Genomic DNA, 114,579 nt, shown 5'->3' on the forward strand with positions numbered 1-114,579 from the left:
TGTATCTGGATTTTGTGAGCACCCGATAAACCTGTGGGAGTGGGCTTGCTCACGAAGAGGCCGGCACATTCAACATGGATATCGCCTGGCCGGACACTTTCGCGAGCAAGCCCGCTCCCACACTATTTTGCGATGCGCCTGAACTTTGTGGGCAGCGGATAAACCTGTGGGAGTGGGCTTGCTCACGAAAAGACCGGCAGATCCAACATGGATATCGCCTGACGGACGCTTTCGCGAGCAAGCCCGCTCCCACAGGGTTCTGCGGTGTATCTGGATTTTGTGGGCAGCCGCTAAATCTGTGGGAGCTGGCTTGCCAGCGATGAGGCCTGAATCAGCGCCGTTTCAACGCCTGCTTGTGCGCATACATCGCCTGGTCGGCATCAGCCAGTAGCCGATCCACCGTGTCATGCCGTTGCGGATCGTATTCGATCTGGCCGACGCTGAAGCGGATGTCGTAGCCGCGTTGCAACATCGTATTGCGCTCGTCGAGGATGTCCTTGAGCCGCGCCATGATTGCCGTGGTTTCGACGTGACTGGAGCCGGTCAGCAGCGCCACGAACTCATCACCGCCCAGGCGCCCGACCACGTCGCTCTCGCGAAAGGCGATGCGCAGCACATCGGCAAAGGTCTTCAGCGCACTGTCGCCCTCAGCATGGCCGTAACGATCATTGATCTGTTTGAAGTCATTGAGATCGAAAAACAGCAGCGTCGCCGGTTTGTCCAGACGCGCGCAAGCGTCCAGCGCATGTTGGGCGAGCTGTTTGAAACCGCGGCGATTGGACAGCAGCGTCAGCTCGTCCATGCTCGCCATCTGCACCGCCATCAACTCTTGCTCGGCCATGCCGGCCAGATCGCGCAACAGGGCACGCTCCTCGTCGTCGAGTTCACGCGGCTGGGTGTCGATCAGGCACAACGTGCCCATTTTGTTGCCGTTGGGCACGGTCAGCGGGTAGCCCGCGTAGAAACGGATGTTCGGCTCGCCGGTGACCAGCGGATTGTCATGAAAGCGCTTGTCCTGCTTGGCATCAGGCACCAGCAGCAATTCGTCCTGAAGAATCGCGTGCCCACAGAACGACACATCACGCGGGGTTTCGTTGACGTCGAGGCCGACGCACGACTTGAACCATTGCCGATCCTTGTCCACCAGCGTCACCAGCGCAATCGGCACGTTGAACAGGCGTTTGGCCAGCCGCGTGAGCCGGTCAAAACGCTCCTCCGGCGCCGAATCAAGAACCTTCAAGCCGTGCAGCGCTTGAATTCGGGTGGCTTCATTGGCGGGTTTGATCGGGGCCAGCATCACGCACTCCATCAGGGTCAATGACCGTTAGAGTAGCCTGATTCGCCAGCGACTCACACACTCAACCGCCCGCCACCGGACATGGCCCGCCAGCATCGGCCCAAAGCTTGAACTGGGCCACAAAAATGTCATGCGGCACCGACACCGGTGCGCGCCCTGCTCCGGGGTTCCAGCCCCACAACACCAGTTTGTCGTCGCTGACATGTTTGATCAGCGCGGCGAAATCACGGTCGCCGTTGCTCGAGCGGTCCTTGATCATCGCGCACAACTTGTCCGGCGGCAGGCCGATCCAGGCCATCTTGTGGGCCGCCGGCGGCAGACTCCAGTGTGGTGCCCCCGGTGGCGCGTGGGGGCCATAACTGGCCGGCGGATTGCTCTCGGCGTGGCAGGTGGCGCAGGGCAAACCGGCGGCGCCCTTGCCGTCCATGCCACGCACCACATTCATCGCGTGTGGTTTGCCGGCATCGAATTGCAGCGGCGAGTCGCCGGGGATGTGGCAGTTCTGGCAGCGCGGGCTCTGGAACACCTTCTGCACCGTGCCGAACGCCTTGAGCGCTTCCTGATCGTCGGCGAACAGGTCCGAGGCGTAGCCGCCCAGCCCCAGCAATATCACCGTGCCCAACAGCAGATGTCGTTTCATCTCACACCCCCGACAGTTGCAGCGGCAGTTCACGCAAGCGCTGCCCGGTCAGCGCATACACGGCATTGGCCACCGCCGGCGCTGTGGGCGGAACCCCGGCCTCACCGATGCCGCCGGGTTTGTCGCTGCTGGGCACGATATGCACCTCGACCAGCGGCATCTCGTTGAGCCGCAGCACCTGGTAATCGTGATAATTGGACTGCACCACCGCGCCGTCCTTGAGCGTCAGCTTGCTGTGCAGCGCCATGCCCAGGCCAAAGGTGATGCACGATTCCATCTGCGCCGCGATGCTCTGCGGATTGACCGCGATTCCGCAATCCACCGCACACACCACGCGGTGCACGCGGATCGCCAGATTGTCCTGCGAGACCTCGGCCACCTGCGCCACATAACTGCCGAACGACTCGTGCACCGCCACGCCCAACGCATGCCCGTCCGGCAATGGCGCTGTCCAGTTGGCCTTCTCCACCGCCAGATTCAGCACCCCGAGATGCCGCGCATGGTCCTTGAGCAAGGTGCGTCGATATTCGACCGGGTCCTTGCCCGCCGCCGTGGCCATTTCATCGATCAGCGACTCCATGACGAACGCGGTGTGGCTGTGCCCCACCGAACGCAGCCACAGCACATTGATTCCGGTCTGCGGCGAATGCAGCTCGACCTGTTGATGGGCCAGGCCCTTGATATACGGGCTGTCGGCCACACCTTCGACCGAAGTCGCGTCGATGCCGTTCTTGACCATGGTCTGTTCGAGCATGGTGCCGGCCATGATCGACTGGCCGACCAGCACATGCTGCCAGCTCAGCGGCATGCCCTGCCCGTCCAGGCCTATGCGTGCCTGATGCAGGAACATCGAGCGGTAATAGCCGCCGCGAATGTCGTCCTCGCGCGACCACACGGTTTTCACCGGCAGCCCGGCGGCTTTCGCCACTTGCACCGCTTCGGCGACGAAGTCCGAGGTCGGATTGGCCCGCCGCCCGAATCCGCCGCCAAGAAACTCGGTGTGAATCTCCACCTGTTCCGGTTTGAGCCCGGTGATCTTGCCGGCGACCATCTGGTCGAGGGTCTGGAATTGCGTGCCGGTCCAGATCTCGCACTTTTCGGCGCTGATCTTCACTGTGCAGTTCAGCGGTTCCATCGGTGCGTGCGCCAGATACGGCACGCTGTATTCGACGTCGATTTTCTTCGCCGCCTTGTCGAAGTTGCCTTTCGGATCCCCAGCCTGGCTGGCGGAAGTGCCCGGTGTCGCTGCCAGTTTGCGGAAACTGTCGAGCAGGCCCTGGCTGCTCAGGTCAGCGTGCGGCCCGAGATCCCAATCGACCTTCAGCGCATCACGACCGAGTTTCGCCGCCCAATAATGCTCGGCAATCACCGCCACGCCGGTCGGCACCTGTACCACTTTGTGCACACCGGGCACCGCCAGTGCCTCGGCGCCCTCGAAGGATTTGACCGTGGCACCGAACACCGGCGCACGGGCGACCATCGCAGTCATCAAGCCCTCGAATTGCACGTCCATGCCGAACTTGGCGCGGCCGGTGATTTTCTCCGGGGTATCGAGGCGTTTGGTCGGTTTGCCGATGACTTTCCAGTCCTTGGCCTCTTTGAAGGTGATCGACTTTGGATCTGGCACTGGCAGTTGCCCGGCGGCGTCCGCCAGTTCGCCGTACGTCGCGCGTTTATCGCCGGCGATCACTACGCCGGACTCGGTGCGAATCGTCGACGCAGCGACGTTGAAGCGCTTGGCCGCCGCTTCCACCAGCATCTGCCGCGCCGTGGCCCCGGCGAGCCGGTAGCGGTCGAATTCCATCCAGGTCGAGGTCGAGCCGCCAGTAATCTGCATCCCGCCAAACGCGGGCATGCCGTAATTGGCCGCCGAGGCCGGCGAGTGTTCGACGCGAATCGTCGACCAGTCGGCGTCCAGCTCTTCGGCGATCAGCATGGTCAGACCGGTCCAGATGCCCTGACCCATTTCCGAGTGCCCGAGCAACACCGTCACGCTGTTGTCGGCGGCAATGCGCAAAAACGCATTCGGCGCGAAGACCTTGCCTTCATTCTCCGCCGCCAGAGCAAAACGATGGGCACCGGGCACGACGAACGCCACCACCAGGCCGCCACCCAGCACGGCACTGCCCTTGAGAAATCCACGACGCGATACAGGACTGTTCATCAGCCTTCTCCCAACATGCCTCAGCCGATTTCGGACGCGCGCTTGACCGCCGCGCGGATCCGGGGATAGGTACCGCAGCGGCAAATATTGCCGGAGAGCGCCTGATCGATATCGCTGTCGGTGGGTTTGGGGATTTTCGCCAGCAGCGCGGCGGCAGACATGATCTGCCCGGACTGACAATAACCGCACTGCACCACATCAAGTTCGGCCCAGGCCTGCTGCACCGGGTGCGAGCCATCGGTCGAAAGGCCTTCGATCGTGAGAATCTTTTGGCCGTGGGCCACGGCGGTGGCGGGCGTGATACAGGCGCGCAACGGCGCGCCATCGACGTGTACGGTGCAGGCGCCGCACTGGGCCATGCCACAGCCGAATTTGGTACCGGTCAGGTGCGCCACGTCACGCAGGACCCAGAGCAACGGCATGTCGGCCGGCACATCGAGCTCCTGATCCTTGCCATTGATATTCAAGGTCAGCATCGGGGATTTTCCTCAGACTCACGGTGTTCTGAAGGGGCGTCGCTACGGCCAGCAAAGCCTGTGCGCGCCTCGGCTTATCCCTTTCAGCAAAGCCTAATTTGCGCGTGAAGCCAGACATGGCGACCACCGGTCATGCCCTATCGCAAAAATGTCGACTTTAATCTTCTGGCTGATAACGGCGCTTATCCGAACCGTCACGACCGGTCTGCGACGAGCGCGGTAACCCATCACCTTGGTCAGGAGTCGCGAACATGGGATTTGTCACCACCAAAGACGGCGTCGAAATTTTCTACAAGGACTGGGGCCCGAAGGACGCCCCGGTGATCCACTTCCACCACGGCTGGCCGCTCAGCTCGGATGACTGGGATGCGCAGATGCTGTTCTTCCTGGGCCAGGGTTTTCGAGTGATCGCCCATGACCGCCGGGGGCACGGAAGGTCGAGTCAGGTCTGGGACGGCCATGACATGGACCATTACGCCGACGATGCGCTGGCGGTGGTCACGCATCTGGGGCTGAAGAATGTGGTGCATGTCGGCCACTCCACCGGCGGCGGCGAGGTCATCCACTACATCGCCCGTCATGGTCAGGACAACGTCGCCAAAGGCGTGTTGATCAGCGCGGTGCCACCGTTGATGGTGCAGACCGAAAGCAATCCGGGTGGCTTGCCGAAATCGGTGTTCGACGATTTTCAGGCGCAACTGGCTGACAATCGTGCGCAGTTCTATCGCGACATTCCCAGCGGCCCGTTCTACGGCTACAACCGTCCGGGCGCCAAGCCGTCTGAGGGGATCATCGGCAACTGGTGGCGTCAGGGCATGATCGGCGGCGCCAAGGCGCATTACGACGGGATCGTTGCGTTCTCGCAGACCGATTTCACCGAAGACCTGAAGAAAGTCACCGTGCCGGTGCTGGTGATGCATGGCGAGGACGATCAGATCGTACCGTATGCGAACTCGGGGCCTTTGTCGGCGAAACTGCTGCCAAATGGCACGTTGAAGTCGTATCCGGGGTTTCCGCACGGGATGCCGACGACTGAGGCGGCGACGATCAATGCCGATTTGCTGGCATTTATTCGCGGCTGAGGAGAGTTGCGTTCACGCCTGTCTCCTGTAGGAGCGAGCCTGCTCGCGATGGCGATGTATCAGGCAACAAATGTTCAATCTGTTCCGACGCTATCGCGAGCAGGCTCACTCCTACAAGGGAACTTGATTGGCCTGAAGTTCACTACGCCTCGGTGCGCCCCGTCCCTTCGCGATCACGTTCGTAGTGGTGCGCCAGTGGCAGCGCGGGCAACCATGACTCGCGCCGTACAGTCCACAGTTCATAGGTCGGCTTGAACTGGTTCGGCGCGTCCAGCGAGCCGACATTCACTTCAATTTCATCCCCCGAACGCGCCAGTACCGGCGAACCACAGCGCGGACAGAACACCCGCCCTTGATACTCGCCAGTGTTGCCGCTGACGGTCACCGCATTCTCGGGAAATATCGCCGAGGCATGGAACAACGCCCCGTGGTGTTTGCGGCAGTCGAGGCAGTGGCAAATCCCGACGCGGTAAGGTTGGCCCGACGCTTCGAAACGCACATCGCCGCACAGGCAACCGCCAGTTAATGAGTTCATGGTGTCTATCCTCTGCCAGACTCTGTTCAGCCTTTGAACATAGCAGCCGTACAAGCGAACGCTCACATTCTGCCTACGCCGGAGACAGCCCCATGCCCTCCCCCGAGTCCATCTTGTTACAGAGCTGGCACACCAACGCTGACGCCTGGATCGACGCGATCCGCAGCGGTACCATCGAAAGCCGCCAGCAAGTCACCGATCAGGCGATCCTGCTGGCGATCATGGGCCGTCAACCCGAACGCGTGCTGGATCTGGGTTGCGGCGAAGGCTGGTTGTTGCGGGCGCTGGCGGATCGCGGTATCGATACGGCGGGCGTCGATGGCGACGCGACGTTGATCGAGGCTGCACGCGAGGCCGGTTCGGCCAAGGTACATGTGGCCAGTTATGCGGCATTGGTCGACGCCGAAATTGATATTGGCCGTGATTACGATTTGATCTGCGCCAACTTCTCGCTGCTGCATCAGGACATCATTCCATTGCTCGCCGCGATGCAGGCGTTGCTGGTTCCCGGCGGCGCCATGATCATTCAGACCCTGCATCCGTGGGCCGTGGCGGCCGGCGATTATCAGGATGGCTGGCGTGAAGAGTCCTTCGCCGGGTTCAAGGGCCAGTGGCAGCCGATGCCGTGGTATTTCCGCACGCTGTCGAGCTGGTGCAACGCGCTGGACATGGCCGGGTTTCACCTGGTCAGCCTGCAAGAGCCGCAGCATCCGCAAAGCCCGGTGCCGCAGTCGCTGTTGATGATTGCCGAGCGGCGCTCCTTGTAGGAGTGAGCCTGCTCGCGATGGCGTAGTGTCAGGCAACACATATGCAAACTGTACCGACACCATCGCGAGCAGGCTCACTCCTACAGGGTTTGTCGGCGAGCGACGCACTTGTCGATCTACGGCAGCGCCATTCGACCAAGGACTGACTACGCTGTAAAACCTGCGTGTCTAACCTGCCGAGGATGACTGCCATGCAACGCTTTCAAAAACTCACACCGTGCCTGTGGTTCGATGATCAGGCCGAAGCCGCCGCGAAGTTCTATTGCTCGATCTTCGATCATTCGAAAATCACCGGCCTGACCCACTACAGCAAGGTCGGCCAGGAATTTCACGGCAAGCCGGAAGGCGCGGTGATGACCGTCAGTTTCGAACTCGACGGCCAGACCTTCACCGGCCTCAACGGCGGGCCGATGTTCAAGTTCAGTGAGGCCATTTCGTTTCAGGTCAATTGCCAGAATCAGGAAGAAGTCGACCACTTCTGGGGCAATCTGTCGGCAGGCGGCCCGGTCGAGGCCCAGCAATGCGGTTGGCTCAAGGACCAGTTCGGCGTGTCGTGGCAGATCGTGCCGGTGGCGTTCATGCACATGATGCTGGACCCCGACACCAGCAAGTCGCAACGGGCGATGCAGGCCATGTTCAAGATGAAAAAACTCGACATCGCCGAACTGGAGCGGGCCTTTGCCGGCCAGAGCTAATACACTCCGGTTCTGGCCTGCCGGGAACCATAACGATGAAACACGCTGCCGCCAAAAACCCTGAAAAAGCCCCTCGCTTCTGGCGCGACGATGCCCTGCCCTTCATCGAAGCGCGGGCCATCGCCGATGGCCGTGAGGTCTGCTACTCACGCCATTCCCATGCGCATTTTTCGATTGGCGCGATCACCGCCGGGCGCAGCATTTATGTGCATGAGCAATCAACCTTCGAAGTCGCCGCCGGCACCGTGGTGCTGATGAATCCGGGTGACGTGCATGCCTGCAATCCGCTCGATGATCAGCCGTGGTCGTACTTGATGTTGTATGTCGAGACGCCGTGGTTGACGGATTTGCAGCATCAACTGGGGTTCAGTGCGGCGCTGGAGTTTCGGCGGTTCTCCAATACTCATCTGGATGACCCGCGACTGTTTCGTGACCTGCAAGGGCTTTACGCCACACTGGTCGATGAGCAGCAGGACGTACTGCGCAAACACAGCGCAGCGGTCGAATTTTTCAGCGACCTGCAACTACGCCTGAACCCTGCTGAACCACCGTTGCGCGAACCGAACTTCAAGCTCGAACGCGCCGCCGATTTCATCCGCGAACATTGCACCGATCTGCTCAGCCTGGAGGACATCTGCACGGCGGCGCAGTTGTCACCGTCGTATCTGATCCGTACGTTCAAGCAGCATTACGGCATGACTCCGCATGCCTTTGTGGTCAACCAGCGCATCCAGTTCGCCCGCGAACGTCTGCGCAGCGGCCAGTTGATTGCCGATGTCGCGCTGGAAGCAGGTTTTGCCGATCAGGCGCATTTTCAGCGCGCATTCAAACAGCATCTGGCGGCGACTCCCGGCCAATATCGCGGCTGATCCTGGCGCCGGGCTCACGGCAACAGCAGATAACCCGCGCTCGCCGCCAGCAACAAGGCCATCAACCGATTGAACAGGCGCATCCCCTTCGGATTGCCCAGATACCCACGCAGAAACGTCCCGGCATAGACCCAGCAACCGACCGACAGATAACAGATCACCAGATACACCGCGGCGAACTGCCAGACCAGCCGTGCCTCGCCATCGGCGACAAACGCGCCCATCCCTGCCACACACGCCAGCCAGGCTTTCGGGTTGAGCCATTGCATCACCGCGCCGTACAACATCGACGGCGCCCGCCCCGCCTCGCCGACATGCAACTGGCCGTCATCGGCAGCCAGTTTCCAGGCCATGAACAACAGAAACGCCACCCCGGCCAATTGCACCACCCGGGTCAGGAATGGCCACAGTTTCAGGACTTCATGCAGGCCCAACCCCATCAGCACCAGCAACAGCACAAAGCCCAGCGTCGCCCCCGCCACATGCCGCTGACTGGCCCGAAAGCCGTATTGCGCCCCGGAACTCAGCGCGACGATATTTACCGGCCCCGGGGTTATGGATGCCACCAGCGCAAACGCCGCCATCGACACAATCAGACTCATTACGCACCTGCTGCAAATTGGGGAACAAGGAGTCAACAGTAGACAGCGCCGTGCGCCCGCGTATTGAACAAAATCACCCACGACCCGCGCCACCACTCAGGCCATTGAAACCGGCGACGAAGTTTCTGTTGCCACTTAATACCTCAAACAGACATCTCGACACTTTCAAAAACAACTTGCAACTTAAAACAAAAAACCAACTTTGCTCGATGTTTTATATTCCCGACCCCTTCACAACCAGCCACGTTAACCTGGCTGATTGCCGCACTAACCAACACGGACCAGAACAACTCAATATGGATATTAACCGCAACCTTTTTGCAACGACCCCTGCATCGGCCGACGAAGTAGAACGATTGAAAATCGCCAGGGCTCTGGAGAACCGAAATTTCCTTCGACAATCTTTTCGTGCTGAAGAAGACCTCATGCAACTCGCCACGGAAGTGGTGTCGGGAAGTCGTTTCGACAGCGAACATCTCGCTGGCAAATTATTGCTGCGCTCACTCAGCAAACATCCGGAATTCATTGAATTCATTGCCTCCTTCGACCTTCCTGCCGATCACTTTTTCATGGTCAGAAGCAATGGTGAAGTTTACGCCGCCTATGAAGAGTTCGGCGCTACGGGTTTTTACATCCACTACACCATCATTACCGATGAACTGTATGAGATCGAATCACTACGGCCCGATATCGAACTTTTGTCTAAAACTGCATGGCGTTCTGGCGGCATTATTTCCTCCAGCGCCACCGTGCCACTGCGCAACTGGCTGGCGTTTCAGGAAATCGATCCGCCCAACGACTACGCAGACCTTGCAAACTTGATCGACTGCCTCAACTTCAAAATGCCCGCACCGCCAAAATTCGCTAACTACTGGGGTATTTCCGAGGAGACTCAGGATGTCGCCCTGATCATCGAGCCCGCCCAGTATCCTGTGATCATGCAGGTCGCGCGAAAGTTGATGGCCGACCTGGGGCGGCATGCCGAACCGTTGATCAACTACCTGACGGACGTGGTGCTCAAAAGAAAAAGCGGCGCCTTGTTGCAGGAAAATCCGCGACTGGCGTGGGAGTATTTGATGCAAACGAGCGAGGCACATCGTCTGGCTCAGAGCTGTTTCGATGCACTTCTGATCGAGGGCAAGGCACCCACAGTAACGGAGGTCACCCGCAGCCGGCTGTTGCTGGCCGCGGTCGTGCTGGACCTGGACATGGGCTCGGAGGAACGGGTCGAAACTCATCGAAGTCTGCGTTATGAATCGCTGTATGTGCATGAAACCCCGGCGCAGGCGCGGACTCGTCTCAAGCGCCACTTTGAGCAGATCAACCGCGTCAGTCTGTTTGCCGCTTACCTGGCAGTGGAACTGGTGCTGGCGGGGCAATCACCAGAGTTTCTGGTTGTTACCCCGCCGACACTGCTGATCGGCTCACCAGGCTGGGTCATGTTGCGCAAGGCGGTCATGCTGACAGAAAGGATCGCTCCCGGGTTGTCGCGCAAACTGTCTTATGAGCAACTGATGAAATTTGCCGAACTGGCGCCGCTCAGCGATGCACAACGCTCCCTGCATCAATTACTCAATCTGCAGTGCGTGCTGGATTGGGCAAACATCAACGAAGTGATGCTCCGTGAAGATTCGACATTATCCGAAGCACAAATCGCAACAGCGGCAATGAATCACTACAACACATATGCCGATGAACTGGAGGCGGCACTGAAGTCTATAACCACTGCGCCGGTCAGCCGAAGGAACCTGGCGCAGCAAACGCTGTTCGATGCCGACATCAACCACCATCAGGAGGTATTTCGTTCGCCGCACAATAAAGGGGGACTGATCAGCGACACGGTGATCAATCTTTACCTTGCCAACCAGTTACACCGTAAAAACCTCACCAGCACATCGACCCGGCGCAATTTGCACGACGTGCATCCGACATTGGCCGGCCTTGCGCCAGTCAATCAATTGTATGCCGCAAAGATCAAGGGGCAGCACGAAACCTTCAAGTCGGGAGTCAGCACCATGATCCGGCTGGCATTTTCCCGCCTCGGCCTGAGTGATCGAGAAGCACTGACACAGGGCGCATTAACGCTCTACCTGGTGCGCGGCAACCGCAATATCCCCGGGCACAGCGCCGACCACTTCTCGCCGCACGGGGTGGTCATCCTGTGCCGTCACCAATCGAAAACCCGTTGCTATGAGTTGTTCCCGTTACAAGGACTGTGCCGCAAAAGCGATCGCCTGGCCGAGGCTTTCGCCAGCGGTCATGTATTTAACGAAGACACAGCAAGCTTCGACGGAGCGACCAACGGCAAGAACGGGAACTTCCCGCGCCTTACCTATCTGGAAAACATCATTACCGAGCACGCGGCGTACTTTCAGGGTGCAACGCCTTCCCAGAGCGAACAGGCAGACATCAATAAATTACTGCCGCGCCGCCACTGGGAACTGGCCGAACATGCAGATGTTCACGAGTTCGGCATGCTGCTTGATCGGTTTGGTCAATTTGCGCCATACGACAAAGAGTCAGCCTGGTACACATCGCCAATGGAAAGTTACCAATCGCCGAGGCTGAAAGACATTGCCGACTTCATTGCGCAAAAGAACCCGCCGATCACCTACGACGAATACTACCGGATGGGCTATGACCAGACTGAATACGAGGAAAAGCAGGAAGCGTATGAGCGCGTTGCCAACATCATTCTGAATATCTTCATTCCATTCAGAGGCTGTATCCAGCAACTGACTTCGGATGATCCGGATAAACGCAGCGGGGCCGCCTTCAGCTGCGTCATCGACGCCCTCGCGGTGTCCTTCGTCTTTATCGGGGCGGCCGGTGCGCTGGCAAAGGCAGTGGCAAGCAGCACCAGGCTGCTGAGCCTCGGGCGCGTGGCCGGCAGTGTTCTGGTGTCAATCTTCAACCCCGTTGACGGTGTTCCCCAAGTGATCGTCGGCGCCGGGAAGCTGGCAGGCAAAGGCGCGTTGAAACTCAGCCAGGCTGGCAGTTCGATCAGCATGACAGCCGCCCGCCAGTTGCGTCGACTGACGACCGCCAGCAGTGGCTCCTACGACCTGGTCAAAGCGTTGAGCAAGTCCGGGGCGGCGGCCGAGATTCGCATGACCCTGCCGACGGTGGCTCATGCACGGGCACTGTTCAAGGATGACGCGCTGGAAACTGTCGAACAGATCGTCACACGACTGAGTCAGGACGTTATATCCGTCCCCAAGGGCAGCAATGCGACAGAGCTGCAGCATCTTTTCAATACTGCAACGAGGGAAGCGGCTGCGCCGTCAAAGGGATTCCAGCAACTGGAATCGTTAATAGGCCACGCCGCAGCGAACAACGTATTAATCACGTTCACAAAAAACAAGGGGCCCCGGTTCGATGGAACGAAGTTCACCACAAAAGCCCATGACTATTCCGACACACTCGGGTTCATGGCCGAGCTTGAATCAAAGAAAGTCATCTACCTCAATAATCATCAGCAAAACGTCTTGAAGCTGGATCTTGGCAAGCCGCCCTACACCGACGTGATGCCAGAATCGTCGTTCAACCCGCAGGGTTTCTCCGACAATGCGCAGCGAGCCGGGGCGTGGATGGTCAAAGGCTCGACCTCCGACAACGACCTGGCGCACATTGTGGCGATCCTGCGTGAGTATGCGGGCAACAACAAATCCCTGACCGACGCGACCGTGGTTAAAGAGATCAACGCTCGACTGGTTCCTGAATTGGCGGGGTCTGTGCGCGATGTCGGACAGCCAACAAAATATGGTGGCACCATTAGCGTTTTTGCTGCTCTGGAACGACATCTGAAAACGCTCGATGCCGCCCATGAGCACTTCGACAAACACTTGCTGGCGGCCATCGCCGGGTTTCAAGGCTTCGGCGACGGCAATGGTCGTACCGCCAGCGCGGTGTATGCGATCAGCCAGCTGCGCAACCAGCGATTTGTACCGATGCCGAAACACGTGTTCATGTCGTTGAGCGACCTGGGCTGACCACTCAAAATCCGTGCCCCGTTTAACGAGGCACGGATTGTTTCATTCACCGGCAAGCATCGCCGGCACGGTAAACCGAAACTCCGTGCCCTCACCCGGCTCACTGCTGGCCTCGATGCGTCCGCCGTGAGCTTCAACAATCCCCTGCGTGATGTACAGACCCAGTCCGGTTCCGGTCGGGTTGCCCTCCTTCACCGTCCAGTAGCGGTCAAACACCCGCGCCAGGTTTTCCTTGGGAATGCCTTCACCGGTATCACGCACGGTAAACACGATTTCCTTGCCGTCAGACTTGGCCAGCACGCCCACCGAACCTTTGCGCGGGGTGAACTTGATCGCGTTGCCGATCAGGTTCGACAGCACCTGAAACAGACGCTCCGGGTCGGCATGGATTTTCAGGTCGGGGTCGGCCTGGAACGAGATGCTGATGTCCTTGTCCAGCGCCAGCGGCCCCAGCAGGGATTGCGTTTCCTCGAACATCTGCCCGACGTCCAGGGTCTGCGGGGCGATGGTGTAGCGCCCGGCGTCGATTTTCGAGGTATCGAGCAAGTCTTCGAGCAGCGTGTTCATCCGCCCCGCCGCCTGTTGCATGGTGTCGATCGCGGTGGAGATGCGCCGCGAAGTGTGCGGGCCGTCGGAACTGAAGGTCTTCTGCATCATGCCGCAGAGCATGGAAATCACGGTCATCGGATTGCGCAAGTCGTGGGAAACCACTGCCACCAGCTCATCCCGGGCGCGCACCGCTTCCTGCTCGCGGTGCACCTGCCGGGCCAGGTCGTTTTCCAGTGCGGAGCGGCGCAGGTCATTGGCCGCAAACAGATCGCCGTGGCTCCACTTGGTGGAGATCCCGGCCATCTCGACTTTCCAGATTTCGAACGAGGTGCGCGGGCGCAGACGCAGGCCGGCATCGGAGTTTTCCAGGTCCAGCGGCTTGCGCGGATCACCGCTCCAGTTGATGTTCTCCTTGACCTCGGGGCGGAACCACAACACGCCGTTGTCCACCGGTTTGGGCAGGCTCATGGCGAGCACGCCGCTGGCCACTTGCTGAAACTGCGCGGCCGGCGGATAGACGCTGGCCAAATGATGACTGGCGAACACCGGCTCGCCGGTTTCCTGCAGCCACTTGTGCAGGGCGCGAATGTCTTCCGGTTCCGGGCAGTTGCCGTAACGGTGCAACTGCTTGTCTTCGATGATCGCAATGCCCCCGGCCCCGGCCAGCGCCATCAACACTTGCGGCTGTTGCGCCAGGCCATCGAAGACGTTTTGCGGCGAGTCGATCATGGCCTGATTGAGCAATGCCAGTGCCTCGACCTTTTCTTCACGCTGACGGCTGAGTTCCAGCGCCTCCATCGCGCTGATCTGCAGCGACAGCACCTGACCGATGGTCTGACAAGCACTGCGCAACTCGTGCGGCACATGCAGCGGCTGGCGGTTGCCACAGCTGATCAGGCCCCAGAGTTTGTCACCCTTGAGCAGCGAGATGCTCATCGACGACAGAACGCCCATGTTTTTCATGTACTGACAATGAATCGGCGAGACACTGCGCAGGGTGGCGAAACTCAGGTCCAGCGGGGTCTGGGTGTCCGGGCGCAGCTTGGGCACCAGCGGCACTGGCTGATAATCGGCATTCGGGATGATCCGCAGCCAGTTGGTGCGATACAGCTCGCGCGCTTGCTCGGGGATGTCCGAAGCCGGGAAGAACAGGCCGTTGAACACTTCCATCGACGGATCGGACGCCTCGGCGATCACCTGACCGTGGCCCTCCTCCTCGAAGCGGTAGATCAGCACCCGGTCGTAACCGGTCATCGCCTGGATTTCCTTGACGCTGATGTCATACAGCGCCTGCAATGTGGTGGCTGCCTGCAAGCGCTGAAGCATGCGGCCCAGATGGGTCCGGTTGCCGGCGACGTTACGCGGCTGGAAGTTTTCGACGTGGATTTCCAGTTCCAGAATCAACACGCCTTGATGACGGTGCAGCAGACCTTCGAACGCGGTGCCGTTGAGGCGGAAATGTAGCGGTCCGGCATCGGCAAATACCGGTTGTTGCAACGCCTCGCGCACGACCGCCGCGTGCGTCTCACCCAGCAATTCGTGCAGTGGCTGGCCGATCAGTTCTTGCGCCGGGCGTGCCAGCAGGGTCTCGACGTTGGCGCTGATCTGAATGATGTCCAGCGCCGGCTCGCTCAGGGTCAGCAACAGGCCGTGGGGCTGGATCGCCCCGGGAAAGCGAATCGGTTCGTCGGCACAGTTGGCCAGCAGTTCTTCAAAGGCTTCTTGGTCTTGCGGGGTCATGCCAGTACCTCCCGGCTGTCGAGCCAGCGCTCGAAACAGCTGAATGTGGTTTGGGCCGCCGCAACAACGGCTTTACGTTCGTCCGCATCCAGCGGTCGACTGCCCAGGTATTCAATGAAAGCGCGCCAGCGGCGGCCGGTGGCGGCGCCATAGATGTCGAGGAATGCCGCGCCATTGTCGGCATTCAGGCTCAACCGCGAGGCGATTTCGCGGCGCAGGATCTGCCCGCCGAGGGTTGCCCCTTCCAGCACGTACATCACCCCCAGGCAGGCAGCGCTGGATTCGATCACGGGCAACGACTGACACAATGGAAGATGGGCGATAGTCTCGGGCATCAGGCCCAGAGCCCTCAGATCATTGAGCAGGATCTGCGTCTTGAGACGTGGCGCAAGATCGAAATCGACCGGGATCACGCCACTGTCGAGCAGTGCACTTTCCAGCGGTCGATAAAAGCCGTAGTAGGCCTGCATCAACCGTACAAAAGCGTTCGAATCGAGGGTATCGGAGAAAAAAGGAAGACGTTTTTCCAGTGCGATGTGCAGTTCGGCAGTGCCGGCTCGCAGATCTTGCAGCACCGGTGGCACATAAACTTCACGGGCCTTTGCTTGCATGTAGATCGCTCTTGGTGGGGCCGCTTCGGGGCCGGCAGGGTGTTTGCAGCTTTGGAAGGATATTACACGGCAAACGCCTTTTTCTGACTTGGCGCACAGATTTTTCTGACGAAACCATCGCCTTCAGACCTTTCAGAGCTCTGAAGAATCAGAAAAGTTCGACTCGATCAAAGAGGCTGCCAATGCTGTACCGCGACAGCACCGCGTGACTGTACGGGTCAGCGCGCCCGCCGCCTGTGATAAAAAAGCGTCATCGCTTCTGGAGCCCAAGCCCATGGATCTCGCCACGCTTTCGCTGTTTCTCCCGGCCTGTTTCGCCCTGAACATGGCCCCCGGCCCGAACAACCTGTTGTCGGTGAGTAATGCCACCCGCTATGGTTATCGTCGGGCCTGCGCCGCCGGTATCGGGCGAATCGTTGCATTCGCCGCAATGATTGCCCTCGCCGGCGCGGGGCTGTCGGTGGTGCTGCAGACCTCGGAATGGCTGTTCCATGCGATCAAGATCATTGGCGCGGCGTACCTGCTGTACCTGGCCTGGCAACTGTGGCGCGCCAACCCCGAGGCCGAGCAGCAGGTCGCCGGAGCGTCGGTGGGGTTCTGGCGGCTGGCGCGTCAGGAGTTTCTGGTGGCGGCGGGCAACCCGAAAGCGATCCTGTTGTTCACCGCGTTTCTGCCGCAATTCGTTGATCCGAGCCGCCCGGTGCCGGCGCAATTCGCGGTGCTCGGCGCGCTGTTTCTGCTGCTGGAATGGATTGCCATCGGCGCCTATGCGTGGATGGGCCTGCACATGCGCCGCTGGTTCGTCGAGCCGCGCGGCAAACGGATCTTCAACCGTTGCTGCGCGGGGCTGCTGTCGGCGGCGGCTTCGGTGTTGTTGCTGGCGAAACGCGCGTGATACCTAGGCCTCGGACGGCCCTTTGAGTTCGACCTGATTGCCGTCCGGGTCGAAGCAATACAACGACAGGCCGTAGCCCTCGGCGCCGAAGCGTCTGGCGGCTTTTTCCACGGTCAGACCGTGCGCCTGCAAGTGCTCGGTCAGCGCCGGTTCATCGAACGGCTCAATGCGCAGGCAGAAGTGATCGACGTTGCGCCGCTCGGTACCGGCAGCCCCGCCACCCTTTTTGCCGAGTTCGCCTTGCAAGTCGACGAGGTCGATCATCGAGGTGCCGGCGCGCAGGTGCACCAGACCCAATGGTTCGTTGTGCCTGACCACCTCGGCGCCGAAGACCTGGCGGTAGAACTCGATACTGCGTTGCAGATCGGCGACACGCAGGACGATGTGATCGATGTGTTGAATGATGAACGGTGGCATGGTTGGCTCCAGCGAATCGGCGATCCGCTGATTGTGGTGCAGAATCGAAAAAATTCACTGTCGATTTTTCGGTGGAGCCATCGAAATCCTGGATTTAAGCTCTGCCCATGAACATACAAACCGCACTGCTGCCGCCCCACGCCGAGATGGTTCGCGCCATGCTCGAACGCGACACCGCCTACGAAGGGGTGTTCTTCACGGCCGTGAAAACCACCGGGATCTTCTGCCGCCCCAGCTGCACGGCGCGCAAGCCGAAACCGGAGAATGTCGAATTCTTCGCCCATGCCGATGAGTGCTTGAGCGCCGGTTATCGCGCCTGCCTGCGCTGCAAGCCGCTGGACGTCGCAGCCATCGCCCCCGACTGGGTGCAGCGCCTGCTCACCGCCGTCGATGCCGACCCGGAAATGGGCTGGAGCGATGCGCAACTGCTGGCCGCAGGCATCGAACCGCTGAAGCTGCGGCGCTGGTTCAAGCAGCATTTCGGCATGACCTTTCATGCGTGGCTGCGCACGCGCCGGCTCGGTATGGCGCTGGGCGGGATTCGCCAAGGCACCTCGATTGACCATGCGGCGTTCGATTCCGGCTACGAATCGCTCAGCGGTTTTCGCGATGCGTTCCAGAAGTCGTTCCACATCACCCCGGGCCGCGCGGCCAACAGTGAACCGCTGCTGTTCACCCGCCTGACCACGCCGCTGGGGCCGATGATCGCGATGGCCGAACGTCGCGGACTGGTGTTGCTGGAGTTTCTCGATCGCCCGGCGCTGACCCGCGAGGTCGAGGAACTGCAAACCCGTCATCGCTACGTGGTCGCACCGGGACACAACGCGCCTTTGCGGCAGATCGAAGAGCAACTCAACGAATATTTTGCCGGGACGCGCAGTGCATTCAGCGTCCCGCTGCATCTGCCCGGCAGCGCGTTCGACCAGCAAGTGTGGGAGCTACTGCTGCAAATTCCTTATGGCCAGACCAGCACCTACGGCGCCATCGCCTCACGCCTGGGCAAACCCGGCGCCAGTCGCGCGGTAGGCTTGGCCAATGGGCACAATCGGCTGTCGATCGTGGTCCCGTGCCATCGGGTGATCGGTGCGGACGGTTCGCTGACCGGCTATGGTGGTGGACAGCCGCGCAAGGCGTTTCTGCTGAGGCTGGAAAACGCTGCGGTGCAGCTCACGCAACCACTGGCTTTCTGACACTTCGCTCCACTTACAAGAAGGGATTTCGATGAACGCGCTCGACACTCGGTTCCACCAGTTACACCAGGAAGGTCTGCTGATCCTGACCAACGTCGCCGACGCCACCGGTGCGCGGCTGGTCGAGCATGCGGGCGGGCAAGCGGTCGCCACCAGCAGCGCGGCAGTCGCTTGGGCGCATGGCTATCCAGACGGCAACACCCTGCCCCTCGAACGGCTGATTTCAACCGTGGAATCCATCGCGCGGGTGATCCAGGTGCCGCTGAGCGTGGACATCGAGGCGGGTTATTCCGATGACCTTGGCCGTGTGGCCGAAGTGGTCGATGCGGTGCTCGCCGCCGGTGCGGTCGGGATCAATATCGAGGACGGCAGCGGCGCCCCGGAGCTGTTGGCGCGCAAGATTGAAGTAGCACGGCAGATCGCTCAGAAGCGTGGTGTGAAGCTGTTCATCAACGCGCGCACTGACGTCTACCTCAAGGGCCTGGTACCGGCCGAGGATCGCGTCGCCGAAACCCTGCACCGTTCAGCGTTGTACCAGGCCGCCGGGGCCGATGGCTTGTTTGCCGCTGGCGTGACCGCCGCTTATGAAATCGAGGCAATCTGCAAGGGCACGTCACTGCCGGTGAACGTGCTCGGCTTCGCCTGCCTGCCGTCGCCGACCGAGCTGCAAGCTCTGGGCGTGCGGCGCTTGAGCGCCGGGTCCGGGATCGCCGAGTTCCTCTACGGCGCGATGGGTTCGCTGGTGAAAAGCTTCCTCGCCAGCGGCAAGCTCGACACCCACGACCTGAAGGCGCTGACCTACGGCGAAGTCAACGGACTGCTGAAGTAGCATGCCGGATCGTTATCAGGCGGCCAGCGAATTTCTGGCCGCGCTCGACGAGGACTGGCAGCGCCACATTGCCGCCGTCGGCCCGTGCCTGCATCAACCGCACCCGGCGCGTGATCCTTACGAATCGCTGGTGCGGGCAATTGCCTATCAGCAACTGCACGCCAAGGCTGGGGACGCAATTGTCGGGCGTCTGGTGGCGCTGTTTCCGGGGCAGACGTTTCCCCGGCCGGAACAGATTCTCGCGAGTGACTTCGATCAACTGCGCGGCTGCGGTTTTTCGGCGGGCAAGATTGCGACCATTCAGGGCATCGCCCGGGCAACGCTGGACGGTGTGGTGCCGGATTATCCCACCGCGCTGGCGATGGACGATGAAGCGCTGATCGAACGCCTTGTCAGCCTGCGCGGGGTGGGCCGCTGGACCGTGGAGATGCTGCTGATTTACAGCCTGGAGCGCATGGATATTCTGCCGGCGGATGATTTTGGCGTGCGCGAGGGCTATCGCCGCTTGAAGGCGCTGGAGGTACAGCCGACGTGCAGGCAGATGATCGAGATCGGCTTGGCGTGGAGTCCGTATCGGACGGTGGCGGCGTGGTATTTGTGGCGCGTTGCCAAGGTCTAGACCGCGTTATCGTTCTTCGCGAGCAAGCCCGCTCCCACAGAGGAACGCATTTCAAAATGTGGGAGCGGGCTTGCTCGCGAAGGCGCCCGTCGACTCAACCTCAAATCAAAGACCTGACTTCAACTTGCTGAACGCCCGAATCAAAGCCCGGTTGAACGCCTTGCCATTGTCATTCTTGCTGTACAGCGAAGCCCGCACCGCCTCCGACGGATACGTCCCCGGATCATTACGGATCGATGCATCCACCAGACCATCCGCCGCCGTGATCGCATTGGCGTAGTGGATGGTGTCGGTGATCGGCGCGATCACCTCAGGCGTCATCAGATAATCCATCAATGCCAGCCCCGCCTGCGGATGCGGCGCATCCTTGGGAATGACCATGGCGTCAAACCAGATCAACGTGCCTTCTTTGGGGATGCGGTAACTGAGCTGGAACGGCTTGTTCGCCGCTTGTGCCTGCCCCGCCGCAATCGCCACGTTGCCATTCCACGACATCGCCACGCAGGTGTTGCCGTTGGCCAGGTCGCTGATATTCAGGTCGTTGTCGAAGTAACGAATGTACGGGCGGATCTTCGCCAGTTGCTGTTCGGCGAGTTTCAGGTCATCGAGGTTCTGGCGGTTGATGTCCAGCCCCATGTACTTCATGACCGCCGCGAACACCTCGTTCGGATCGTTGAGCAGACTCACTCCGCAATCGGCAAATGTCGAGACCACCGCCGGGTCGAACAGCATCGCCCAGCTGTCGGTCGGCGCGTTCGACAGACGCTGCTTGATTGCCTGTTCCTGATAACCCACACCGGTGGTGCCCCAGGCATAAATACCGGCATAACGGTTGCCGGGATCGAACACCGCCATGTGCTGGCGGAACTCGTCACCGACCCCGGCAAAGTGCGGCACCCGAGCCTTGTCCAGCGGCTGGATCTCACCGCTCTCGATGGCTCGCGACAGGTGTTGCCCGGCGGTCAGTACCAGGTCATACCCGCTGCGTCCGGTGAGCAGTTTGGTCTCCACGGTTTCCAGCGAATCGAAGTGATCGGCGACCACATGAATGCCGGTCTGCGCCTCGAAATTCTTCAGCGTATCCGGGGCCAGGTACTCGCCCCAGATGTACAGATTGACCACCGGTCTGGCGGTGTCGGCGGCCTGCACACACAGGGGTGCAAGCACCAGCAATAACGCTTGAGTCAGTTTGTGCAGACCCATGGTCAGGCTCCTTTTTTCTGGCCGGCGTATTGCGGCATGGTGATGCACGCGACGTTGCCGCCACCGAGGAGGATTTCCCGGGAATTTTCGATGCCGACGATCTTGTGCTGCGGGAACAGCTCGGCGAGAGTCGCCAGCGCCACCTGATCGTTGCGATCACCGAACAGCGGCACCACGATCGAGCTGTTGCCGGCGTAGTAGTTGATATACGAGGCACAGATTCTGGTGCCGGCCTGACGGATGTGGGTACTGTCCTGCTGATCGAGGCCTTCGGCTTCCTCAGCGGTCCACTCCAGCACTTCCGGTTGCGGCAGTTTATGCACGATCAACTCGCGACCACGGCTGTCGCGGGTGCTGCGCAGGATGTCGTAGGCCTCTTGATAGATTTCCCATTGTGGGTCGTCGCGGTTGTCGGTCCATTGCAGCACCACTTCGCCGGGGCGCACGAAGCACGCGAGGTCATCGACATGGCCATCGGTTTCGTCGAACTTGCAGCCACGTGGCAACCAGATCACTTGTTCGGCGCCGAGGTAATCGGTCAGGCGCCGAGTGACCTCGTCCTTGCCCAGATGCTGGTTGCGATTGCGGTTGAGCAGGCACTGTTCGGTGGTGAGGATGCTGCCCTGGCCATCGCTCTGGATGCCGCCAAGTTCGGCAATCAGCGGTGCGCGGTAACGGTCGAAGCGTTCGATTTCGAGGATCTTGCTGGCGATCTGGTCGTCCTTGTCCCACGGGTAATACAGCCCGCCGTCGAGGCCGCCATAGGCGTTGAATTCGAAGTCGACGCCACGCACTTCGCCGCTCTGGTCGTTGACCACAAAGCACGGGCCGCTGTCGCGGAACCAGGTGTCGTTGCAGGTCATCTCGACCACACGCACTTGCGGCGGCAACTGCCGGCGTGCGATGGCGAATTGTGCGGCGGAGGCACACACGGTAACCGGTTCGCTCTGCGCGATGGCGGTGACGATCTGCACCCAGACTTTCTGCGCCGGTTTCGCGCCGTTGCGCCACACGTCGGTGCGCTCCGGCCAGCCGAGCCAGCAGCCGGACTTGGCTTCGAATTCGCCGGGCAGACGGAAGCCGTCGCGCTTGGGGGTGGAGTCGAGCAAACGTGCCATGATCAAACCTCGTCTTGGGGTTGGGAATGACCACAGGCTACGATCGCGGGCGGCTGGCCCGCCAACGATGAATATTGCGGAACAGTTGAATTCAACTCATCAATCGGCCAGTTGATCGTTGAACCATTCAAGCATCTGCGCCACCGCCGGCCGCTCCAGGCGCAGCCGTTCGCAGACCAGCGCGTACTGGCCGAGCGCGGTCATGCTCGACGTGAATGGCCGCACCAGCCGCCCGCTCAGCAAATCCTCCTGCGCGGTAAGGTTGTCGCCCATCGCCACACCCTGCCCCTGTGCCGCCGCTTCCAGCGCCAGACCGGCGTGAGCGAAATACAACTGGCGCTGCGGGCGCAGATCGCCGGCGTGACTGGTCAGCCAGGCGGTCCAGGTCTTGCCGTCCTGATCGTCGTGCAGCAGGCAATGGCGCGCCAGGTCTTTCGGGGATTTCAGACTGCCCTGGTTGAACAGCCCCGGGCTGCACACCGGGAAAAATTGCAGCGCCGGCAACGGCCGCACGAAATAGGCGCTGCTGTCCACCGGACCGGTGCCGTAGGTGATCGCCAGGTCAATGTCTTCGCCCGGCGCGCTGGCGTCGATCGGCTGTTCGTAGAGATGCAGGGTGATGTGCGGATAGCGTGCGTAGAAATCGGTGAGGCGGTTCATCAGCCACTTTTGCGCCAGCTCGGCGGTGACCGCCAGACGCAAGACCGCCAGCGAGGAAGGATCGCGCAGTTCATCGCAGGCTTCACCGATCAGTTCGAAGGCCTGTTGCAGGCTCTGCATCAGACGTCCAGCGGCGATGGTCGGGCGGATCTGCCGGCCTTCGCGGATGAACAGCGAGACGCCGAGCTGTTCTTCGAGCTGACGGATCTGGTGGCTGACCGCGCTGTCGGTGACGCACAACTCGGCGGCAGCCCGGCCGAAATGCGCGTGGCGGGCGGCGCATTCAAAGGTTCGCAGGGCCGCCAGTGAGGGGAGTCTTCGCATGGGTTGGGGTGCCTTTTTTGGGGACATGCTGACCGGGCCTTGAGCAGGCGTCCAGTGGCACCGCGTTATCGTTCTTCGCGAGCAAGCCCGCTCCCACATTTTGAAATGCGTTCCCCTGTGGGAGCGGGCTTGCTCGCGAAGGCGTCAACATGATCACCACAAATCTTCTAGGCTCAACCGCACCCACTTCAGCCAACCGGAGGCCCCACATGCACCTCGAAGGCTCCTGCCATTGCGGCGCCGTCACTTTCAGCCTGACCAGCGCCCATCCCTACCCCTATCAACGCTGCTACTGCTCGATCTGCCGCAAGACTCAAGGCGGTGGCGGTTACGCGATCAACCTCGGTGGCGATGCGGCCAGCCTCAAGGTTCAGGGGCGCAAGCACATCAGCATCTACCACGCGAAGATGAAGGAAGCAGGTGAAAAACGTGGCCATCGCAGCACCGCCGAGCGGCATTTCTGCTCACAGTGCGGCAGCGGCTTGTGGCTGTTCAGCCCGGAATGGCCGGAGTTGATTCATCCATTCGCCTCGGCAATCGACACCCCGTTGCCGGTGCCGCCGGAGCATACGCATTTGATGCTGGAATCGAAGGCGCCCTGGGTCGAGGTGGATGCGAAGCCCAAGGACAAGCAGTTTGCGGTGTATCCCGAGGAGTCGATTGCGCAGTGGCATGAGCGGTTGGGGTTGGTCAAATGAGCAGGGGTTGTGTTGTGATTGATGGCTCTATCGCGAGCAGGCTCACTCCTACAAGGGAATGCATTCCAAATGTAGGAGTGAGCCTGCTCGCGATAGGGTCCAACCTGTCTACACAAATCAGTCCAGATGCGCCCAGGTCATCCGGAACGACGCCCCACCCCACACCGATTCCCCGACCTCGACCTGCCCGCCATGGGACTGCGACACCCGCCGCACCAGCGCCAGACCCAGGCCGAAACCGCCGGTACGCCGATCGCGACTGGCATCCAGCCGCGAGAACGGCTCGAAGATTTTCTCCCGACCTTCCACCGGCACACCCGGACCGTCGTCGTTGACCCGCACTTCGTAGTAATCGCCGCTGCGCACCAGCGTCACTTCGACACGGCGCTCGGCATAACGAATGGCGTTGCGCAGCAGATTGATCACTGCGCGCGCCATGAAGCGCGGCTCGATGCGTACGGTGTCGAGCAGGCAGTCACCAATCAGCAACTGCACCCCCGCCGCTTCCGCCTCCAGCGCCACGCTGCCGACCACGCTGTCGAGCCAGTTGGCCGCTTGAATGTTTTCACACTTGATCACCGTCGCGCCACGTTCGAGGCTGGCGTAGGTCAGCAGCTCGGAGACCATTTCTTCCAGCTCGCCAAGGTCGGCGTACATGTCGGCGATCAGTTCGCGGTTCTGGCTGGCGTCCGGTTGCTGCTTGAGCTGGTCGAGTTCGAACGACAATCGCGCAATCGGCGTGCGCAGTTCGTGGGAAACCGCGTTGGTCAGCTCACGCTGATTGGCGATCAAACTCTCGATGCGCGCCGCCATCAGGTTGAAGTGTTCAGCCAGATCGCGAATGTTCGAGCGCTTGGACAGTTGAATGCGCACTGACAGGTCGTTGTCGCCAAAGCGCTCGGCGGCCAGACGCAGTTTTTCCAGATCGCGCCAGTGCGGACGCACCCAGAAAAACAACACACAGCCGATCAGCACGGCGATCATCAAGTAGGCACCGGCAATGTAGAACGGCATCAGGCTGGGTTCGGCGGGCAAGCGAATGCTGAGCAGTTGCGAGCCGCCGTCGATGGCTGAAATGTATTGGGTGTATTTGTCGCGGATCACCAGCAAGCCTTGAGCAAGCTCGGCTTTTTCCTCGTCGCTGAGCGCCAGTTGATCGGCGTCGACCAAGGTCAACCCCAGGCCATAGTGCGGGCGCAGAGCCTGCAGTTGTTTTTCACGGGCCGGGCCGTCGAGGTTGCGCAGCAACTCCCCCAGCGTCCAGGCCTGACCACGCACCGCCTCGCGGTTGTAGTCCTGCATCTGATAGTCGAGCAAGGCATCGAACGTACGCTCGACAGTCTGCAACGCCAGGACCAGGCCCACCGTCATCACCAGAAACAGCCCGAGGAATAACCGCAGCATCTACAGCTCCCACGCGAACGGATTGAACAGATACCCCTTGCCCCACACGGTCTTGATGCACACCGGTTCGCGTGGGTTGTCCTTGAGTTTGTTGCGCAACTTGCTGATGTACACGTCGACGCTGCGGTTGAGCCCGTCAAAAGCGATACCGCGCATGCGATTGAGGATGTCATCGCGGGACAGGGTCTTGCCGGCGGCGCTGGCCAGCAACCACAGCAGCTCGAATTCCATGGTGGTCATTTCGATGATCTCGCCGGCCAGACGCACTTCGCGACAGCTGCGATCGATGCTCAAGCGCCCGAACTCCAGCGCACTGACCACGCCAGCTTCCGGCATCTGCCGCCGCTGCAAGGCGCGCAGCCGAGCGAGCAGTACCGGCGGTTTGATCGGTTTGATCACGTAGTCGTCGGCGCCGGATTCCAGGCCGAGAATATGGTCGAGGTCGTCTTCCTTGGCGGTAAGGATGACAATTGGCGTGTCCGACACGCTGCGGATTTCCCGGCACACGTGCAGGCCGCTCTGCCCCGGCAGCATCAGGTCGAGCACCACCACTTTGGGCTGGAACTCGAGAAACGCGGCCACTGCCAGATCACCGCGATGCACCGCGCGCACCTCGTAGCCATGTTGTTCGAGAAAGTGCGCAATCAACGTGGCCAGACGCTCATCGTCTTCGACCAGCAGGACTTTGCCAAAACCCAGGTTATCCATAACGACCGTCTGCCAACCCATGTGTGAAGTGGGCGATAGTATGGCGGGATTCGTCGGCGAGGCGTTGTTTCGGGCAGCAAAAACCGGCCGCAGGGGCCGGTTTTCGGTGATATTTCATACTCTTAAGAGTTTTTAACAGTTTGTGTTTCAGGCCGCGGCCGGCACACCACTGTGGAAGCGGAACTCTTCGTCCGGCGACTCGATCAGCTCCTGCTCGGCAGCGCGGACCTTGTCGATCACCTGAGCGATGTCCTTCGCGTCGCCGTACTGGTAAGCCAGTTTCAGATAACCCTGAAAGTGCCGCGCCTCGCTTTTCAGCAGACCGAAATAGAACTTGCCGAGTTCTTCGTCCAGATGCGGCACCAGCGCTTCGAAACGCTCGCAACTGCGCGCTTCGATAAATGCGCCGACCACCAGGGTATCCACCAGTTTCACCGGCTCATGGCTGCGCACCACTTTGCGCAGGCCCGAGGCGTAACGCCCGGCATGCAACTGGCGCAGCTCGATCTTGCGGCGTTTCATGATGCGCATGACTTGTTCGTGGTGCACCAGTTCTTCCCGGGCCAGACGCGACATCATGTTGATCAGGTCGACGTGGGAATGGTACTTGGCAATCAGGCTCAACGCGGTACTGGCGGCCTTGAACTCGCAGTTCTTGTGGTCGATCAGCAGGGTTTCCTGATCGGCCAGTGCCGCCTGGACCCAGGCGTCGGGCGTGCGGCAGCCAAGGAATTCGTGGATTTCGGGAAGGATCATGGGGCTCACGGTAAAAAGTGTACGAGCAAAGGCCGCCGATTATACCGGCCTGCCCGCAGACCACCAGTCGCAGGCGTTGATATGTATCAAGTCGCAGGCGCATGAGCAGCAACTATAGTTGTGCAACGCCGTGCCTTTTCTTTGCTGGAGACTCCGCTCATGCAAGCCATTCGCAGCATTCTGGTGGTCATCGAACCCGAACATTCGGAAAGCCTGGCGCTCAAGCGCGCCAAGCTGATCGCCGGCGTGACCCAGGCCCATCTGCACCTGCTGGTGTGCGACCGCAAGCACGACCACGCCGGCATGCTCGGCGTGCTCAAAGCCGCGCTGCTGGCGGATGGCTACAGCGCGACCACCGAACAGGCGTGGAACGAGAGCCTGCATGAAACCATCATCGATGTGCAGCAGGCCGAAGGCTGCGGGCTGGTGGTCAAGCAGCACTATCCCGACAGTGCGCTGAAAAAGGCTCTGCTGACGCCGGCGGACTGGAAACTGCTGCGCCACTGCCCGACCCCGGTGCTATTGGTAAAAACATCCACTTCCTGGAAAGACCGGGTGATTCTTGCGGCCGTGGACGTGGGCAATGCCGATGGCGAACACCGGCATTTGCACACCACGATCATTGATCACGGCTACGACATTGCCAGCCTCGCCAAGGCGCATCTGCATGTGATCACGGCGCATCCGTCACCCATGCTCTCGGCAGCGGATCCGACCTTTCAACTCAAGGAAACCATCGAGGCGAAATACCGCGAACAGTGCAAGGCGTTTCAGGCCGAGTTCGATGTGGACGACGAACACCTGCACATCGAGGAAGGCCCGGCGGATGTGCTGATTCCGTTCATGGCGCACAAACTGCAAGCGGCAGTGACCGTGATCGGCACCGTGGCGCGGACCGGGTTGTCGGGCGCACTGATCGGCAATACCGCCGAAGTGGTGCTGGATGCACTGGAAAGCGACGTGCTGGTGCTCAAGCCGCAGGAGGTTGAGGATCATCTGGTGGAGTTGGCGGTGAAGCACTGAGGATTACGGTGCCTGAACCGGCGCCTTCGCGAGCAGGCTCGCTCCCACAATTGGAATGCAATCTCCTGTGGGAGCGGGCTTGCTCGCGAAGCTTTTGATCTTCAGGCGCCGAAGGCGTCTTTCAGGAAGCCAGGGGCGATGTAGCGCTGATAATGCGCTTCCGACAGCAGGAAAAATTCCCGATCAATGGCATCGCGCAACTCCGGCAGGTTCCAGTCGCGGAACTCCGGCAGCAACACCATCCCGTAGGCTTCCAGATTAATGATCACCCGCGCCCCGCGCGCAATCAGCTGATAGGCCCAGCAATATTCCGACTGATGCGGCACGAAGCGGATCTTGCGCTGCTCCAGCTGTTGGCGAAGGCGCGCCGGATCGAAGATCTCGACCTTGCTCGCCATCACTTGTGACAGCAATTGCTCCAGACGCAACCACACCGCACGCTTTTCCTCCTCGCCGTAACCATTCCAGTGGATCACTTCGTGGTGGAAACGCTTGCAGCCACGGCACACCAGATCTCCGTAAACAGTGGAGCAGAGGCCGACGCAGGGGGTCTTGATGGTCTGATTGGGCATAAATTGGCAAAACACTGAAACGCGGAACAGGCCGGCATGTTAGCCCTTTGTCGGGCATTGATCACCCCTCAAACGTCAGGGGCAAGCGCTGGCTCGCGGTTTGCCTCGCCCGCGCACAACGCCACCAAAGTCCAATAGAGCGCGACTTACCTTTAAATTTTTTTTGCCGTAGAATCAGCCAGCCTTTTAAGGCGCCAATGTCCGTTAGAAGCTGTTTTCAAAGCGTCACGAGCACAGTCGTTCCTTCAGAGCGGTGTTGGCGAAGGGTTTTTCCAGCGGGGAAAAGCCCAACGCCAACCCTCATCAGCTCCCCGTTCTGCAGGCGTAAAACTTTGAAAGCAGCTTCTGTAAGGAATTGCCGGTAATTCTGGCCAAACGACCCACAACGTCGTGCGGTGCATGAGTACGGCAATTTCGGGATGAGCGTCCCGGACACCCATTTGGGACCACTGATGAGGGTAATAACTGTGCTTGAAGCCTACCGCAAACATATCGAAGAGCGTGCAGCCCTGGGTATCGTTCCCCAGCCGCTTAACGCCGAACAAACTGCAGGCCTGGTCGAGCTGCTGAAGAATCCTCCGGCTGGCGAAGAAGCTTTCCTCGTTGACCTGATCACCAATCGCGTACCACCAGGAGTGGACGAAGCCGCTTACGTCAAAGCCGGTTTCCTGTCGGCCCTGGCCAAAGGCGAAGTCACCTCCCCTCTGCTGGACAAGAAGCGCGCTGTAGAACTGCTCGGCACCATGCAGGGCGGCTACAACATCGTGACTCTGGTTGAACTGCTGGACAACGCCGAGCTGGCGCCAGTGGCTGCCGAAGAACTCAAGCACACCCTGCTGATGTTCGATGCCTTCCACGACGTGGCTGAAAAAGCCAAGAACGGCAACGTTCACGCCAAGGCCGTGCTGCAATCCTGGGCTGACGGCGAGTGGTTCAAGAAGCGTCCTGTCCTGGCCGACAAGATCAGCCTGCGCGTATTCAAGGTCACCGGCGAAACCAACACCGACGACCTGTCGCCTGCACCAGACGCCTGGTCGCGTCCTGACATCCCGCTGCACGCCCTGGCCATGCTGAAAATGGCCCGTGACGGCATCGTTCCGGACGAGCAAGGCAAGACCGGCCCGATGAAGCAGATCGAAGAAATGCGCGGTCAAGGCTTCCCGATCGCCTACGTCGGTGACGTGGTCGGTACCGGTTCCTCGCGTAAATCGGCGACCAACTCGGTGCTGTGGTTCTTCGGCGACGACATCCCTTACGTGCCGAACAAGCGCGCTGGCGGTTTCTGCTTCGGCAGCAAAATCGCTCCGATCTTCTACAACACCATGGAAGATGCCGGCGCACTGCCAATCGAGTTCGACGTGTCGAACATGAACATGGGCGACGTGATCGACCTGTACCCGCACGCTGGCAAAGTCTGCAAGCACGGTACCGACGAAGTCATCACCACCTTCGAAATGAAGACCCCTGTGCTGCTGGACGAAGTCCGTGCCGGCGGTCGTATTCCGCTGATCATCGGCCGTGGCCTGACCGAGAAGGCTCGCGCCGAACTGGGTCTGCCGGCATTCGATCTGTTCAAGAAGCCGGAAGCACCGGCTGAAAGCACCAAGGGCTTCACCCTGGCGCAGAAAATGGTCGGCAAGGCGTGCGGTCTGGCAGAAGGCAAAGGCGTTCGTCCTGGCACCTACTGCGAACCGAAAATGACCACCGTCGGCTCTCAGGACACCACCGGTCCGATGACCCGTGACGAACTGAAAGACCTGGCGTGCCTGGGCTTCTCCGCTGACCTGGTGATGCAGTCCTTCTGCCACACCGCGGCGTATCCGAAGCCGATCGACGTGACCACCCACCACACCCTGCCTGACTTCATCATGACCCGCGGCGGCGTTTCCCTGCGTCCGGGCGATGGCATCATCCACTCGTGGCTGAACCGCATGCTGCTGCCGGACACCGTAGGTACCGGTGGTGACTCGCACACCCGCTTCCCGATGGGCATCTCGTTCCCGGCCGGTTCCGGTCTGGTCGCGTTCGCCGCTGCCACCGGCGTCATGCCGCTGGACATGCCGGAATCGATCCTGGTGCGCTTCAAAGGCAAAATGAAACCTGGCATCACCCTGCGTGACCTGGTTCATGCCATTCCTTACTTCGCCATCCAGAACGGTCTGCTGACCGTCGAGAAGAAAGGCAAGAAAAACGCCTTCTCCGGCCGCATCCTGGAGATCGAAGGCCTGGAAGGTCTAACCCTGGAACAGGCGTTCGAACTGTCCGACGCCTCGGCCGAACGTTCGGCTGCCGGTTGCACCATCAAGCTGTCGAAAGAGTCGATCACCGAGTACCTGCAGTCCAACATCACCCTGCTGCGCTGGATGATCGGCGAAGGCTACGGCGATGCGCGTACCCTGGAACGTCGCGCGCAAGCGATGGAAGCCTGGATCGCCAACCCTGAGCTGATGGAAGCCGATGCCGACGCCGAATACGCCGAAGTCATCGAAATCGATCTGGCCGACATCAACGAGCCGGTACTGTGCGCGCCGAACGATCCGGACGACGCCCGTCTGCTGTCCAGCGTGGCTGGCGAGAAGATCGACGAAGTGTTCATCGGTTCGTGCATGACCAACATCGGTCACTTCCGCGCTGCCGGTAAACTGCTGGATCAGGTCAAGGGTCAGCTGCCTACCCGTCTGTGGCTGTCGCCGCCGACCAAGATGGACGCTCACCAACTGACCGAAGAAGGCTACTACGGCATCTACGGCAAGGCCGGCGCACGCATGGAAATGCCAGGCTGCTCGCTGTGCATGGGTAACCAGGCACGCGTTGAGCCGAACAGCACCGTGGTCTCGACTTCGACCCGTAACTTCCCGAACCGTCTGGGCGACGGCGCGAACGTCTACCTGGCTTCGGCCGAGCTGGCGTCCGTGGCTTCGATCCTGGGTCGCCTGCCGACCGTCGAGGAGTACATGGAATACGCTGGCAAGATCGACAGCATGGCGGCCGATGTCTACCGCTACCTGTCCTTCGACCAGATCGCCGAGTTCCGTGAAGCCGCTGCGAACGCCAAGATTCCAGTCGTTCAAGCCTAACGTTACAAAGCAATAGAAAACGCCGCCCATCGTGAGATGCGCGGCGTTTTTTTATGTCTGGGGACCTGTGGGAGCGGGCTTGCTGGCCTGCTGCACCGCACCATCGACGCTCAGCCCGCTGAGTATCACCCCGTTGGCCGTCACCTCCGGCAACGCCTCCAACACGGCCAGCGCCTCATGCTTGAGTCGCGCCAGAATCAGGCGCTTGCCCTCCTGATGCACCCGCAGGAAGAACTCCTGGATCGCCTCGATGCTGGTGCCGTCCAGATCCGGGGTTTCCTCCAGACTGAGAATCACCGTGTGCAGCGCCACGTCCGAATGACGAATCAAGTGCAAAGCTGCACCAAGAACTCGCTCGACGTTAGCAAAGAACAACGCTTCACTGGGCCGCACAATCAGCACTCCCGGCTCAGTCACCGCCGTTGGGTGACGCTGCAGATCGACAAAATCATGCCCGCCGTCGATCCGACCGAGCACCTGAATGTCCGCCGCCGACATCTGTTTGAGCATCAGCAACACGCTGATGGCCACCGACACCAGCAAGCCGTCGAGAATGCCCAGTACCAGCACCGCCCCCACCGCGCACAGCACCAGCAGCCGATCCCGGCGCCAGACGAAATAGCGCCCCAGCGGCTGCAGACTCAAGCCCCGCGCCAGCGCATGAACCACGATGGCCGCCAGAATCGGCTCCGGTGTCAGGGCGATCCACGGCAGCACCGTCAGCACGATCACCAGTACCACCAGCGCCGCCACCCCACCAGCCCAGCGGGAAGTCGCGCCGGCGGCCTCGTTCGCCGACGTCGCCGAATACCCGGCCCCCGCCGGCATGCCATGGAACAATCCGGACAACAAGTTCGCTGCGCCGAGCGCCAGCAGATCGCGGTTGGAGGTCACACGATCACCGTGCTTGAGGGCGAACGAACTGATCGAGCCGTACGACTCGGCGTACAGAATCATCACCAGCGCAAACCCCACCTCCCCCAGCCGCAGCCAGTCGGCAAACGGCAGCACCGGCAGGCTTGGCACCTCCAGGCTCAGGTCGATCAAACCGATCATGCTCACGCCATGAGCCGGCAGGTTCAGCCATTGCCCGACCACAATGCCGATCACCACCACCAGCAAACCGCCAGGCACCCGTGGAAAGCGCGAGAACAGTCCCAACAGCAGCAACGCCACCGCTGCGACGGCCGCCGCCGGCCAGTTCCACTGCGGCAGTTGTTCGAGCAGTTGCGGGGCGAAGCGCACCAGATTGGCATCGGTCAGGTGCACGCCGACCACGCTGGCGACCTGCTTGAGGATGATGGTCAGCGCGAGGCCGAAAGCGAAGCCGCGCAGTACCGGTTTGGCGATAAACGCAGTGACGCTGCCAAAACGAAAGATCCCCGCCAGCCAGAACAGCCCACCAGTGACCAGCACCAACCCGACCGCCAGCGTCGCGCGTAGCTGCGGGTCGCCATTGGCCATGGTCGCGGTGGCCGCCGCCAGCACCGCCGCTGACGAAGACGTGGCTGAGACAATGGCAAAGCGGCTGGTGCCAAACAACCCATAGCACAGCAACCCGGCAAACAGCGCAATCACCCCGGCCTGGGGCGCCAGTGCGGCGATGGTCGAATAGGCGACCGCTTCGGGCAACAGCAGACCGGCAATCGACAGACCGGCGAGGATGTCCTGCCAGCGATTGGGTGGCTCTACTGATTGGGGCGCGCTCGACAATCCACTGTCTCCAGACGAAAAAAAGCCGCTGTGCGTATCACGCACAGCGGCCACTGTAGCTGAGTCTCTGGCGCTTTGGCTTACGCCGTCAGCGAATAAATCACCGCCGAAATGGCCACCAGACCGACCAGGGTAACGAATACGTTCGACGCCTGACCGCGATAGCGCGCCATCGCCGGTACTTTACGAATCGCGTACATCGGCATCAGGAACAGGATCGCCGCAATCACCGGACCGCCGACGGCCTCGATCATCCCGAGAATGCTCGGGTTCAGGGTTGCAACGATCCAGCACACCACCAGCATGAACGCCGCCACGATACGATCCAGCGCTTTGGCGCCCGGACGCTTGCCGCTCTTGACGATCAGGCCCTTGAGGCCTTCGCTGGCACCGATATAGTGGCCGAGGAACGACTTGGAAATCGCCACAAAGGCAATCAACGGCGCCGCAAAAGCGATGGCCGGATTGCTGAAGTGGTTGGCCAGGTACGACAGGATCGACAGATTCTGCGCCTTGGCTTCGGCCAGTTGTTCCGGCGACAGGGTCAGCACGCAACTGAAGACGAAGAACAGCACCATCACCACCATCAGCAGGTGGGCGCGGCAGAGGATCTGCGAGCTGCGCTGCTCCGCATTGGCACCGTAACGACGCTTCTGATCCACCGCGAAGGCCGAGATGATCGGCGAGTGGTTGAACGAGAACACCATCACCGGAATCGCCAGCCACAGTGTGTGCAGCAGTGCCGACGGTGCCGGCACTTGCGAAGCGGTGGTGAGAATGCCGCCATTCCAGTGCGGAATCAGGTACACCGCGAGGAACAGCAACGCGACGATGAACGGATACACCATCAGGCTCATCGCCTTGACGATCGCCTGCTCGCCGCAACGCACCACGGCCAGCAGACCGAGGATCAGCACGAAAGACAGCAGCGCGCGCGGTGGCGGCGTGATGTGCAGTTGGTGTTCGAGGAAGCTGGCGACCGTGTTGGTCAGGCCGACGCTGTAGATCAGCAGGATCGGGAAGATGGCGAAGAAGTACAGCAGGGTGATCAGCGCGCCGGCCTTGATGCCGAAATGCTGCTCGACCACCTCGGTGATGTCGGCGCCTTCGCGACCGGAGAGCACGAAGCGGGTCAGGCCGCGGTGAGCGAAGAATGTCATCGGGAAGGCCAGCAGCGCGAGGATCACCAGCGGCCAGAAGCCACCCAGACCCGCGTTGATCGGCAAAAACAGGGTACCGGCGCCAATGGCCGTCCCGAACAGTCCCAACATCCACGTGGTGTCATGGCGATTCCAGCTCGACAGTTCAGCTGGTGCTGCCGCTTCATAGCGTGCGTCGACGCTATTGGCCTGATCATTCATCCGGTCGGATCTCCGCATTCCGGTCACTTGCCACTCGGTCAGGACGCGTCGGAAAAAACCGACAGACATGCTCCGGCCGAAACAGGGGCGCGATTCTCCGCGATAAATGAGCAGAAGCAAAGACTTAGCTGAGGAATGGTTGTACGGAGCAGATCAGCGGGTTGTCGTTTTCGGGAAAATGGCTGTCGGCTCCAGATACGTTAGATGTCGTTTTCCGGCAAGTTTCAATGGAATACGAGCGGGAAGATTTGATCAGATCGATCGAGCCAGCATGAATCCGAGTGACATGCAAAACAGGCCGAACGCTAGCATTCCCCAGATTGGGTACATATCGCCCTTGTTTTTGATGCGCATTCTTTCTTCCCACTCATCGTGCTCACGTTCCAGTTGTTCCATTCTGGCTTTGCGATCATAGGTACTCATGTGGATTTTCCTTTGGATCATGGGTCGGACGGTTGTGAAACGAACATTCAAAACTTGAAGAAAACACCTGCTGCTGCGGTGATTGCTGTCACCACCCCAGCTATAACTGCGAGCGGATATAAATTTGTCTCTCTCTTAAGCTTTTTTCCTCCGCCAATAGCTTTTTCCTCTCGGCCACAAGCTTTCTTGACTCATTCTCCAGCCTGTCGAGTTCCAGATTTTCAAGATCGTTCTTGAGCATTTGCCTTCCTTGGCTGTTGGCAGTCACCGCCCGAGCTACTGTATGCCTCATCATTTCTTGTTCATCGGCAGCCGCATAGCAGACGCATCCGCCAAATTCGTAGGCAAAATCCGCGAAAAACGTAGGTAGCCTCGTACAAAAACAGCGGCGAGCTCATCACCCCACACTTTCAATCTGGCCGACCTGTTCTAGCGTGAGACAAGTCCCCTACCCAACGGAGTCTCTGCCCATGCCCCTCGTCCGCGTCGAAATCAAAAAACACTCTGACCCCACCTTCGCCAAACGCATCGGCGAGCAGATCTACGCCGCCATGCGCAGCACCATCAACGTGCCGGAGCACGACAACTTCCAGATTCTCAACGAGCACGACGGCGAGCATTTCATCTTCGACCCGCAATACCTGGGCATCCAGCGCAGCGATCGGTTGGTGATTATCCAGATCACCCTCAATGAAGGCCGGACGCTGGAGCAGAAAAAAGCCCTGTACCAGACCATCGCGCACAACCTGAACACCCAACTGGGCATTCGTATGGAAGACGTGTTCATCAATCTGGTGGAAGTAAAAAAGGAGAATTGGTCGTTCGGCAACGGCATCGCTCAATACGCCAGTTGACAGCCCTTCGCCGCCGCCAGCATGATCGGCGGCATGAACGTTCGCCCGCTGCACCTCACCCGTACCACCACGACCGCCACCGGCGGGTCGTGGTGTTGCTGCCTGAGATGAATCCAGCGCAGTGAACCCAAGGCCCCGCCAGCAATGGACGGGGCTTTGTTGTTTCTCCCGTCCGTGCGGCTTTTGCAGCCCTCAAGGAGAAACATCATGTCCGCAGCATTGTTGATCATCGATATGCAGGTCGGTCTGTTCCATGGCCCGGAAAAACCCCACGACGGCGAACGTGTGCTCGCCAACATCCAGCAGTTGATCCGCCAGGCACGCCAGCAACACGTGCCGATCTACGCCGTGCGCCACACCGGCCCGACAGGTTCGCCGATTGCCGCCGGCAGCCCCTTCTGGCAATTGCTGCCGGAACTTGACCTGAATGCCGAGTCCGACCATGTGTTCGACAAATCCAGACCCAACGCATTCCACGGCACGAATCTGGCGCAGCAGCTCAACGCTGCGCAGATCGACGACCTTTACCTGGTCGGCATGAAGACCCAGTTCTGCATCGACGCCACCTGCCGTGTCGCTGCGGATCTTGGCTTCAAGCCGTTGCTGGTGGCCGACGCCCACACTTGCATGGACACCCCCGCATTACCCGCCCACATCATCATCGAGCACCATAACGCCACCCTCGGCGGAGCATTTGCACGGCTGATCAACAGCGCCGACGTGAGCTTCTGACGAAGCGCCCGCGCGCTCCCCGTTTCAGCTCCTACACTGGCTGAAGCGGGGCTGCGGCCACCATTGCCAAACCGCTCTGGAATCAGCACTCTGACAAAACTTTCGCGACCACACCGTCATAGATCACAGGAGCCGCGCAATGCCCGCTACCGTTCTGGTACTGGTTGAAACCATCAATGACTATCTGCCGATTCTCGAGCATCAGGGTTTTCACCTGATCCTCGCACCAACCCCTGCCGAACGTGCGCAAGCCATCGCCAGCCACGGCGCACGGATCGACGCGGTGCTGACCCGTGGCCCGCTGGGACTGACCGCTGAGGAAATCGCCGCCCTGCCGGCGCTGAAAATCATCACCGTGATCGGCGCCGGTTATGAACACGTTGACCTGCAGGCTGCCAGCGATCGCGGGATCACCGTGACCAATGGTGCCGGGGTCAACGCCTCGTCGGTGGCTGATCATGCGATGGCGATGCTGTTGGCGCTGGTGCGCGACATTCCGCGCTGCGACGCGGCGGTGCGCCGGGGTGAATGGCCGAAGATCATGCGCCCGTCGCTGGCCAATAAACGCCTGGGCATTCTCGGCCTGGGCGCGGTGGGCATGGCGATTGCCAGGCGTGCTCACCTCGGTTTCGACATGCAGATCAGTTATCACAACCGTCAGTTGCGCAGTGATGTGCCCTATACGTTCTGCTCGACGCCAACCGAACTGGCGCGGGCCTCGGACTTTCTGATCGTCGCCACGCCGGGCGGGATTGGCACCCAGCATCTGGTGACTCGCCCGGTGCTCGACGCCCTCGGGCCGAACGGTTTCATCGTCAACATCGCGCGGGCCAGTGTGATCGCCACCGCTGAGCTGATCAGCGCCCTTGAGCAACGGCGGATTGCCGGCGCCGCACTGGACGTGTTCGATCACGAACCGCAGGTGCCGGATGCGCTGAAAACCCTGAGTAATGTGATTCTCACGCCACACGTCGCCGGCCTGTCACCCGAGGCCACCCAAGGCACGGTGGAACTGGTGGGAAAAAACCTCGTGGCGTTCTTCTCAGGGCAACCGGTGCTGACGCCCATCGCCCTGCCTCCAAGGCTCAACAACCAGCGCGTGCATTGAAAAGAGCCGGCAGCGCCCTGCTGCCGTACCTATTCGAAACGCTGATTATCCTGCAACACGCTAACCTATAAGACCGCTGCGCGCTTGTAGCTGCCCGAGTGCGCCATTAGATTAGCCAATGATGTCTGGCCTCCAAAATAAGCAGAAGGGATAAGCATGGCGCTTACTGACCAGTCCACCCGTATCCGCTCTGGCGAAGAACTCGATGCCAGCCTGATCGATCCGTATCTCAAGGCGCACATTCCGGGCCTGACCGGCACCCCGCAGATCAGCCAGTTTCCTGGCGGTGCGTCAAACCTGACCTACCTTCTGGAATACCCGCAGCAGGAGTTCGTGCTGCGCCGGCCGCCGTTCGGCCACAAGGCCAAATCCGCCCACGACATGGGCCGCGAATTCCGCATCCTCAATCAACTGCGCGATGGTTTTCCGTACTGCCCGAAAGCCTACGTGCACTGCACCGACGAGTCGGTGATCGGCGCCGAGTTCTATGTGATGGAACGGGTCAAGGGCATCATCCTGCGCTCCGACCTGCCGCCAGAACTGGGCCTTGATGCGGCCAAGACTGAAGCACTGTGCAAGAGCTTCATCGACCGTTTCGTCGAACTGCACCGGGTTGACTACAACGCCTGCGGCCTCGGCGATCTGGGCAAGCCGGAAGGCTACGTCGCCCGTCAGATCAAAGGCTGGAGCGAGCGCTACGAAAAAGCCCTGACCCCGGATGCGCCGCACTGGGAGAAAGTCAAGGCCTGGCTCAACGACAAGATGCCGGCCGACCATCCGACCTCAAGCATCGTCCACAACGACTATCGCTTCGACAACGTGATCCTCGACCCGAACAACCCGATGCAGATCATTGGCGTGCTCGACTGGGAACTGACCACCCTCGGCGATCCGCTGATGGACCTGGGCAACACCCTCGCCTACTGGATTCAGGCCGATGATCCGGCACCGGTGCAACTGATGCGCCGCCAGCCGAGCCACGCCCCGGGCATGCTGACTCGACGCGAATTCGTCGATTACTACGCCGAACGCTCGGGCATCCAGATCGACAATTTCGACTTCTACTACACCTACGGCCTGTTCCGTCTGGCCGGCATCGTGCAGCAGATCTACTACCGCTTCTACCACGGCCAGACCCAGGACAAACGCTTCGCGCAGTTCATTCACATGAACAAACTGCTGGAGCACATGAGCCTGCAGGTCATTGCGAAATCGAGCCTCTGACGGCCCACATCAAGGAACCTTTATGTCCAAGACTCAGTTGTTCGACCTCGACGGCAAAATCGCATTCGTCTCCGGCGCTAGCCGTGGCATCGGTGAAGCCATCGCCAAACTGTTGGCCCAGCAAGGCGCCCACGTGATCGTCTCGAGCCGCAAGCTCGAAGGCTGCCAGCACGTCGCCGACGCGATCATCGCCGCCGGCGGCAAGGCCACCGCGGTGGCCTGCCACATTGGTGAAATGGAACAGATCAGTCAGGTCTTCGCCGGGATCAAGGAACAGTTCGGTCGCCTCGATATTCTGGTGAACAACGCGGCGACCAACCCGCAGTTCTGCAACGTGCTGGACACCGATCTGGGTGCGTTCCAGAAGACTGTCGACGTGAACATCCGTGGTTACTTCTTCATGTCGGTGGAAGCCGGCAAGCTGATGCGCGAAAACGGTGGCGGCAGCATCATCAACGTCGCCTCGATCAACGGGATTTCACCGGGCGTGTTCCAGGGCATCTACTCGGTGACCAAGGCCGCCGTGATCAACATGACCAAAGTCTTCGCCAAGGAATGCGCGCAATTCGGCATCCGCTGCAACGCCTTGCTGCCGGGCCTGACCGACACCAAATTCGCTTCGGCCTTGGTGAAGAATGACGCGATCCTCAAGCAGGCACTGACGCAGATCCCGCTCAAGCGCGTGGCCGATCCGAGTGAAATGGCCGGGGCGGTTTTGTATCTGGCGAGTGATGCGTCGAGCTACACCACCGGGGTTTCGCTGAATGTGGATGGTGGGTTCCTGTCCTGATCTCTCTGACAAATGATTAACCCTGTGGGAGCGGGCTTGCTCGCGAAGTCGGAGTGTCAGGCAGCATTGCCTTGAATGACACACCGCATTCGCGAGCAAGCCCGCTCCCACAGGGGTTATCCGTAAGACAGTGACTTTGGGTAATGGCCTGACAAAGTGCACCGGCAAGCACCCCTACAGCACTACTGCGTGACACACCGGGTGGTGGTGATATGCCGGGTGACCTGCTCGTCAACATACATATCGCCCGACACCTGAGTGTTTTCCAGAGTCTGACAGGTACGCACCGGCGGTGGTGGCGGTGCAGCAGGAGGCGGTGGCGGAGGACTGGCGCAGCCGCTCAATAGCGCGATAGAGAAAGCCAGCGACAACGGCAGATACACGTGTTTCCCAGGATTATTCATAGGACGACCCGCGATGAATGGAAGAGCCACTTCCGCAATCGCGCACGAATACTGCGGATGACGGAATACCTGACCACTCATTCTTTATAGCCGACCACCCTGTAAGCGCCAGTGAAATGGAGGGGGGATAAGGGAATTGGCTGTCGATTTTGCGGGGAGTAACTCTGTGTGGGAGGGGTACATCAACAAGATTTTTTTGACTGGAAGGCCGCCATCGCTGCAAGCCAGCTCCCACAGGGGTTGAGTATTCCTGACTGAAATGGGTCAGCTGTCAGGCCGCCTTCGCGAGCAAGCACGCTCCCACAGTTGGAATGGGTGTGTTCAGTTGTAAATGGGTCGGCTGTCAGGCCGCCTTCACCAGCAGGCTGGCTCCTACAATTTAGAGAGCGTGCACCCCTTGCGGCGAAGCCGCCCCACTCAACACAATGAGCGTTAGCTCGAGTACCGCTTTTGATCTGAGGGCCCGTCGGCAGGCTGAGTGGAGGGATTTGTCCGGGGGTGGGAGCGCAGCGACCGTTTGGCGCAGCCAAACACAGCGAGAGGAGGTGCAGCGAAGCAAACCGTAGGCGCTGCCCCCCGGATGAATCCCGCAGCGAAGGAACCCGAGCCTAGGCGAGGGCCGAACGTCAGGGTAAAGCCTTTTTGGTTACTTTTTCGGCGTCTGGAAAAAGTGACCCGCCGTAAGGGCGGAACCCTAAGCAGCCATAACCGCAGCAACGGATATACACCCAAAACAAACCAACACCAAAACCCTAGGCCATATCCGGATCCCGAGCAGCCCGCAAAGAATTGCTCTCCAACTCATACCGCAACTCATCAACCAACGCCGCCACAGCCTCCGGCGTACGCAACGCATTGAGCTTCAACCCACTTATCACCAGATCCACCTGCCCCGAATCCGGGTGATACAACTTCACCGTCAGCGAATGATCCCCATCCACTGAACACTCGCACGCCAAGGGCGAAAAACTCTGTTCGAGGCTGGCGCGCAACTGCGCAAGATTCATCATGGAGCCTGTTCCTTTAGCTGTTTCGAAGGGAGACGATCCCAAGCCAACAGGCTCGTATCGCACCCCAACAGACTAAGAACTGCCCTATCTCACACAGAACCTGCATTTGCACCGCATCAGCTAGTGCATTTGCACCTACCGCTGCCCCTTCGCGCCGCGCTCGCCAGAAAACAGACCACGCTCCCGCGCCCAGACAATCGCCTCGCTGCGACTGTGTACATCAAGCTTGGAATACACGGTCGCCACATGATTGCGCACGGTGTTCGGCGCGAGTTTCAGGCGGGCGGCAATCTCCTTGTCAGCCAGCCCTTCGCAGATCAGTCCCAGCACGTCGCGCTCACGCGCCGTCAGGTCAGTGAACGACACGCTCGGCAGTTGCGGCGAGTTGACCTTCTTCACATTGGCCAGTTTTTCGATCAGCGTCCGGCTGAACCACGAAGCGTCTTTCATCACCTCTTCAATCGCCGCCACCAGCTCCAGCTCGGTACGCTTGCGTTCGGTGATGTCCATCAGCACCAGCAGATAGCACGGCGTGTCCTGAATATTCACGGTGTCGGCAGACACCGCGCACTCCAGCAGATCCGCGTCCTTCTTGCGCACCCGCACATCGACCCGATCCACTCGTCCGCTTTTCGCCAGGGCGGTCAGCAGTCGGGTCCGCGCACCATCGTCGTCAATGAAATTGAGCTGCGTCACGGTTTTGCCGACGACGTCGTCACTCTCGTACGCCAGGGTATCGAGGAACGCCTGATTGACATCGATCACTTGCTGTTCGTCGGCGGTACAGATCAGAATCGGCACCGGAGTCAGGCGGAACGCCTTGGCGAAGCGCTCTTCGCTCTGACGCAGCGCCACCTCGGCCTTGTGGCGCAGCTCCATGTCGACAAAGGAAAACAGCATGCAATCCTCATCATTGAGCACCAACGGTTGCCCGGCAACGATCACTTGCTTGCTGCCGCCATCGGGCAGGCGCAGTTGAGCCTGCGTCTGCGGAATGGTCGCCACATCGCGCAGGCGCTGGATCGCCAGATCCTTTTTTTCGGCCTGTTCGAAGATGTCGATTTCATAGGCCGAGGTGCCGATCACCTGCTCGCGGGTGTAACCGGTCATCTCCAGAAACCCCGGATTGACCTTGATGTAGCGCAAATCGCTGAGGCGGCAGATCACCGCCGGCGCCGGGTTGGCATTGAAGGTCTTTTCGAAGCGCTGCTCGGCGTTGGCCCAATCGGTGACGTCGCTCATGATCAGCACCAGTGACTCCGGCTGCCCTTCGCGGTCGGTCAGCACCATGCTGCGCACACTGTGCACCCAGACCCGTTCCGGGTCATCCACGGCATGCATCTCGATCAGTAGGTCGCTGAACACTTCACAGCGCGCGACGCGGCTGATCGGATAGTTCTCGGGCGGCAACAGATGATTGTTGCGATACCGCAGAGTGAAGCGCTTGGCATACTCATCGGCATTAGTGCCCAGCTCACCGATCCGGCTGACACCGTGCATCGCCAGCGCCGCCTCATTGGCCCAGAGGATGCTCTGATCGAGCTCCAGCAGAATCACCCCGTCGGACAGCCCGGCGATGATCTGCTGCAGCTGGCGACGGTTGGTTTCAGTGGTCAGGACTTCCTGGCTCATTGGATCTCCACAGGGAATTCGCGTGTGAAGATTACGACCGCAGGCGTTCGTGATCGTGCCGAACACTTCAACAACACCACAAATCCCTGTAGGAGTGAGCCTGCTCGCGATAGCGGTCTGTCCGCCACATCAACGCTGACTGGCACACTGCTATCGCGGGCAGGCTCACTCCTACAGGGGATCAATGGTGATCTGAAGATTCCACCAACTCCCGCAACGTATCGAGAAACAGCTTGAGCACCGGCGAGGCATCATCCGCCCGGTAAGTCGCATACAACGGCACCTCCGGCAGCGCCGGTGTCAGCTTGCGAAACACCAACCCCGCCGGGGCCAACTGCTCGATAGAAGCAGGCAGCAGCGCCACCCCGAAACCGGCGCGCACCAGACTGAGCAAGGTCTGCACCTCGATCACCTGCTGGCGAATCTGCGGGGTGAACCCGGCCTGAATGCAGCACTGATAAAGGAAATTGGCGAACCGCGACTGCTTCAGTTCCAGCGCGACAAACGGCTCCTGCGCCAGATCTGCCGGCGCCAATATCTCGCGCCTGGCCAGCGGATGATCGGCCGGCATCACCACATGAATCGGCTCGTAGATCAACAACTCGTTGCGCAGCAACGGATCGTCATAACCCACGCGGAACACGCAGGCATCGATACGTTTTTCCTTCAGCGCCTTGACCTGCGCCGCCGGGGTCATTTCATGCAGCCGCCAGTTCACCTGCGGATAGCGCTCGCGAAACAGGTGCAGGGCTCTGGGCAGCACGCCGACCATCACCGAGCTGATCATGCCGATTTCCAGCTCGCCGAGCTGCCCGCGCCCGGTCTGGCGCGTCAGATCCAGCGCCCGTTCCAGTTGTTCGAACACCAGCGGCGCCTGCTCCTTGAGCATCTGCCCCGCCGCTGTCAGTTCGACCCGGTGGTGACTGCGCTCGAACAACGGCGTGCCCAGCTCCTCCTCCAGCAGGCGAATCTGCTGGCTCAGCGGCGGCTGGCAGATGTGCAGGCGCTCCGCCGCCCGACCGAAATGCAGCTCATCGGCCAAGGCCATGAAATACCGCAGCAGACGCAGGTCCATGGCGCCTACCCCAGACTCAGCGGCGTTGAGCGCTGGCGCACGCCGGTCAGCGCAAACAAGGCGTTGGCAATCGCGGGTGCCACCGACGGACTGCCCAACTCGCCTACGCCACCGGGCTTGCCCGGCGCGCCATCCAGCACCACGATGTCGGTGGCCGGCATGTCCGACATCCGGGTCACGCGATAATCGTGGAAATTGCTCTGCACCACCCTGCCCCGTTGAATGTCGAGCCGATCAAACAACGCGTGACCAAGACCCCACATCAAGCCGCCGTAGATCTGCTCCTCGACCCCGCCGGGCGAAACCGCCAGACCGCAATCGACCACGCAGGTCAGCTTCTCCACTTTCGGCTTGCCATCGACCATCGCGACCCGCGCCACCACCGCAATAAAACTGCTGTAACCCTGATGGGTCGCAATCCCCAACGCAGTGCCGGGCGGTAACGGCTGGCCCCATCCGGCGCGTTCGGCAGCCTGTTTGAGCACCGCCACATGCCGTGGCCGCTCCTGCATGTTGGCCAGACGGAACACCAGCGGATCCGCGCCTGCCGCATAGGCCAGTTCGTCCATGAAGCTCTCGACGGCAAACACGTTGGGAATGAAGCTCACCGAGCGATACCAGCCGCTAGGCACCTGGCTTTCGTGCTTGACCCAGTTCAACTGCAGATGCGGCGGACGGTAGGCGAAGTCCCATGCGGTGATCGCCTCGGTGGTGCTGTAATCCATGTGATCCGGGCGCTCGAAATAGCCCGGCTCCCACTGCTCCGGCGAGGCCGGTGACACCGCGTGCAGTTGCAGTGCGTTGAGTTTGCCTTGGGCATCCAGCGCGCCTCTGACCCGGTGCAGCGTCGCCGGGTGATTGAACAGTGCCTGCATCTCGTCTTCGCGGCTGTTGAGCAACTTCACCGGCACGCCGGTCTGTTGCGCCAGATACGCCACCTCGAACAACCAGTATTTGGCCTCTCGCGCACCGAAGCTGCCGCCAGACACCAGCTCATTGATGGTGACCTTCTCCTTGGCGATGCCGCACACGGTTTGCGCCGCTTCCAGCGCCGAGGACGGCACCTGCACGCCGCCCCAATAAGTGATCGCCTTGTCCTGCACGTGCGCGGTGATGCAGATTGGCTCGAGCGGGTTCTGCACCTTGTACGGCATGCGGTAATCGGCTTCGATCAGTTGCGCCGCGTGCGGCCATTGCGCGCCGACATCGCCATGCGTCATGGCTTTGATGGTTTGGCTGTTCGGGTCGGAAATAGCGGCCGCTTGCGCCATGCCCAGTTCCGCGCTGTCGAACCCGGCCAGCGGCGAATCGCTCCATTTGATCTCCAGTACTTTGCGCCCCTGCTGCGCCGCCCAGAACGTGTCGGCCAGCACCGCGACGCCTTCCAGATTGCCGCCGAGCACGTCCGGGCGCCCGGGGACTGCAAGCACCTGGCGCACGCCCGGCACCTGCAATGCCGCCGCCGAATTCACGCTGACGACTTTCGCCCCGACCACCGGCGCGCGCTGAATCACTGCCACCAGCATCCCCGGCAACTGCACGTCGATGCTGTACTTGAAGCGTCCGCAGACCTTGGCCGCGGCATCGCGCTTGTGCCGCAGTTTGCCGATGTATTTGAACTGCGTCGGATCCTTCAGCGTGACACTGGCCGGCGCCGGCAAATGCGCCGCCACGCCGACCAGTTCGCCGTAGCCGAGGCTGCGTTTGCTGGGCAGATGAACCACCCGACCTTCTTCGGTGCTGCAGCTGTCGGGGCTGACTTTCCATTGCTGCGCTGCCGCCGTGATCAACAGCGACCGCGCCGTGGCCCCGGCCATGCGCAAGCGCTCGTATTCCAGCGACACACTGGTGCTGCCGCCGGTGGAGAAGACTTTCCAGACCGGATGAATGTAGGTGTCGAAGAACGGATCTTCCGGGGTGATGACCTGCACGGTCATCGGGTTCACATCCAGCTCTTCGGCCACACACGCGGCCAACGCCGTTTGCGTGCCGGTGCCGGAATCGTGTTTGTGCACCACCAGTTTCACTGTGCCGTCGGGGAAGATCCGCACCCAGGCGTTGGGCTCGAATTCGGTGGCCGGCGCCGGAGCTTTCGGGTCGCTGGCGGCGCTGCCGGAGGGCAGATACAAGGCAATCGCCAGGCCCGAAGCCACCGTCGCCGCTTGCTTGAGAAACACCCGGCGTGACGGTTCGAGCAAGGTGTCGTCGCGCAGGCTCATCACGCCTCCTTCGGCGCGTTCGCCGCGCGTTTGATCGCTTTGTTGATCCGCGCGTAAGTGCCGCAACGGCAGATATTGCCGGTCATCGCATTGCGGATCGAATCGTCGGTTACCGCCGCGCCGGTGTTGAGCAGCGCGGCGGCGGACATGATCTGCCCGGATTGACAGTAGCCGCATTGCGGCACATCTTCGGCGACCCAGGCCAGTTGCAGCGGATGGCTTTCGTTCGGCGACAGACCTTCGATGGTGGTGATGCTGTGGCCCGCGACGGCGGCCAGCGGCAACTGGCAGGAACGCACCGCGACACCGTCCAGATGCACGGTGCAGGCACCGCACAGGCCCATGCCGCAGCCGAATTTGGTGCCGGTGAGTTTCAGTTGATCACGCAGTACCCATAACAAGGGCATGGAGGGGGACGCCTCATCCAGCTCGCGTCGTTCGCCGTTAACCGTGAATGCGATCATTGTCAGGCTCCAAAAGAGCGGCCCGTCTTTGTGCGGGCCTGGTGACCGATTATTGGAAGCCCACGCAACACGCGGCCAGCGACGATTTCTGCCAACCGGTGTAAGCAGGACTAACAACATGTACAAGCGATACCCGTCGGTGCAGTCCATGAGCGCGTTCATCCAAGCGGCGCGCAGCGGCAGTTTTTCCAGTGCCGCGCGCAAGCTCGACCTGACGCACAGTGCGATCAGCCAGCAGATTCGCGCACTGGAAGATTTCATCGGTCAGCCGTTGTTCGTACGTGAGGGCGGCGGCAGCAACCTCACCGATGCCGGGCAGTTGTTTGCCAGCGTGCTGGCGGACGGGCTTGCGCAGATCGACCGGGCCCTGTCCTCGGTGAAAAACCGCAGCGTGGCGCAGCGCCTGACCCTGGACGTCGACAGTGAACTGGCGCAGAGCTGGCTCAATCCGCGCCTGCCGGAGTTGCTCGACGGACTGCCGGATTACGAGGTGACGCTGCTGTCGATGCCGCGCAGTGATCGCAGCAGCTTCGAGCGGGTCGATCTGGCGTTGCGTTACGGCTATGGCGATTGGGATGACTGCGAGATGGCGCAGATCTGCGGCGACCGGGTGCTGGCGGTGGCTTCACCGGCGCTGCTTGAGCGCTATGGTTTGCAGTTGCCGCTGAGCCCGGCGCAGATTCTTGAATTGCCGCTGTTGGGCTATACGCGGCGCTCGTGGATACCGTGGCTGGATGCGGCCGGAATGCCCCCGGTAGAGCCAGCGGCGCGGGTGATTTTCGATAATGCAGCGAACCTGATTGCGGCGGCTGAAGCCGGGGTTGGTGCCGGGCTGGTACGCGGCTTACTCGCCGCCGATGCGTTGCGCAATGGGCGGCTGGTGGCGTTGAACGAGGCGCAGATTGCTGCGCATTACAACCTGTATGCGGTTTGGCCGCATGGGCAGGCCGAGCGGGTGGCGCCGGTGGTTGAGGTGATCCGGCAGTTGGCTTTGCGTACGCAACACTGACGCCTTCGCGAGCAGGCTCGCTCCTACAATTGGAATGCGTTCCCTGTAGGAGTGAGCCTGCTCGCGATAGCGCCGGCACAGTCTCCACAAATGTAAAACCAAAACCATATCGCCCAAGTATCACCACCGCGCCCAATTAATATTGTACGAACCCCTCCCCCCTTTCCAATACTCGCCCTCAGCAACCACCCACCCGGGCCGGATGCGAACAGGCGAGGGAATGCGCGAGTGCTGCGCATAGAAATGGCCGATAGCCCGGGGCGTGGATGCCGAGAGCCGCAAGGCTCCCTTCCCCGCTATCAGGAGATCGACTTCAATGATCATCGATATCAGCTGCTATCCCACGGATCTCGTGGACCTCGCCTGGAGGCATGACGGTGACCCGTTCACCGGCGAGCGTTTGCTGGAGATGATGGATGGCCCGTACATGGTCAACGGCAAACCTCGCCGGATCGACAAAGCCTTCATCCAGCCGCCGCAGGGCAACACCATTTACACCTGGACCGACGGCGAACTCTCGGGCCGTGAATCCATCGACGCCTACATGGCCTACACCCTGAAAATGGTGCAGACCTACCCGGATCGTTTCATCGGCTGCTTCGTCTACAACCCGCGCTGCGGTGTGGAAAACGGCGTCGAGGCGATCGAGCGCTACGTCAAGGAGCACGGTTTCAAGATGGTGCAGATGCAGGCCAATATGCACGCCTACCGGCCTGATCGTGCACTGGACTGGGTGCGCCCTTGCTTCGAGAAATGCGCCGAACTGGGCATCCCGGTCAAGCTGCACACTGGCGACGGGCCGTACAGCATCCCCTCGGAATGGGTGCCGATGATCAAGGAATTCCCCAACGTGAATTTCATCATGGCCCACTTCGGCGTGCAGACCGGCGGTGTCTACGTATTCGAACCGATGCAATGGGCGATGGAACTGCCCAACGTCTATTGCGAATCCGGCTGGTGCCTGCAATCGCGGATCGTCGAGTTCGCCAAGGTCTTACCGACGCACAAGATCCTGTTCGGCACCGACACCCCGCCGAACGAACCGGGCATGTGGCTGCGCCTGCTCGAAGTGCTGTGCCACGAGCCGCCTCAGGGCCTGAACCTCGACGAGGACACCCTCGAAGAATATCTGGGCAACAATACCGCGCGGATGATCGGCCTCGAACCGACACCGCCGCCGCGTTCCGTTTCCGAAGCAGAGGCGCAACTCAAGCGCCCCGTCACCACGCAACTGGCCAGGAGCTGAACCGATGATCATCGACACCCATCTGCACCCCACCAATCTGGTCGACGAAGCCTGGCGCCACACCGGCGAACCGTTCACCGGCGAGCGCATGCTCAAACTGATGGACGGCCCGTACATGATCAACGGCAAACCGCGCCGCATCGACATGGGTTTCATCCAGCCGCCACCGGGCAACACCGGTTATCGCGACGGTAACCGCCGTGGCCGCGAGGGCGTGCGTGACTACATGTCGTACGTCGCCGAACTCTGTGTGAAGTACCCGGATCGCTTCATCGGCAACTTTAACTTCAACCCGCGCTGGGGACCGGAAAACGGTGCGGCGGAGCTGGAATTCCACATCAAGGAATACGGCTTCAAGATGCTCAAGCTGCACGCCAACATGCACGGCTATCGCCCGGATCGGGCACTGGACTGGCTGCGTCCGGCGATGAAAGTCTGCGCCAAGTACAACATCGTCGTGCTGATCCATACCGGCGACGGCCCGTACACCATTCCGACGATGTTCTACCCGATCATCCGCGAATTCCCGATGGTCAATTTCATCATCGGCCACTTCGGCATCCAGACCGGCGGCAACTACTCGTTCGAGGCGTTCTGGATGGCGATGGACACGCCGAACGTGTACTGCGAATCGGGTTGGTGCTTCCAGTCGCGGATCGTCGAATTCGCCAAGGAACTGCCGCGCAACAAGATCGTGTTCGGCACCGACTCGCCGCCGAACGAACCGGGCATGTGGCTGCGCGAACTGGAGGTGTTGTGCTCACCGGCACCGCAAGGTCTGGGCATCGATGAGGATCATCTGGAGGACTACCTGGGCAACAACATCGCCCGTTTGTGCGGGATCGAGCCGACGCCACCGCCGAAGGATCTGGTTGAGGCGGATATACGCCTGACGACCACGTACCTCTGACCTGAAGAAATGGCGCACTTTGTGGTGAGGGGATTCATCCCCGATGGGTGACGAAGTCGCCCTCTCTTGATGCTGAGAGTCCAGGCCTGCTGCGCAGTCCATCGGGGATAAATCCCCTCACCACAGTTAATCCCATTCCACAGGGGTTTCTCAGTGTTTCATGTGGGCAACACAGCGACTTTACAGGCACGAAGATGACCCGGCGTTCCCTCGACCGGCAGGCCAACGGCTGCTTGATCGAACGCCCTCTCACCCCTGCGTGCCTGCTTTTTACGAGGTGAAACCATGACCCGTTCGACGCTCGGCGATTCTCAGGATTTTCACGTGTTCATCGACGCCTATCGCCGTGAGTACCCGGACGATGTGCTGACCATCACCCAAACGCTTTCTGCCGATCAGGACATCACCGCCCTGGTCGATGCCCTCGCCGCACAGGGTCGCGATCCGTTGCTGATCTGCGAGAACGTCTGCGGCCTCAAGGTGCCGGTGGCGACCAATCTGTTCGCCTCCCGCACCCGCATTGCCCGATTGTTCGGTGTCACCCCGGCGCAATTGCACGAAACCTTTCAGCGCCGCGCCAACCAGCCCATCGCCCCGCGCTACGTGGAAAGCGGCCCGGTGCTTGATGAAGTGTTCGAAGGCGAAGCCGTGGATCTGGCGCTGCTGCCGATGCTCAAGCACTTCGACAGCGATCGCGGGCCGTACATCACCAACGCGATCATCATCGCCGAGGACCCGCTGACCGGCATCGCCAACATGAGCTACCACCGCTCGATGCGCCACGCTCGCCAGTCCCTGGCGACCAGCCTGCACTCGCGCGGACACCTGTGGCGGATGCTGCAGACCGCCCGTGAGCGCGGCGAAGAATTGCGCGTGGCAATGGTGGTCGGCGCGCATCCGTTGTTCATGCTCGCGGCGGCAGCGCGTTTACCCTACGGCAGCGATGAACGTGCCGTCGCCGGTGGCCTGTTCGGCGCGCCGCTGGAGCTGGTGAAAACCCCGCGCTATGGCATCGGCGTCCCGGCATACGCCGAGTTCGTCCTCGAAGGCGCCATCGACCCGACGGCCTACGCCGAGGAAGGCCCGTTCGGCGAGTTCAGCGGTTACTCCTCGGATCGCTCGACCAACAACGTGCTGCGCGTCGACACCCTGCTGCGGCGCAAGGACGCCTGGCTGGTGGACGTGATGGGCGGCCGCTACGCCGAGCACCTGACCCTCGCCCGGCTGCCCCGCGAAGCGGAAATGAGCGAGAAGCTCAAGGCGCGTTTCCCCGCCGTCACCGCCGTGCATTATCCGAACTCCGGCACGCATTTTCATTGCTACGTGGCGCTGGATCAAAGCCGCGACGGCGAGGCGCGGCAAATCATGCTGGCCCTGCTCGGCTGGGACCCGTACCTGAAAAACGTGATCGCGGTGGACAGCGATATCGACATCACTGACGACAGCCAGGTGTTGTGGGCGCTGGCCACGCACTTCCAGCCGCATCTGGATATTTTCGTGATCGATGGCTTGCCCGGCAGCCCGCTGGATCCGTCGTCCTCGGTCAACGGCACCACTTCGCGCATGGGCCTGGACGCCACCCGTGGCTCGGGCTTCGACGGGATCAAGGCGCAGCTCGATCAGGACGTGCTCGAACGTGCCCGGCAACTGCTCAAAGGGCTGGCATCGTGAACCGCCAGCGGCTGGTGGTCGGCATCAGCGGCGCGTCCGGCTTCATCTACGGCGTGCGCCTGCTGCAATTGCTCGCCGAGCTGAACATCGAAAGCCACCTGATCATCAGCCGCGCGGCACTGCTGACCATGGCCCACGAGACCGATTACAAACTGGCCGATGTCACTGCGCTTGCCAGCCACTACCACCGCGCCGATGACGTCGCGGCCGGGATCGCCAGCGGTTCGTTTCGCTGCCTGGGCATGGTGGTCGCGCCGTGTTCGATGCGCACCCTGGCGGAGATCGCCACCGGCACGTCTTCCGGGCTGATCGGTCGCGCCGCCGACGTCACCCTCAAGGAACGCCGCACCCTGGTGCTGATGGCCCGCGAAACGCCGCTGACCCTCGCCCACCTGCGCAACATGACCGCCGTCACCGAGATGGGCGGAATCATCGCCCCGCCGGTGCCGGCGTTCTACGCCCGGCCCGAAAGCCTGGCGCAGATGGTCGATCACAGCCTCGGCCGGGCGCTCGACCTGTTCGGCCTCGATGCCGGCGTTGCCACCCGCTGGAGAGAACAGAAATCCCCCTGTAGGAGTGAGCCTGCTCGCGATGGAGGAATGTCTGTGAAGTAATTCTCAGCTGACATACCGCCATCGCGAGCAGGCTCACTCCTACAAAAAAGCAACACAACCCGAATTCAATGTGCACCGGTCAATCAGTACAAAGGAGCCTTCATATGAACACCCCCTTCAACGCCCCAACCCCCAACACCAAAATCCCCGTGACCATCCTCACCGGCTTCCTCGGTGCCGGCAAAACCACCCTGCTCAACTACATCCTCAAGGAAAACCACGGGCGCAAGATCGCCGTGATCGAAAACGAGTTCGGCGAGGTCGGTATCGACGGCGATCTGGTGCTCAGCTCCGAAACCGAAGAAATCTACGAAATGGTCAACGGCTGCGTGTGCTGCACCGCCGAGGTTCGTGAGGATCTGGTGCGCATCGTCCGCGAACTGGTGGCGCGCCCGGTGCGCCTCGATCACATCCTGATCGAGACCAGCGGCCTCGCCGATCCGTACCCGGTGGCGCAGAGCTTTTTCATCAATGACCCGATTTCCGAGGAAGTCGAACTCGACGCGATCGTGACCATGGTCGACGCCAAGCACATCGCCCAGCACCTGGAGGATCTGCAACTGGATGGCGTCGACAATCAGGCGGTGGATCAGATCGTCTGCGCCGACCGCATCGTCATCAACAAGGTTGATCTGGTCAGCAGCGACGAGGTGGAAATCCTGCGCGGCAAGATCCGGGGTTTGAACGCCACCGCAGATCTGGTGACCTCCACCCATGCGCAGATCGACCTGACGAAAATTCTCGGCATCGGTGCGTTCGAGTGCACGCAGAAGCTTATGGAAATCGGCGCGGAATCTGAGCATCACGACCATGACCACCAGCATGAATCGGAAGATCACGAACACGATCCGAGCGTGTCATCGGTGGGCATCGCCGTCGACGGCGCGGTCAATCTGATGGCGTTCCACCGCTGGATCAGCGAACTGCGCTCGTCCCAGGCCGACAACCTCTATCGCATGAAAGGCGTGCTCGCCGTGGCCAACGAAGACCAGCGCTACGTGCTGCAAGGCGTGCACAGCCTGGTGGAGTTTCGCGCCTCGACCGCATGGGGCACGGAGCCCCGTTCGAGCAAGATCGTGTTCATCGGCCGCAACCTGGACCGCGCGGCGTTGAACCAGGGCTTTGCCGCCTGCCTGGCAGGCTGAACAAGGCATCGGAGCCGGTGGATGGCGGCTTCGCAGCACGAATGACTGATGCCAGATTTTTTGCACAACACAAAACCTGTGGGAGCTGGCTTGCCAGCGATAGCGGACTGTCGGTTGATAAAGATGGTGACTGCTAAATCGCCATCGCTGGCAAGCCAGCTCCCACAAGGTTGCACTGTGTTCCTGAGCTACGCGGCATCAGACGAATACCCCTCTCTACCGCATAAAAACAGCCAGAGGTGATTCCCCATGTCGTCAGCCACTCCTTCCTCCACCGTGCACCCCGTCGACCGCGTCCTGCCGGTGCGACAGATGCTCACCCTCGGCCTGCAACACATGGCCGTCTCGTACATCGGCGCCATCGCCGTGCCGTTGATCGTCGCCAGTGCCCTGAAGATGTCCCACGCCGACACCGTGGTACTGATCAGCACCACGCTGTTCTGCTCCGGCATCGCCACCCTTTTGCAAACCGTCGGTTTCTGGAAATTCGGCGTACGCCTGCCGATCCTGCAAGGCGTGGCGTTCAGCAGCGTCGGTCCAGTGATTGCCATCGGCAGCAACCCCGAAGTGGGCTTCGCCGGTGTCTGCGGCGCGGTGATCGGCGCCGGAATTTTCACCCTGCTGATGGCGCCGTTCGTGGGCCGATTACGGCGGTTTTTCCCGCCGGTGGTCACCGGTTGCATCGTCACAGTGATCGGTTTGCAGCTGTTCCCGATCGCCTATGAATGGGTCGGTGGTGGGCGCAACGCGAGCAACTTCGGCGCCCCGGCATTTCTCGCGGTGGCGGTGGTGGTGCTGCTGACCATTCTGCTGGTCAATCGCTATGGCAGTCCGCTGCTGCGCAACATGGCGGTGCTGGTGGGGATGCTGATCGGCGCCGGTCTGGCCTACGGTCTGGGCATGGGCAATTTCCACAGCGTCGAAGAGGCGCCGTGGCTGACCGTGCCCTACCCGTTCTACTTCGGTTTGCCGACTTTCAGCCTGATCCCCATCGCGACCATGGTGGTGGTGATGATCGTGCAGATGGTTGAGTCGATGGGGCTGTTCGTGGCCATCGGCGACATCGTCGACAAACCGGTGGAAGACCAGCAAGTGGTCAATGGCCTGCGCGCCAATGGCCTGGCCAGCACTATCGCCGGGATGTTCGCCGCGTTCCCGTTTATCGCCTTCATGGAAAACGTCGGTCTGGTGATCCTGACCGGCGTGCGCAGCCGCTGGGTGGTCGCCGTCAGTGGCCTGCTGATGTGCTCGATTGCGCTGGTGCCCAAGGCTGGGGCGATCATCGCGTCGATGCCGACCGCGGCGCTGGGCGGCGCCGGTATTGCGATGTTCGGCGTGGTCGCGGCGGCGGGGATCCAGACCCTGGCCAAGGTCGATTACGAGCGCAATCGCTACAACGTATTGATCGTCGGTTTCACCATCGCCGCCGCGCTGGTACCGGTGCTCGCGCCCACCCTGTTCAAACAAATGCCCGAGTGGTCACAGCCGTTCCTGCACAGCAGCGTGGTCATCGCCTGCCTGGTGTCGGTGCTGCTCAACGCGGCGCTCAACGGCGTCAGCGTGCCAGAAACCACACCCGGCAAATCCGCCTCGCACATTCTCTGACTGGAGCCTGCCCATGACTCGACTTCAAACCATCCTGATCAAAAACCCGCTGGCGGTGATGACCGGCCTGCGCGGCCCGCGTGCCCGGGCCGGTGCGGTGGACATTCGCGTGGTCAACGGCCGCATCGCCGAAATGGCCGCCGACCTTCAAGCGCAACCCGGCGAGCGCGTGATCGATGCACGCAACTGCGTGGTCTATCCGGGCTGGATCAACACCCACCATCACCTGTTCCAGAACCTGCTCAAAGCCGTGCCCGAAGGTTTGAATCAGGATCTGCAAGGCTGGCTGGCGAGCGTGCCCTACCCAAGGTTGAACCGCTTTACCCCGCAATTGGCAAGGATCGCCGCCCGTCTGGGCATGGTCGAGTTGCTGTTGTCCGGGGTGACGACCTGCGCCGATCACCACTATCTCTACCATGCCCACGGCACCACCGAGACCGGGGACCTGCTGTTCGATCTGGCGGACGAATTCGGCCTGCGCTTTGTGCTGTGTCGCGGTGGCGCGCTGGAATCCGCCAGCGCGCACCCGGGTTTCTCGAAAACCGCGCTGCAACCGGAAAGCCTCGAACAAATGGTCGGCGATATCGAGCGACTGAAATCGCTGTATCACCAGGACACCCCGGATGCCCTGCGCCGGGTGGTCGTCGCGCCAACCACACCGACCTTTTCGCTGCCGCCGACCCTGCTGCGCGAACTGGCGCACACCGCGCGCGGCCTCGGTTTGCGCCTGCACACGCACCTGTCGGAAACACAGAACTACGTGAATTTCTGCCGCGAGAAATACAACTGCCTGCCGGTGGAATTCGTCGCCGAACACGAATGGCTCGGCCCCGACGTGTGGTTCGCCCACGCCGTGCACCTGCAACCCGGAGAAATCCGCATGCTCGCCCAGACCGGCAGCGGCATCTCGCATTGCCCGGTGAGCAACGCGCGCCTGGGCAGCGGCGTCGCGGCGGTGCCGCAAATGTATGAGGCCGGCGTGCCGATCTCCCTCGGCGTCGACGGCGTCGCGTCCAACGAATCCGGAAGCATGGTCGGCGAAGCCAACACCGCATGGCTGATCCACCGCGCCGAACAAGGCGCCTCGGCGACCACTGCCGAAGACGTGATCCACTGGGGCACGGCGGGCGGCGCGCAGGTATTGGGACTGGGCGCGGTCGGTACGCTGGAGATCGGGCAAGCGGCGGATCTGGTGATCTACAGCCTTGATCATCCACGGTTCTTCGGTTTCCACGATTGCGCGGTTGCACCGGTGGTCGCGGGAGAACCGATCACGGTGAAGTACAGCCTGGTGGGCGGCCGGATCGTGGTCGATAACGGCGTGATTCCGGGGCTGGATATCGAACGGATGCGCGCCGAAGCATGGGAAGGTGTGCAGGCGATGATGAATATCGAGGATTGACCCGCAGGCGATGCAAAACCTGTAGGAGTGAGCCTGCTCGCGATAGCGATGTGTCAGCTGACATTTGCGCTACTGACGCACCGCTATCGCGAGCAGGCTCACTCCTACAGGGAACAACGGCGTATTCGCGGATTCGGGGTTTCTCGACTAATGTTACCCCCTCATCGGATTGAGCCCCTGCCAGCTTCACCGGGCTCTTGATCAAGGAGAGACTGATGACGTCGCGTCGCAACATCGAACAGACTTATCGCACCTGGTCCAGCCCGATTCTGCTGGAGCTGAAAAAGCGCGAACACCAAATGGCGCCGGTCGAGCGTCAGGCACTGGAGAATGTCCTGGTCGAACGACGGTTGCTGGATGTTGGCAACCCCAACGGCCCTGACCGACGCCAAGGGGGCGCGAACAAAAACGAGCGTCCCGGCTGATCACTTAAAAAAACCTGTGGGAACTGCTCGCACAGGTCATGCCGCGTTTTCAGGCCGCGCGCTGCCCTCCCGCCACCATCGCCGAAGCCGCCAGCATCGCCCGCAACAACACCGCGCACCCGGCCGCCAGATCATCCGGCGCGGCATTCTCGATTTCGTTGTGGCTGATCCCGCCTTCGCACGGTACGAAGATCATCCCCGCAGGACCGAGTTCGGCGAGGAAGATCGCGTCATGCCCGGCGCCGCTGACGATGTCCATGTGCGACAGGCCCAGACCTTTTGCCGCGCCGCGAACCGCCTCGACGCAGCCCTTTTCGAAGTACAGCGGCGGAAAATCTGCAGTCGGGGTCAGCTCATAGGTCAGGCCGTGTTCTTCGCAGGTCGCCTCAATGACTTGTTTCACCTCGCTGATCATCGAATCCAGCCGCTCCGGTTGCAGATGGCGGAAGTCAAGGGTCATGCGCACTTCGCCGGGAATGACGTTGCGCGAGCCGGGATAGGCTTGCAGGCAACCGACGGTGCCGCAGGCGTGGGGTTGATGACCGAGGGCCGCGCGGTTGACCGCACCGACGATTACCGAGGCGCCGACCAAGGCATCCTTGCGCAGGTGCATCGGCGTGGGCCCGGCGTGGGCTTCGACGCCGCGCAGTTTCAGGTCGAACCACTTCTGCCCGAGGGCGCCGAGTACCACGCCGATGGTTTTCTGTTCGTCTTCGAGGATCGGGCCTTGCTCGATATGTGCTTCGAAGTAGGCGCCGACTTGATGCCCGCTGACTTTGCGTGATCCGGCGTAACCAATGGCGTTGAGCGCTTCGCCAACGGTGACGCCTTCGGCATCGACTTTGGCCAGAGTTTCTTCAAGGGTGAATTTCTCGGCGAACACCCCGGAGCCCATCATGCACGGGGCGAAGCGCGAGCCTTCTTCGTTGGTCCAGACCACCACTTCCAGCGGCGCTTCGGTTTCTACGCCGAGGTCATTGAGGGTACGCAGCACTTCGACGCCGGCGAGCACGCCGAAGCAGCCGTCGAACTTGCCGCCGGTGGGCTGGGTGTCGATGTGGCTGCCGGTCATCACCGGCGGCAGGTTCGGATTGCGCCCGGGACGGCGGGCGAAGATGTTGCCGACTTCATCCACCGTGACGCTGCATCCGGCGTCCTTGCACCACTGCACGAACAGGTCACGGGCCTGACGGTCGAGGTCGGTCAGGGCCAGACGACAGACCCCGCCCTTGACCGTCGCGCCGAGCTTGGCCAGTTCCATGAGCGAGGCCCAGAGGCGGTCGCGGTTGATGTGCTGATGGGTGGATTGCAGAACGTCTACGGCTGCGTTCATGTTGATCTCCTCAGGCAGTTTTTTTATGAGTTTCTTCAGGCAGTTCTTGTGTGTATTTGAGGCCGTCTTCGCGAGCAAGCCCGCTCCCACATTTGGAATGCGTTCACCCTGTGGGAGCGGGCTTGCTCGCGAAGGGGCCATTCCTCACACCGAAGATTTCACAACAGAGGGGCTGCTTCGCATCGAACACAACCCGTAATAAATCACCCCACCCAACGCCGAACCGGTAAACCAGCCGTAGCTGTAAAACCAGCTGAACGCATCGCTGCCCAGCGACAGCAGGGTCAGCACCACCGGCACGCCAAACGCGGTGAACCCAGCCCAGTTCCACGCCGGATAGACGTCGTCGCGATAAAGCCCGGCCAGGTCCAGCTGCTGTTTCTTGATCAGGAAATAGTCCACCACCATGATCCCGGCGATCGGCCCGAGCAGGCTCGAATAGCCCAGCAGCCAGTTGGAATACACGGTTTCCAGGCTGACATCGGAAACGATCAGCCCCAGCTTTTTCAGCAGCTCATGGGCCATCAGCGCGAGCCCGACGAAGCCCGTGAGCAACACCGCTTTGGTGCGGTTGATCACCTTGGGCGCGATGTTCTGGAAGTCGTTGGTCGGCGAGACAATATTCGCTGCAGTGTTGGTCGACAGCGTGGCGATGATGATCAGCGCCATGGCCACCGCCACCCACAGCGGGCTCTGGATATGGCCGATCAGGCTCACCGGGTCGGACACGGTCACGCCGACCAGTTTCACCGACGCAGCGGTCATCACCACACCCAGCGAAGCGAACAGGAACATGGTCAGCGGCAGACCGAAAATCTGCCCGAGGATCTGGTCCTTCTGGCTCTTGGCGTAGCGGCTGAAGTCAGGAATGTTCAGCGACAACGTGGCCCAGAAGCCGACCATCGCCGTCAGCCCGGCGGCGAAGTAACTGACCACACTGGCGCCCTCCGGGCGTTTCGGTGGAATCGCCAGCAGCTCGGTCATCGACACATTGGGCATCGCCCACACCAGCAGGCCAATGCCGACCGCCACCAGCAGCGGCGCGGACAGGGTTTCCAGCCATTTGATCGACTCGGCGCCGCGGATCACCACCCACAGATTCAGCGACCAGAAGATCATGAAGCCGATCACCTCGCCCGTGCCACCGAGGGATTTCCAGCCGTCGAAGATCGAGCCGAGAAACAGGTGAATCGCCAGCCCGCCGAACATGGTCTGAATGCCGAACCAGCCACACGCCACCAGTGCACGAATCAGGCACGGCACGTTGGAACCGAGCACGCCGAACGACGAGCGCAGCAGCACCGGGAATGGAATGCCGTACTTGGTGCCGGGGAAAGCATTGAGGGTCAACGGGATCAGCACGATGACGTTGGCCAGCAGAATCGCCATCAGCGCTTCGCCGACGGTCAGGCCGAAATACGCGGTAAGTACGCCGCCGAGGGTGTAAGTCGGCACGCACACCGACATGCCGACCCACAGCGCGGTGATGTGCCATTTATTCCAGGTTCGTTCGCGCACCTTGGTCGGTGCCATGTCGTGGTTGTAACGGGGACTGTCGAGGACGTCACTGCCGGCTTCGAGTTCGAACAAGCCGTCGCGCTCGGTCACTTGCGATCTGTTCTGTTGCATGGCCGCTCCACTGTTCTTCTGATTATTTTTTTGCTCATCAGGCGGCTGCACACGGGGTGCGAGCCGGACGATGGCCGGAGGAACTGACAACTTTCGTGTACCGGCCATGGTGTCAGCGGCGGCATCAATAAACGTGCCGGGTGCCCCGCTTAACGGTAGGGCCGTGGTTCAAACACATTGCAACTTTCTGATATTGCTCGGTTTTAATTATTCACCGAAAGAGTCCGCGAAAACTTGTCTGCATGCTCAGGCCAAACGTTTGCCAAGTTGTCCGAACTGTCAGGACTCAATCTGGTGCACTGCACTTTTTTTCATCACGGACAATCAGCCGCAGCTCAACTTCAAGCGGCTGATTTCACATAGGAAATCTTGCTCATATTTCCATCCTGTCAAGTGCGTCAAAATGGTGAACAGCCTCACCATTTTGGTGATTTAGGTTTTTTTTCGTTGTTTTTCATAGAGTTAAAACAGTCATAAGCTTATAAAAAATAATCTTGATCAATTTCAAAACTGCGACTAGCTTCTATTCCTGACAGCACTGACAGGAATACGCCGATCAGCGTTGTACATCAATAAAACATTTAGAACCGGCACAAGTCGGTCATGCCTGCGAGGAACTCGGAATGTCTCTGTTGATCCGTGGCGCCACCGTTGTTACCCATGATGAAAGTTATCGCGCCGACGTCTATTGCGCCGACGGCGTGATCAAAGCCATTGGTCAGAACCTGGATGTTCCCGCCGGCGCCGAAGTGCTCGACGGCAGCGGCCAATACCTGATGCCCGGCGGCATCGACCCACACACTCACATGCAACTGCCTTTCATGGGCACCGTGGCCAGTGAAGACTTTTACAGCGGCACCGCTGCGGGTCTGGCTGGCGGGACCACCTCGATCATCGACTTCGTGATTCCCAATCCGCAGCAGTCGTTGATGGAAGCGTTTCATCAGTGGCGCGGCTGGGCCGAGAAGTCGGCATCGGACTACGGCTTCCACGTCGCGATCACCTGGTGGAGCGAGCAAGTACGTGAGGAAATGGCCGAGCTGGTCAGCCATCACGGGATCAACAGCTTCAAGCATTTCATGGCCTACAAGAACGCGATAATGGCCGCCGACGACACGCTGGTGGCAAGTTTTGAACGCTGCCTGGAACTCGGCGCGGTGCCGACCGTGCATGCGGAAAACGGTGAGCTGGTCTATCACCTGCAACGCAAGTTGATGGCCCAGGGCATCACCGGACCGGAAGCGCATCCACTGTCGCGGCCATCGCAGGTGGAAGGTGAAGCGGCGAGCCGGGCGATTCGCATCGCTGAAACCATCGGCACGCCGTTGTATCTGGTGCACGTTTCGACCAAGGAAGCGCTGGACGAAATCACCTACGCCCGCAGCAAGGGTCAACCAGTGTACGGCGAAGTGCTGGCCGGGCATCTGCTGCTCGACGACAGCGTCTATCAGCACCCGGACTGGCAGACCGCCGCCGGTTACGTGATGAGCCCGCCGTTCCGCCCGCGCGGCCATCAGGAAGCGCTGTGGCACGGTCTGCAAAGCGGCAATCTGCACACCACCGCCACTGACCACTGCTGCTTCTGCGCCGAGCAAAAAGTCGTCGGGCGCGACGACTTCAGCAAGATCCCCAACGGCACCGCCGGCATTGAAGACCGCATGGCGGTGCTGTGGGATGAAGGGGTCAACAGCGGACGTTTGTCGATGCAGGACTTCGTCGCCCTCACCTCCACCAACACCGCGAAAATCTTCAACCTCTACCCGCGCAAAGGCGCGATCCGCGTCGGCGCCGATGCCGACCTGGTGCTGTGGGACCCGCAAGGCACCCGCACCATCTCCGCCAAGACCCACCATCAGCAGGTGGACTTCAACATCTTCGAAGGCAAGACCGTGCGCGGCGTACCGAGCCATACCGTCAGCCAGGGCAAAGTGGTCTGGGCCGACGGCGACCTGCGCGCCGAGCGTGGGGCCGGGCGGTACATCGAACGGCCGGCGTATCCGGCGGTGTTTGATTTGCTGAGCAAGCGGGCTGAGAGGCACAAGCCGGCGGCTGTGAAACGCTGAAATCCAGGCCTTCGGCCTTCGCGAGCAGGCTCGCTCCCACATTTGAAATGCATTCCCCTGTGGGAGCGAGCCTGCTCGCGAAGAGGCCCTCCCAAACGACACAAAAACCACTGCCCATCAGAGGCAGAGAACCTCAATAACCGTGAGGCAAAAAACCGTGATCGAGACCCTGAACCATCTCCCGCATCCGCACGAAAGCGCGGCCGCCCTCGCCGGTCATTTCACCGATCTGGCGCCACCGCTCAACGCCCGGCAGGCACATCTGGAAGCCTCGCGCTGCCTGTATTGCTACGACGCGCCATGCGTCAACGCGTGCCCCAGCGAGATCGATATTCCGTCGTTCATCCGCAATATCCATCAGGACAACGTGCCCGGTGCGGCGCAGAAAATTCTTTCGGCGAACATCCTCGGCGGCAGTTGCGCCCGGGTCTGCCCGACGGAAATCCTCTGCCAGCAAGCCTGCGTGCGCAACAACGCCCAGGAATGCGCGCCAGTGCTGATCGGCCTGTTGCAACGCTACGCCGTGGACAACGCGCACTTCACCGAGCACCCGTTCCAGCGTGCGGCGAGCACCGGCAAGCGCATCGCCGTGGTCGGCGCCGGGCCAGCGGGTTTGTCCTGCGCCCACCGCAGTGCGATGCACGGGCATGACGTGGTGATTTTCGAAGCACGGGAGAAGGCTGGTGGCCTCAATGAATACGGGATCGCCAAGTACAAACTGGTCGATGACTATGCGCAGAAAGAACTGGATTTTCTCCTGCAGATCGGCGGCATCGAAATCCGCCACGGACAGAAACTCGGCGAGAATCTGACCCTCAGCGAGCTGCATCAGCAGTTCGACGCAGTGTTCCTCGGCCTCGGCCTCAACGTCAGCAAACAGCTCGGTCTGGCCCACGAAGACGCGCCCGGCCTGCTCGCCGCCACCGACTACATCCGCGAACTGCGCCAGGCCGATGACCTGACGCAACTGCCACTGGCCGAACGCTGCATCGTCCTCGGCGCCGGCAACACCGCGATCGACATGGCCGTGCAGATGGCCCGCCTCGGTGCCCGCGATGTGAATCTGGTGTATCGCCGGGGCGCGGCGGACATGGGCGCCACCGGTCACGAACAAGACATCGCCAAAGCCAATCAGGTGCGCCTGCTGACCTGGGCGCAACCGGAGGAAGTGCTGCTCGACGCGCAAGGCAAGGTGCGCGGCATGCGTTTTGCCCGTACACAACTGGTCGACGGTCGCCTGCAAACCACTGGCGAGACCTTCGAACTGGCCGCCGACGCGATCTTCAAAGCCATCGGTCAGGCCTTCGACAGCAGCGCCCTCGCCGACCCGCTGGCCCGCGAACTCAAGCGTCAAGGCGAACGGATTCAGGTCGATGACCACCTGCGCACCAGCATTCCCGGCGTGTATGCCGGCGGTGACTGCACCAGCCTCGATCAGGACCTCACCGTGCAAGCCGTACAGCATGGCAAACTCGCCGCCGAGGCGATCAACGCGCAACTGATGCTCAACGTGGAGGCTGCGTAAATGGCCGATCTCTCGATAGTCTTCGCCGGTATCAAAGCGCCCAATCCGTTCTGGCTGGCCTCCGCGCCGCCGACCGACAAGGCCTACAACGTGGTCCGCGCCTTCGAGGCCGGTTGGGGTGGCGTGGTCTGGAAAACCCTCGGCGAGGACCCGGCAGCGGTCAACGTCTCGTCGCGCTACTCGGCGCACTACGGCAACAACCGCGAGGTGCTGGGCATCAACAACATCGAACTGATCACCGACCGCTCGCTGGAAATCAACCTGCGCGAGATCACACAGGTCAAGAAGGACTGGCCGGACCGTGCGCTGATCGTCTCGCTGATGGTGCCGTGCGTCGAGGAATCGTGGAAACACATCCTGCCGCTGGTGGAAGCCACCGGTGCCGACGGCATCGAGCTGAATTTCGGTTGCCCGCACGGCATGCCCGAACGCGGCATGGGCGCAGCGGTGGGTCAGGTGCCGGAGTACGTCGAGCAGGTGACGCGCTGGTGCAAGACCTATTGCTCGCTACCGGTGATCGTCAAACTGACACCGAACATCACCGACATCCGTGTCGCTGCCCGCGCTGCGCATCGCGGGGGCGCCGATGCGGTGTCGCTGATCAACACCATCAACTCGATCACCAGCGTCGACCTGGAACACATGGTCGCCCTGCCCACCGTCGGCAACAAAAGCACTCACGGCGGCTATTGCGGTTCGGCGGTCAAGCCGATCGCGCTGAACATGGTCGCCGAAATCGCCCGTGATCCGCAGACCCAGGGCCTGCCGATCTGCGGCATTGGCGGCATCGGCAGTTGGCGTGACGCGGCGGAGTTCATGGCGCTGGGCAGTGGCGCGGTGCAGGTGTGCACGGCGGCGATGCTCCACGGCTTCCGGATTGTCGAGGAGATGAAGGACGGTCTGTCGCGCTGGATGGACAGCCAAGGCTACGCCAACATCGCCGAGTTCTCCGGGCGCGCGGTGGGCAATACCACGGACTGGAAGTACCTCGACATCAACTACCAGGTGATCGCCAGGATCGACCAGGACGCGTGCATCGGTTGCGGGCGCTGCCACATTGCCTGCGAAGACACTTCACACCAAGCGATCAGCAGCTTGAAACAGGCCGACGGCACGCATAAATATGAAGTGATCGATGATGAGTGTGTTGGCTGCAATCTGTGCCAGATCACCTGCCCGGTGGCGGACTGCATCGAGATGGTGCCGATGGAAACCGGCAAGCCGTTTCTGGACTGGAATCATGATCCGCGCAATCCCTATCATGTCTCAGCTTAGGGCAGGTAGCGTCTGAGCTGACGCCTTCGCGAGCAAGCCCGCTCCCACATTTGAAATGCATTTCAAAACGGTGGGAGCGGGCTTGCTCGCGAAGAGGCCAGCCGCTTCAACACCTATTTCAAGGCTCCAACCCGATCCCGCGCAATATCACACTGGTCACCGTCTGCACCGCCCGTTCGAACTGCATGTCCGACAGCGGTTGATGCTCGTTGAGAATATTCACCTGATGGTCGAAGTCGGCGTAATGCTGGGTCGAAGCCCAGATCATGTACAGCAGGCTCGACGGCTCCACCGGCAGAATCCGCTTGTCCTCGACCCACTGGCGGATCTTCGCTTCCTTCATTTTCGCCCAGTCGTACAGGCTCAGATCCAGCGCTTCACCCAAGGTCGGGGCGCCGTGGATGATCTCGTTGGCCCAGACTTTCGAACCGTACGGCCGGCTGCGCGAGTGGTTCATCTTGGCGCGGATGTAGCTGCTGAGCACCACCCGTGGGTCATCGAACATCTCGAAGCACAGTGCGTCCTGCTTCCACACTTCCAGCAGGTCGAACAGCACCGCGCTGTACAGTTCACTCTTGGTGGAAAAGTAGTAATGCAAGTTGGAACGCGGCAGCTGCACTTCGGCGGCGATGTCGGCCATGGCGGTGCCGCCGAAGCCTTTTTCGGCGAAGACTTTTTCCGCCGCAAGCAGGATTTTCTCGACGTTACTGCGACGGATCTCGATCTTGTGATTGCCCATGAGGGCTCCCTGACAACGACGTTGTTGAAGACTAGCATCCGCTCTGGCCTCGGGGCGACCGCTGCAAACAAAACTTCGTATGAAGGCCGGCGCATGGCTAAACTGGCGCTTCTTTGTCCTGCCTCAGAGGTATCCGCGATGCTGTTCAAGAACGTCCTGACCACCACTGCCCTGCTCGCTTCGCTGTTCGCCGCATCTTCGGTTTTCGCCCACGCCCACCTGAAAAGTGCCACCCCGGCCGCCGACAGCACCGTCGCCACGCCGGCCGATCTGCGCCTGACCTTTTCTGAAGGCGTCGAAGCCAGTTTCACCAAAGTCAGCCTGACCCACGACGGCGCCCCGGTCGCGATCAAACCGCTGACCACCGAAGGCGACAAGAAAACCCTGATCGTCACCCCCGCCGCACCTCTCGCCGCCGGTGAGTACAAGGTCGAATGGCACGCAGTGTCGGTCGACACACACAAGAGCGAAGGCGCCTACCAGTTCAAGGTTGGCCAGTAATTCATGAGTGAAGCGCTGGTGCTGTGCCGCTTTGTGCATTTCAGCGCGGTGTTGATGCTGTTCGGCGCCTGGCTGTTCCGGCCGCTGCTGCTCAAGGCACCAGTGCCGACACTGGATCGGCATCTGGCGCGACTGGCGCGCTGGCTGACGGCGATTGCGCTGCTCAGCGGTGTCACCTGGGCACTGTTGATCACCGCGAGCATGGCTGGTTCGGCGGCGGCCGCGTTCGACCCGGACACGATTGGCGTGGTTCTCGGCAACACGTTTTTCGGCCAGGTCTGGCGCTGGCATCTGCTGATAAACGCGCTGTTGCTGGCGTTGTTGTTCACGCCGTGGCGTTCGAGCCTGACGTTGCGCCTGGGCTTGAGCGCGCTGCTCTTGGCGACGCTGGCGCCGGTCGGTCACGGCGCGATGCTCGACGGCCTCAGCGGGCAACTGCTGATCCTTAACCAGATCGTTCACCTGACCTGCGTCGCTGCATGGCTGGGCGGCTTGTTGCTATTGGTGTTGATCCTGCGTCAGCCGAGCACAGCGATGGGGCGGATCCTGCAACGCTTCAGCGGTGTCGGTTATGCGATCGTTGGCGGCCTTCTGATCACCGGGCTGATCAACGTGCGCGTGCTGACCGGGCAATGGTGGCCGACGCCGCTGTTTGCAGGGTTTGCCTTGATTCTGCTGATCAAGGCCTTGCTGGTGCTGGGCATGCTCGCGCTGGCGCTGTTCAATCGCTTGCGGATTGATAATTGCGAACAGCGGATGGGCGCGCTCAAGCGCAGTGTGGTGCTGGAGTGGTTGTTGGGGATGGGGGCTGTTGCTGCGGTCTCCCTGCTCGGTACCCTGCCGCCGATGATTGCTGGATAAACCCAATCAGACTGTGGGAGCGGGCTTGCTCGCGAAGGCTGTGTATCAGATACGAAAATATCGCCTGACACACCGCTTTCGCGAGCAAGCCCGCTCCCACATTTTTGATCTGCGCAGGTCAATGCGGTTGTGTGTCGCCCGCCGCGGTGTCGATGCTGACCACCACCGACATCCCCGGGCGCAAGCGTTCCTCTTCCTGCTGCCCCTCATCAATGGTGATCCGCACCGGCACGCGCTGGGCGATTTTCACAAAGTTGCCGGTGGCGTTGTCGGCCTGCAACAGGGCGAATTCCGAGCCGGTACCGGGTGAAATGTGCTGCACATGGCCGGTGAACTTGCGGTGGTTCAGCGCATCAACGGTGAAGCGCACCGGCTGCCCGACGCGCACATTGTTCATCTGGGTTTCCTTCATGTTGGCGATCACCCATTTCTGGTTCGGCACCAACGCCATCAGTTGCGCACCGGAGTTGACGTAAGCGCCCAGGCGCACGCCGATCTGCCCGAGTTGGCCGTCGCGCGGGGCGACGATGCGCGTATTCGACAAGTCGATCCGCGCCAGTTGCACCGCTGCTTCAGCGCTGGCCACCGAGGCTTCCAGCGAACCGCGATTGACGATCACCGTCTGCAGATCCTGCCGGGCGATTTCCAGATTGGCCTTGGCCTGCGCCACCGCCGCAATGCTCTGCGCATTGGCCGCGAGCGTCACGTCCATCTCGCGTTTCGACACCGAGCCGTCACTCACCAGCTCCTTGTTACGCCGCAGATCCGCCTCGCTTTTACGCAACTGCGCTTCGCTGTCGGCCACCACCGCCTGACGCAATTTGATCGTCGCTTCGGCACTGTTGCGTTGCTGCACAACGTTGGCCAGCGCGGCTTTCTGCACCGCCAGTTGCGCCAGCGACTGGTCGAGGCGCTGCTGATAAATCCGGTCGTCCAGCCGCACCAGCAGGTCGCCGGCCTTCACGTACTGGAAGTCCTGCACCGGCACCTCGAACACGTAACCGCTGAGCTGCGGGCCGATGATCGTCACCTGGCCACGCACCAGGGCGTTTTCAGTGGTTTCGACCGCACTGCTGAACGGCGGCAACTGCCAGGCGTAGAGCACGATCAGCACACCGACGATGGCAATCGCGGCAAAGCCCAGTGACGAGATGATCCGCACCCGCAACGAGCGCGGCTCGGTGTTCGGTGATGACGGCGGTGCCACGCCTTCCGGGGTGGCGGCGATGGCATTGGTGGTTGTGGTGGTCGGTTCGGTCATGAATTGGAAGCACCGTCAGGAGGTACGGAAGGCGCTGGGTCGACGGCTTTGGTGGTGCTCATCAGCCACAGCGCACGAATGGACAGCCAGATCATGGTCAGCACCGCAATCACGGCGATCAGCATGAATACATCGTTATAGGCCAGCACGTTGGCTTCGCGAGTGGCCGCGTTGGACAGGCTGCGAATCCCGGCCAGATTGCGCAGGCTCGGGTCGGCCAGCAACGAGCCATAGGCCGACCCGCCGCTCTGTACGCGGGCGGCCACCAGCGGATCGGACAGCGTCAGGTGCTCGACCAGGTGACTGGAATGGAATTTCTCGCGCACGATCTGGAACGTGCCCAACAACGCCGCGCCGAGCAGGCCGCCGAGGTTGTTGCAGATCCCGAACAACACCGAAAAACTCACCAGATTGCGCGGATTGGTCAGCACGTTGCGGGTGCCGAAAACCATGGTCGGTCCCAGAAAAAACGTGCTGCCGAAGGCCAGCAGGAACTGGCTGAAATACAGGTTTTGCGGGCGGGTCAGGTTGTTGGAAAAACTGTCCATCACCGAACCTGTGGCCATCAGCGCCAGCGAGATGATCAGCGGCATCAGCAGGTGCTTGGGGTCGATGGTCAGTGCGCTGGTCGCCAGTCCGGCGACGCTGCCGATCAGCATCACCACATACAGGCTGTGCAACTGCTCATAACCCATGTTGAGGTTCTGCATGAAACCGACGGCGCCGGTGGATTGCTCCGAGGTGACCATGCGAATCAGGGTCACCGCCAGCGCCAGGCGGATCATCGTGCCGCTGCCGAGCCAGCGGGTCATCAGCATCGGGTTGCTGCGATTGTGTTCAATCGCCAAGCCCGCGAGGATCAGGGCAATCGAGGCCGCCAGCGCATAGCCGATCCAGTTGGCCTCCAGCCACCAGTCGATCCGCCCCAGCGACAGCACCGCGCAAAGCAGTGCCACGCCGCTGGCGAGAATGGCGAAGGTCAGAAAGTCCAGCGGTTCGAAGGTCTTGAAGCGGTCACCGGGCGGCAACTTGAGCAGCAGCACGCAGCCCAGCGACAGCAAGGCCATGCCCAATTCGAACAGGTACAAACCGCGCCACTCGGCAATCTGCAGCAAGTCCTCGGAGAACAAGCGCGCCAGCGGCAAAGCCAGTTGCGAGGCGCCGAGGCCCAGCACCAGCGCCTTCAACCGCCATTTGGCCGGAAACGCCTGAACCATGTAATACAGACCCAGCGAACTCAGCGCCGCACCGACCATGCCGTGCGCCGCCCGCACCGCGATGGCCGAGCTCAAGTCGTTGACGAACAGATGACCGAACGTCACCAGCGCATACAGCACCAGAAACACTTCGGTGAATGCACGCAGGCCAAACTGCTGGCGAAACTTCACCAGCAGCAGGTTCATCGACACGTTGGTCATCACGTAAGCAGCTGGCAGCCAGGCCATCTCCGCCGTGGTCGCGCCCAGCGCGCCTTGCAGGTAAGGCAGGTTGGCGACCACCAGCGAGTTACCCAAACCACCGGTCACCGCCACCAGCAGCCCGACCAGCGCATAGGCCAGGCGCTTGGGGTTGGAGTGCAGCGGCGTCGAGGGGGAACCGGGCAGACTGGGCTTCTCGTGAGGCTGCCAGTCGCGCGGGGCATATCGATCCATTGAAAGGCCTTGTGCTTGTGTTGCCGGGAGTTTGCCGCAAATCCTGCGGCAAACCCACAATCCTGTGGGAGCTGGCTTGCAGACGATGACGGCAGTCGGCTCGGCAACAGGCTGACTGGCAGACCGTTATCGCGGGCACGCCCGCTCCCACAGGGTTCGCGGTGGATTCGTAAATTCTGTTTAAAGGTCCTCTCGCCCGCAACGGATTTTTCCCGCGCCGGGCAACTGCCACCCTTGCAGCCCTTCTCAACGTGCAAGGTGCCCGTTATGACCACGCCCCACTGGCAACGCTCCCCACGCCTGCTGAAAAACCTTTTGGCCGCCGCCCTGTTGCTGCCCGCCCTCGCCTTTGCCCAGGAACGCCCGTGGCCGGACGGCTCGCAACTGGTGATCTCGGTGTCGATGCAGTTCGAAACCGGCGGCCAGCCCGAGGGTGCGGAAAGTCCGTTTTCCGGCAACCCATTGCCCAAGGGCTACCCTGATCTGCCGGCGCAGACCTGGTTTGATTATGGCTACAAGGAAGGCTTGTGGCGGATGCTCGACCTGTGGGATCGCACCGGGATCAAGGTCACCTCGCATGTGGTCGGCGAAGCGGCGCTCCAGCATCCGGAACTGGCGAAAGCGATTGCCGAGCGCGGCCACGAACTGGCAGCCCACGGCATGCGCTGGGCCGATTCCTACAACATGAGTTACGACCAGGAAAAACAGTTCATCGGCGACGGTGTCAACGCGGTCGAGAGACTTACCGGCCAGCGCTCGGTGGGCTACAACGCCAACTGGTTGCGGCGCAGCCCCAACACGCTGAAGGTCCTGCAAGACCTCAACTTCACCTACCACATCGATGATGTCAGCCGCGACGAACCGTTCGTGACCATGGTCCGTGGGCGCAAATTCGCCGTGGTGCCGTATACCTTGCGCAACAACGACATCGTGTTGATCGAGGGTCGGCATTTCTCCGCCGAGCAGTTCTATCAGCAATTGGTGCTGGAATTTGATCGCCTGTACGCGGAAGGCGCGAGCAAGCGGCGGATGATGTCGGTGAGCCTGCACGACCGCATCGGCGGCACCCCGGCGATGGTCGAGGCGATGGAACGTTTTATCCGCTATGCGCAGTCCCATCCAAAAGTGACATTCATGCGTAAGGACCAGATCGCCCGGATCGTCCTGACCGAGAAAAACCCGCTGATCGACAACACAGAGGCGCTCTATAACCGGTAAACCCGCCGAAAACAGCCCTCTTCGCAGCATTTGGAGGGCTGCCAAATCGTGCAAAATAATCGTAACAAGCCCTGTTGACTTTTGCGCAAAACCTCGCAACTATCCGCAACCATGTTGTACGACGACGTATGACAAATAATAAAAACAACAACAGGGAGCGTCACAGTGAGCACACTCGTCTGCAATTCCGTTCGCACGTCCCGTATTTCCTTCCCCCGCCCGTGTTCCACCCTGAGTTTGATCGGCTGCAGCAGCCTCGCCCTGGTTTTGCCGATGAGCGCAGACGCCGAAGGCTTCCTCGAAGACAGCAAAGCCACGCTGAACCTGCGCAACGCCTACTTCAATCGCAACTTCGTCAACCCGAACTACCCGCAGGGCAAGGCTGAAGAGTGGACGCAAAACTTCATCCTTGATGCCAAATCCGGCTTCACCCAAGGCACCGTCGGCTTCGGTCTCGATGTGCTGGGGATGTATTCGCAAAAACTCGATGGCGGCAAGGGCACCGGCGGTACGCAACTGTTGCCGATTCACGATGACGGGCGTCCGGCGGACAACTTCGGTCGCCTCGGCGTGGCGCTGAAGGCCAAGGTGTCGAAGACCGAATTGAAGGTTGGCGAATGGATGCCGGTGCTGCCGATCCTGCGCTCGGACGATGGCCGCTCGTTGCCGCAGACCTTTCGCGGTGGCCAGATCACCTCCACCGAAATCAACGGCCTGACCCTCTACGGTGGGCAGTTCCGTGGCAACAGCCCGCGCAACGATGCCAGCATGGAAGACATGTCGATGAACGGCCGCGGCGCCTTCACCTCCGACCGTTTCAACTTCGGCGGCGGCGAATACACCTTCAACGACAAGCGCACCCTGGTCGGCGTGTGGTACGCCGAACTCAGCGACATCTACCAGCAGCAGTATTTCAACCTCAGCCACAGCCAGCCGCTGGGTGACTGGACGCTGGGCGCCAACCTCGGTTTCTTCACCGGCAAGGAAGACGGCAGCGCCCAGGCCGGCGACCTCGATAACAAGACTGCATTTGCCATGCTGTCGGCCCGCTACGGCGGCAACACCTTCTATGTCGGCCTGCAAAAACTCAGCGGCGACGACGCGTGGATGCGGGTCAACGGCACCAGCGGCGGCACCCTGGCCAACGACAGCTACAACGCCAGTTATGACAACGCCAAAGAGCGCTCCTGGCAGTTGCGTCATGACTACAACTTCGTCGCCCTCGGCATTCCCGGCCTGACCCTGATGAACCGTTACATCAGCGGCGACAACGTGCACACCGGGACGATCACCGACGGCAAGGAATGGGGTCGCGAGTCGGAACTGGGATACACCGTGCAGAGCGGGCCGTTGAAAAACCTCAACGTGAGATGGCGCAACGCGACGATCCGCCGGGACTTCAGCACCAATGAGTTCGACGAGAACCGGATCTTTGTCAGCTATCCGATTTCGTTGTTGTAAAGCCAGTCCTCACACCGGGTTTCCCTGTGGGAGCGAGCTTGCTCGCGAATGCGTCGGGTCAGTCAATTCATCTTTCAATGACACACCGCTTTCGCGAGCAAGCCCGCTCCCACAAGGGGATTGCATTGCAACGAAGGCGTCGCGGTGATTGAAAAGTGAATGAGCCCCTTCCGTCATTTACCCCAAAAGTCGCGTTGACAAGTTCCGGAAACCCTACCGATACTTCAGCGAAGTCATACGACAACCTACAACAAACCTAATAACAACGTGTAAGGGATTGCCATGACGTCTACCTCTATTCCCCGCGCCCCGTTCAACCGTCTGCTGCTGACCGGCGCTGCCGGTGGCCTGGGCAAAGTCCTGCGCGAACGTATGCGCCCTTATGCCCATGTCCTGCGCCTGTCGGACATCGCCGCCCTCGCCCCAGCCATTGATGATCGCGAAGAAATCGTCCCCTGCGACCTTGCCGACAAACAGGCGGTGCACCAACTGGTCGAAGGCGTCGACGCAATCCTGCACTTCGGCGGTGTCTCCGTGGAGCGGCCCTTCGAAGAAATCCTCGGCGCCAACATTTGCGGCGTATTTCACATCTACGAAGCTGCACGCCGCCATGGTGTGAAGCGCGTGATCTTCGCCAGTTCCAACCACGTCATCGGCTTCTACAAACAGGACGAGCCGCTCGACGCCAGCTGCGCCCGCCGCCCCGACGGCTACTACGGATTGTCCAAGTCCTACGGCGAAGACATGGCCAGTTTCTACTTTGATCGCTACGGCATCGAGACCGTCAGCATCCGCATCGGCTCCTCGTTCCCCGAGCCGCAGAACCGCCGAATGATGCACACCTGGCTGAGCTTCGACGACCTCACCCAATTGCTCGAGCGCGCGCTGTACACGCCAAACGTGGGCCATACCGTGGTCTATGGAATGTCCGCCAACAAGGACGTCTGGTGGGACAACCGCTTCGCCAGCCACCTCGGTTTTGAAGCCAAGGACAACTCCGAAGTGTTCCGCGAAAAAGTCGAAGCGCAGCCAATGCCCGCCGCCGATGACCCGGCGCGGGTCTATCAGGGCGGCGCGTTCGTCGCGGCCGGCCCCTTCGGCGACTGAACACTCTGCCAACGACGCAAAGGAATGAGTATGCAAGCCGAATTGATCGTCGATGCTCGCAACGCCGTGGGCGAAAGCCCGGTCTGGGTGCCGCAGGAAAACGCGCTGTATTGGGTCGATATTCCCAACGGCGGGCTGCAACGCTGGAGCGCTGACACCGGCCATGTGCATGCCTGGAAAACCCCGCAGATGCTCGCCTGCATCGCCCGTCACAGCGGTGGCGGCTGGGTTGCCGGCATGGAGAGCGGCTTTTTTCATCTGCACCCGCACAGCGATGGCAGCCTCGACAGCGAATGGCTCGCCACCGTCGAACACGGCCGAGCAAACATGCGCCTCAACGACGGTCGCTGCGACCGCCAGGGCCGTTTCTGGGCTGGCAGCATGGTGCTGAACATGGGCCTGAACGCATCCGAAGGCCGGCTCTACCGCTACGGCGCCGGGCAGTCTGGTGTGATCGAAGCGCAACTCGACGGCTTGATCGTGCCCAACGGCCTCGGCTTCAGCCCTGACGGCAAGACGATGTACCTGTCCGATTCACATCCGCACGTGCAATTGATCTGGGCCTTCGATTACGACACCGAGACCGGCACACCATCGAATCGGCGGATCTTCGTTGACATGAAGCACTTCCCCGGCCGGCCGGATGGCGCTGCCGTGGATGCCGAAGGCTGCTACTGGATCTGCGCCAACGACGCCGGACTGATTCACCGTTTTTCCCCGGACGGCCGCCTCGATTTCTCGCTGCAAGTGCCGGTGAAGAAACCGACGATGTGTGCCTTCGGCGGCAGCCGCCTGGACACCCTCTTCGTGACCTCGATTCGTCCCGGCGACGACCGCGATCCGCAATCCCTGGCCGGCGGCGTGTTCGCCCTCAATCCCGGAGTCAAAGGCCTGGAAGAACCACTGTTCGACGATTCCCTGTAACACCCGCCTCTGCTGCACCGCTGCGCCTTGAACACAACAATAACAAGACTGGAGACTCACCCCCATGAACTTCAAACGCACCTTGCTGGCCGCTGCACTCCCGCTGATGTTCACCTTCACTGGTGCCGCCCAGGCCCTGCAACTCAAATTCGCTGACATCCATCCCGCCGGTTATCCCACCGTGGTGGCCGAAGAAAACATGGGCAAGACCCTGACCAAGGAGACCAACGGCGAGCTGACCTTCCAATACTTTCCCGGCGGCGTGCTGGGCTCAGAAAAGGAAGTCATCGAGCAGATGCAAGTCGGCGCGGTACAGCTGTCTCGCGTCAGCCTGGGTATCGTCGGCCCGGTAGTGCCGGACGTGAACGTGTTCAACATGCCGTTCATCTTCCGCGACCATCAACACATGCGTAACGTCATCGATGGCGCAGTGGGCGACGAGATCCTCGACAAAATCACCAACTCCGAATTCGGCCTCGTGGCTCTGGCCTGGATGGACGGCGGCACGCGCAACGTCTACACCAAGAAACCGGTGCGCAAGCTCGAAGACCTCAAGGGCATGAAGATTCGCGTGCAAGGCAACCCAATGTTCATCGACATGATGAACGCCATGGGCGGTAACGGTATCGCCATGGACACCGGGGAAATCTTCAGCGCCTTGCAAACCGGCGTGATCGACGGCGCGGAAAACAACCCGCCAACCCTGCTTGAACACAACCACTTCCAGAATGCCAAGTTCTACAGCCTGACCGGTCACCTGATCCTGCCAGAGCCGATTGTGATGTCGAAAATCACCTGGGAAAAACTCACCCCGGATCAACAGGCGCTGGTCAAGACCGCCGCCAAGGCTGCCCAGGCTGAAGAGCGCGTGCTGTGGGACAAGAAGTCCGCTGCCAGCGAAGAAAAACTCAAGGCCGCTGGCGTCGAGTTCATCGAGGTCGACAAGAAACCCTTCTACGACGCCACCGCACCGGTGCGGGAAAAGTACGGTGCGAAGTACGCCGACCTGATCAAGAAAATCGAAGCCGTTCAGTAACGCCTCCCGCTCCGTCCTCATTAACCAGGCCCGGCGCACCTGATCACTCAGGCGCGCCCGGTTACGGTGGAACCCGATGAAGAATCTACTGCTGCGTATCAACGACAAGATCTACATGACGTGCATCTGGGTCGCCGGCCTTTCCGTCCTGGCGATTTCCCTGATGATTCCCTGGGGCGTCTTCGCCCGCTACGTGCTGGGCACCGGTTCGAGCTGGCCAGAGCCGACGGCGATCCTGCTGATGATGGTGTTCACCTTCATCGGTGCCGCCGCCAGTTACCGCGCCGGCGCGCACATGGCCGTGGCCATGCTCACCGACCGCATGCCACCGGAACTCAGATCTGCGGCGGCGATATTCTCGCAACTGCTCATGGCGTCGATCTGCATTTTCATGACCATCTGGGGCGCCAAGTTGTGCATGTCCACCTGGAACCAGTTCATGGCGGCCCTGCCCGATCTGCGGGTTGGCGTGACCTATCTGCCGATTCCCGTGGGCGGCTTGCTGACGCTGGTTTTCGTCCTGGAAAAACTCTTGCTCGGTGACCAGAGCAAACGGCGGGTCGTGCAGTTCGATCTGGTTGAAGAAAGTGAAGGTGGCGCTTAATGGACGCTCTGATTCTGCTGGGCAGTTTTATCCTGTTGATCCTGATCGGCATGCCAGTCGCCTATGCGCTGGGCGCCGCCGCGCTGATCGGTGCATGGTGGATCGACATCCCGTTCCAGGCGGTGATGATCCAGGTCGCGTCGGGGGTGAACAAGTTCTCGCTGCTGGCCATTCCGTTCTTCGTTCTGGCCGGCGCGATCATGGCCGAGGGCGGCATGTCCCGGCGTTTGGTGGCATGTGCCGGGGTGCTGGTGGGTTTCGTGCGCGGTGGCCTGTCGCTGGTCAACATTGTCGCCTCGACCTTTTTCGGCGCGATCTCCGGTTCCTCGGTGGCCGACACCGCGTCGGTGGGTTCGGTACTGATTCCGGAAATGGAACGCAAGGGCTATCCACGGGATTTCTCCACCGCGGTGACCGTCAGCGGCTCGGTGCAAGCCCTGCTCACTCCGCCAAGCCATAACTCGGTTCTCTACTCCCTGGCCGCCGGTGGTACGGTTTCGATTGCCTCGCTGTTCATGGCGGGCATCGTGCCGGGGTTGCTGATGAGCGCCTGCCTGATGGTGCTGTGCCTGATTTTCGCGAAAAAACGCGACTACCCCAAGGGTGAAGTCATCCCGATGCGCCAGGCGTTGAAAATCGTCGGCGAAGCCCTCTGGGGCCTGATGGCGATGGTGATCATCCTCGGTGGCATCCTCTCGGGGATTTTCACCGCCACGGAATCGGCGGCCATCGCCGTGTTGTGGTCGTTCTTCGTGACCATGTTCATCTACCGCGACTACAAGTGGCGTGAACTGCCGAAGCTGATGCACCGCACGGTACGCACCATTTCCATCGTGATGATCCTGATCGGTTTCGCCGCGAGCTTCGGCTACATCATGACCCTGATGCAGATTCCGGCGAAAATCACCACGCTGTTCCTGACCCTGTCGGACAACCGCTACGTGATCCTGATGTGCATCAACGTCATGCTGCTCTTGCTCGGCACAGTGATGGACATGGCGCCGCTGATTCTGATTCTGACGCCGATCCTGATGCCGGTGATTCTCGGCATCGGTGTCGACCCGGTGCAGTTCGGCATGATCATGCTGGTCAACCTCGGGATCGGGCTGATAACACCGCCGGTGGGCGCGGTGCTGTTTGTCGGCTCGGCGGTGGGCAAGGTCAGTATCGAGAGCACCGTGAAGGCGCTGCTGCCGTTTTATGCGGTGCTGTTTCTGGTGTTGATGCTGGTGACCTATATTCCGGCGATTTCGCTGTGGTTGCCGCATCTGGTGTTGTAACCGGTTGATGGATCGCAGCCCTCACGGGCTGCGATTTTTGCTTTACGCCCGCAACAACATATACCCCGCCACCACCAGACACACGCTGGCAAACCCCACCTGCAACGTCCGCGCCGGCACCCGCGCACAAAGCTTGCGGCCGATGATCATGCCGACGATGCTGGCCACGATAAACGCCGCGCCCTGAGCATCAATCCGCACACCTGCGTGAAACGAGCCGATCACGCCAATCGCCGAAATCAGGCTGATCACCATCAGCGAAGTGGCGACAATCCCGCGCATTTGCACATCGGTCAGTTGCTTGAACGCCGGCACGATCAGGAAGCCACCGCCAACGCCGAGCAAGCCCGAAACCACACCGGTCACCGCACCCAGCGCCGCGAGGGTCGCGGTGCATTTGGCGGTCCAGTCGAAACGACCGGTCTGCTCATTGAGCATGCAGTTTTTCTGCCCCCAGCTCGCGTGGCCGTGGTCGCTCGGCCCCTCTTGCGCACGCTCACGGCGCAGCATGCGCCAGGCCACCATGACCATCAGCAGACTGAAGAGGATCATCAGGATCTTCTCCGGCAACTGGTGCGCGAAATAAATGCCCAGCGGCGAAAACAGCGCGCCAAGCGCGGCAATCAGCAGCGCCGCGCGATAACGCACCAGACCATGACGCAAGCCGTCGATCGCCCCGACTGCCGCCGCACTACCGACGGCGAACAACGCCACGGGCGCGGCCTGGGTCATGCTCCAGCCGAGGCCAAGCACCAGCGCCGGCACCGCGAGAATTCCGCCACCCGCCCCTGTCAGCCCGAGAATAAGCCCCATCAATACGCCAAACAGACTTGCCAGCAGCATAGGGAGTTCTCAGTCGACTTTGGACAAACCGGTCAGCCACTCGCGGCCCTTGAGCATGCCGTTCCAGTAGAACCACGGCAGCAGCGTCGCCTTGAGGAACCACGCCGAGCGGCGCGGCACGGTCGCATCGAGGGCGAAGGTCGGCAGCAACTTCCCGCCGTACCCGAACTCGGCGAGGATCACCTTGCCCTTCTCCACCGTCAGCGGGCACGAACCGTAGCCGTCGTACTTCAGTGGCAGCGGTTGTTGCTTGCGCACGGCCAGTAGATTTTCCGCGACCACCACGACCTGCTTGCGCACGGCGGCAGCGGTTTTCGCATTGCTGGTGCCGCAAATATCACCGAGGCCGAACACTTCCGGGTAACGCGGATGTTGCAGGCTGTGTGGATTGACTTCGCACCAGCCGGCAGCGTCGGCCAGCGGGCTCTGGGCGATGAAATCCGGCGAGACTTGCGGCGGCACCACGTGCAGCAGATCGAAGGTTTTCGCCTGTATGGTGAGGTTGCCGTCAGGATCCTTGACCTCGAACCAGGCGGTTTTCGCCGGGCCGTCGACCTTGACCAGGTTGGAGTTGAAGGCCAGTTGCGCGTTGTACTTTTCGATGTACTTCATCAGTGGCGGGACGAAGGTCGCGACACCGAACAACGCGGCGCCGGCCAGGTTGAATTCAACCTCGACCTTGTTCAGAACGCCGGTTTTGCGCCAGTGATCGCACGACAGGTACAACGCCTTCTGCGGCGCGCCGGCGCATTTGATCGGCATCGCCGGCTGCGTGAAAAGCGCCTTGCCGCCGCGCAGTTTCTGCACCTGATTCCAGGTGTACTGCGAGTGCTGATAGCTGTAGTTGGACGTTACGCCGTGCTGACCAAGGCTTTCCTGCAGGCCTTCGATCTTCTCCCAGGCCAGACGCAGGCCGGGGCAGACGATCAGGTTCTGGTAAGTGACGGTGCGCTGATCGTTGAGGGTCAACTGGCGCTGATCGGGATCGATGCCAGTCACCGCCGCCTGAATCCAGGTGGCCTGACGCGGCATCACTTTGCTCATCGGCCGCACGGTGTCCTTGACGTCGTAGGCGCCACCGCCGACCAGCGTCCACGCCGGTTGGTAGTAGTGCTGGGCGCTTGGCTCGATCACGGTCACTTTTAGAGTGGGATCACGCTTGAGCAGACTGGCGACGAAGCCGATGCCGGCGGTGCCGCCGCCGATGACCACGATATCGGCACTGATGGATGGGCCCCAGTGTTGATCGTTCATTGCTTGTTCCTTATTGCTGCATGCAAGGATTTCTTGGCCTTCACATAAATCCATTGTAGGAGTGAGCCTGCTCGCGATAGCGGTATGTCAGTCTATGAAGATATTGGCTGATACACCGCTATCGCGAGCAGGCTCACTCCTACAGAGATTGTGTGGTGGCTGACATTTATTGATGGCCCAGGCTTTTCAGCACCGCTCCGCAATACAACCCGGACAGGGTCTTCATCACCTGAATCACTTCAGGACTGGCCAGACCGTAAAAGATGTATTTGCCTTCGCGACGGGTCGCCACCAGGCCTTCATCACGCAGGATGCCCAGTTGCTGGGACAGGGTCGGCTGGCGCACGCCGGTCATTTTTTCCAGCTCGCCTACGTTGCGCTCGCCCTGGGTCAGCTGGCACAGGATCAACAGGCGATCCTCATTGGCCAGCGCCTTGAGCAGCGCGCAGGCCTTGGAGGCGGACGCCCGCAACTGGGCGACTTCACATTCGGTCAGACTGGATTGCATTTGCACGATGCCTTCAACGTCACTTAAGCTGCGAACATTATGTTTTTAGATAAAGTGTTGCAACCCATTTCCCTGGTTCAGGTTGGTGTCCATGCCCGCGCAGATTGAAGCTTTCCTCGACCCCGCCTCCTCGACCTACAGCTACGTGGTCTATGAAGCCGATGGCGGGCAGTGTGCAATCGTCGATCCGGTACTCGATTACGACGGCGCTGCCGGTCGCACCTGCACCGCGCAGGCCGACAAAATCATCACCTTCGTCCGTGAACACCGCTTGCAGGTGCAATGGCTGCTGGAAACCCACGCCCACGCCGACCACCTGTCCGCCGCGCCGTACCTGCGCCGCGAACTGGGCGGCAAGATTGCGATCGGCCAGTCCATCAGCAAGGTGCAGAACGTGTTCAAGGCGCTGTTCAACCTGGAACCGGAATTCTGCGTTGACGGCTCGCAGTTCGATCACCTGTTCGCACCGAACGAATCGTTCAAGATCGGCAACCTCAAGGCCACCGCCCTGCACGTCCCCGGCCACACCCCGGCGGACATGGCCTACCTGATCGATGGCGAACAGATTCTGGTCGGCGACACGCTGTTCATGCCGGACGTCGGCACTGCTCGCTGCGATTTCCCCGGCGGCAACGCGCACCAACTGTTCAACTCGATCCACAAACTGCTGGCCTTCCCCGCCAGCGTCAAACTCTACGTCTGCCACGACTACCCGCCCGAAGGCCGCGCCGCGCAGTGCCAGACCACCGTCGGGGAGCAGCGTCTGAGCAATATTCATGTGCATGACGGGATCGACGAGGCGGCGTTTGTCGAGATGCGCACCAAACGCGATGCCGGGTTGGGCATGCCGACGCTCTTGCTGCCGGCGATTCAGGTCAATGTGCGGGCCGGCAACCTGCCGCCGGCGGAAGGTAATGGCGTTGTCTACCTGAAGATTCCGATCAACAAAATGTGAGTTCAATTGCCCAGATGATTATTCGCTCCCTCATTTAAAGGAGCGCTCTGGACCGTGCCCTAGCCAAAATGCCACTACCGTGTAATATCCGGAAACCTAAACCGCTACGGGAGACTCCCTGCGACTACAAATGCGCAGGTGAGCAATAACACGGACATCGTCGAAGTCACACTTCGTCGAGAAGACTTTTTGCAGGGAAACCATGAGTCAAACTTCTCCACAGGGGCAACCCCCTGAACTGGAACCTGAAACATTCAATCGCCACCTTTCTATTTCTCGTCGCGCAATCGCCTACTTGTCATCCAAAGTCCTTGAGGCACTCAAAGCCATTGACGGGCGATCCTTCTTCGAGGGTAGAGAAGAAGGAATCAAGCTTGGCAATGACGCGGGCCTGCTTGCCGGAAAGGTTCTCGGCTACGCTGAGGGTTATGCAGAGGGGCGCGCCATTCTAGAGATCAACGACCTGCGCTCAGCCGCATCCTTGCCAGGAGAGGATCACTCCCTTTTTGACAATGAACTCATGCCCATCACCGATGATATCAAGCAGAAAATGCGCGACGAGGTGTGGGAAAAACTTGATGAGAAAGAACAACCGAGCGATCAGCAGTGGGCAATGATCTTTGCCGACACGACCTGTACTTCAGTGATCGCTGGCGCGGGCTCCGGGAAGTCCACGACGTTAGCCTTGCGTGTTGTGCTTAAACACTTTCACCTGGGCATCCCCCTTCATCACATGCAGGTGACTACCTTCACCACTGAGTCTAAAAAAGACTTGCAGAAAAAGATGGTGAAGATTTTCAAATCGTGGGGCAAAGACCTGAGTGAGAATCAAACTAAGAGTTTGGTACGCACCTTTCACAGCAAAGTATTCGGCTTCATGAAAGCGTTCTCGGATGCGCCTATCGACTATTTCGATTTCTTGGGCGCAAAAAAATCAGGTGAGGATGAGGACGAGCTGGAAAACCCCTTCTCGTCAAAGATCACGAATGAGCAAGGATTGGTTCTTTCCCAAGTATTCAATAGCCTTTACGAGAAAGACCTGACGTTCAAAAAGCACATCCTGGATCTCTACCAATCGATCGTCTTCGTCAAGCCGGATCCTATGTCTGAGTCCATGCGAAACAAAAAAAATCAGATTCTCGGCAAGATGTCCGATAAGGATGAAGCTGTCTGCGATGAAATTGAGGCCGCATGGGCAGAGTTGGGTCTATGGCCAATTCCAGGTGTGGCCGAGCGTCGAACGTTCAACATCGAAAGAAAACCCTTCATAGCCCACGGTTACTTGGAAGAGTTGGAAACACTGGTAATTCTTGGTTGGCCGGACACGAAAAACCAGTCGGGCGAAATTCCTAGGCGCGAAGGCCAGACAGTGAATCTCAAACAAGAGAGCTGGAGCCGCCAGGCGATGATTGGAGAATGTTATCGGGGGAAAAAATACATTCTCATCAATAACGTTATGGCCGCAAAGACACTGATGGGCAATGCCGAGCACATGATCGTTCAGGATGCCGGTTTTGATTATCACTTGCCGGGCACGACTATCAAGGAAACGAAGCTGACCGAAGTGTTCTTTGCCGAAGCCAACTACATCGAGAACCTGGGGTTGGATGTCGTCCAGGCGATCGGTTCATTAGATTTTACGCCGGGCGACCCACGCGAGCCTTTCTACCTCGCCTTGCAGATCTATTGGCGCGGCTTTCATGATTATCTGGAAAGCATGTCGCCCAAAAGATTGATTACCTTCAACAAGGCATTCGCACTGTTTGGCGAACACAATCCGGAAAATATTAAGCGCATTCCAACAGCCGAGCTAGACGGCATGCGACACCTCATGATTGATGAGTTCCAAGACGTGTCCGGCTTGAATATTTCCTGGGTCCGGCAATGCTGCAAAGAGATCCGTAATCGTAATCAAGGCCTGCCCGGATTGGGCAACAGCCTGATGGCAGTCGGCGACGACTGGCAAAGTATCTATGGCTGGCGCGGTAGCTCACCCCAGTATCTGATGGACTTCCATAAGCATTTCCACGCCCATACGCGCAACACTCTGTACATGCAGAACAACTACCGTTCCCATCAGACAATCATTGATGCTGCCGAACAAATTGTCCGTCCCACAACAACCGATAAAGCCAAGCATGGGATTGCAGCGAACGGAAAAGTCGTTAATCAAAAGACACCCGTATACATGCACTACGTGGCTAAAGATAAAAAAATCGTCGAGCCGGACGAAACGATTCTGCGACTCGTCAGACAAGCCTATGACGACGGTCATAGCATATTGATGGTGTTTCGCGTTGGCGATGTTGAAAAAGCATACAGAACAGCCCTACGAGGCCTATTGCACGAAGCGCAAAAAAAACAGCGCAACGTCAAACTGATGACCTTTCACAAGTCCAAAGGATTGCAGGCGCAATCTGTTTTCGTTATCGGTGATTGCTTCTATAACCCGACGAAATCCAAACGCAACGACATTTACAACCTCACCCAACTGGGCGACAAATCTCCAGCGCCTTATGACAACGCTCAATCAGATGAGGCACTGCGTTTAGCTTACGTAGGCATTACTCGCGCCGAACTCAGATGTCATTGGCTGGTAGACCGCGAGGTCACCGCGACGACCAAACAAAGCGGAAGTAATGCTTCGGGGTATGCCGATCTTAAATCTGGATGCTACAAAAAGTGGACTGATCACGAAACATCCGGAGTTTCAGCTCTTTCCCCGCAATAAGGTATTGATCCAGAGGCGGCGAAAGTGTCAGCGCTAGGTGCCCAGCGTCAACCCATTCGCCGGCAACGGCAACGCCGTCTTGTAGCGCACCTGCTTCAAGGCAAAACTCGACCGAATGTTCGCCACCCCCGGCACCTTGGTCAGAAAGTCCATCATGAACCGCTCCAGCGCCTGAATCGTCGGCACCAGCACCCGGATCAGATAGTCCGGGTCGCCGGCCATCAGGTAGCACTCCATCACCTCGGGGCGATCGGAAATCGCCTCTTCGAAATGCTGCAACGCCTCCTCGACCTGTTTCTCCAGGCTGACGTGAATGAACACATTCACATGCAGGCCCAGCAGGTCGGCATCGAGCAGCGTCACCTGCTCGCGAATCAGGCCTAATTCTTCCATCGCCTTGACCCGGTTGAAACACGGGGTCGGCGACAGGTTCACCGAGCGTGCGAGGTCGGCGTTGGTGATGCGCGCATTCTCCTGAAGGCTGTTGAGAATGCCAATGTCGGTACGGTCCAGTTTGCGCATGAGACAAAACCACCTGTTTTTTATGTTTATGCAGATTTTCTATCTGCAAATCGTCTCCAGCGCAACGAAACAGAGAGAAATATTCTTCTGGCCCGGGCCTATGATTGTTGTAGGACAAGATTTCTTTCACCCAAGAATGATTGCCAGCTCACTACAAGAAATTCACAAGATCGAGCGTAGAAGCCATGACCCAAGCGTATGAACCGCTGCGTCTGCACGTCCCTGAACCCTCGGGCCGCCCAGGCTGCAAAACCGACTTCTCCTACCTGCATCTGACCGATGCCGGCACGGTGCGCAAACCTTCCATTGACGTCGAACCCGCCGACACCGCCGACCTGGCGCGTGGGCTGATTCGGGTGCTCGATGATCAGGGCAACGCCCTCGGCCCCTGGGCTGAAAACGTGCCGGTCGAGATCCTGCGCAAGGGCATGCGCGCCATGCTCAAGACGCGGATCTACGACAACCGCATGGTGGTCGCCCAGCGCCAGAAAAAAATGTCGTTCTACATGCAGAGCCTTGGCGAAGAAGCCATCGGCAGTGCTCAGGCCCTGGCCTTGAATATCGACGACATGTGCTTCCCGACCTACCGCCAGCAAAGCATCCTGATGGCCCGCGAAGTGCCGCTGGTCGACCTGATCTGCCAACTGCTGTCCAACGAGCGCGATCCACTCAAGGGCCGGCAGTTGCCGATCATGTACTCGGTCAAGGACGCCGGTTTCTTCACCATCTCCGGCAACCTCGCGACTCAATTCATTCAGGCCGTCGGCTGGGGCATGGCCTCGGCGATCAAGGGCGACACGAAAATCGCCTCGGCCTGGATCGGTGACGGCGCCACCGCCGAATCGGACTTCCACACCGCCCTCACCTTCGCTCACGTTTACCGCGCGCCGGTGATCCTCAACGTGGTCAACAACCAGTGGGCGATCTCGACCTTCCAGGCCATCGCCGGGGGTGAAGCCACCACTTTCGCCGGACGCGGCGTCGGTTGCGGCATCGCCTCGCTGCGGGTCGATGGCAACGACTTCTACGCGGTCTACGCCGCTTCCGCCTGGGCTGCCGAGCGCGCCCGGCGCAACCTCGGCCCGACCATGATCGAATGGGTCACCTACCGCGCCGGCCCACACTCGACCTCCGACGATCCGTCGAAATACCGGCCTGCCGACGACTGGAGCCACTTCCCGCTGGGCGACCCGATTGCCCGCCTGAAGCAGCACCTGATCAAGGTCGGCCACTGGTCGGAAGAAGAGCACGCCGCCGTCAGCGCCGAGCTCGAAGCCGAAGTGATTGCCGCGCAGAAACAGGCCGAACAGTACGGCACCCTTGCCGGCGGACAGATTCCAAGCGCCGCGACCATGTTCGAAGACGTCTACAAAGAGATGCCGGAGCACTTGAAGCGCCAGCGTCAGCAGTTGGGGATCTGACATGAACGATCACAACAACAATATTCAGTTGGAAACCGCCATGACCACGACCACCATGACCATGATCCAGGCCCTGCGCTCGGCCATGGATGTGATGCTTGAGCGTGACGACAATGTGGTGGTGTTCGGTCAGGACGTCGGCTACTTCGGCGGCGTGTTCCGTTGCACCGAAGGCCTGCAGACCAAGTACGGCACCTCGCGGGTATTCGACGCGCCGATCTCCGAAAGCGGCATCGTCGGTGTTGCGGTGGGCATGGGCGCTTACGGCCTGCGCCCGGTGGCCGAGATTCAGTTCGCCGACTACGTCTACCCGGCTTCCGACCAGATCATTTCCGAAGCGGCGCGCCTACGTTATCGCTCGGCCGGCGAGTTCACCGCGCCGATGACACTGCGCATGCCGTGCGGCGGCGGGATCTACGGCGGCCAGACCCACAGCCAGAGCATCGAGGCGATGTTCACTCAGGTCTGTGGTCTGCGCACCGTGATGCCGTCCAATCCTTATGACGCCAAAGGCCTGCTGATCGCCTCCATCGAAAACGATGATCCGGTGATCTTCCTTGAGCCGAAACGCCTGTACAACGGCCCGTTCGACGGCCACCACGACCGTCCGGTAACCCCGTGGTCGAAACACCCGCAAGCCCAGGTGCCGGACGGTTACTACACCGTGCCGCTGGACGTCGCCGCGATCACTCGTCCGGGCAAGGACGTGACCGTATTGACCTACGGCACCACCGTGTACGTGTCGCAAGTTGCCGCTGAAGAAAGTGGCGTTGACGCCGAAGTCATCGACCTGCGTAGCCTGTGGCCGCTGGATCTGGAAACCATCGTCAAGTCGGTGAAGAAAACCGGTCGCTGCGTGGTGGTGCACGAAGCCACCCGTACCTGCGGTTTTGGCGCCGAGCTGGTGTCGCTGGTGCAAGAGCATTGCTTCCATCACCTGGAAGCGCCGATCGAACGCGTTACCGGTTGGGACACCCCCTACCCGCACGCGCAAGAGTGGGCGTATTTCCCAGGGCCGTCCCGAGTGGGCGCGGCGTTGAAACGGGTCATGGAGGTCTGAATGGGCACGCACGTTATCAAGATGCCGGACATCGGCGAAGGCATCGCAGAAGTCGAACTGTCGCAGTGGCACGTCAAGGTTGGCGATCTGGTGGTTGAAGACCAGGTGCTGGCGGACGTGATGACCGACAAGGCAATGGTCGATATTCCATCGCCGGTGCACGGAAAGGTCATTGCGCTCGGCGGTCAGCCGGGTGAAGTGATGGCGGTCGGCAGTGTGCTGATCAGCATTGAAGTTGAAGGCGCCGGGAATCTGAAAGAGTCCGCCGCGCTAGCACCGGTTGCTGCGCAAGAGCCGCCTGCTGCTCCGAAAGTTGAAACAGTTGCCGAGAGCAAACCTGCCGCTGCTGCTGGGCCGCGCCCGGCACCGGTTTGCCAGGGCCCGATGGTTGCCCGCGAGGCCGATGAACGTCCGCTGGCCTCGCCGGCCGTGCGCAAACATGCGCTGGATCTGGGCATTCAATTGCGTCTGGTGCGCGGTTCCGGCCCGGCCGGTCGTGTGCTGCACGAAGACCTCGAAGCCTATCTGGCGCAAGGTCAGTCGAACGCTTCGGCGCCGGCAGCTGCCGCGTACGCCCAGCGTCACGATGAAGAACATATTCAGGTTATCGGCATGCGCCGCAAGATTGCCCAGCGCATGCAGGACGCCACCCAGCGTGCCGCACACTTCAGCTACGTCGAGGAAATCGACGTTACCGCGATTGAAGAACTGCGCGCGCATCTGAATGAAAAACACGGCGCCAGCCGGGGCAAGTTGACCTTGCTGCCGTTCCTGGTCCGCGCACTGGTCGTCGCCCTGCGTGACTTCCCGCAGATGAACGCCCGTTACGACGACGAAGCCCAGGTCATCACCCGCCTCGGCGCAGTGCATGTCGGTGTCGCCACGCAAAGCGATGTCGGCCTGATGGTGCCGGTGGTGCGTCACGCCGAAGCGCGCAGCCTGTGGGACAGCGCCGCGGAAATCTCGCGTCTGGCTAACGCCGCACGCACTGGCAAGGCCAGCCGCGACGAATTGTCTGGTTCGACCATCACCCTGACCAGCCTCGGTGCGCTGGGCGGCATCGTCAGCACCCCGGTGCTGAACCTGCCGGAAGTGGCTATCGTCGGCGTGAACAAAATCGTCGAACGGCCGATGGTCATCAAGGGCCAGGTGGTGATCCGCAAGATGATGAACCTCTCCAGCTCCTTCGATCACCGCGTGGTCGACGGCATGGACGCGGCGCTCTTCATCCAGGCCATTCGTGGCTTGATCGAACAACCCGCAACCCTGTTTGTGGAGTGACGCCATGCAAACCTTGAACACCACGCTGCTGATCATCGGCGGCGGCCCCGGCGGTTACGTCACGGCAATTCGCGCCGGACAACTGGGCATTTCGACGATTCTGGTCGAAGGCCAATCGCTGGGTGGCACTTGCCTGAACATCGGCTGCATTCCGTCCAAAGCGTTGATTCACGTGGCCGAGCAGTTTCACCAGACACAACATCACAGTCAGCATTCTGCGTTGGGTATCAGCGTTTCGGCGCCGAGTCTCGACATCGGCAAAAGCGTCGAGTGGAAGGACGGCATCGTCGATCGCCTGACCACCGGCGTCGCCGCACTGCTGAAAAAGAACAAGGTCCAGGTCATCAATGGCTGGGCCAAAGTCATCGACGGCAAAACCGTGGAAGTCGGCGATACGCGGATTCAGTGCGAGCATCTGGTGCTGGCCACCGGTTCGACCAGCGTCAACCTGCCGATCCTGCCAATCGGCGGGCCGATCATCTCCTCCACCGAAGCGCTGTCGCCGAAGTCCGTGCCCAAACGTCTGGTGGTGGTGGGCGGCGGTTACATCGGTCTGGAGCTGGGCATTGCTTACCGCAAGCTCGGCGCCGAGGTCAGCGTGGTCGAGGCGCAGGATCGTATCCTGCCGGCCTACGATGCCGAGCTGACCCAACCGGTCCACGAAGCACTGAAGCAACTGGGCGTGAAGCTCTATCTCAAGCACAGCGTGCTGGGTTTCGACGGCACCTTGCAGGTGCGTGAGCCGAACGGCGACACCCTCAATCTGGAAACCGATCAGGTGCTGGTGGCAGTCGGGCGCAAGCCGAATACGCAGGGCTGGAACCTTGAAGCGCTGAACCTGGACATGAACGGCTCGGCGATCAAGATCGACAGCCGCTGCCAGACCAGCATGCGCAACGTCTACGCCATCGGCGACCTCAGCGGCGAGCCGATGCTCGCCCATCGCGCCATGGCTCAGGGCGAAATGGTTGCCGAGCTGATCAGCGGCAAATCCCGCGAATTCAACCCGACCGCCATCGCCGCCGTGTGCTTTACCGACCCGGAACTGGTGGTGGTCGGCCAGACCCCGGACGAAGCCAAGGCTGCCGGGCTGGACTGCATCGTTTCCAGCTTCCCGTTCGCTGCCAATGGCCGGGCGATGACCCTGGAATCAAAAAGCGGCTTCGTGCGGGTGGTCGCGCGGCGCGACAATCATGTGATTGTCGGCTGGCAGGCGGTCGGGGTTGGCGTGTCGGAGTTGTCGACCGCGTTCGCGCAAAGCCTGGAAATGGGTGCGCGCCTGGAAGACATTGGCGGCACTATTCATGCGCATCCGACCCTGGGTGAAGCGGTGCAGGAAGCGGCGTTGCGTGCTTTGGGGCATGCGTTGCACCTGTGATGGTGGGTGGCTGTAATGGCCCCTTCGCGAGCAGGCTCGCTCCCACAATGGGAATGCATTTCAAATGTGGGAGCGAGCCTGCTCGCGAATTCTCAGGCGCAACCGGAATTATCTGTCTGTCATCCGATAGTCCGGGCTGCGAAACCGCTCAAGAATGAAGTATTGTTGTGCCCATCCAAAAAAACGTCAGAAGCCTTGAACCGTTTCGACGGTTGTTCAGTGATAGAGGGTGTCATGGGTAACGAGAGCATCAATTGGGACAAGCTGGGTTTTGACTACATCAAGACCGACAAACGCTATCTGTCGTACTTTCGCAATGGCGAATGGGACAAAGGCACCCTGACCGAAGACAACGTGCTGCACATCAGCGAAGGCTCGACTGCCCTTCACTATGGCCAGCAGTGCTTCGAAGGCCTGAAGGCCTATCGTTGCAAGGACGGCTCGATCAACCTGTTCCGTCCCGACCAGAACGCCGCGCGCATGCAACGCAGCTGCGCCCGCCTGCTGATGCCGCACGTGTCGACCGAGCAGTTCATCGAAGCGTGCAAGGAAGTGGTTCGCGCCAACGAGCGCTTCATTCCGCCGTACGGCACCGGCGGCGCGTTGTACCTGCGTCCATTCGTGATCGGCGTGGGTGACAACATTGGCGTGCGTACCGCGCCGGAGTTCATCTTCTCGGTATTCGCGATCCCGGTCGGCGCCTACTTCAAGGGCGGCCTGACCCCACACAACTTCCAGATCTCCAGCTTCGACCGCGCCGCCCCACAAGGCACTGGTGCAGCCAAGGTCGGTGGCAACTATGCCGCCAGCCTGATGCCGGGCTCCCAGGCGAAGAAAGCGCACTTCGCCGACGCCATCTACCTGGATCCGCTGACCCACAAGAAGATCGAGGAAGTCGGTTCGGCCAACTTCTTCGGGATCACCCACGACAACAAGTTCATCACCCCGAACTCGCCGTCGGTCCTGCCAGGCATCACCCGTCTGTCGCTGATCGAACTGGCGAAAACCCGTCTGGGTCTGGAAGTGATTGAAGGCGACGTGCTGATCGACAAACTGTCGGACTTCAAGGAAGCCGGCGCCTGCGGCACCGCGGCGGTGATCACCCCGATCGGCGGTATCAGTTACAACGACCACCTTCACGTGTTTCACAGCGAAACCGAAGTCGGCCCGGTCACCCAGAAACTCTACAAAGAGCTGACTGGCGTGCAGACCGGCGACATCGAAGCGCCAGCGGGCTGGATCGTCAAGGTTTGATCTGACGGCTGCTTAGGCACAAAAGCCCCCATCGAGTGATCGATGAGGGCTTTTTCATGGACGCTGTTGCTGTAGCCAGTCAATGAACACTTCGGTGTGCGCCGACGCTTGCGGGGCAACGCCGTAGTAATAGCGTGGCAGCGGCATGCGCAGATCCGGCAACGGACAGATCAGGCGACCACTCGACAAATGCGTGCCGAGCAAAGTGGTTGGACACAGCGCGATGCCCTCGCCCGCCACGGCCGCTTCCAGCACCCGGTGCATGTAATCAAACTGACGGATCACCTGAGTGCTGCTCTGACTCTGGCCAAAATGCCTCGCCCAGTGGTGCCAGTCTTCACGCCGCGCCCTGACGGTCAGCAAGGTATGCGCACTGAGGCCGGCGAGATTTGTCAGCGGCAGTCGCTCAATCAATGCCGGCGCCGCGACCATGACCAATTCATCCTCGAACAACGCGTGCGCCTCCAGCGTCGGCGCCCAATCGTCACGGCCCCGGCGGATGACAATGTCGAAATCGTCGCGGGCCGGATTCGGCGACTGGGTCTGCGTGACGACCTGGGTGTCGATGTGCGGATGCTGCACCGAAAAGTCCGCCAAACGAGGCGTCAGCCATAACAGGGCGAAGGACGGCCGGACATTGATCGTGATCGTCGGCCGCGCTGCCTGTCGCCTCAACTCGGCAGCGGCGTCGGCAATCTGCGCCAGACCGGCGCTGACTTGCTGATAAAAAAGCTCACCCGCCGGCGTCAGCAGCGACTGCCTGATGCGCCGCTCAAACAACAAAACGCCCAGATGTTCTTCAAGCAATTTGACGTGGCGGCTGACCGCACTATGGCTGACATGCAGCTCGTCGGCCGCCAGGCTGAAACTCTGATGACGAGCAGCCACAGCGAAGGCGCGAACCGCATTGAGCGGGGGAAGTGAATTTTTCATGGGTCTAATTTAGTCACATATGCACTGCATTTAAAGCGTTTGTCAGCGCGTTGCCGCCACGCCAATCTGCCCGCACGCAGACACGCGATTCGACGGAGCAACATCATGCACAGCTACGGACTCTTTGTATTGTTCGCCGCCCTGACCATTTTGAGCCCCGGCCCGGGCGTGGTGCTGACCCTGTCCAACGCCGTGCGCCTGGGCTGGACCGGCGCAGTACCCGGCATTCTAGGGATCGCCTCGGGCGCTTTCGTGGTGGCAGCCCTCAGCGCCACCAGCGTCGGCTTGATCCTCAGCGCCTCGGCCGAGGCGTTTTCCGTGCTGAAATACGCCGGAGCTGCGTACCTGTTGTATCTGGGCTTCAAGAGCTGGCGTTCAGATCGTTTCCGTACCCTGCAGCAAGTTCGCCCTTCTCGTCCGGGCTACCGTTTTCTCGAAGCCGCGTCCCTGCAGTTTCTCAATCCGAAAGCGATCTTCTTCTTTCTGGCCGTATTCCCGCAGTTCATCGACACTGAACAGGCTTTTTACCCGCAGTTCTTCAAACTGGTGGCCTCTTACGCGGTGCTGGTAATTCTGGTGCACGGCAGCTACGCCCTGCTCGCCAATGCGGCCAAAGGCTGGCTGTCGAGCCCGAAAGGATCCTGGCTGGCGGCAAAAGTCTCGGGGGTGACCTTTGCCGGTTTTGGTCTGCTGATGGCGTCGGCAACCCGCTGATCGACCTGCTCAGGCTCATCCTGTTTCAAGGCAATCCGCTTGCCGGCTCGCGCGGCAATCCCGCTGGCCTGTCCGTTCTGCTGCTTGCCCGTGCGCGCCTGGGTAATCAGCCCGGGAATCAACTCCCCTTCCGGCAGATTCTTCCAGAACCGTACCGGCAAATGCCCTTGCATGACCTTCTCGTTCAATCGCGCCGGGTTGAAGATGTGGCTGTAGTACGTCAGCCATAGCTCGCCATGCGGGTCATCGACGTTCTGCGCCAGCTGCTGCCATTCCACCGGGCACTGGCGCTGATGAATCAACTGTTCGCCATCGTAATAAACCCCGTCACGCGGCGTGGCGATCAACCAGCGATGCCGGCCCATGCGTCCGATGAAATGTTCGCTGGCACTGTGCAGGATGTCGTGGGCCGGTTCGTGCCACGCGACGTATTGCGGGCCTGGCTGATCCTGCGGGCGTTCGATGAAACGCACGAACGCATGCAAATGGTGGGCTTCGCGCTGCACCTGCTTGATCCGCCGCTGCAACTCGCTGCCGAGCTTGTCGCCGGCCATCATCGCCGTGCGATCGCCATGGCTGACTCGCCACAGCACTTCATACAACAGACTCCAGCGCTGGTCGCCCCGGTAGCGTGCGGCTTGCTCCAGGGTGTCGAGCAGTGCGCGGGGGATGCGTGCCTGAAACGGCCCCTGCCCTTCGGGTACCGAGACGTCACTGGCAAACAGATCGCGCACCCCTTCCGACGCCCAACTCACCAGACTCGGGTCAACTTCATGGCTGAGCAGCCAGCGTGCCTGCTGGCGCCAGGTGTCGAACAGGTCGTCGCAATCGAGATTGATCATCCCCACAACCCCATCTGCTGCGGCTGCGGCCGATCGCGCAGTTGCTGATAGAGCATATGACTGGTGACTTCGGCCTGCTGCGGGTGGTAGTCGCTGGTGATGATGAACGGCTTGGCCTTGGCCAGCACACAGCGCATGCGTGCCACGTCTTCGTAGCGGATGCGTCGTTGCTGGCGCAATTGCACCAGACGCTCGGTAGTGCGCAGGCCGATGCCCGGAATACGCGCGATCAACGACGGCTCGGCACGATTCAGGTCCAGCGGAAACACTTCGCGATTCTGCAGTGCCCAAGCCAGTTTCGGGTCGATGTCCAGCGCCAGATTACCCGGGCCCTTGAGCAATTCATCAGCGTTGTAGCCGTAGCTGCGCAAGAGGAAATCGGCTTGATACAGACGGTGTTCGCGCATCAGCGGTGGCGCGGCCAGTGGCACGCTTTTCGGGCTGTCGGGAATCGGGCTGAAGGCCGAATAGTAGACGCGCCGCAAGCGGTAATTGCCATACAGCGACTGAGCGCTGTGCAGGATCGTGCTGTCGTCGGTGTCGTCGGCGCCGACGATCATTTGCGTACTTTGCCCGGCGGGGGCGAACTTCGCCGAACGCGGTTCGTTGAGCACCGTTTGCACGCCGGTGTAGATGGTGCTCATCGCTTGCTTGATCGAACCGATCTGCTTCTCCGGCGCCAGGGTTTGCAGGCTGGCGTCGGTGGGCAGTTCAATGTTGACGCTGAGGCGATCGGCGTAGCGCCCGGCCTCCTCGATCAATGCCGGATCGGCCTCGGGAATGGTCTTGAGGTGAATGTAGCCCCGAAACTCGTGCTGCTCGCGCAACAGTTTCGCCACGCGCACCAGTTGTTCCATGGTGTAGTCCGCCGAACGGATGATCCCCGAACTGAGAAACAGCCCGCTGACGCAGTTGCGCCGGTAGAAATCCAGGGTCAGCGTCACCACTTCCTCGGGGGTGAAACGTGCACGCGGCACATCGCTGGAGCGGCGGTTGACGCAATATTGGCAGTCGTAGAGACAGAAATTGGTCAGGAGGATTTTCAGCAGCGACACGCAACGGCCGTCCGGCGTGTAGCTGTGGCAGATGCCCATGCCATCGGTCGAGCCCAACCCGCTCTTGCCTTCGGAGCTGCGCTTGGGCGCACCGCTGCTGGCGCAGGAGGCGTCGTACTTGGCGGCGTCGGCGAGAATGCTGAGCTTGTCGATGATTTGCATGGCGAAGACTCGATACTGGTTATGCGTACAGTATCGAGTCTGTTGGATTGGCACAAGGTGCAAAACCGGATCAAAAGATCGCAGCCTTCGGCAGCTCCTACAGGGATTGGGCAGGGTCGAGAATTATCGGGTGTACGCGATTACTGTAGGACCTGCCGCAGGCTGCGATCTTTTGACCTTCGCGTCTAACGGCAACTCAAGACCAAACCGCATACCCATTTCCTTGCGCCCCGCCACGGTCAGTGCTAACGCCCGACTATCAAGATCCTGCGTCACCCACTTGCGTTTCAACGCCATCTGCAACAACGCCGCCCCCAACGAACCGCCCAGATGCGGCCGGCGCATGCTCCAGTCCAGGCACGGGCAAGCAAACTTGCGGCGCAAGGTACTCAAGTCCTGCACCTCAATCCCCAAGCTCGCAAACAACGCGTCGCCGGTGCCGCTCAAGCGATAAGCCCGCTCATCGGTTTCCACCAGCCACCCCGCCTCAAGCATACGGTCGTGGAGCAACACCGCCAGCGTGCCGGCCATGTGGTCGTAGCAGGTACGAGCGAATTGCAGGCGATCCGGGGTGTGCGGTTTGAAGATCGGCGCGGCGTTCTGGCCGATCACCATCAACGCTTCCAGCGCCTGAGCCACGCGCTGATCGGCGAGGTTGTAATAACGATGGCGGCCCTGCACATGCAGGCGCACCAGTGCCAGATCCTTGAGCTTGGCCAGATGTGCACTGGCGGTGGAGGCGCTGACTTCCGCCACGGCCGCTAATTCAGTGCTGGTGCGGGCGTGGCCGTCCATCAGCGAGCAGAGAATTTTCGTGCGTGCCGGTTCGGCGATGGCGGCCGCCACCTGCGAAACGCCGATGTCTTGATGTTCTGCGTGCATATTTCGCTCCCCGACGAATCGTCGCCGCTGCGAACTGAAGATACTCGCATCACTTTCCCGACGACAAGGCTGTGAACCATGGACCCGATCATCGCTGCGACGCATGCCGATCCATACCCCTACTACGCCAAACTGCGCGCCGAGGGCGGACTGACCTTTGATCATGGATTGAAGCTATGGGTCGCCAGCAGCGCCCGAGCGGTGCGTGCGGTGCTGACGCATGCCGATTGTCGGGTGCGACCGTTGCAGGAACCGGTGCCCAAGGCGATTGCCTCGGGGCTGGCCGGCAAGGTGTTCGGGCAGTTGATGCGGATGAACGATGGCGAACGTCAGCGCTGTCCGCGTGCGGCAATCGAGCCGTCTCTGCAGTTGATAGATGACGAGCAAGTACGCGCACTGGTGGCCGCGCGTCTGATTACGGCGGACGCCGACGGCTTATATAAGGCGATGTTTCGCGGCCCGGTGTGCGTGGTCGCGGCGCTGCTCGGCTTCACCCCGGCGCAAGGCCGGGCGATCAGTGAACTGACCGCGGATTTCGTCGCCTGCCTGTCGCCGCTGAGCAATGACCTGCAACTGGCGGCGGCGCATGCGGCGGCGGAGCAATTGCACGGCTATTTCATCGAGTTGCTGGCCGAAGCCGATAGCGAGTTGCTCAAGGCGATCGAGCAGCGATTTGCAGGAGACGAAGAAACCCTGATCGCCAACCTGATCGGTCTCTGTTCGCAGACGTTCGAGGCCAGTGCGGGACTGATCGGCAATGCACTGATTGCGCTGCGACGTCAGCCCGAATTGCGCCATGCCTCAGTGGACGCACTGTTGGCCGAGGTTCAGCGCTTTGATCCGCCAGTGCAGAACACTCGGCGCTTTGTCGCGCAGACTTGCGAGATCGATGGCGTGCGGCTCGAGGCCGGAGAGGTGATTCTGGTGCTGCTGGCCTCGGCCAACCGCGATCCTTTGTTGAATGCAGAGCCCGAGCGGTTTCTGCTGGATCGCCCTGACCGGCGCAGTTTCAGCTTTGGCAGCGGCCGGCATCAGTGTCCGGGGCAGACGCTGGCGTTGAACATTGCCGCTGCGACTGTCAGAGAAATCCTTGATCAGGGTGTGAATCTGCAACAACTGACGTGGCATTACCGCCCATCGCTCAATGGGCGGATTCCACTGTTCAGCGCGGCACAGCCTTAGGCACGGTACATCTACTTCCCCCAGGCCCCACCACTGCACTGGGCGTGAAAGCCGCTCGGATTCTCAGGCTTACGAGAGGCGGTCATTACTGCATCCGCCTCAATCCTCCCGCGTCAAAACCTCCAACAATTCAATCTCAAACACCAGATTCGAATTCGGCGGAATCTTGCCCATCGTCCGCTCGCCGTACCCCAAATGCGCCGGCACCAGCAGTCTGCGCTTGCCGCCCACTTGCATGCCCATCAGCCCCTGATCCCAACCCTTGATCACCCGGCCCGTGCCAATCACGCACTGGAAAGGTTTGCCTCGGCTGTGGGAAGAATCAAACTCGCTGCCGTCTTCCAGCCAGCCTGTGTAATGGGTGGTAATCAGCGCGCCTTTGACGGCAGCCTTGCCCTCGCCCACCTGGAGATCGATTACCTGCAGTTCATCATTCATGACATTCACTCAATCGCTTAACTGGCGGGCGTTTTCCCAGAAATGGCAGCTGTTCGCAACTCATTAACCAATGATTGGCGGTTTATCGAGTGGAAACACTCAATCAGGAGGCAAGCCAAACACAACGCCATTGAAAGTATGGGTGCAACACTGGCAATGGGGTTTCATCTCCTCGGCCTTCAAGTCCGGGTTGACGATTTGCAGACGCTTTTGCTCATCGACGTACAGGCCATTGAAGTAGCTCGACTCACCCAGTCGCACAATGTCCTCGCGATCATCTTCATGGATGGACACCATCCAGAACACTGGCTCCGGACGATCAAGGCGCGCCAGCGCCTCACTGTAAATCTCATCCCAGTTACCTCCGACGCGAGATAACAGAAAGCGAAATAATGGCGTGTAATCGTAGCCGTGATGCTTGATTCCATGCATCGAACCCCGCGTCGCCTCGCTACGCCTCTCGGCTTTGGTATTACGCTCATTCCGATAGTGACTGCCCTGATTGTTGCGCCAGACATTGTGAGCAGTGGTATTTACTTTGCGATAAAGCGGTTTCTTTTCCAACGATTGCTCCTGACATCCAGTCACTCGAAACGCCCTTCGCGTTTTACCCGAATAGCGCCCGAATGCAATCGACCGTCCATGGCCAATTGTTACCGAAGTGCTTAACGCTCGACAGGTTGCATCTCGACAATGGTGCCATTGGTGATCATGACCATCACGTACTTGTCATTGATCTGCACCCACTGCGCCTGATCGACCGGCGCTTTCAAGCCCTTCTGTTTCCAGTTTTTCAACGCTTTGTCGCTGCGCTGATAAATGTCTGGAGCCCGGTCGTTGACCTTCAATTCGCGGTCGCTGGTCGGCGACTGGACCGTGGGTTCGCTTGAGGTTTGCGCCGCTTGAACAAGTGGGCTGATCCCGGCAATGCCGGCGACCAGGGCCAGGCTGGCGATTAGGGTTTTGCTGTTCATCGGTGAACCTCCTTCAGATGTGTGATACCTGAACTCCGACTGCGGAGGACTGGAATCATTCCTTGTTTTTGCGTGGACTGGCCAGGGATTGTAGTTATCTGTGAGGCCGCTATCGCTGGCAAGTCAGCTCCCACAGGTTTGCTTGGTGTTGCAGGGACAGCGGGTACACCGCAAAAACTGTCGGAGCTGGCTTGCCAGCGATGACATCGGTACATGCAGCATTTTCATTACCTGAACCACCGCTTTCGCGAGCAGGCTCGCTCCCACAGGAAGTGGTGTTTCAGGGGATTGATCCGCTTTGCGCATCAATCCATGCCAACAATGCAATTAACATCCTGTTACAGCTGCGCGACCATCCGCCGCAATAACAACCGTGCGCCGCTTCCACGTCGCGCACGTCATAAAAGCGGTGGAGATTTTTCTATGACAGCCTCAATCCCACACGGCGGCTCGCGGGCCGGCGCCATTTTCCGGGTCACCTCGGGCAACTTCCTCGAACAGTTCGACTTCTTTCTGTTCGGCTTCTACGCCACGCAGATCGCGGCGGTGTTCTTCCCGGCGAGCAGTGAGTTCGCTTCCCTGATGATGACCTTTGCCGTATTCGGTGCAGGCTTTCTGATGCGTCCGCTGGGCGCCATCGTGCTGGGTGCGTACATCGATGACGTCGGTCGGCGCAAAGGGTTGATCGTCACCCTGTCGATCATGGCCAGCGGCACGATCCTGATTGTGCTGGTGCCCGGATACGAGACCATCGGTCTGTTTGCGCCAGCGCTGGTGTTGATCGGACGGCTGTTGCAGGGCTTCTCCGCCGGTGCGGAACTGGGCGGTGTTTCGGTGTACTTGTCGGAAATCGCCACCCCTGGCCGCAAGGGCTTTTTCACCGCTTGGCAGTCCGCCAGTCAGCAAGTGGCGATCATCGTCGCGGCAGCCTTGGGCTATGCGCTGAACGCGTGGATGGCGCCGGATGTGGTTGCCGATTGGGGCTGGCGCATTCCGTTTTTCGTCGGTTGCATGATCGTGCCCTTCATCTTTTTCCTGCGGCGTAACCTGGCGGAAACTGAAGAGTTCGCCGCACGCAAACACCGCCCGAGCATGAAGGAAGTGTTCCGCACGCTTGGCCAGAACTGGGGCGTGGTGCTCGGTGGCATGTTGATGGTCGCGCTGACCACCACCGCGTTCTACCTGATCACCGTGTACGCGCCGACCTTCGGCAAGACCGTGCTGCACCTGAGCACTTCCGATGCGTTGCTGGTGACCTTGCTGGTTGGCGTGTCGAACTTCTTCTGGCTGCCGATTGGCGGCATGTTGTCCGACCGTGTCGGCCGGCGTCCGGTGCTGATCGCCATGGCACTGCTGGCGCTGGCCACCACCTATCCGGCGCTGTCGTACCTGGTGCAGGCGCCGAGCTTCAGTCACATGTTGCTGTCGCTGCTGTGGTTGTCGTTCATCTACGGCATGTACAACGGCGCGATGATTCCAGCGCTGACCGAGATCATGCCGGTTGAAGTGCGAGTAGCCGGTTTCTCCCTCGCCTACAGCCTGGCGACCGCGATTTTCGGCGGTTTCACCCCGGCGATGTCGACCTTCCTGATCCAGTACACCGGCGACAAAGCGGCGCCGGGTTACTGGATGAGCGTCGGCGCACTGTGTGCGTTGTGCGCCACGTTGTACCTCTATCGCCGCGCAGGCGGCCGTTTGCAACCGGTTGCCGCATAAGGAGCAATCACCTTGAAAAAACTGATCAATCTCAGCGCCATCGCCCTCTTCGCGTTCAGCGCTTTGGCCCATGCTGAACAGCTGAACGTGATGACGTCGGGCGGCTTCACCGCCGCGTACAAAATCCTCGGTCCGAAATTCGCGGCCGCGACCGGCAACACCCTCGACACCCAGCTCGGCCCGTCGATGGGCAAGGCGCCGGAAGCGATCCCCAACCGCCTCGCTCGCGGTGAGCACGCCGACGTGGTGATCATGGTCGGCTACGCCCTCGATGACCTGATCAAACAGGGCAAAGTCGACCCGGCCTCGCGGGTCGAACTGGCGGATTCACGGATCGGTCTGGTGGTGCGTGAAGGCGCGCCGAAGCCGGACATCAGCAGCGTCGAAAGCCTGAAGAAAACCCTGCTCGACGCAAAATCGGTGGCCTACTCCGACAGCGCCAGCGGCGTGTACATCGAGAAGGAGTTGTTCAACAAACTCGGTGTCGAGGATCAACTGAAACCGAAAGCGAAGATGATCCCGAAAGTCCCGGTCGGCTCGGTGGTCGCCACCGGCGATTATCAACTGGGCTTCCAGCAAGTCAGCGAATTGCTGCCGGTGCCGGGGGTGAGTTTTGTCGGCAAGATTCCGGAGTCGGTGCAGTCGGTGACGCGCTTCGCCGCCGGCATCCCGGTCGGCGCGCAGCATCCAAAAGAGGCCAAGGCCCTGCTCGACTACCTCGCCGCGCCTGCCGCCCAGGCTGACGTGCAAGCCACCGGGCTGGATTCGGTCAAGCGCTAAGCGTTGGCGGCTGGACTTTCATTTCCACCACCAGCCGCTCCAGTTCCAATGCCGCCGGGGTCAACGTGCGACCCCGGCGCTTGAGGATGCCGACACTGCGCATCACTTGCGGATCGGTCAACGGCACCCGCGTCAGGATCGGATGATCCGGCCCGGGCATCGCCATCAACGGCACCGCCGCCACGCCAAGCCCCGCCTCCACCAGACCAATCATGGTCGTCACATGCCGCGTCTCGCAGATGCTCGGGCGCTGCGGCACCACGCTGCTCAAGGCCTGATCGAGCAGAAAACGGTTGCCGGACGTCTTGTCCAGCGAGATGTAATCCTGCTGATAGAACTCGTCCCAGGTCACGCTGCTGCGTCCGGCCAAAGGGTGATCGCGCCGGCAAGCGACGACATAGCACTCCTGCACAAGCGGTTCGAAATCGACTTTGGCATCCTGCGTGCCCAGAAAACTCAAACCGAAATCCGCCTCGCCGTTGACCACTGCGCTGAGCACATCGTGGGCGCTGGAGTCGAGGACTTTGACCTTGATTCGCGGAAACTGCTGGTGATAGCGAGCGACCACCCGCGGCATGAAGTAGTACGCCGCCGAGGGTACGCAAGCCACGGTGACATGACCGAGTCGGGTCGATGCGACTTCACTGATGCCCAGCAGCGCCACGTCCAGATCATCCAGCAAACGCTCGACGCTGGGCATGAAGCCACGCCCGGCCTGGGTCAGACTGACTTTGCGCGTGGTGCGCTCGAACAGCTTTACGCCGAGGGCGTCTTCAAGCTTCTCGATGCGTCGGCTCAGAGCCGGTTGTGACAGGCGCACGGTGTCGGCGGCCTTGCGGAAACTGCCCTGCTCGACCACGGCGCGAAAGGCTTGCAGGTCGTTGAGGTCGAAGTTGATGGCCATGGCGGACTCGAAAAGATTGATTCGTGAAGGCTATCAATGTAACCAAATGATGCAACTTATTACAGATTTGATGATATCGCCCTAGTGGGAGCGGGCTTGCTCGCTCCCACAGGGTTTTGTGGTGGATTGACGAGCGGCGCAGCCCTTATCCTTGTCACCCCCCGCCGTACCGCTGTCAGGAGTCAACCCATGCCCCATGAAGGCAACCTGTTACAAGCCGCTGTCGTGTTTCTCTTCGCAGCCGTGCTCACCGTGCCACTGGCCAAGCGTCTGCAACTGGGCGCGGTGCTCGGTTATCTGTTGGCGGGGGTGATCATCGGCCCGTCGGTGCTCGGCCTGATTGGCAATCCGCAGAGCGTTGCGCATATTTCCGAACTGGGCGTGGTGTTGCTGTTGTTCATCATCGGCCTTGAGCTGTCACCCCGTCGCTTGTGGGTGATGCGCAAGTCGGTGTTCGGCGTAGGTCTGGCGCAGGTGCTGCTGACGGCGGCAGTGATCGGCGTGCTGGCGCTGTACGTGTTCGGACAGCCGCTGAACAGTGCGATTGTGCTCGGCCTTGGTCTGGCGCTGTCGTCCACCGCATTCGGCCTGCAAAGCCTGGCCGAGCGCAAGGAACTGACCAGCCCCCACGGGCGACTGGCGTTTGCGATTCTGCTGTTTCAGGACATCGCCGCGATCCCGTTGATCGCGCTGGTGCCGATGCTCGCCGGCAGCGCCCACGCCAGCAGCAACGCGGAAAGCCTGAACCACGGTTTGCAAGTGCTCGGCGGGATCGCCGTGGTGGTAGTCGGTGGACGTTATCTGCTACGCCCGGTATTTCGCGTAGTGGCGAAAACCGGTCTGCCGGAGGTCTCCACCGCCACCGCATTGCTGGTGGTGATCGGTACGGCGTGGCTGATGGATCTGGTCGGCGTGTCGATGGCCCTCGGGGCTTTCCTCGCCGGCCTGCTGCTGGCGGACTCGGAGTATCGCCATGAACTGGAAGCGCAGATCGAGCCGTTCAAAGGCCTGCTGCTCGGGCTGTTTTTCATCAGCGTCGGCATGGGCGCCAACCTGAGTCTGCTGCTGAGTGCGCCGATCACTGTGCTGGGCCTGACGCTGCTGCTGATCGGCTTGAAGTTGCCGCTGCTGTTTGTGGTCGGGCGTCTGGCCGGTGGGCTGACCAAAGTCAGTGCGATTCGCCTGGGTATCGTGCTCGCCGCCGGCGGTGAATTTGCCTTTGTGGTGTTCAAGATCGGGCGCGATCAGGGCCTGTTCGAACCGCGCCTGTATGACTTGCTGGTGCTGACCATCACTCTGTCGATGGCGTTAACGCCGTTGCTGCTGTTGATCTGTGCACGATTGGTCAGCCCGAAAGTGCAGCCAGTGGAGGTGCCGGAGAAATTCCGCGAAATCGACACCGAGGCACCGCGCGTGGTGATTGCCGGCATGGGCCGGATGGGCCAGATCGTGGCGCGGATTCTGCGGGCGCAGAACATCAAGTTCGTGGCGCTGGACACCTCGGTGGAAACCATCGAATTGTCGCGCAGTTTTGGCGGCGTGCCGGTGTTCTACGGCGACCCGATGCGCCCGGAAATCCTCAATGCGGCGAAGGTTGGCGAGGCGGAGTATTTCGTGATTGCCACGGATGATCCGGAGACCAACATCAAGACTGCCGAGATCGTGCGCAAGCTGTATCCGCACATGAAGATCATCGCTCGCGCACGTAATCGTCAGCACGTGCACCGCCTGGTCGATGTCGGCGCCGAAGCGATTCGCGAGACCTATTACTCCAGCCTGGAAATGAGCCGCCGTACCCTGGTCGGCCTCGGTCTGACCCAGGCCCAGGCCGATGCGCGGATCAAGCGTTTCAAACACCATGACGAACAGGTGCTGGAAGCCCAGCACGCGGTCTACGACGACGCGGCCAAAGTCCTGCAAACCGCCCAGGAAGCCCGAGCGGAACTGGCGCGGTTGTTCGAGTCGGATCAACTGGAAGAGGAAGCTCGCAAAGTCTGATCTCCTTGCACAGATCCAAGCTTCAGGCCTGCTGCACTGACGCCTTCGCGGGCAAGCCCGCTCCCACAGGTTTTGTGAACGACCGAAAACCCTGTAGGAGCTGCCGCAGGCTGCGATCTTTTGATCTTGATCTTAAAAAAACAAAATCAAAAGATCGCAGCCTGCGGCAGCTCCTACAGGGGATTGGATCAGGCCAGCTCTAATTCACGTTCTTGCTTGACCGGCGTCACCTCAAACCGATCCGCCAGGAACGGTGTGATATCCAGCGGCAGCGCCTCCTGATTGACCAGTTTGTCCAGCAGCACGCCGGTGATCGCTGAGGTCAGAATACCGGTGCGGAAGTGTCCGCAGGCATTCAGGTAACCCTCCACCCCACGCATCGGCCCGAGGATCGGCAGCTCATCCGGCGAGCCCGGACGCAATCCGGCCCAGGTGCGCTTTAGATTGACGTCCTTGAGTTCCGGCAGGCACCGCACCGCGCCCTGCACCAGTCCGGCGATTTCCGGGTAGGTGGTGGTGACGTCGAAGCCTTTGTCTTCGGTGGTGCTGCCGATCAGGATTTCTCCGTTGTCCTTCTGCGCCACATAGCAATCGCTGGTAGTCAGGCAGCCGTTGAGGATTTTCGGCATGCGCTCGGTCAGCAGGATCTGGCCCTTGACCGGTTTCACCGGAATCCGCACACCGGTGGCCCACTCGCTCAAATCCGCCGCCCAGGCGCCGCCAGCGTTGATCAGCGTCTTGCAGTGGAACACGCCCTCCTCGGCCGTCTGCACGCCAGTCACGCGGCTGCCGTGGTGCAACACACCGGTGACGTTGGTGTTGACGAAGATATCGACGCCATTCTGCCGCGCGCCTTCCATGTAGGCATCGGCGAGACGGAACGGGCTGACCTGGTGATCGCAGAGAAACTCCAGCGCGCCGCGCGCCTCGTGGCTGACGCTCGGCTCAGCCTCGCGCAGCGCGGCCTGATCGAGCCAGCGCACCTGATCGGCCAGATGCGGAATGCAACTGACGATGTGCTCGGCGTAGAGCCGGTCTTCGTCGTCATAGATGACGAACTTCAGCCCGGTCTTTTCGAACTTGAAATCCATCCCGTGCCTGTCCTTCAGCTCGCGATGCAGCGCCGGGTACAGCGCATTGGACTGCAAGGCGAAATCGAAGAAGGACTCCGGCAGGATGTGCGGCGTAGTGGCGTCCACCGCGACCGCCGCGCCCTGGGTTTCGCGCTTGCGGTTGGCCGACATCATGCGGAAGAAAATCACCCCGCAGCCCAGCCCCACCGACTCACCGATGGCCCACAAGCCTCCGGCCGAAGCGCGGGTCGCGTTGCCCGGGCGCTTGGCGTCGATCACCGCCACCTTGAGGCCCTGGCGCTTGGACAATTGATAGGCGCAGGACGCCCCGATCACGCCGCCGCCGGCAATGATCACGTCATAGAACTTACTCATGGGATGCGGCCTCCGTGCCGACGGACTGGAACGCGGAAAAAGGGATCGGATCAATCGGGAAGCGCGGACGCAGCCAGCCGACGTCCTTGCGCCCGGTGGCCTGACGCAGACGGTCGCTGCAGTAGCCGACACACATCCGCCCCTGACAATCGCCCATGCTGACGCGGGTGCGCATTTTCAGGCTGGCGATGTCTTGCACACCCTGCTCCAGTGCCAGATCGATGTCCGCGCGGGTGGCGTGTTCGCAGCGGCAGATCACGGTGTCGGCGGCCGGCAAAGCGGTCTGGCCGACACCGCGTTCGGTGTAACGGTCGACGGCCGCACGGAAGCGCACGATTGATTTGAGTTTGCCCAGATAACGATCGCGCCGTACCCGTGCCAGTTCTTCTTCGATCACCCCGCGTTGCAGGAGGATCGAGGTGGCGGCGATCTTGCCGGCAAGCATCGCCGCTTCACCGCCGCGAATCCCGCCCATGTCACCGGCCAGATGCACGTGCGGCTCGTTGCTTTGCTGCCAGTTGTTCGAATTGGCGCGCAGGTAACCGTCGTCGCTGAAACCGTGATCGAGGCCCATCTGCTGACTGAGCTGGGTGCGCGGAATGAAGCCGTAACCGACCGCCAGGGTCTGCGCTTCAAAGCGCTCGATGCGCGTCAGATCAGGCTCCCAACTGGCCGAGTACGGCGCGACAGTGACGCTTTTCAGCTCGCCGTCGCCGTGGGCTTCGACCACGCCCCAGCCGTAGTTCATCGGGATGCCGTGCAGTTTAAGGTAAGCAAGCATGCTCAAACCGTCGAGGAACAGCTGCGGCTTGTTCAGCAACGCCAGGCTTTCGCGGGCGATCTTGCCGAAGGCGCAGGCTTCGTACACGCCCGCGACCTTGACGCCGGACGCGTGCAGCTGCGTTGCCACCAGTGGCAGCAGCGGCCCGGTGCCGGCGATGATCACCGGCCCTTGCGGCTTGACCACGCCACTTTTGATTTGCAGTTGCAGGCCGCCGAGCATGATCACCCCCGGCAGGGTCCAGCCGGGGAACGGCACGCTGCGTTCGTGGCAACCGGCGGCCAGCAGCAATTGCGGATATTCGATCTCGTGCAGCTGCTCGTCGCCGTCGAGCACCACCAGCGCGCGGGTGCCTTCGGCGCCGACCACGCGATGATTGAGGCGCACGTCGATCAACCCGGACTGTTCCTGGAAATCACCGTGCAGTTTGCTCAGGGCTTCGGAATAGCGCGGCCCCAGATAATCCAGTTGCACGCCGTCGCGCAGTGGCCCGCGATAGACCACGCCACCAAGACGCGAGGCCTCTTCGAGCAAGGTGCAGCGCACCCCATGACGCGCCAGCTCGATGGCCGCCGCCATTCCCGCCGGGCCACCGCCGACGATCACCGGTTGCAGGCTCATACGACCTCCTGCTCGTTGATGCGGTTGACCTGGGTTTCGATCTGCATGCCGTCGCGCACCACGGTCTGACAGGCACGGCGCTTGTGGCGGCCGTTGATCTTCACCAGGCAGCACTGGCACACACCCATGCCGCAGTAGGCGCCGCTGATCTGGCCATGGTCGTTGCGTGCGACCTGGCGCACGCCAAGGGACTGGATAACGCTCAGGACGGTTTCGCCAATGGCCGCCGTCACCGGTTGACCATTGATGTGGACGGTCATATCCGCCTGGGTCAGGGGCTGGATATCGAAAGTGCGTTCTAGGCAGTGCATTACGAAGTTCATCCGTGAAAAGGTTCAGGGGGAAGGTATTGCGTCAGCTCCTTGCTGCTCTACACCGTGCGGCCCGTTTAATTGTTCGATTACAGGCGGGCTCGCGGGTACTTCGTCAGCGCAGCAAAGTGCGCGTGAAGCACTGTAGTTCAAACCTCAGCGAAGGCCTGGAACATTTACGTTAGGGGAAGTTACAAACGCGAATATTGATCCAGGCCAGTGAAAGCGGTCGGATTGTTCAACGATTCGGTTGAAGAAGACGAATGGTGCACGCCAGAAAGCAAAAAGCCGCTTTCACCGTGAAGTGAAAGCGGCCGAGGCATGGGCCTCAATGGAGCATTGGAATCAGTGTACGAACAGGGCGATCAGGATGATGATCGGGATTGGCACACCGAGGAAAAACAGTAATAGAGAGCGCATGGTGATTCTCCTTGTTAACGGACTGGAGGCAGAGTGGTCGTGGTGGCGTAGGTCTCGACTTCAACGTACTCGACCGCATCCCGGCGACGACCGCCGAAGGTGGCTGCGAGACTGGCGAAGAACGCACCGGCCAGCAACGCGATGAACATCCACAGCGAGGTCCAGGCAGCAACTTTCGCAGCGGTGTCGGCAGCCTGTTGGGCTTTGACTTTGGCGTCGGCGATGGCCTTCTGAGTGCGGGCATACACTTCATCGACACGCTTCTCGGCGTCGGCCTGGCTCAGATTGGTTCGTTGTGCGACAAGTTGCGCGAGGTAGGTACGGTCTTCTGGACTGAGTTGGCCGTTGGCCAGGCTCTGGGCGAAGATCCGCGCTACGGCGCCATGGGCGGCATCATCACTGACCGATGCTGGACGGTCATCGCGGAACAGATTGTCGATGTAGTAACCGTACTGATTGCTGTCGGTGTTGGCCGCTGCGCTACCGGCAGCCTGAGTCGCGGCTGCCGCTGCGCCACCGGCGACACTGGCACCGGCCTGCACACCGCCACTGATCACACTGCTGACCGAGCCGACTACCAATACTGCGGTGACCAGCGTGGCCACACACCAGGCGAGGAAGCCATGGGCAGTATCACGAAAATACACTTCATCCCCGTGCATGTTGGCCCACTTCACCCGCAGGCGACCGGCGATGTAGCCACCCAGACCGGAGGCGATGATTTGCGTCGCCGCCAGCCAGACAATCGTCGAAATCCCCAGACCCTTGGCGCTGATGCCCTCCCCGGCCCAAGGTGAAACGGCAGAGAATCCCAAACCGAAGCCAAGCAGCACTAAAATCATCGACAGTGCTGCGGCCGCCGCTGCGCCCGCGAAAATCGCGCCCCAGGACACGCCTGACACGTTGCTCGACTCTCCTTCGAAGGCAGGATAAAACCCATCAGAGGATCTATTCATTGTTGTAGTGCTCCAGGCATGAAAAATGGTGTTACAACTCGTCACGAGATGAATTGCAGCGACCGTGCCAGTCGAGAGCCCGAAATAAATTCTTCAATTTCAATGATTTAAAAAGACTGAACTTCTACATTCATTGCAATTTGCAACAATGGACGGAAAGCAGCGGGTTTTATGCATTGACGCCAACGCCGCGAAGCGCCCCGAATTGACGTTTGTGACAGGCTATACATGAAAGTTAATTTAAAGCGCGACGCAAAATACTTGGCAAAATGCAGCCATTCCGTTTGAACCGATCAAGGCCTGCCCTATGACGCGTATTTTGACCATCGAAGACGACGCCGTGACTGCCCGTGAAATCGTTGCCGAACTCAGCAGCCACGGCCTGCAAGTGGATTGGGTCGACAATGGCCGCGAAGGCCTCGACCGCGCCGTCAGCGGCAACTACGACCTGATCACCCTCGACCGCATGCTGCCGGAACTCGATGGCCTGGCGATCGTCACCACCCTGCGCACCATGGGCGTGGCCACGCCGATTCTGATGATCAGCGCGCTCTCCGATGTCGATGAGCGCGTGCGCGGCTTGCGCGCCGGTGGCGATGATTACCTGACCAAACCGTTCGCCACCGACGAGATGGCCGCACGCGTGGAAGTGCTGCTGCGCCGCCAGAACAGCGTTGCCACCCAGGCCACCACGTTGCAGGTCGCCGACCTCGAACTGGATTTGATCAGCCACGAAGCACGTCGCGCCGGGCAGGTCCTGACGCTGCTGCCCACCGAATACAAGCTGCTGGAATTTCTCATGCGCAACAGCGGGCAGATCCTGTCGCGGATGATGATTTTCGAAGAAGTCTGGGGCTATCACTTCGACCCGGGCACCAACCTGATCGACGTACACATCGGTCGTCTGCGCAAGAAGATCGACGCGGCGGGCAATGTTCCGCTGATTCGCACGGTACGGGGCTCGGGTTATGTCATTGCCGAACCCGTCTGACGGCTGGCGCTCCTCCAGCAGCCGCTTGCTGGCGCTGTACAGTTCGCTGTTCGTGGCCTGGAGCGCGATCCTCATGGGGGTCATGTATTTCGAGGTCTCCAGCTATCTCGATAACCTCGCCAAGCATTCGCTGATGCAACGTCAGCATCTGTTTTCGCACTTTCGCGGTGAACAACTGGAAGAAGCGCTCGCCGCCAGCATGACCTTTGACATCCGCGGCATCGACGCCTATGGCCTGTTCGACGCCCAGGGCGTTTACCTCGGCGGTGCCTTGCAGCAACTGCCCGAAGGCCTGCCGCTGGATGGCAAGATCCACACCCTGGATGACTGCGCCGATTCCGATGACCCGACCCTGCCCGCCGACAGCTGCGACGCGGTGGCGACTCAGACCCGCGACGGTCGCTGGCTGGTGTTGTTGCGCGATAACGGTTCGTTGTTCGCCGTGACGCGGATCATTCTGCACGCGTTGTTCTGGGGGGTATCACTGACGATTCTGCCGGGGATTGCCGGTTGGCATCTGCTGCGCCGCCGACCAATGCGCCGCATCCGCGCGATTCAGGACAGCGCCCAGGCGATTGTCGCTGGCGACCTGACCCACCGTTTGCCGCTGTCCAACCGCCGCGACGAACTGGACATGCTCGCCGCCATCGTCAACGCCATGCTCGATCGCATCGAACGGCTGATGCATGAAGTCAAAGGCGTGTGTGACAACATCGCCCACGATTTGCGCACGCCGCTGACGCGTTTGCGCGCGCAGTTGTATCGCATGCAACAGCAGGCTGGTGAGGGTTCGCAGGAAGCGGCGCAACTGGATCTGGTGCTGGCCGAGGCCGATACGCTGATGGCGCGGTTCCGTGGGTTGCTGCGGATTTCCGAGCTGGAAGACCGTCAGCGGCGCTCAGGTTTTGTCGAGCTCGATCCGGTGCAACTGCTGGAAGAACTGCATGAGTTTTACCTGCCACTGGCCGAGGAAGGCGAACTGCTGTTCGTGCTGAACATGCCGGAAACCCTACCACCGCTCAATGGCGACCGGGCGTTGCTGTTCGAGGCGCTGGCCAATCTGTTGAGCAACTCGATCAAGTTCACTCCGGCGGGCGGTACGGTGATTTTGCGTGGTGTGAATGACGGCGGGCACACGCGGATTGAAGTCCACGACTCCGGCCCCGGGATTCCCGAAGCCGAGCGTGAGGCGGTGTTCCAGCGTTTCTATCGGGCCGAGGGTGGACAACCGCAGAGTGGCTTTGGCCTGGGTCTATCGATTGTCGCGGCGATTGTCAGCCTGCATGGCTTCAATCTTGAGGTGGGCAGCAGTGAGCTGGGCGGTGCAAAACTGGTGCTGGATTGTCGGCAGAGTTTGATTTCGCAGTCCTGAGAATCACCGTGCTGCATTGTAGGAGTGAGCCTGCTCGCGATATCGGTGGGTCAGCCAACATAATTGTTGAATGATCGACCGCTATCGCGAGCAGGCTCACTCCTACAATCCGCGATCCTGAAAACAATGTGACCCTCTGTGGGAGCGGGCTTGCTCGCGAAGGCGTCGGGTCAGTCGACATCGTTATTGGATGACCCTCCGCATTCGCGAGCAAGCCCGCTCCCACATTCAGATCTTTGTCAGATCAGGCTGGGTAATTGGCCCGCAGGGCTTGAAGGCCACCCTGATAGATGCCGGTGAACAGCGCCACCACTTCTTCCTCGCTCACGCCTTTGGCGTTGAAGCGTCCCGACCACGTCACTCGAGCGCCCTGCCCTTGAGCTTCAACCTTGATCGTCGCCAGATAGTCAGTCGCCGGGAACGGTGCCTGTTCGATCGAGTAGCTGTAGGTCCTGGCAGCGTTGTCGAACGCTTGCAGACGCTCGATCACCACCGCGCCGTCGGCGGTTTGCAGGGTGCGCACGCGTCCGCCTTCGCTCAGCTCACTCTTGGGAATCAACGGCAGCCAGTCCGGCAGCGTGTTGAAGCCGCCGATCAATTGCCAGACCTGATCGGCCGAAGCCGGGATGTCGATCGTTGCTGATGCAGTTGCCATAAATAAACGCTTCTCCAGAGTCTTCGCGGTTCAGATCGCCATACTGTCGACTACACCGCCATCGACGCGCAAGGCCGCGCCAGTGGTGGCGGAGGAAAACGGCGAAGCGATGTACGTGACCAGATGCGCCACCTCCGCAACGTCGGCCACCCGCTGGATGATCGACGTCGGCCGCGCTCGGCGCACAAACGCATCAGCCTCTTCACGCAGATTACGGCCGGACTCGGCCGCAGCATCCTTGAGCATGTGTTCCACGCCACCGGTAAAGGTCGGCCCCGGCAGGATCGCATTGACCGTCACACCGGTGCCCGCCAGACGCTTGGCCAAGCCATGGGACACCGCAAGGTTGGCGCTTTTGGTCACGCCGTAATTAAGCATGTCGGCCGGGGTCGCCACACCGGATTCCGAGGACAGGAAAATCACCCGTCCCCAGCCCTGCTCGACCATCGCCGGCACGTAATGCCGCGACAGGCGCACGCCGGAAATCACGTTGACCTCGTAGAAACGCGTCCACTCGCTGTCCGGGGTGTCGAAGAAATCCACGGCGTCGAAAATGCCGAGGTTGTTCACCAGAATGTCTGCGCGCGGTTCAGCGGCGAACAGTTTTTCCGCACCTTCGGCAGTGCCCAGGTCGGCCGTCAGACCGCGCAATTGCGCACCCGGCACCTGCTGGCGAATGCTCGCCAGCGCTTGCTCGACCTTGGCCGTATCACGCCCGATCACCACAACCGTGGCTCCGGCCTCGGCCAGTGACTGACTGATGCCCAGACCAATGCCACCCGTGCTGCCGCTGACGATGGCCAGTTTTCCACTCAAGTCGATTTTCATGGGTTCACCTCTTCGATGGGCATTACACGGACAAATAGAAGGAATGGATCAGCGTAGACGCGATGTTGGCCGGATGAAGGCGTTGCCGACCAAAGACTGGTCACGACCGATCCGACGCCTTCGCGAGCAAGCCCGCTCCCACTTGGGATTATCGGTGGATGGAGGCTCTCGGGCTGGCCCGGATCAAGGGTGGGAGTGGGCTTGCTCACGACGGGGCCGGGACATCCGGCATCAATGGTCACTGACCCGACGCCTTCACGGGTTCAGCGGCGTCCTACACTGAAAGGATCAGCCGCTTTTCAAGAGATGACCATGAAAATGTCTGCGCAAATGACCGTGGTTGCGGTGCTCGCCACCCTCGCCTACCTGGGCCTGGCGGTATGGGGCATTGGCGGGCCGGCGGTGTTCTTTTCGCATGGGGCGCTGGTGCTGGTGGCGCTGGCCACGGTGCTGATGGTGGTGGCGTCGCTGTTCACCGATGTAAACATGAGCTCGGGCGAGCGCGAGGACCGCGCCAATCGCTGGGTGATTCCGGCGTTCGGCGTGATCGGTCTGGTCAGCGGATTTCTCCCGGCGTACTGCGACCGCATCGACTTCTGGACCTTCGGCGCTGAAGGCGTGCGCTGGCTCGGCGCCTTGCTGTTTATCGTCGGTGGCACGCTGCGGCTGTGGCCGGTGTTTGTGCTGGGCCGTCGGTTCAGCGGCCTGGTGGCGATTCAGCCGGGGCATCGGCTGGTCACCGACGGCATTTACACACGCCTGCGCAATCCGAGCTATCTGGGGTTGGTGGTCAACGCCGTGGGCTGGGCGCTGGCGTTTCGTTCCAGTGTCGGGTTGATTCTGGCGGCGCTGACGCTGATTCCACTGATCGCACGTATTCACTCGGAAGAGGCGCTGCTGCGCGGGCAGTTTGGTGCGGAGTACGAGGCTTATTGCGCGCGCAGCTGGCGATTGTTGCCGGGGGTTTACTGACGCCATCGCCAGCAGACTGAACTGGCTCCTGCAGTGTTGGATAGCGGGCAACATTTACGGCCCGACATTGCCCGAATGTGGGAGCGGGCTTGCTCGCGAATGCGCTGAATCAGTCGACATCGCATGCAGCTGAAAGACCGCATTCGCGAGCAAGCCCGCTCCCACAGGGGACTTTGTAGTGTCAGGCCTTTTGCAGGTGCAGTTGACCTTGGCTGTCGACAACGACGCTCAGCGGCTCATAACTGTCGATAGTCGCGTGGCGGGTTTCGAGGGGATGCTGGTGCGTCGTGGTGATGATCATCAGCGCTGCACCTGCCGCTTCAGCGGCCTGAATACCGACAGTGGCATCTTCGAAAATCAGGCAGTCGCCAACCTCAAGCCCCAGGCGCTTTGCGGCCAGACGATAACCCGCCGGATCAGGTTTGCCAGCCGTCACATCCTCCGCCGTGATCATCACTGCTGGCTCGCAAATCCCCGCCGCAGCCATCCGCCGCAACGCCAGAGCCCGTGGCGCCGAGGTCACCATGGCCCAGCGTTCGACAGGCAGGCTGGCGAGAAACGCCGCGGCCCCAGGTATCTGCACAATCCCTTCGACATCATCGATTTCCGCCTGCGCGATAAACGCCGCTTGCGCCTCGGCGTCCACTTCCGGCAGGTTCAGCCGGCGGATGGTGTCGATGGCACGAGCACCGTGGATGGTCGGCAGGAAACGCTCGACATCAACCCCGTGGCGCTCAGCCCACGCTGCCCAGACTCGCTCGGCAGCAGCGATGGAATTGAGGACGGTGCCGTCCATGTCGAACAGGAACGCGCCGAACGCGCGATCAAAGACGTTATCGTGAGCAGACAAAAGGTCGCATCCTTTGACAGAACTGGGCGGATTGGCCGGGCAATGTAGCATTTTTACCCGGCAGTTCGACCCGCCACCTCAGTGCAGACGTGGCGCCTTGGACTTGAAAGCGCTGTCGACACAGTCAAGCAACTGGCCGATCGCCCAGGGCTTTTTGATGAACGCCACCGGATGCTTGACCCCGGAAGTTTCCGGGGTTTCATAACCGGACATGACCATCACCGGCTTTTCCGGCCAGCGGTCGCCAACCAGATTGGCCAGCCCGGCGCCGTTGATTTCACCGGGCATGGTGATGTCGGTCAGCAGCAACGCGACATCCGACGCGTGCTTTTCCAGATACAGCTTGGCGGCATCCGCGCTGGTTTGCGGCTCGACCTTAAAACCTTCCTCCTGAAGAATTTCGCAGAGAAACTCCAGAATCAACGGGTCGTCCTCAACCACCAGAATCAACCCGCCAGGAAGGAGCGCGCTCGGTGTCGGTGTTGGACTCATGAACTGGCACTCCCTGAATTGCATTAACGACTTAGCGGCTCGAATCCGCTGCTTATCTGGTATGAGCAGCGCGCCCTGCATAAATTCATTTTTGATACAGGTCTTTTCTTAACAGTGGTCAATCGCCTTGGCTGACGGGCGTTCGTCAGGCGGTTTTTGTGGTTAAAATGCCGGCCCTTTTGCTTGCCGACCGTGACTGATGAACCCTGAAGCCCTCGCCACCCTCCGCGCCCATCTGCTGCCTGCACTGGCGGCCGCACCGAGCGAAACCCGTCGCCTGTTCCATGGGCGCGGGCGTTGCTGGCCGGGGCTGGAGCAAGTGACGGTGGACTGGCTGCAAGGCGTGGTGCTGGTGTCGCTGTTCAAGGAGCCCGCGCCGGAACAGCTCGAAGCCCTCAAGCAATTGCTGCTCGACCTCAGCACCTCGGCCGAATGGCAAGAGTCCGGTGCCCACACCTTGCTGGTGCAACATCGTTACCTGCCGCAGAGCACCGCCGAATGGCTGCTGGGCAATGAAATCGACGAGATGAGCATCGTCGAGGGCGGCTTGCAGTACCGCGTCGACCTGGGCCGCAAGCAAAACGCCGGGCTATTTCTCGACATGCGCTACGGGCGCAACTGGGTGCGTGAGCAGGCCGCAGGCAAACGCGTGCTGAACCTGTTCGCCTACACCTGCGGGTTTTCCGTGGCAGCAATCGAAGGCGGCGCCAGCCATGTGGTCAACCTCGACATGTCCCGCGCCGCACTGAGCCGCGGTCGTGACAATCACCGGCTGAACGGGCATGACCTGAGCAAGGTGAGTTTCCTCGGCCACGACCTGTTCAAGTCGTGGGGCAAGGTGATCAACAGCGGCCCGTACGACCTGGTGATCATCGACCCGCCATCGTTCCAGAAAGGCAGTTTTCTGCTGACCAAGGATTACCAGCGCGTATTGCGTCGTTTACCGGAATTGCTCACGGCAGACGGCACGGTGCTGGCGTGCATGAATGATCCGTCATTTGGTTCGGATTTTTTGATCGATGGCGTGACGCAAGAGGCGCCAAGCTTGCGCTTTGAGCAGCGGCTGGAGAATCCGCCG

General features: G+C 60.7%; 103 protein-coding genes and 1 pseudogene (1 of these 104 running past the window's edge). 54 read left to right on the forward strand and 50 right to left on the reverse strand.

Going from position 1 to position 114,579, the window contains the following annotated elements; genetic code table 11:
- Nucleotides 1-331: 331 nt before the first annotated feature.
- The 4 genes from LVD08_RS14805 to LVD08_RS14820 all read right to left on the reverse strand — a co-directional run bounded on the left by LVD08_RS14805 (nt 332) and on the right by LVD08_RS14820 (nt 4,577).
- The gene (locus LVD08_RS14805) at nt 332-1,297 is read right to left on the reverse strand and encodes a sensor domain-containing diguanylate cyclase (RefSeq protein WP_247268508.1); all 966 of its coding nucleotides are present in this window, start codon (nt 1,295-1,297) and stop codon (nt 332-334) included.
- A gap of 61 nt (nt 1,298-1,358) precedes the next feature.
- Nucleotides 1,359-1,937: a hypothetical protein gene (locus LVD08_RS14810; RefSeq protein ID WP_247268509.1), complete on the reverse strand. Its 579-nt coding sequence runs from the start codon at nt 1,935-1,937 to the stop codon at nt 1,359-1,361.
- Nucleotide 1,938: 1 nt separating this feature from the next.
- Nucleotides 1,939-4,101, reverse strand: a complete 2,163-nt coding sequence (locus tag LVD08_RS14815; protein ID WP_247268510.1) for a xanthine dehydrogenase family protein molybdopterin-binding subunit — start codon at nt 4,099-4,101, stop codon at nt 1,939-1,941.
- Nucleotides 4,102-4,121: 20 nt separating this feature from the next.
- Nucleotides 4,122-4,577, reverse strand: a complete 456-nt coding sequence (locus tag LVD08_RS14820) for a (2Fe-2S)-binding protein (RefSeq protein ID WP_003224136.1) — start codon at nt 4,575-4,577, stop codon at nt 4,122-4,124.
- Nucleotides 4,578-4,828: 251 nt separating this feature from the next.
- On the opposite strand from LVD08_RS14820, the gene LVD08_RS14825 reads away from it, so the two are divergent.
- Nucleotides 4,829-5,659: an alpha/beta fold hydrolase gene (locus LVD08_RS14825; protein ID WP_247268511.1), complete on the forward strand. Its 831-nt coding sequence runs from the start codon at nt 4,829-4,831 to the stop codon at nt 5,657-5,659.
- A gap of 142 nt (nt 5,660-5,801) precedes the next feature.
- On the opposite strand, the gene LVD08_RS14830 is transcribed toward LVD08_RS14825, so the two are convergent.
- Nucleotides 5,802-6,194, reverse strand: a complete 393-nt coding sequence (locus LVD08_RS14830) for a GFA family protein (RefSeq protein WP_247268512.1) — start codon at nt 6,192-6,194, stop codon at nt 5,802-5,804.
- Between the two features lie 92 nt (nt 6,195-6,286).
- Between LVD08_RS14830 and LVD08_RS14835 the strand changes: the two genes are divergently transcribed.
- From LVD08_RS14835 to LVD08_RS14845, 3 genes are all read left to right on the forward strand, one after another.
- Nucleotides 6,287-6,961: a class I SAM-dependent methyltransferase gene (locus tag LVD08_RS14835; RefSeq protein WP_247268513.1), complete on the forward strand. Its 675-nt coding sequence runs from the start codon at nt 6,287-6,289 to the stop codon at nt 6,959-6,961.
- 191 nt (nt 6,962-7,152) lie between these two features.
- Nucleotides 7,153-7,656 carry a VOC family protein gene (locus tag LVD08_RS14840; RefSeq protein ID WP_247268514.1) on the forward strand — a complete coding sequence of 168 codons (504 nt, stop codon included), beginning with the start codon at nt 7,153-7,155 and terminating at the stop codon, nt 7,654-7,656.
- A gap of 35 nt (nt 7,657-7,691) precedes the next feature.
- Nucleotides 7,692-8,525: an AraC family transcriptional regulator gene (locus LVD08_RS14845; protein WP_247268515.1), complete on the forward strand. Its 834-nt coding sequence runs from the start codon at nt 7,692-7,694 to the stop codon at nt 8,523-8,525.
- Between the two features lie 14 nt (nt 8,526-8,539).
- Here the strand turns inward: LVD08_RS14845 and LVD08_RS14850 are convergent, their stop codons facing one another.
- A complete protein-coding gene (locus tag LVD08_RS14850; protein WP_247268516.1) occupies nt 8,540-9,127 on the reverse strand; it encodes a LysE family translocator in 588 nt (195 codons plus the stop codon).
- Between the two features lie 50 nt (nt 9,128-9,177).
- On the opposite strand from LVD08_RS14850, the gene LVD08_RS14855 reads away from it, so the two are divergent.
- Nucleotides 9,178-13,119 carry a hypothetical protein gene (locus LVD08_RS14855; protein ID WP_247268517.1) on the forward strand — a complete coding sequence of 1,314 codons (3,942 nt, stop codon included), beginning with the start codon at nt 9,178-9,180 and terminating at the stop codon, nt 13,117-13,119.
- Nucleotides 13,120-13,161: 42 nt separating this feature from the next.
- Here LVD08_RS14855 and LVD08_RS14860 read toward each other — a convergent pair whose 3' ends face one another.
- Nucleotides 13,162-15,408 carry an ATP-binding protein gene (locus LVD08_RS14860; RefSeq protein WP_247268518.1) on the reverse strand — a complete coding sequence of 749 codons (2,247 nt, stop codon included), beginning with the start codon at nt 15,406-15,408 and terminating at the stop codon, nt 13,162-13,164.
- Nucleotides 15,405-16,019 carry a biliverdin-producing heme oxygenase gene (locus tag LVD08_RS14865; protein WP_247268519.1) on the reverse strand — a complete coding sequence of 205 codons (615 nt, stop codon included), beginning with the start codon at nt 16,017-16,019 and terminating at the stop codon, nt 15,405-15,407. Before LVD08_RS14865 ends, LVD08_RS14860 begins: the two co-directional genes overlap by 4 nt.
- Before the next feature lie 274 nt (nt 16,020-16,293).
- Here LVD08_RS14865 and LVD08_RS14870 point away from each other — a divergent pair, with 274 nt between their 5' ends.
- Entirely contained in the window at nt 16,294-16,914 is a 621-nt protein-coding gene (locus LVD08_RS14870) for a LysE family translocator (protein ID WP_247268520.1), read from the forward strand.
- A 3-nt stretch (nt 16,915-16,917) separates the two neighbouring features.
- Here the strand turns inward: LVD08_RS14870 and LVD08_RS14875 are convergent, their stop codons facing one another.
- Nucleotides 16,918-17,331: a VOC family protein gene (locus tag LVD08_RS14875; protein ID WP_247268521.1), complete on the reverse strand. Its 414-nt coding sequence runs from the start codon at nt 17,329-17,331 to the stop codon at nt 16,918-16,920.
- Between the two features lie 107 nt (nt 17,332-17,438).
- Between LVD08_RS14875 and LVD08_RS14880 the strand changes: the two genes are divergently transcribed.
- From LVD08_RS14880 to LVD08_RS14890, 3 genes are read left to right on the forward strand one after another with little or no spacing between them, the layout of a single operon-like run.
- The gene (locus LVD08_RS14880) at nt 17,439-18,521 is read left to right on the forward strand and encodes a bifunctional transcriptional activator/DNA repair enzyme AdaA (RefSeq protein ID WP_247268522.1); all 1,083 of its coding nucleotides are present in this window, start codon (nt 17,439-17,441) and stop codon (nt 18,519-18,521) included.
- Nucleotides 18,522-18,552: 31 nt separating this feature from the next.
- A complete protein-coding gene (locus tag LVD08_RS14885) occupies nt 18,553-19,350 on the forward strand; it encodes an isocitrate lyase/PEP mutase family protein (protein ID WP_150369604.1) in 798 nt (265 codons plus the stop codon).
- Nucleotide 19,351: 1 nt separating this feature from the next.
- Nucleotides 19,352-19,969 (forward strand): DNA-3-methyladenine glycosylase family protein, encoded by a 618-nt coding sequence (locus tag LVD08_RS14890; RefSeq protein WP_247268523.1) that lies wholly within the window; start codon nt 19,352-19,354, stop codon nt 19,967-19,969.
- Nucleotides 19,970-20,074: 105 nt separating this feature from the next.
- On the opposite strand, the gene LVD08_RS14895 is transcribed toward LVD08_RS14890, so the two are convergent.
- The 3 genes from LVD08_RS14895 to LVD08_RS14905 all read right to left on the reverse strand — a co-directional run bounded on the left by LVD08_RS14895 (nt 20,075) and on the right by LVD08_RS14905 (nt 23,274).
- Entirely contained in the window at nt 20,075-21,172 is a 1,098-nt protein-coding gene (locus tag LVD08_RS14895; RefSeq protein ID WP_247268524.1) for an extracellular solute-binding protein, read from the reverse strand.
- Nucleotides 21,173-21,174: 2 nt separating this feature from the next.
- A complete protein-coding gene (gene aguA, locus LVD08_RS14900; protein ID WP_247268525.1) occupies nt 21,175-22,290 on the reverse strand; it encodes an agmatine deiminase in 1,116 nt (371 codons plus the stop codon).
- A gap of 99 nt (nt 22,291-22,389) precedes the next feature.
- A complete protein-coding gene (locus tag LVD08_RS14905) occupies nt 22,390-23,274 on the reverse strand; it encodes a LysR substrate-binding domain-containing protein (RefSeq protein WP_123587923.1) in 885 nt (294 codons plus the stop codon).
- A 209-nt stretch (nt 23,275-23,483) separates the two neighbouring features.
- Between LVD08_RS14905 and LVD08_RS14910 the strand changes: the two genes are divergently transcribed.
- Nucleotides 23,484-23,972, forward strand: a complete 489-nt coding sequence (locus tag LVD08_RS14910; RefSeq protein WP_247268526.1) for a GFA family protein — start codon at nt 23,484-23,486, stop codon at nt 23,970-23,972.
- A 117-nt stretch (nt 23,973-24,089) separates the two neighbouring features.
- Here LVD08_RS14910 and LVD08_RS14915 read toward each other — a convergent pair whose 3' ends face one another.
- The 3 genes from LVD08_RS14915 to miaE form a co-directional block, all read right to left on the reverse strand.
- Complete coding sequence (locus LVD08_RS14915) at nt 24,090-25,376, reverse strand: ATP-binding protein (RefSeq protein WP_027613171.1); 1,287 nt, start codon at nt 25,374-25,376, stop codon at nt 24,090-24,092.
- Entirely contained in the window at nt 25,377-26,084 is a 708-nt protein-coding gene (locus LVD08_RS14920) for a response regulator (RefSeq protein ID WP_027613172.1), read from the reverse strand.
- 147 nt (nt 26,085-26,231) lie between these two features.
- Nucleotides 26,232-26,840 carry a tRNA-(ms[2]io[6]A)-hydroxylase gene (miaE, locus tag LVD08_RS14925; RefSeq protein ID WP_007965776.1) on the reverse strand — a complete coding sequence of 203 codons (609 nt, stop codon included), beginning with the start codon at nt 26,838-26,840 and terminating at the stop codon, nt 26,232-26,234.
- 159 nt (nt 26,841-26,999) lie between these two features.
- Between miaE and LVD08_RS14930 the strand changes: the two genes are divergently transcribed.
- On the forward strand, nt 27,000-27,863 hold the full coding sequence (locus LVD08_RS14930; protein WP_098968255.1) for a universal stress protein: 864 nt from the start codon (nt 27,000-27,002) through the stop codon (nt 27,861-27,863).
- 101 nt (nt 27,864-27,964) lie between these two features.
- Here the strand turns inward: LVD08_RS14930 and LVD08_RS14935 are convergent, their stop codons facing one another.
- Entirely contained in the window at nt 27,965-28,435 is a 471-nt protein-coding gene (locus LVD08_RS14935; RefSeq protein ID WP_007965774.1) for a DUF1289 domain-containing protein, read from the reverse strand.
- Between the two features lie 467 nt (nt 28,436-28,902).
- Here LVD08_RS14935 and acnB point away from each other — a divergent pair, with 467 nt between their 5' ends.
- Nucleotides 28,903-31,512 (forward strand): bifunctional aconitate hydratase 2/2-methylisocitrate dehydratase, encoded by a 2,610-nt coding sequence (acnB, locus tag LVD08_RS14940; RefSeq protein WP_027613175.1) that lies wholly within the window; start codon nt 28,903-28,905, stop codon nt 31,510-31,512.
- A gap of 51 nt (nt 31,513-31,563) precedes the next feature.
- On the opposite strand, the gene LVD08_RS14945 is transcribed toward acnB, so the two are convergent.
- From LVD08_RS14945 to LVD08_RS14960, 4 genes are all read right to left on the reverse strand, one after another.
- Entirely contained in the window at nt 31,564-33,225 is a 1,662-nt protein-coding gene (locus tag LVD08_RS14945; RefSeq protein ID WP_247268527.1) for a SulP family inorganic anion transporter, read from the reverse strand.
- A gap of 80 nt (nt 33,226-33,305) precedes the next feature.
- On the reverse strand, nt 33,306-34,586 hold the full coding sequence (locus LVD08_RS14950; protein WP_027613177.1) for an HAAAP family serine/threonine permease: 1,281 nt from the start codon (nt 34,584-34,586) through the stop codon (nt 33,306-33,308).
- Between the two features lie 252 nt (nt 34,587-34,838).
- Entirely contained in the window at nt 34,839-35,009 is a 171-nt protein-coding gene (locus LVD08_RS14955; protein WP_007965765.1) for a hypothetical protein, read from the reverse strand.
- Nucleotides 35,010-35,109: 100 nt separating this feature from the next.
- Nucleotides 35,110-35,250: a hypothetical protein gene (locus tag LVD08_RS14960; RefSeq protein ID WP_431061418.1), complete on the reverse strand. Its 141-nt coding sequence runs from the start codon at nt 35,248-35,250 to the stop codon at nt 35,110-35,112.
- A gap of 229 nt (nt 35,251-35,479) precedes the next feature.
- Here LVD08_RS14960 and LVD08_RS14965 point away from each other — a divergent pair, with 229 nt between their 5' ends.
- From LVD08_RS14965 to LVD08_RS14985, 5 genes are all read left to right on the forward strand, one after another.
- Entirely contained in the window at nt 35,480-35,863 is a 384-nt protein-coding gene (locus LVD08_RS14965; protein WP_096795934.1) for a tautomerase family protein, read from the forward strand.
- A gap of 207 nt (nt 35,864-36,070) precedes the next feature.
- Nucleotides 36,071-36,595 carry a cysteine hydrolase family protein gene (locus tag LVD08_RS14970; RefSeq protein WP_247268528.1) on the forward strand — a complete coding sequence of 175 codons (525 nt, stop codon included), beginning with the start codon at nt 36,071-36,073 and terminating at the stop codon, nt 36,593-36,595.
- Nucleotides 36,596-36,734: 139 nt separating this feature from the next.
- Nucleotides 36,735-37,703 (forward strand): 2-hydroxyacid dehydrogenase, encoded by a 969-nt coding sequence (locus LVD08_RS14975; RefSeq protein ID WP_139055953.1) that lies wholly within the window; start codon nt 36,735-36,737, stop codon nt 37,701-37,703.
- Between the two features lie 156 nt (nt 37,704-37,859).
- Nucleotides 37,860-38,927: a phosphotransferase family protein gene (locus tag LVD08_RS14980; protein WP_225138630.1), complete on the forward strand. Its 1,068-nt coding sequence runs from the start codon at nt 37,860-37,862 to the stop codon at nt 38,925-38,927.
- A gap of 22 nt (nt 38,928-38,949) precedes the next feature.
- On the forward strand, nt 38,950-39,717 hold the full coding sequence (locus LVD08_RS14985) for an SDR family oxidoreductase (RefSeq protein ID WP_007965755.1): 768 nt from the start codon (nt 38,950-38,952) through the stop codon (nt 39,715-39,717).
- Between the two features lie 1,156 nt (nt 39,718-40,873).
- On the opposite strand, the gene LVD08_RS14990 is transcribed toward LVD08_RS14985, so the two are convergent.
- From LVD08_RS14990 to LVD08_RS15010, 5 genes are all read right to left on the reverse strand, one after another.
- A complete protein-coding gene (locus tag LVD08_RS14990; protein ID WP_027613184.1) occupies nt 40,874-41,131 on the reverse strand; it encodes a DUF1652 domain-containing protein in 258 nt (85 codons plus the stop codon).
- A gap of 135 nt (nt 41,132-41,266) precedes the next feature.
- Nucleotides 41,267-42,763, reverse strand: coding sequence for a helix-turn-helix transcriptional regulator (locus LVD08_RS14995; protein ID WP_247268529.1), 1,497 nt, complete (start codon nt 42,761-42,763; stop codon nt 41,267-41,269).
- 181 nt (nt 42,764-42,944) lie between these two features.
- Nucleotides 42,945-43,838, reverse strand: coding sequence for a LysR substrate-binding domain-containing protein (locus LVD08_RS15000; RefSeq protein WP_247268530.1), 894 nt, complete (start codon nt 43,836-43,838; stop codon nt 42,945-42,947).
- Between the two features lie 5 nt (nt 43,839-43,843).
- On the reverse strand, nt 43,844-46,057 hold the full coding sequence (locus LVD08_RS15005; protein WP_247268531.1) for a xanthine dehydrogenase family protein molybdopterin-binding subunit: 2,214 nt from the start codon (nt 46,055-46,057) through the stop codon (nt 43,844-43,846).
- Complete coding sequence (locus LVD08_RS15010; RefSeq protein ID WP_027613188.1) at nt 46,057-46,521, reverse strand: (2Fe-2S)-binding protein; 465 nt, start codon at nt 46,519-46,521, stop codon at nt 46,057-46,059. The genes LVD08_RS15005 and LVD08_RS15010 overlap by 1 nt, the downstream gene beginning before the upstream one ends.
- Before the next feature lie 118 nt (nt 46,522-46,639).
- Here LVD08_RS15010 and LVD08_RS15015 point away from each other — a divergent pair, with 118 nt between their 5' ends.
- From LVD08_RS15015 to LVD08_RS15055, 9 genes are all read left to right on the forward strand, one after another.
- Nucleotides 46,640-47,530, forward strand: a complete 891-nt coding sequence (locus LVD08_RS15015) for a LysR substrate-binding domain-containing protein (RefSeq protein ID WP_247268532.1) — start codon at nt 46,640-46,642, stop codon at nt 47,528-47,530.
- Between the two features lie 316 nt (nt 47,531-47,846).
- On the forward strand, nt 47,847-48,776 hold the full coding sequence (locus tag LVD08_RS15020; RefSeq protein ID WP_007965237.1) for an amidohydrolase family protein: 930 nt from the start codon (nt 47,847-47,849) through the stop codon (nt 48,774-48,776).
- Nucleotides 48,777-48,780: 4 nt separating this feature from the next.
- Nucleotides 48,781-49,686 (forward strand): amidohydrolase family protein, encoded by a 906-nt coding sequence (locus tag LVD08_RS15025; RefSeq protein WP_003224037.1) that lies wholly within the window; start codon nt 48,781-48,783, stop codon nt 49,684-49,686.
- 285 nt (nt 49,687-49,971) lie between these two features.
- The gene (locus LVD08_RS15030; protein WP_247268533.1) at nt 49,972-51,357 is read left to right on the forward strand and encodes a UbiD family decarboxylase; all 1,386 of its coding nucleotides are present in this window, start codon (nt 49,972-49,974) and stop codon (nt 51,355-51,357) included.
- Complete coding sequence (locus LVD08_RS15035) at nt 51,354-51,971, forward strand: UbiX family flavin prenyltransferase (RefSeq protein WP_247268534.1); 618 nt, start codon at nt 51,354-51,356, stop codon at nt 51,969-51,971. Before LVD08_RS15030 ends, LVD08_RS15035 begins: the two co-directional genes overlap by 4 nt.
- A 104-nt stretch (nt 51,972-52,075) precedes the next feature.
- Complete coding sequence (locus LVD08_RS15040) at nt 52,076-53,116, forward strand: CobW family GTP-binding protein (protein ID WP_247268535.1); 1,041 nt, start codon at nt 52,076-52,078, stop codon at nt 53,114-53,116.
- A gap of 249 nt (nt 53,117-53,365) precedes the next feature.
- A complete protein-coding gene (locus LVD08_RS15045) occupies nt 53,366-54,721 on the forward strand; it encodes a nucleobase:cation symporter-2 family protein (protein WP_150369619.1) in 1,356 nt (451 codons plus the stop codon).
- 13 nt (nt 54,722-54,734) lie between these two features.
- Nucleotides 54,735-56,123 (forward strand): amidohydrolase family protein, encoded by a 1,389-nt coding sequence (locus tag LVD08_RS15050; RefSeq protein ID WP_247268536.1) that lies wholly within the window; start codon nt 54,735-54,737, stop codon nt 56,121-56,123.
- A gap of 215 nt (nt 56,124-56,338) precedes the next feature.
- Nucleotides 56,339-56,548, forward strand: coding sequence for a hypothetical protein (locus LVD08_RS15055; protein WP_247268537.1), 210 nt, complete (start codon nt 56,339-56,341; stop codon nt 56,546-56,548).
- Between the two features lie 49 nt (nt 56,549-56,597).
- Here the strand turns inward: LVD08_RS15055 and LVD08_RS15060 are convergent, their stop codons facing one another.
- Both LVD08_RS15060 and LVD08_RS15065 read right to left on the reverse strand, forming a co-directional pair.
- Nucleotides 56,598-57,881: a Zn-dependent hydrolase gene (locus LVD08_RS15060; RefSeq protein ID WP_247268538.1), complete on the reverse strand. Its 1,284-nt coding sequence runs from the start codon at nt 57,879-57,881 to the stop codon at nt 56,598-56,600.
- 144 nt (nt 57,882-58,025) lie between these two features.
- Entirely contained in the window at nt 58,026-59,510 is a 1,485-nt protein-coding gene (locus tag LVD08_RS15065) for an NCS1 family nucleobase:cation symporter-1 (RefSeq protein WP_247268539.1), read from the reverse strand.
- Nucleotides 59,511-60,133: 623 nt separating this feature from the next.
- On the opposite strand from LVD08_RS15065, the gene hydA reads away from it, so the two are divergent.
- The 3 genes from hydA to preA all read left to right on the forward strand — a co-directional run bounded on the left by hydA (nt 60,134) and on the right by preA (nt 64,373).
- A complete protein-coding gene (gene hydA, locus LVD08_RS15070; protein ID WP_247268540.1) occupies nt 60,134-61,573 on the forward strand; it encodes a dihydropyrimidinase in 1,440 nt (479 codons plus the stop codon).
- Nucleotides 61,574-61,730: 157 nt separating this feature from the next.
- On the forward strand, nt 61,731-63,098 hold the full coding sequence (locus tag LVD08_RS15075) for an NAD(P)-dependent oxidoreductase (protein ID WP_247268541.1): 1,368 nt from the start codon (nt 61,731-61,733) through the stop codon (nt 63,096-63,098).
- Nucleotides 63,099-64,373 carry an NAD-dependent dihydropyrimidine dehydrogenase subunit PreA gene (gene preA / locus LVD08_RS15080; RefSeq protein ID WP_247268542.1) on the forward strand — a complete coding sequence of 425 codons (1,275 nt, stop codon included), beginning with the start codon at nt 63,099-63,101 and terminating at the stop codon, nt 64,371-64,373. It abuts the gene before it with no gap.
- 118 nt (nt 64,374-64,491) lie between these two features.
- Here the strand turns inward: preA and LVD08_RS15085 are convergent, their stop codons facing one another.
- Nucleotides 64,492-65,112 carry a TetR/AcrR family transcriptional regulator gene (locus tag LVD08_RS15085; RefSeq protein ID WP_027613201.1) on the reverse strand — a complete coding sequence of 207 codons (621 nt, stop codon included), beginning with the start codon at nt 65,110-65,112 and terminating at the stop codon, nt 64,492-64,494.
- Between the two features lie 138 nt (nt 65,113-65,250).
- Between LVD08_RS15085 and copC the strand changes: the two genes are divergently transcribed.
- A complete protein-coding gene (gene copC, locus LVD08_RS15090; RefSeq protein WP_097087997.1) occupies nt 65,251-65,613 on the forward strand; it encodes a copper homeostasis periplasmic binding protein CopC in 363 nt (120 codons plus the stop codon).
- 3 nt (nt 65,614-65,616) lie between these two features.
- The gene (copD, locus tag LVD08_RS15095) at nt 65,617-66,474 is read left to right on the forward strand and encodes a copper homeostasis membrane protein CopD (protein ID WP_247268543.1); all 858 of its coding nucleotides are present in this window, start codon (nt 65,617-65,619) and stop codon (nt 66,472-66,474) included.
- A 118-nt stretch (nt 66,475-66,592) separates the two neighbouring features.
- On the opposite strand, the gene LVD08_RS15100 is transcribed toward copD, so the two are convergent.
- Nucleotides 66,593-67,735 carry an HlyD family secretion protein gene (locus LVD08_RS15100; protein WP_027613204.1) on the reverse strand — a complete coding sequence of 381 codons (1,143 nt, stop codon included), beginning with the start codon at nt 67,733-67,735 and terminating at the stop codon, nt 66,593-66,595.
- On the reverse strand, nt 67,732-69,387 hold the full coding sequence (locus LVD08_RS15105; protein WP_027613205.1) for an MFS transporter: 1,656 nt from the start codon (nt 69,385-69,387) through the stop codon (nt 67,732-67,734). Before LVD08_RS15105 ends, LVD08_RS15100 begins: the two co-directional genes overlap by 4 nt.
- Nucleotides 69,388-69,654: 267 nt before the next feature.
- Here LVD08_RS15105 and LVD08_RS15110 point away from each other — a divergent pair, with 267 nt between their 5' ends.
- The 7 genes from LVD08_RS15110 (at nt 69,655) to LVD08_RS15140 (ending at nt 77,017) form a co-directional block, all read left to right on the forward strand.
- On the forward strand, nt 69,655-70,605 hold the full coding sequence (locus tag LVD08_RS15110) for a polysaccharide deacetylase family protein (protein WP_247268544.1): 951 nt from the start codon (nt 69,655-69,657) through the stop codon (nt 70,603-70,605).
- A gap of 165 nt (nt 70,606-70,770) precedes the next feature.
- Complete coding sequence (locus LVD08_RS15115; protein ID WP_096795910.1) at nt 70,771-72,066, forward strand: OprD family porin; 1,296 nt, start codon at nt 70,771-70,773, stop codon at nt 72,064-72,066.
- A gap of 282 nt (nt 72,067-72,348) precedes the next feature.
- The gene (locus tag LVD08_RS15120) at nt 72,349-73,173 is read left to right on the forward strand and encodes an NAD-dependent epimerase/dehydratase family protein (protein WP_135295487.1); all 825 of its coding nucleotides are present in this window, start codon (nt 72,349-72,351) and stop codon (nt 73,171-73,173) included.
- A 30-nt stretch (nt 73,174-73,203) separates the two neighbouring features.
- Nucleotides 73,204-74,097 carry an SMP-30/gluconolactonase/LRE family protein gene (locus LVD08_RS15125; RefSeq protein ID WP_247268545.1) on the forward strand — a complete coding sequence of 298 codons (894 nt, stop codon included), beginning with the start codon at nt 73,204-73,206 and terminating at the stop codon, nt 74,095-74,097.
- A gap of 64 nt (nt 74,098-74,161) precedes the next feature.
- Nucleotides 74,162-75,133 carry a TRAP transporter substrate-binding protein gene (locus tag LVD08_RS15130; protein ID WP_223027700.1) on the forward strand — a complete coding sequence of 324 codons (972 nt, stop codon included), beginning with the start codon at nt 74,162-74,164 and terminating at the stop codon, nt 75,131-75,133.
- Between the two features lie 76 nt (nt 75,134-75,209).
- On the forward strand, nt 75,210-75,737 hold the full coding sequence (locus LVD08_RS15135; RefSeq protein WP_247268546.1) for a TRAP transporter small permease: 528 nt from the start codon (nt 75,210-75,212) through the stop codon (nt 75,735-75,737).
- Nucleotides 75,737-77,017, forward strand: coding sequence for a TRAP transporter large permease (locus tag LVD08_RS15140; RefSeq protein WP_027613212.1), 1,281 nt, complete (start codon nt 75,737-75,739; stop codon nt 77,015-77,017). Before LVD08_RS15135 ends, LVD08_RS15140 begins: the two co-directional genes overlap by 1 nt.
- Before the next feature lie 42 nt (nt 77,018-77,059).
- Here the strand turns inward: LVD08_RS15140 and LVD08_RS15145 are convergent, their stop codons facing one another.
- The 3 genes from LVD08_RS15145 to LVD08_RS15155 form a co-directional block, all read right to left on the reverse strand.
- On the reverse strand, nt 77,060-77,860 hold the full coding sequence (locus tag LVD08_RS15145) for a sulfite exporter TauE/SafE family protein (protein ID WP_103369163.1): 801 nt from the start codon (nt 77,858-77,860) through the stop codon (nt 77,060-77,062).
- 9 nt (nt 77,861-77,869) lie between these two features.
- Nucleotides 77,870-79,114, reverse strand: a complete 1,245-nt coding sequence (locus tag LVD08_RS15150; RefSeq protein WP_247268547.1) for an NAD(P)/FAD-dependent oxidoreductase — start codon at nt 79,112-79,114, stop codon at nt 77,870-77,872.
- 166 nt (nt 79,115-79,280) lie between these two features.
- Nucleotides 79,281-79,622 carry an ArsR/SmtB family transcription factor gene (locus LVD08_RS15155; RefSeq protein ID WP_007965280.1) on the reverse strand — a complete coding sequence of 114 codons (342 nt, stop codon included), beginning with the start codon at nt 79,620-79,622 and terminating at the stop codon, nt 79,281-79,283.
- Between the two features lie 91 nt (nt 79,623-79,713).
- Here LVD08_RS15155 and LVD08_RS15160 point away from each other — a divergent pair, with 91 nt between their 5' ends.
- Nucleotides 79,714-80,577 (forward strand): MBL fold metallo-hydrolase, encoded by an 864-nt coding sequence (locus LVD08_RS15160; RefSeq protein ID WP_247268548.1) that lies wholly within the window; start codon nt 79,714-79,716, stop codon nt 80,575-80,577.
- A gap of 202 nt (nt 80,578-80,779) precedes the next feature.
- Nucleotides 80,780-83,308, forward strand: coding sequence for a UvrD-helicase domain-containing protein (locus LVD08_RS15165; RefSeq protein WP_247268549.1), 2,529 nt, complete (start codon nt 80,780-80,782; stop codon nt 83,306-83,308).
- A 33-nt stretch (nt 83,309-83,341) separates the two neighbouring features.
- On the opposite strand, the gene bkdR is transcribed toward LVD08_RS15165, so the two are convergent.
- The gene (bkdR, locus tag LVD08_RS15170) at nt 83,342-83,830 is read right to left on the reverse strand and encodes a Bkd operon transcriptional regulator BkdR (RefSeq protein ID WP_007965286.1); all 489 of its coding nucleotides are present in this window, start codon (nt 83,828-83,830) and stop codon (nt 83,342-83,344) included.
- Nucleotides 83,831-84,015: 185 nt separating this feature from the next.
- Between bkdR and LVD08_RS15175 the strand changes: the two genes are divergently transcribed.
- The 5 genes from LVD08_RS15175 (at nt 84,016) to LVD08_RS15195 (ending at nt 90,224) form a co-directional block, all read left to right on the forward strand.
- A complete protein-coding gene (locus LVD08_RS15175) occupies nt 84,016-85,251 on the forward strand; it encodes a 3-methyl-2-oxobutanoate dehydrogenase (2-methylpropanoyl-transferring) subunit alpha (RefSeq protein ID WP_003224001.1) in 1,236 nt (411 codons plus the stop codon).
- 1 nt (nt 85,252) lies between these two features.
- On the forward strand, nt 85,253-86,311 hold the full coding sequence (locus tag LVD08_RS15180) for an alpha-ketoacid dehydrogenase subunit beta (RefSeq protein ID WP_003224000.1): 1,059 nt from the start codon (nt 85,253-85,255) through the stop codon (nt 86,309-86,311).
- Complete coding sequence (locus LVD08_RS15185; RefSeq protein WP_247268550.1) at nt 86,312-87,592, forward strand: dihydrolipoamide acetyltransferase family protein; 1,281 nt, start codon at nt 86,312-86,314, stop codon at nt 87,590-87,592. It abuts the gene before it with no gap.
- A gap of 4 nt (nt 87,593-87,596) precedes the next feature.
- Nucleotides 87,597-88,970: a dihydrolipoyl dehydrogenase gene (gene lpdA, locus LVD08_RS15190; protein ID WP_097088020.1), complete on the forward strand. Its 1,374-nt coding sequence runs from the start codon at nt 87,597-87,599 to the stop codon at nt 88,968-88,970.
- 234 nt (nt 88,971-89,204) lie between these two features.
- A complete protein-coding gene (locus LVD08_RS15195; protein WP_027613221.1) occupies nt 89,205-90,224 on the forward strand; it encodes a branched-chain amino acid aminotransferase in 1,020 nt (339 codons plus the stop codon).
- 54 nt (nt 90,225-90,278) lie between these two features.
- Here LVD08_RS15195 and LVD08_RS15200 read toward each other — a convergent pair whose 3' ends face one another.
- On the reverse strand, nt 90,279-91,157 hold the full coding sequence (locus tag LVD08_RS15200; protein WP_247268551.1) for a LysR substrate-binding domain-containing protein: 879 nt from the start codon (nt 91,155-91,157) through the stop codon (nt 90,279-90,281).
- Nucleotides 91,158-91,262: 105 nt separating this feature from the next.
- Here LVD08_RS15200 and LVD08_RS15205 point away from each other — a divergent pair, with 105 nt between their 5' ends.
- On the forward strand, nt 91,263-91,871 hold the full coding sequence (locus LVD08_RS15205; protein WP_247268552.1) for a LysE family translocator: 609 nt from the start codon (nt 91,263-91,265) through the stop codon (nt 91,869-91,871).
- 23 nt (nt 91,872-91,894) lie between these two features.
- Here the strand turns inward: LVD08_RS15205 and LVD08_RS15210 are convergent.
- The 3 genes and pseudogenes from LVD08_RS15210 to LVD08_RS15220 form a co-directional block, all read right to left on the reverse strand.
- A pseudogene (locus LVD08_RS15210) lies at nt 91,895-92,713 on the reverse strand (TIGR03915 family putative DNA repair protein); the annotation flags it as partial.
- The gene (locus LVD08_RS15215) at nt 92,710-93,930 is read right to left on the reverse strand and encodes a putative DNA modification/repair radical SAM protein (protein WP_047293587.1); all 1,221 of its coding nucleotides are present in this window, start codon (nt 93,928-93,930) and stop codon (nt 92,710-92,712) included. The gene LVD08_RS15215 and the pseudogene LVD08_RS15210, both read right to left, overlap by 4 nt.
- A 123-nt stretch (nt 93,931-94,053) precedes the next feature.
- A complete protein-coding gene (locus LVD08_RS15220) occupies nt 94,054-94,812 on the reverse strand; it encodes an ArsR/SmtB family transcription factor (protein WP_247268553.1) in 759 nt (252 codons plus the stop codon).
- A gap of 78 nt (nt 94,813-94,890) precedes the next feature.
- On the opposite strand from LVD08_RS15220, the gene LVD08_RS15225 reads away from it, so the two are divergent.
- Nucleotides 94,891-95,994 carry a cytochrome P450 gene (locus tag LVD08_RS15225; protein WP_247268554.1) on the forward strand — a complete coding sequence of 368 codons (1,104 nt, stop codon included), beginning with the start codon at nt 94,891-94,893 and terminating at the stop codon, nt 95,992-95,994.
- A 99-nt stretch (nt 95,995-96,093) separates the two neighbouring features.
- On the opposite strand, the gene LVD08_RS15230 is transcribed toward LVD08_RS15225, so the two are convergent.
- The 3 genes from LVD08_RS15230 to LVD08_RS15240 form a co-directional block, all read right to left on the reverse strand.
- Entirely contained in the window at nt 96,094-96,432 is a 339-nt protein-coding gene (locus LVD08_RS15230) for an FKBP-type peptidyl-prolyl cis-trans isomerase (protein ID WP_247268555.1), read from the reverse strand.
- Nucleotides 96,433-96,531: 99 nt separating this feature from the next.
- Nucleotides 96,532-96,996, reverse strand: a complete 465-nt coding sequence (locus tag LVD08_RS15235) for a hypothetical protein (protein ID WP_115990137.1) — start codon at nt 96,994-96,996, stop codon at nt 96,532-96,534.
- A gap of 101 nt (nt 96,997-97,097) precedes the next feature.
- A complete protein-coding gene (locus LVD08_RS15240) occupies nt 97,098-97,406 on the reverse strand; it encodes an RcnB family protein (protein ID WP_027613230.1) in 309 nt (102 codons plus the stop codon).
- A gap of 423 nt (nt 97,407-97,829) precedes the next feature.
- Here LVD08_RS15240 and tcuC point away from each other — a divergent pair, with 423 nt between their 5' ends.
- Nucleotides 97,830-99,122: an MFS transporter gene (gene tcuC / locus LVD08_RS15245; RefSeq protein WP_027613231.1), complete on the forward strand. Its 1,293-nt coding sequence runs from the start codon at nt 97,830-97,832 to the stop codon at nt 99,120-99,122.
- 12 nt (nt 99,123-99,134) lie between these two features.
- Nucleotides 99,135-99,902: a substrate-binding domain-containing protein gene (locus LVD08_RS15250; RefSeq protein ID WP_183782735.1), complete on the forward strand. Its 768-nt coding sequence runs from the start codon at nt 99,135-99,137 to the stop codon at nt 99,900-99,902.
- On the opposite strand, the gene LVD08_RS15255 is transcribed toward LVD08_RS15250, so the two are convergent.
- A complete protein-coding gene (locus LVD08_RS15255) occupies nt 99,892-100,806 on the reverse strand; it encodes a LysR family transcriptional regulator (RefSeq protein WP_097088034.1) in 915 nt (304 codons plus the stop codon). The two genes, LVD08_RS15250 and LVD08_RS15255, sit on opposite strands and share 11 nt — an antisense overlap.
- Nucleotides 100,807-100,995: 189 nt before the next feature.
- Here LVD08_RS15255 and LVD08_RS15260 point away from each other — a divergent pair, with 189 nt between their 5' ends.
- Nucleotides 100,996-102,804 carry a monovalent cation:proton antiporter-2 (CPA2) family protein gene (locus LVD08_RS15260; protein ID WP_096795893.1) on the forward strand — a complete coding sequence of 603 codons (1,809 nt, stop codon included), beginning with the start codon at nt 100,996-100,998 and terminating at the stop codon, nt 102,802-102,804.
- 188 nt (nt 102,805-102,992) lie between these two features.
- Here the strand turns inward: LVD08_RS15260 and hcnC are convergent, their stop codons facing one another.
- From hcnC to LVD08_RS15280, 4 genes are all read right to left on the reverse strand, one after another.
- Complete coding sequence (gene hcnC / locus LVD08_RS15265; RefSeq protein WP_247268556.1) at nt 102,993-104,252, reverse strand: cyanide-forming glycine dehydrogenase subunit HcnC; 1,260 nt, start codon at nt 104,250-104,252, stop codon at nt 102,993-102,995.
- Complete coding sequence (gene hcnB / locus LVD08_RS15270) at nt 104,245-105,654, reverse strand: cyanide-forming glycine dehydrogenase subunit HcnB (RefSeq protein ID WP_247268557.1); 1,410 nt, start codon at nt 105,652-105,654, stop codon at nt 104,245-104,247. Before hcnB ends, hcnC begins: the two co-directional genes overlap by 8 nt.
- Nucleotides 105,651-105,965 carry a cyanide-forming glycine dehydrogenase subunit HcnA gene (gene hcnA, locus LVD08_RS15275; protein ID WP_027613237.1) on the reverse strand — a complete coding sequence of 105 codons (315 nt, stop codon included), beginning with the start codon at nt 105,963-105,965 and terminating at the stop codon, nt 105,651-105,653. Before hcnA ends, hcnB begins: the two co-directional genes overlap by 4 nt.
- Before the next feature lie 434 nt (nt 105,966-106,399).
- Nucleotides 106,400-107,341, reverse strand: a complete 942-nt coding sequence (locus tag LVD08_RS15280) for a hypothetical protein (RefSeq protein WP_027613238.1) — start codon at nt 107,339-107,341, stop codon at nt 106,400-106,402.
- Nucleotides 107,342-107,648: 307 nt separating this feature from the next.
- Here LVD08_RS15280 and LVD08_RS15285 point away from each other — a divergent pair, with 307 nt between their 5' ends.
- Together LVD08_RS15285 and LVD08_RS15290 are read left to right on the forward strand one after the other, a co-directional pair.
- Nucleotides 107,649-108,332 (forward strand): response regulator transcription factor, encoded by a 684-nt coding sequence (locus LVD08_RS15285; RefSeq protein ID WP_027613239.1) that lies wholly within the window; start codon nt 107,649-107,651, stop codon nt 108,330-108,332.
- Nucleotides 108,310-109,704, forward strand: a complete 1,395-nt coding sequence (locus LVD08_RS15290; RefSeq protein WP_064587057.1) for a sensor histidine kinase — start codon at nt 108,310-108,312, stop codon at nt 109,702-109,704. Before LVD08_RS15285 ends, LVD08_RS15290 begins: the two co-directional genes overlap by 23 nt.
- A 244-nt stretch (nt 109,705-109,948) precedes the next feature.
- Here LVD08_RS15290 and LVD08_RS15300 read toward each other — a convergent pair whose 3' ends face one another.
- Nucleotides 109,949-110,359 (reverse strand): SRPBCC family protein, encoded by a 411-nt coding sequence (locus LVD08_RS15300; RefSeq protein ID WP_247268558.1) that lies wholly within the window; start codon nt 110,357-110,359, stop codon nt 109,949-109,951.
- Nucleotides 110,360-110,389: 30 nt separating this feature from the next.
- A complete protein-coding gene (locus tag LVD08_RS15305; RefSeq protein ID WP_247268559.1) occupies nt 110,390-111,187 on the reverse strand; it encodes an SDR family NAD(P)-dependent oxidoreductase in 798 nt (265 codons plus the stop codon).
- A 312-nt stretch (nt 111,188-111,499) separates the two neighbouring features.
- Between LVD08_RS15305 and LVD08_RS15310 the strand changes: the two genes are divergently transcribed.
- The gene (locus LVD08_RS15310) at nt 111,500-112,159 is read left to right on the forward strand and encodes a methyltransferase family protein (RefSeq protein WP_096795888.1); all 660 of its coding nucleotides are present in this window, start codon (nt 111,500-111,502) and stop codon (nt 112,157-112,159) included.
- A 181-nt stretch (nt 112,160-112,340) separates the two neighbouring features.
- Here LVD08_RS15310 and LVD08_RS15315 read toward each other — a convergent pair whose 3' ends face one another.
- Both LVD08_RS15315 and LVD08_RS15320 read right to left on the reverse strand, forming a co-directional pair.
- On the reverse strand, nt 112,341-113,009 hold the full coding sequence (locus tag LVD08_RS15315; RefSeq protein WP_247268560.1) for an HAD-IA family hydrolase: 669 nt from the start codon (nt 113,007-113,009) through the stop codon (nt 112,341-112,343).
- Nucleotides 113,010-113,087: 78 nt separating this feature from the next.
- Complete coding sequence (locus LVD08_RS15320) at nt 113,088-113,501, reverse strand: response regulator (RefSeq protein WP_027613245.1); 414 nt, start codon at nt 113,499-113,501, stop codon at nt 113,088-113,090.
- A 199-nt stretch (nt 113,502-113,700) separates the two neighbouring features.
- Between LVD08_RS15320 and LVD08_RS15325 the strand changes: the two genes are divergently transcribed.
- Nucleotides 113,701-114,579, forward strand: partial view of a class I SAM-dependent methyltransferase gene (locus LVD08_RS15325; protein ID WP_247268561.1) — the 5' portion only. Its footprint extends 63 nt past the window's final position; 879 of the gene's 942 nt are visible here — the first part of the coding sequence; the start codon lies at nt 113,701-113,703; the stop codon falls past the right edge of the window.

Origin of the sequence: Pseudomonas sp. YL2, assembly GCF_023063025.1 — a bacterium.
GTDB classification, from domain to species: Bacteria; Pseudomonadota; Gammaproteobacteria; order Pseudomonadales; family Pseudomonadaceae; genus Aquipseudomonas; species Aquipseudomonas putida_A.

What these genes read in the sequence shown, in the direction of transcription:
- hcnC (WP_247268556.1), bottom strand. Translation starts at nt 104,252, where the DNA reads ATGAGTAAGTTCTATGACGTGATCATTGCCGGCGGCGGCGTGATCGGG.
- LVD08_RS14950 (WP_027613177.1), bottom strand. Translation starts at nt 34,586, where the DNA reads ATGAATGATCAGGCCAATAGCGTCGACGCACGCTATGAAGCGGCAGCA.
- lpdA (WP_097088020.1), top strand. Translation starts at nt 87,597, where the DNA reads ATGCAAACCTTGAACACCACGCTGCTGATCATCGGCGGCGGCCCCGGC.
- hcnA (WP_027613237.1), bottom strand. Translation starts at nt 105,965, where the DNA reads ATGCACTGCCTAGAACGCACTTTCGATATCCAGCCCCTGACCCAGGCG.
- copD (WP_247268543.1), top strand. Translation starts at nt 65,617, where the DNA reads ATGAGTGAAGCGCTGGTGCTGTGCCGCTTTGTGCATTTCAGCGCGGTG.
- LVD08_RS15045 (WP_150369619.1), top strand. Translation starts at nt 53,366, where the DNA reads ATGTCGTCAGCCACTCCTTCCTCCACCGTGCACCCCGTCGACCGCGTC.
- LVD08_RS15030 (WP_247268533.1), top strand. Translation starts at nt 49,972, where the DNA reads ATGACCCGTTCGACGCTCGGCGATTCTCAGGATTTTCACGTGTTCATC.
- LVD08_RS14890 (WP_247268523.1), top strand. Translation starts at nt 19,352, where the DNA reads ATGCCGGATCGTTATCAGGCGGCCAGCGAATTTCTGGCCGCGCTCGAC.
- tcuC (WP_027613231.1), top strand. Translation starts at nt 97,830, where the DNA reads ATGACAGCCTCAATCCCACACGGCGGCTCGCGGGCCGGCGCCATTTTC.
- LVD08_RS14910 (WP_247268526.1), top strand. Translation starts at nt 23,484, where the DNA reads ATGCACCTCGAAGGCTCCTGCCATTGCGGCGCCGTCACTTTCAGCCTG.
- hydA (WP_247268540.1), top strand. Translation starts at nt 60,134, where the DNA reads ATGTCTCTGTTGATCCGTGGCGCCACCGTTGTTACCCATGATGAAAGT.
- LVD08_RS14820 (WP_003224136.1), bottom strand. Translation starts at nt 4,577, where the DNA reads ATGCTGACCTTGAATATCAATGGCAAGGATCAGGAGCTCGATGTGCCG.
- LVD08_RS15180 (WP_003224000.1), top strand. Translation starts at nt 85,253, where the DNA reads ATGAACGATCACAACAACAATATTCAGTTGGAAACCGCCATGACCACG.
- LVD08_RS15025 (WP_003224037.1), top strand. Translation starts at nt 48,781, where the DNA reads ATGATCATCGACACCCATCTGCACCCCACCAATCTGGTCGACGAAGCC.
- LVD08_RS14975 (WP_139055953.1), top strand. Translation starts at nt 36,735, where the DNA reads ATGCCCGCTACCGTTCTGGTACTGGTTGAAACCATCAATGACTATCTG.
- preA (WP_247268542.1), top strand. Translation starts at nt 63,099, where the DNA reads ATGGCCGATCTCTCGATAGTCTTCGCCGGTATCAAAGCGCCCAATCCG.
- LVD08_RS15185 (WP_247268550.1), top strand. Translation starts at nt 86,312, where the DNA reads ATGGGCACGCACGTTATCAAGATGCCGGACATCGGCGAAGGCATCGCA.
- LVD08_RS15120 (WP_135295487.1), top strand. Translation starts at nt 72,349, where the DNA reads ATGACGTCTACCTCTATTCCCCGCGCCCCGTTCAACCGTCTGCTGCTG.
- LVD08_RS14860 (WP_247268518.1), bottom strand. Translation starts at nt 15,408, where the DNA reads ATGACCCCGCAAGACCAAGAAGCCTTTGAAGAACTGCTGGCCAACTGT.
- LVD08_RS15240 (WP_027613230.1), bottom strand. Translation starts at nt 97,406, where the DNA reads ATGAACAGCAAAACCCTAATCGCCAGCCTGGCCCTGGTCGCCGGCATT.
- LVD08_RS14805 (WP_247268508.1), bottom strand. Translation starts at nt 1,297, where the DNA reads ATGCTGGCCCCGATCAAACCCGCCAATGAAGCCACCCGAATTCAAGCG.
- LVD08_RS14895 (WP_247268524.1), bottom strand. Translation starts at nt 21,172, where the DNA reads ATGGGTCTGCACAAACTGACTCAAGCGTTATTGCTGGTGCTTGCACCC.
- LVD08_RS15055 (WP_247268537.1), top strand. Translation starts at nt 56,339, where the DNA reads ATGACGTCGCGTCGCAACATCGAACAGACTTATCGCACCTGGTCCAGC.
- LVD08_RS14920 (WP_027613172.1), bottom strand. Translation starts at nt 26,084, where the DNA reads ATGGATAACCTGGGTTTTGGCAAAGTCCTGCTGGTCGAAGACGATGAG.
- LVD08_RS14880 (WP_247268522.1), top strand. Translation starts at nt 17,439, where the DNA reads ATGAACATACAAACCGCACTGCTGCCGCCCCACGCCGAGATGGTTCGC.
- LVD08_RS14875 (WP_247268521.1), bottom strand. Translation starts at nt 17,331, where the DNA reads ATGCCACCGTTCATCATTCAACACATCGATCACATCGTCCTGCGTGTC.
- LVD08_RS15220 (WP_247268553.1), bottom strand. Translation starts at nt 94,812, where the DNA reads ATGCACGCAGAACATCAAGACATCGGCGTTTCGCAGGTGGCGGCCGCC.
- LVD08_RS14930 (WP_098968255.1), top strand. Translation starts at nt 27,000, where the DNA reads ATGCAAGCCATTCGCAGCATTCTGGTGGTCATCGAACCCGAACATTCG.
- LVD08_RS15105 (WP_027613205.1), bottom strand. Translation starts at nt 69,387, where the DNA reads ATGGATCGATATGCCCCGCGCGACTGGCAGCCTCACGAGAAGCCCAGT.
- LVD08_RS15300 (WP_247268558.1), bottom strand. Translation starts at nt 110,359, where the DNA reads ATGGCAACTGCATCAGCAACGATCGACATCCCGGCTTCGGCCGATCAG.
- LVD08_RS14990 (WP_027613184.1), bottom strand. Translation starts at nt 41,131, where the DNA reads ATGATGAATCTTGCGCAGTTGCGCGCCAGCCTCGAACAGAGTTTTTCG.
- LVD08_RS14985 (WP_007965755.1), top strand. Translation starts at nt 38,950, where the DNA reads ATGTCCAAGACTCAGTTGTTCGACCTCGACGGCAAAATCGCATTCGTC.
- LVD08_RS14845 (WP_247268515.1), top strand. Translation starts at nt 7,692, where the DNA reads ATGAAACACGCTGCCGCCAAAAACCCTGAAAAAGCCCCTCGCTTCTGG.
- hcnB (WP_247268557.1), bottom strand. Translation starts at nt 105,654, where the DNA reads ATGAGCCTGCAACCGGTGATCGTCGGCGGTGGCCCGGCGGGAATGGCG.
- LVD08_RS14970 (WP_247268528.1), top strand. Translation starts at nt 36,071, where the DNA reads ATGTCCGCAGCATTGTTGATCATCGATATGCAGGTCGGTCTGTTCCAT.
- copC (WP_097087997.1), top strand. Translation starts at nt 65,251, where the DNA reads ATGCTGTTCAAGAACGTCCTGACCACCACTGCCCTGCTCGCTTCGCTG.
- LVD08_RS14865 (WP_247268519.1), bottom strand. Translation starts at nt 16,019, where the DNA reads ATGCAAGCAAAGGCCCGTGAAGTTTATGTGCCACCGGTGCTGCAAGAT.
- LVD08_RS15215 (WP_047293587.1), bottom strand. Translation starts at nt 93,930, where the DNA reads ATGCAAATCATCGACAAGCTCAGCATTCTCGCCGACGCCGCCAAGTAC.
- LVD08_RS15050 (WP_247268536.1), top strand. Translation starts at nt 54,735, where the DNA reads ATGACTCGACTTCAAACCATCCTGATCAAAAACCCGCTGGCGGTGATG.
- LVD08_RS14835 (WP_247268513.1), top strand. Translation starts at nt 6,287, where the DNA reads ATGCCCTCCCCCGAGTCCATCTTGTTACAGAGCTGGCACACCAACGCT.
- bkdR (WP_007965286.1), bottom strand. Translation starts at nt 83,830, where the DNA reads ATGCGCAAACTGGACCGTACCGACATTGGCATTCTCAACAGCCTTCAG.
- LVD08_RS15205 (WP_247268552.1), top strand. Translation starts at nt 91,263, where the DNA reads ATGCACAGCTACGGACTCTTTGTATTGTTCGCCGCCCTGACCATTTTG.
- LVD08_RS14980 (WP_225138630.1), top strand. Translation starts at nt 37,860, where the DNA reads ATGGCGCTTACTGACCAGTCCACCCGTATCCGCTCTGGCGAAGAACTC.
- LVD08_RS15195 (WP_027613221.1), top strand. Translation starts at nt 89,205, where the DNA reads ATGGGTAACGAGAGCATCAATTGGGACAAGCTGGGTTTTGACTACATC.
- LVD08_RS15320 (WP_027613245.1), bottom strand. Translation starts at nt 113,501, where the DNA reads ATGAGTCCAACACCGACACCGAGCGCGCTCCTTCCTGGCGGGTTGATT.
- LVD08_RS15040 (WP_247268535.1), top strand. Translation starts at nt 52,076, where the DNA reads ATGAACACCCCCTTCAACGCCCCAACCCCCAACACCAAAATCCCCGTG.
- LVD08_RS15145 (WP_103369163.1), bottom strand. Translation starts at nt 77,860, where the DNA reads ATGCTGCTGGCAAGTCTGTTTGGCGTATTGATGGGGCTTATTCTCGGG.
- LVD08_RS15125 (WP_247268545.1), top strand. Translation starts at nt 73,204, where the DNA reads ATGCAAGCCGAATTGATCGTCGATGCTCGCAACGCCGTGGGCGAAAGC.
- LVD08_RS14935 (WP_007965774.1), bottom strand. Translation starts at nt 28,435, where the DNA reads ATGCCCAATCAGACCATCAAGACCCCCTGCGTCGGCCTCTGCTCCACT.
- LVD08_RS15110 (WP_247268544.1), top strand. Translation starts at nt 69,655, where the DNA reads ATGACCACGCCCCACTGGCAACGCTCCCCACGCCTGCTGAAAAACCTT.
- LVD08_RS15020 (WP_007965237.1), top strand. Translation starts at nt 47,847, where the DNA reads ATGATCATCGATATCAGCTGCTATCCCACGGATCTCGTGGACCTCGCC.
- LVD08_RS15310 (WP_096795888.1), top strand. Translation starts at nt 111,500, where the DNA reads ATGAAAATGTCTGCGCAAATGACCGTGGTTGCGGTGCTCGCCACCCTC.
- LVD08_RS14915 (WP_027613171.1), bottom strand. Translation starts at nt 25,376, where the DNA reads ATGCTGCGGTTATTCCTCGGGCTGTTTCTGGTGATGACGGTGGGCCTG.
- LVD08_RS14825 (WP_247268511.1), top strand. Translation starts at nt 4,829, where the DNA reads ATGGGATTTGTCACCACCAAAGACGGCGTCGAAATTTTCTACAAGGAC.
- LVD08_RS15160 (WP_247268548.1), top strand. Translation starts at nt 79,714, where the DNA reads ATGCCCGCGCAGATTGAAGCTTTCCTCGACCCCGCCTCCTCGACCTAC.
- LVD08_RS15260 (WP_096795893.1), top strand. Translation starts at nt 100,996, where the DNA reads ATGCCCCATGAAGGCAACCTGTTACAAGCCGCTGTCGTGTTTCTCTTC.
- LVD08_RS14995 (WP_247268529.1), bottom strand. Translation starts at nt 42,763, where the DNA reads ATGAGCCAGGAAGTCCTGACCACTGAAACCAACCGTCGCCAGCTGCAG.
- LVD08_RS15165 (WP_247268549.1), top strand. Translation starts at nt 80,780, where the DNA reads ATGAGTCAAACTTCTCCACAGGGGCAACCCCCTGAACTGGAACCTGAA.
- LVD08_RS15230 (WP_247268555.1), bottom strand. Translation starts at nt 96,432, where the DNA reads ATGAATGATGAACTGCAGGTAATCGATCTCCAGGTGGGCGAGGGCAAG.
- LVD08_RS15305 (WP_247268559.1), bottom strand. Translation starts at nt 111,187, where the DNA reads ATGAAAATCGACTTGAGTGGAAAACTGGCCATCGTCAGCGGCAGCACG.
- LVD08_RS15130 (WP_223027700.1), top strand. Translation starts at nt 74,162, where the DNA reads ATGAACTTCAAACGCACCTTGCTGGCCGCTGCACTCCCGCTGATGTTC.
- LVD08_RS15010 (WP_027613188.1), bottom strand. Translation starts at nt 46,521, where the DNA reads ATGATCGCATTCACGGTTAACGGCGAACGACGCGAGCTGGATGAGGCG.
- LVD08_RS15000 (WP_247268530.1), bottom strand. Translation starts at nt 43,838, where the DNA reads ATGGACCTGCGTCTGCTGCGGTATTTCATGGCCTTGGCCGATGAGCTG.
- LVD08_RS15005 (WP_247268531.1), bottom strand. Translation starts at nt 46,057, where the DNA reads ATGAGCCTGCGCGACGACACCTTGCTCGAACCGTCACGCCGGGTGTTT.
- LVD08_RS15135 (WP_247268546.1), top strand. Translation starts at nt 75,210, where the DNA reads ATGAAGAATCTACTGCTGCGTATCAACGACAAGATCTACATGACGTGC.
- LVD08_RS15255 (WP_097088034.1), bottom strand. Translation starts at nt 100,806, where the DNA reads ATGGCCATCAACTTCGACCTCAACGACCTGCAAGCCTTTCGCGCCGTG.
- LVD08_RS15280 (WP_027613238.1), bottom strand. Translation starts at nt 107,341, where the DNA reads ATGAATAGATCCTCTGATGGGTTTTATCCTGCCTTCGAAGGAGAGTCG.
- LVD08_RS14810 (WP_247268509.1), bottom strand. Translation starts at nt 1,937, where the DNA reads ATGAAACGACATCTGCTGTTGGGCACGGTGATATTGCTGGGGCTGGGC.
- LVD08_RS14955 (WP_007965765.1), bottom strand. Translation starts at nt 35,009, where the DNA reads ATGAGTACCTATGATCGCAAAGCCAGAATGGAACAACTGGAACGTGAG.
- LVD08_RS14815 (WP_247268510.1), bottom strand. Translation starts at nt 4,101, where the DNA reads ATGAACAGTCCTGTATCGCGTCGTGGATTTCTCAAGGGCAGTGCCGTG.
- LVD08_RS15290 (WP_064587057.1), top strand. Translation starts at nt 108,310, where the DNA reads ATGTCATTGCCGAACCCGTCTGACGGCTGGCGCTCCTCCAGCAGCCGC.
- LVD08_RS15085 (WP_027613201.1), bottom strand. Translation starts at nt 65,112, where the DNA reads ATGGGCAATCACAAGATCGAGATCCGTCGCAGTAACGTCGAGAAAATC.
- LVD08_RS15285 (WP_027613239.1), top strand. Translation starts at nt 107,649, where the DNA reads ATGACGCGTATTTTGACCATCGAAGACGACGCCGTGACTGCCCGTGAA.
- LVD08_RS14840 (WP_247268514.1), top strand. Translation starts at nt 7,153, where the DNA reads ATGCAACGCTTTCAAAAACTCACACCGTGCCTGTGGTTCGATGATCAG.
- LVD08_RS14870 (WP_247268520.1), top strand. Translation starts at nt 16,294, where the DNA reads ATGGATCTCGCCACGCTTTCGCTGTTTCTCCCGGCCTGTTTCGCCCTG.
- LVD08_RS15100 (WP_027613204.1), bottom strand. Translation starts at nt 67,735, where the DNA reads ATGACCGAACCGACCACCACAACCACCAATGCCATCGCCGCCACCCCG.
- LVD08_RS14960 (WP_431061418.1), bottom strand. Translation starts at nt 35,250, where the DNA reads ATGCTCAAGAACGATCTTGAAAATCTGGAACTCGACAGGCTGGAGAAT.
- LVD08_RS15175 (WP_003224001.1), top strand. Translation starts at nt 84,016, where the DNA reads ATGACCCAAGCGTATGAACCGCTGCGTCTGCACGTCCCTGAACCCTCG.
- aguA (WP_247268525.1), bottom strand. Translation starts at nt 22,290, where the DNA reads ATGGCACGTTTGCTCGACTCCACCCCCAAGCGCGACGGCTTCCGTCTG.
- LVD08_RS14965 (WP_096795934.1), top strand. Translation starts at nt 35,480, where the DNA reads ATGCCCCTCGTCCGCGTCGAAATCAAAAAACACTCTGACCCCACCTTC.
- LVD08_RS15225 (WP_247268554.1), top strand. Translation starts at nt 94,891, where the DNA reads ATGGACCCGATCATCGCTGCGACGCATGCCGATCCATACCCCTACTAC.
- LVD08_RS15065 (WP_247268539.1), bottom strand. Translation starts at nt 59,510, where the DNA reads ATGCAACAGAACAGATCGCAAGTGACCGAGCGCGACGGCTTGTTCGAA.
- LVD08_RS15015 (WP_247268532.1), top strand. Translation starts at nt 46,640, where the DNA reads ATGTACAAGCGATACCCGTCGGTGCAGTCCATGAGCGCGTTCATCCAA.
- LVD08_RS15150 (WP_247268547.1), bottom strand. Translation starts at nt 79,114, where the DNA reads ATGAACGATCAACACTGGGGCCCATCCATCAGTGCCGATATCGTGGTC.
- LVD08_RS15140 (WP_027613212.1), top strand. Translation starts at nt 75,737, where the DNA reads ATGGACGCTCTGATTCTGCTGGGCAGTTTTATCCTGTTGATCCTGATC.
- LVD08_RS15060 (WP_247268538.1), bottom strand. Translation starts at nt 57,881, where the DNA reads ATGAACGCAGCCGTAGACGTTCTGCAATCCACCCATCAGCACATCAAC.
- LVD08_RS14905 (WP_123587923.1), bottom strand. Translation starts at nt 23,274, where the DNA reads ATGCGAAGACTCCCCTCACTGGCGGCCCTGCGAACCTTTGAATGCGCC.
- miaE (WP_007965776.1), bottom strand. Translation starts at nt 26,840, where the DNA reads ATGATCCTTCCCGAAATCCACGAATTCCTTGGCTGCCGCACGCCCGAC.
- LVD08_RS15200 (WP_247268551.1), bottom strand. Translation starts at nt 91,157, where the DNA reads ATGAAAAATTCACTTCCCCCGCTCAATGCGGTTCGCGCCTTCGCTGTG.
- LVD08_RS14850 (WP_247268516.1), bottom strand. Translation starts at nt 9,127, where the DNA reads ATGAGTCTGATTGTGTCGATGGCGGCGTTTGCGCTGGTGGCATCCATA.
- LVD08_RS14885 (WP_150369604.1), top strand. Translation starts at nt 18,553, where the DNA reads ATGAACGCGCTCGACACTCGGTTCCACCAGTTACACCAGGAAGGTCTG.
- LVD08_RS14830 (WP_247268512.1), bottom strand. Translation starts at nt 6,194, where the DNA reads ATGAACTCATTAACTGGCGGTTGCCTGTGCGGCGATGTGCGTTTCGAA.
- LVD08_RS15155 (WP_007965280.1), bottom strand. Translation starts at nt 79,622, where the DNA reads ATGCAATCCAGTCTGACCGAATGTGAAGTCGCCCAGTTGCGGGCGTCC.